We start from the raw sequence: 111,989 nt of genomic DNA on the forward strand, positions 1-111,989 counted from the left end.
TGCTATGAAGTGTGGTGGTACAGCACGAAAGTGGGGGTGATCGACCTGAGGAAACAGTCGATCACCATGGGTAAAGGATGTTAAAAAGTGTTCACTATGTCCCCGAACACCTGTCTACCATGTCCCCGGACTGTACAGAGGGAGAGGGCGGGGTGAGGGGGAACATACGGCTCTGGTGGTCATTCCGTTCACTTTATGTTCATTGCTACTCTGTAACAGCATGACCTGTGAACGTGCCAGGGCGGCTCAATCGCCGCCGCCCTGGCGACCCGGGCTCCCGGCGGTAAATCGCCGCTTCGCGGTACCCTCAGCTTATTCCTTCAGGCTATCGGGTCGGGCATGAGCCTGCATCCCTGCAGGCCACGCCCTCTCGGCGCATCCCTGCGCCTCGCCCCGGCCTTACGGAAACGCTTCGGCGATTTACAGCCGGACCAGGGCGTCGCTGTAAGCCATTAATTTTACTGATGCAACATTCATCGCTTCAGGTAAAAAATTACTGGGGATTCCTCAGCCCTGAAAGGGAGAAGGGATACGTTTCCTCCCAAATTCAACAACCTGTGATCTCCGTCGGCGCATTCGCTTGACGACAAATTGAGCGCATGTTAACAGAATGTTTTGCCTTTATTTGGCCCGTCAGATAAGGAACATTCATGTTACGGTACAGTCTCTTAACCGCCGGGCTGATGCTCGGCGCCTCAGCGTTTGCCGCTCCGGCAGGCGATCTCCCTCTGATGCCCTGGCCTGCCAAGGTCGAACGCCCGACAACCCAGGGCACGCTGGTGCTCAGCAACAACGTTTCCATTAGCGTCAGTGGGGACGATCTCGGTGACGCCGTCAACCGCCTTCGCCAGCGTATCGCCCTGCAAACCGGCTGGACGCTCCAGCCGCAGGCTGAAAAGCCGGAAAAACCGACCATCCGCATTGCCATCGCCAGAAAGGTCAAGCCACAGCCACTGCCGGACAGCGATGAAAGCTATAAGCTGACGGTGGACGCCAACGGCGTCGATATCTCCGCCAATACCCGTTTCGGCGCATTGCGCGCCATGGAAACCCTGCTCCAGCTGATGCAGAACGGAGCGGAAAACACCTCGCTGCCGTGGGTTACCATTGATGATTCGCCGCGCTTCCCGTGGCGCGGGCTGCTGCTCGATTCGGCGCGTCACTTTATTCCGCTGGCGGATATCAAGCGTCAGATCGACGGTATGGCTGCCGCAAAACTTAACGTATTGCACTGGCACCTGACCGACGATCAGGGCTGGCGCTTCAGCTCGACGCGTTATCCTAAGCTCACTCAACTTGCCAGCGACGGGCTGTTTTACACACCTGAACAGATGCGCGATGTCGTTCGCTATGCGACCGAGCGCGGTATTCGTGTGGTGCCAGAGATCGACATGCCAGGCCACGCGTCGGCCATTGCCGTGGCTTACCCGGAACTGATGAGTGCACCGGGGCCATACAAAATGGAGCGTAACTGGGGCGTGCTTAAGCCGGTACTGGATCCCACTAAAGACGCAACCTATGCCTTTGCCGATGCGATGGTCAGCGAACTGGCAGCGATCTTCCCCGATCCGTGCCTGCACATCGGCGGTGATGAGGTGGATGACAGTCAGTGGAAAGCGAACCCGGCCATTCAACAGTTTATGCGCGATCACAAACTGGCGGACAGCCACGCATTGCAGGCGTATTTCAACCGCAAGCTGGAAACGATCCTTGAAAAACATCACCGCCAGATGGTCGGCTGGGACGAGATTTTCCACCCGGATCTGCCAAAAAGTATTCTGATTCAATCCTGGCAAGGGCAGGACGCGCTGGGGCAGGTGGCACAAAGCGGTTACAAAGGTATTCTCTCGACGGGCTTCTATCTCGACCAGCCTCAGTCCACGGCCTATCACTATCGCAATGAAATCGTCCCGCAGGGATTAAACGGTGTGGATGTGATTGCCGATACCGACAGCGTCCAGAGTTGGGCCTTCTCCATGCCACGTCTGAAAGGTAAGCCGGTAGAGGGGAGCTTTACCCTGGTGAAAGGGGAATCTGGCTGGCGCGGGTTTATTGATTTCGCCGGGAAGTCCCGTCGCGCGGTGCAGGATATTGAATGGCGTGATGACAGCCAGGTGACGTTTACCGTTGATACCTGGATGGGCGAAACGCGGCCAGTGGTTTCCGTTGATAACGACAAGCTGAGTGGTTATTTCCTTGTGGGGAATACGCGCTACCCGATTAGCGGCGCGCGTCTGGACGACGTGCCGAAAGGCATTCCGCCTGTCGTGCCGGACGTAGCGAATCAGGCCAACCTGCTCGGTGGTGAAGCCGCGCTGTGGGCGGAAAACGTGGTGGCACCGGTGCTGGATATCCGCCTGTGGCCGCGTACTTTTGCGGTGGCGGAGCGGCTGTGGTCCGCGCAGGACGTCAACGATGTCGACAACATGTATACCCGTCTGCAGGCAATGGACAGCTGGTCGACGGTATCGGTCGGGTTGCAGCAGCATACCCAGCAGCAGGTGCAGTTCACGCGGCTGGCGAACAATGCCGACACCTTGCCGCTGCAAATCCTCGCCCAGGCGGTAGAGCCTGCACAGTATTACACGCGTCAACATCTGAAGTTCCAGGCCGGAAACTATCATCAGTTTGAGCCGCTTAACCGGTTCGCTGATGCGCTAAACGCCGAAAGCACCACCGTGCGCCAGATGAACAAATGGGCTGACCGTCTGGTCAGCGATGCAGAAGACACGGAAAGTGCTGACGCGCTGCGTCACGTCTTCAACCGCTGGCAGAGCAACACCAGCGATGCGCTGGCGTTAAGCGAAAATAGCTACCAGTTGCAGGCGATGAAACCGGTGATCCAGGAGGTAGACAAGCTTGCCTCCATTGGTCTGAGGCTGACGGATCTGGTGGCCCGTCAGGGGACGCTGGATGATAAGGAGATTGCGTCGATTCAACGCGAGCTGGATAACGCGGCGAAGGTTCAGGATGAAGTGGTGATTGCGGCGGTTTATCCGCTGGAGACGCTGCTGCGCGCGACGCGCAACCAATAGCAGGCAACAAAAAAGGCAGCCAGGCTGCCTTTTTTATCGCAAAAGCGAATTAGCGACGAACCGCAATCGCTTCAATTTCGATTTTCACGTCTTTTGGCAGACGTGCAACTTCCACGCAGGAGCGCGCCGGGAATGTCGCGTTGTGCTCGGTGAAGAAGGCTTCGTAAGTGGCGTTAACGGTCGCGAAATCGTTAAGATCTTTCACGAAAACGGTGGTTTTCACGATATCGCCAACTTTCAGACCGGCAGATTCCACAATTGCCTGCACGTTTTCCAGCGACTGACGCGCCTGTGCCGCCACGTCTTCCGGCACAGCGCCGGTTTTCGGGTTCACCGGGATCTGGCCAGAGGTAATAATCATGCTACCCAGATCAACGCCCTGAACGTATGGGCCGATAGCCGCTGGTGCATTTTCCGTCGCGAGTACTTTGGTCATGATTTCTCCAGAATAACAGCTGATTAAATGTTCCCGGCCATTATAGGGAGGCCGTGATCCTTTACCAACCTCAATTAGTTGGCCAGCACCACATAATGAGAAAACTCTTTTTCGCAGTATTTGCATTTGAGTGCGATGTCATCAGCGCGTTTTTTCACTGCAAAACTGGAAGAAACCGGCTCAGCATGACTGATGCAGTTGCTGTTCGGGCAGACCAGCACGCTTTCGATGCGCTCCGGCAGGCTCGGACGGGATTTGCCGACCACTTCATATTCGTCGATGCGGTTGACGGTGGCGTCCGGCGCATACAGGGACAGCTGGTTCACCTGCTCATCGGTCAGGAAAGTGTTCTCAATCTTGATCAGATCTTTACGACCCATCTCACCTGACGGCAGATTCAGGCCGATGGTGATGCGCTGGTCAGTCTCGGTCAGTTTGAACAGCGTCAGTAGCTTAAAGCCCACCTGTGCAGGGATGTGGTCAATCACAGTGCCACGCTTGATGGCTTCAACCTGGAGTTTGTTATCGTGTGTCATTGTCGTTTCCCCTTACAGAGCCAATTCGCGATTCAGAACCAGTGCCAGTAACGCCTGGCGGGCGAAAATACCGTTTCCGGCCTGCTGGAAATACCAGGCGTGCGGCGTTTTATCCACGTCGGTGGTGATTTCATCAATACGTGGCAGCGGGTGCAGCACTTTCATGTTGTCGCGTGCGCCCTCAAGGTCGCTGGCGCGCAGCACGAATTGCGCCTTCACGTTGGCATACTCGGACGGGTCCAGACGCTCTTTCTGCACGCGGGTCATGTACAGAATATCGACGTGGCTCATCACCTCTTCGATGCTCGCATGCAGGCTCCACTGAATGCCTTTCTCGTCCAGCATGTCGAGAATGTACTGCGGCATCGCCAGCGCGTCCGGGGCGATGAAGAAGAAACGGTTGCCGTTAAACTTCGCCAGCGCCTGGGTCAGTGAGTGGACGGTACGGCCATATTTCAGGTCGCCGACCATCGCGATGTTCAGGTTTTCAAGCGTGCCCTGGGTTTCCTGAATGGTGAACAGATCCAGCAGGGTCTGCGTCGGGTGCTGGTTGGCACCATCTCCTGCGTTCAGCACCGGAATGCCACCGGAAAACTCGGTCGCCAGACGCGCCGCCCCTTCCTGTGGGTGACGCATGACAATCGCGTCGACGTAAGTACTGATAACTGAAATGGTATCCGCCAGCGTTTCGCCTTTTTTACCCAGCGACGTGTTGCTGCTGTCTGAGAAGCCGACCACGCTTGCGCCCAGGCGGTGCATGGACGTTTCAAAGGAGAGGCGCGTACGGGTAGAGGCTTCAAAGAAGCAGCTCGCAATCACCTTGTGCTTCAGCAGCTCCGGTTGCGGATTAGCTTTCAGTTTTGCCGCGGTTTCCAGAACCAGTTCCAGCTCTTCGCGGCTGAGGTCATTTATGGAAATGATGTGTTTTTGATAAAGCGGATTCATGTTTATCTCCTGACGCCGGGCAAAAAAAAGCCCCTCAAATGAGGGGCTCTGGGAATAGGTTTAGCAACGGGAAGAAAAACGGCAGGCCAGCGTCTGATTTCAGACGCGGTAAGACGTTATGTCGTACACGCTTGACCATGCTTCCTCCCGGCAAATTGTCGGGCATTATACGCACCCCGATTTTCGGATCAAGCGATTTAATGCACGCTTTACTCAATGCAAACGGTTCTTTGTGAATATTAATTCGTTCTGAGTAAATAATTAATTTGCTTATGCACCAGCGCGGTACGCTTCACCACCCGGGGAGCGACCCAGACGATACTGCTGCCGGCCACCACACCTAAAATTTCCGGTAACTGGTGGTAATCCAGAATACGCGCCACCGCGCGGCCATATCCGGCGACAGTATGAATGAGGATAAACTCGCTATTGTGCTCCACGCTCACCACCATTTCAGAAACGGTACGCGCGGCATCGGGGGCAGGGCGCAGTTGGGGATTCAACGAATAAATCTTTAGCCCTTTGGCATTTCGAATTTTTATGACGCCGAGCAATTTCAGCAGGCGCGAAACGGTCGACTGGCTGATGCTGTCAAACCCTCTCTCCTGCAAATCGCGACGAATTTCTTCCTGTGAAAGATAGCTCTTTTCGGCGATGAGACGCTGGCACACCGTTAGCTGCAGTTGTTCTTTGGGAGAGTACGCTTCGTAATCCATCATGTTTCCCATATCAGTTCCTGAAATAACCGGTGGCACTGCACCGATCCGTAAGCCGGATAAGCGCAGTGCCATCCGGCAAATCACAACAAGGCACCCAGGCTTAGCGCCACCATAATCACCACCGTCAGGATCGCCAGCAGCGGCGCAACCCATTTCAGGTAGCGCACGTAAGGCACACGGGCGATAGCCAGCCCGCCCATCACCACCGCTGAGGTTGGCGTGACCAGGTTAACGATGCCGGAGGCCGACTGGTAAGCCGTAACTACCAGGTCGCGGTTGACGTTAGCGAAATCGGCTAGTGGTGCCATGATCGGCATCGTCAGTACGGCCAGGCCGGACGAAGAAGGCACAAGAAACGACAGAACAACTTCCAGCCAGTACATCACGTTGATAAACGCCACCGTGGACAACCCGCTGACCAGACCTTCCGCGCTGTGCAAAATGGTGTGGGTAATCATGCCCTTATCCATGATGACTACGATACCGCGCGCAATACCGATAATCAGCGCGACACCCAGCAAATCTCGCGCACCGTTGATAAAGGTTGAGGTAAGCTCCTCTTCACTCATTCGGGCGATAAGCCCCACGATAATGGCGCTGGCGAGAAACACCGCCGAGATCTCTGCCATCCACCACCCCAGCACCGCCACGCCGTAGATCATCACCGCGAAGGCGAGGGCGAAGATCACCAGAATGATTTTGCGCACCGGGGTAAATTCCAGCGACTGCTCTCCCTTGTTGCCGAGGAAATGGGCGCGATTCTCTTCCTGTTTGTCTGCGACGATAGAGAGAGACGGATCCTGACGAACTTTACGGGCGTAGCGCATCACCCATGCCACGCAGATGATCCAGCCGATCACCAGCAGCGCCACGCGCAGGGCGATACCGTGGGTGAAGGGGATCCCGGCGGCGTTGGCGGCGATCACCGTGGCAAACGGGTTAATGGTGGAACCGAGCGTGCCGATCCCCGCCCCGAGCAGCACGGTAGAGGCGGCAACCACCGGGTCAAAACGGGCGGCCAGCATGACGGGCACCAGCAAGGTATAGAAAGGCAGCGACTCTTCGGCCATGCCGTAGATCGTGCCACCTGCGGCAAACAACGCCATCAGGATCGGGATCATCCACTCTTCGCGTCCGCGCAGGCGGGTCGTTACACGTTCGATCCCGGCGTCAATTGCCCCGGTTTTGGTGACGATCCCGAGAAAACCCCCGATGATCAGGATAAACAGCGCCACGTCGATCGCCCCGGCCTGACCGGACACGGGATCGTACAGCCCGGCGATGGGGGCCATCAGGACGGAAATCAGCCCCTGCGGGTGCGCCGCAACGTGCGCGTACGTTCCGGCAATCGGGACTTCTTTGCCAAGGGTTTCATTCATCGCCATCTGGTACTGACCGGCCGGAACAACCCAGCTCAGCGCCGCCACAACGGCTATCAGAAAAAAGAGAATGGTGTAAGCGGAGGGAAACTTGAACTTGCCCATGATGTTCTCCTGAACCCGGCGCACCCCGCGGCGCGCCGGGCGGTGATTAGTCGCCGAGTGTCGCCACCATGACCGCTTTAATGGTGTGCATGCGGTTTTCTGCTTCGTCGAAGACGATGGAGTTCGGTGATTCGAAGACCTCTTCCGTCACCTCCAGCCCCTTCAGCCCGTAGGCCATCTCGATCTCGCGGCCCACTTTGGTGTGCTCGTTGTGGAATGCCGGCAGGCAGTGCATAAACTTGACGTTCGGGTTGCCGGTGGCCTTCATCACGTCCGCGTTGATTTGATATGGTTTCATCAGGCTGACGCGCTCGGCCCAGGCCTCCTTCGGCTCGCCCATCGAGACCCACACGTCGGTGTAGAGGAAATCGGTGCCCTGCACGCCTTCTTCCACGTCGTCGGTCAGCGTGATGCGCGCGCCCGTCTCTTTGGCAATGGCGCGGCACTGCTCAACCAGCCCCGCTTCCGGCCAGAAAGATTTCGGTGCCACGAGGCGGATATCCATCCCCATCTTCGCCGCGCCGACCATCAGCGAGTTGCCCATGTTGTTTCGCGCATCCCCGAGGTAGGCAAAGCTCAGCTCCGGCAGGGTTTTGCCTGGCGCATGCTCCAGCATGGTCATCAGGTCAGCGAGGATTTGGGTCGGGTGAAACTCATCAGTCAGACCGTTCCACACCGGTACGCCCGCGTACTCGCCCAACTCTTCAACGATGGCCTGGCCGTAGCCGCGATACTCAATGCCGTCGTACATACGGCCCAGCACGCGGGCGGTGTCTTTCATCGACTCTTTATGGCCGATCTGCGAGCCGCTTGGGCCGAGATAAGTGACCTGTGCGCCCTGGTCAAATGCGCCGACTTCAAAGGCGCAGCGGGTACGGGTGGAGGTTTTTTCAAAGATCAGGGCGATGTTTTTCCCGACCAGGGTTTGCTTTTCGCGTCCGGCTTTTTTAGCGGCCTTGAGTTCGATGGCAAGGTCGATCAGGTACTGGATCTCTGCCGGGGTGTAGTCCAGCAGTTTCAGGAAGTTGCGGCTTTTCAGGTTGATGGTCATGGGTAAATCCTTTTTAAATTGTTAGCTGTCTGATGCCCTCACCCCGGCCCTCTCCCTCCGGGAGAGGGTTAGGGTGAGGGGAAAACGACTCAGTTACGAATCAACGTGCCTTTCTCGCCCGCGAGGATCTCCGCGCCGTCAGCCAGCGCACCGATCCCGGCAATCCCGTTGCAGGTTTCAACAAACTCGCGGCAGGCGGCCACTTTTGGTCCCATCGAACCGGCGTCGAACTGCATGCCTCTGAGCAGTTCCGGCGTCACCTGTGCCAGCGGGCGCTGGGTCGGTTTGCCCCAGTCGAGATACACCGCGTCGGCATCGGTGAGGATCAGCAGGGCATCGGCCTCGATCTGGCGCGCCAGCAGCGCGGCGGAGAGGTCTTTGTCGATCACCGCTTCAATGCCGTGATAACCGTTGGCGTTTTCCACCACCGGAACCCCGCCGCCACCGTTACAGATCACCAGGTGATCGCGCTGGATAAGCGCCGTAATCGCGTCACTCTCAACGATGCGTTTGGGTTGCGGGGAAGGAACGACGCGGCGGAAGTAGCTGCCGTCGGCCTTAAACACCCAGCCTTTTTCCGCAGCCAGCGTTTTCGCCTGAGCTTCGCTGTACACCGGGCCGATATACTTGGTCGGGTTGCTGAACGCCGGGTCGGCGGCGTCCACCTCTACCTGGGTGAGCAGCACGCTCACTTCGCGCTGGGGAAGATTGTTTTTCAGCGCCTGCTGGAGCATGTAGCCGATCATCCCCTGGCTTTCGGCACCGAGAACGTCCAGCGGGTAGGGCGTGACTTTGTCGTAGGCGCTGTTCTGCAATGCCAGCAGCCCGACCTGCGGACCGTTGCCGTGAACCAGTACCACGCGCCATTGCTCCGTCAGCCCGGCGATGGTACGGGCGGCCTGCTCGATGTTCTGGCGCTGGATCTCCGCTTCCAGCGGTTCGCCGCGTTTCAGTAACGCGTTACCGCCAAGCGCCACAACCAGAGTGGGTTTTCGTTCCATGATGACTCCTTTAAATTCCGTCACGTTCCAGTGGGCAGCTCATGCAGCGTGCGCCGCCGCGACCGCGTCCGAGTTCGTCACCCGGGATCGGCAGCACGGTGATGCCCGCTTTGTCGTACTTCTCGTTGGTCCAGACATTGCGCTCGTAACCAATCACCACGCCCGGGCGGATGGTCAGAACGTTATTGGCGTCGTTCCACTGTTCACGTTCGGCCTCAAAGGCATCGCCGCCGGTGGTGATCAGGCGCACCTGGTTAATGCCGAGGGCTTTTTCGATGGCGTGGAGCAGGTCGGTTTCCTGAGTACGCAGCAGACCGCCGCGTCCGTCCGGGGTGAGCGTCCAGCACTGGGCATCTTTGCGCACCACTTCCGGGTAGACTGAGAAGGTGTCCACGTCGATGTGGGTCATCACGGTGTCGAGGTGCATGCAGGAGCGGTGTTTTGGCAATTCGACGGCAATCACACGTTCGGCCTGGCGGTGTTTAAACAGGCTGTTGGCGAGAAACTCCACGCCCTGCGGGGTGGTGCGTTCTGACATGCCAATTAATACCGCGCCGCGTCCAATCACTAATACATCGCCACCTTCTAATGTCGCGTGATCGTAATTAATATTTTCGTCGCCGAAATACTTAATAAAATCACCGTCGGCAAACGCAGGATGCCAGCGATATATGGCTCGCAGGTTATTGGTTTCACGCTGACGAGCCGGTTTAGCCATTGGGTTAATGGACACACCGTTATAAATCCAGCAGGAAGTGTCGCGGGTAAATAAATGGTTAGGCAGCGGCTTCATGATAAAATCATTCGCCGTGTGGGTATCCACTACCATATTTTTAATGGCTGCCGGAATTTCACCGTAGGTTAATCCGCCGCTTAACCGGCGCGCCAGTTCACGGTGCGGCATATCCGCCAGCCAGCCGCGCACATCACCTGCAAAGGTTGGCCCGAGGCGGTAATCAGAGATTTGGGTTTCGAGAAGCCAGGCTTTTGCTTCTGCAATATCAAGCGTTTGAGTGAGAAGGTCGGTCAACAGCAGGACTTCCACACCCTGCTCGCGCAGTGTGTTTGCGAAAATATCATGCTCTTCACCCGCCCGTTCAACCGAGAGCACATCATCGAAGAGTAATTCCTGACAGTTCGACGGCGTTAAACGTTTCAGACTTAAATTTGGACGGTGCAGCATAACGCTACGCAATTGACCAATTTCAGAACCGACATAATGCTTTTCCATAATTATTCCTTTAACTGTTTTTCAGAATAAAAAGGGCATGCGCCATGTGATGTGATTATTTCCATGGCGGCTAAGCTCAATTGATTTCGAGGTTCATACTAGGCGGTTAAATAATCCGTATTGTGATATTGCTCACGTGAAACCGGATATTAAACGGTTTGTTTTCATTTGCATGATTCGCATCAGATAATGATTAATTGGATATAATTGCCGGGTGAATAGCTAAGCAGGATACGCTGGGGTTATTTGGAATTGTTATTATTTTGTGGAATTTAATCATTTGAAATGATTTGTTATATCGTTGATTTTAAATGAATAAAAAACATTAACGGAATGGCTATGCAGTATTGGCAATTAACTATTTTTAACTTAAGGAAAATCAATAAATAATTATGGGATTTAATAGCAAATTATCAAAATGATAAAGTGTGAGCCTGGAGAGAGTTTTGTTGTTAACGCCATACGATCAGTGAGTTAGCGCGATGCCGTGACAATGAAGATCTGAGGTTATGCATAACGACTGCATAAATGCCTGCGAGGGCTTAACAGCAAATTAACACATTTCCCGATAAACATGCGCTGGCGCAAAACCTGTCGAGAAAGCGGTGGTAGGGCAGTGAGAATTCTCGTATAAAAGATGAAAATGAAACGATGTTTTATATTGAGAGTTTGTTTATGCTTATCGGCAACATCCACCATCTGCAATCCTGGCTCCCTGACGAATTGCGCCAGTCCATTGAACACGTTAAAGCCCACGTCACCGATGCCACTCCACTGGGCAAGCATGATATCGACGGTAACAACCTGTTTTATCTGGTCTCTGAAGACATGACCCAGCCGTTCGCCGAGCGCCGCGCCGAGTACCACGCGCGTTATCTGGATATCCAGATCATTATGAAGGGGCAAGAAGGGATGACCTTCAGCACCCTGCCGCACGGAACACCGGACACCGACTGGCTGGCGGATAAAGACATCGCGTTTCTGCCGGAAGGTGAGCAGGAGAAAACGGTGGTGCTGAGCGAAGGGGATTTTGTGGTGTTCTGGCCGGGCGAAGTGCACAAGCCGCTGTGCGCGGTGGGGGCGCCTGCTAAGGTCAGGAAAGTGGTCGTTAAAATGCTGGTGGAGTAATTTTCCCTCACTCCAGGGGAGAGGTGTAAAAGTGCCCTCTCCCGGTGGGCTGAGGGATCCCCACAAAATAATACCAGCACGGACAACCCCCTCTCCCTTGAGGGAGAGGGCGGGGTGAGGGGGAACATACGGCAGCGGAGGTTATTCCGTTCACTTTATGTACCTTGCTACTCTGTAAGGTCATCACCTGTGAACGTGCCATGGCGGCTCAATCGCCGCCGCCCTGGCGACCCGGGCTCCCGGCGGTAAATCGCCGCTTCGCGGTACCTTCGGCTTATTCCTTCCGGCTTGTCGGGGACGGGCGGAGGAAACGTCCATGTAAAGCCCGCCCTCTCGGCGCATCCCTGCGCCTCGCCCCGGCCTGCAGGAAACGCCTCAGCGATTTACAGCCGGACCAGAACATCGCTGTAAGCCGTTAATTTTCCTGAAGCTATATTCTTCGCTTTTGGTTAAAAAATTACTGGGGATTCCTCACCCCGGTGGGAGAGGGCCAGGGTGAGGTCATCAGGCAGCAGAGGACTCAACCCACAAGCGTCGCCACCATCACCGCCTTAATCGTATGCATCCGGTTTTCCGCCTGGTCGAACACAATGCTCGCCGCCGACTCAAACACCTCGTCCGTTACTTCCATCCCGCCGTGCAGATCGAACTCTTTCGCCATCTGCTTGCCGAGGGTAGTCTGGTCGTCATGAAACGCCGGCAGACAGTGCAGAAACTTCACGTTCGGGTTGCCGGTCAGCGCCATCATCTGGCTGTTCACCTGATAGCTCCGCAGCAACGCAATCCGCTCCGCCCACTTCTCTTTTGCTTCGCCCATCGACACCCAGACGTCGGTGTAGATGAAGTCCGCACCTTTCACGCCTGCTGCCACATCTTCCGTCAGGGTGATTTTCCCGCCGTTCTTCGCGGCCAGCGCGCTGCACTCCGCCACCAGGCTCTCTTCCGGCCAGCAGGCTTTCGGAGCGACCAGACGCAGATCCAGCCCGGTCAGCGCCGCCGCTTCGAGCATCGAGTTGCCCATGTTGTTGCGCGCATCGCCTGCATAAACCAGCGTCATCTCGTTAAACGCTTTGCCCGGCAGGTGCTCCTGCATGGTCAGCAGGTCCGCCAGCAACTGCGTCGGGTGGAACTCGTTGGTCAGCCCGTTCCACACCGGCACGCCCGCGTACTGCGCCAGCGTTTCAACCACTTCCTGGCCGTGACCGCGATACTGAATGCCATCGTACATGCGGCCAAGCACGCGTGCGGTATCTTTAATTGATTCTTTATGCCCAATCTGGCTGCCGCTCGGCCCTAAATACGTGACGCGCGCGCCCTGGTCAAATGCGGCAACTTCGAAAGAGCATCGTGTACGGGTTGAGTCTTTTTCGAAGATGAGCGCGATGTTTTTACCGGTAAGCTTTTGTACTTCCTTGCCATTTTTTTTATCGGCTTTGAGTTGTGCGGCAAGAGTCAGCAGAGAAGTGAACTGTGCAGGGGTAAAGTCGAGTAATTTCAGAAAGTGTTTCTTGTACAAATCAGACATTTTATCCTCACATGGCGAACGCCACTTATTGAATTAAAATTCACTTTATATGTGTAATTATTCATTTGCAACCCCGTTTAACAAATCTTTCTCACAAAGGTGGAGGCAAACACGTCCGTGTGTGAAAATAGAAGTATCTGCCGCACTTTAAAGAGGATTGAGCCATGGCAAACCCGGAACACCTGGAAGAGCAACGCGAAGAGACGCGTCTGATTATTGAAGAGCTGCTGGAAGACGGTAGCGATCCGGACGCGCTGTACACCATCGAGCACCATTTCTCTGCGGATGATTTCGACGCGCTGGAAAAAATGGCGGTGGAAGCCTTCAAACTGGGTTACGAAGTGACCGAGCCGGAAGAGCTGGAAGTGGAAGAGGGCGACACCGTCATCTGCTGCGACATCCTGAGCGAAGGCGCGCTGAAGGCGGAGCTGATCGACGCACAGGTTGAACAGCTGATGAACCTGGCCGAGAAGTTCGACGTGGAATACGACGGCTGGGGAACCTACTTCGAAGATCCAAACGGTGAAGACGGCGAAGAAGGCGACGACGAAGATTACATCGACGAAGACGACGACGGCGTGCGTCACTAATAGCGTTCAAGCGGCAGTGCATGCTGCCGCTTTCAAGGTTTAAACATGGATTACCCGCAGATACTCGCCCCCGTACTCAACTTCCTCCAGTGCCCGACCCCGCAAGCATGGATTGATAAAGCCCGGGACCCGGCGAACCTGCCGCTGCTGCTCACCGACCACATGGTGTGCGAGCTCAAGGCCGCCCAGACCGCGCTGCTGCTGGTGCGCAAGTACGTCGCCGACGAAAGCGGTGCCGACGCGCTGCTCGACTGGCTCAAACCCTACGAACTGTTCACCTTCCGCGACGGCCCGGAGCCAGATTTCATCGCCCTGCACAAGCAGATTGGCAAAAGCGTGATGCCCAAAACCGACGACCCGTGGGGCCAGGCGCTTATCGACAGCATGGTGCTGCTGATCAAAGAGGAGCTGCACCACTTCTGGCAGGTGCGCGAGGCGATGCTGGCGCGCGACATTCCGTACGTTAAAATCACCGCCAGCCGCTACGCCAAAGGGATGCTGAAAGAAGTACGCACTCACGAACCGCTGACGCTGATCGACAAGCTCATCTGCGGTGCGTACATCGAAGCCCGTTCCTGCGAACGCTTCGCCGCGCTGGCCCCGTTCCTCGACGATGATTTGCAGAAGTTCTATCTCTCGCTGCTGCGCTCGGAAGCGCGCCATTATCAGGACTACCTGACGCTGGCCCAGCAGGTGAGTGAGAACGATATCTCACCACGTATAAAGCTTTTTGGCGAAATTGAAGCCACACTTATCTCGACACCGGACAACGAGTTTCGCTTCCACAGTGGCGTGCCGGTGTAAACCGGCATAGCTAAAGGATAAGGATGCGAGATGAATAAAACGTGGACCCGTATTGTCATTGTCGTCGTCGCGGCCGCCGCCGTGGCGTTCTGGGTGTACTTCGACAAACAGCGTATGCAGCGCACCCCCGAACAGCAGCTTGATACCACCCTCAACACGATGCCCGCCTGGCAGGTGATTAAAGAGCAGGAGCCCGCGTTCCAGAAACGCATCCGCGAGCAGATCCTCACCATGCAGAAAGCGGGCGAGTCTGAACAGCACATTATCGACGTCATCCAGCCGCAGATTTTGACCCTGCAGATGTCACGCCTGCAGCATGCCCCGGACGCCAACGTGGTGGAATATATGAAGGTCAACATGGAGCAGACTGCCGCCATCCAGAAGGTGAGTGACGACGCCTGTTTCCGCTTCCTCTACCCGGCGGTGAAAGGCGGCGTCAACCCGATGCGCGTGCTGGACCAACAGATGATGGCCCGCCGTATGCAGGCCGACGCCGACATGATGCGTGCAGCCTACGGCAAAAACAGCCACACCGTGACCCCGGCCGAACGCGAGGCGGCTGTCGAGGATATCCGACCCATTATGAAGGAACTTGCCGATAAGTACGGCGAGGACATCCAGCTGCTGCAGATGCCGGAGAACGCGGTGGGCAAAGAGAAGCTCTCCTGCGATATGGTGCAGGAGATGTGGGCGAAGGTGCTGGCGCTGCCGGAGCAGAAGGCGGCGAGGGTGATTCGGCTGGCGGTTTCGGAGCTGGATTGATGAAGGGCGCTGGTTTTTTGGGCACTTAGCGCGGGTTTAGCGCGTCGCCGCTTGCATGGCGGCGCGCGACAGGTATAATCCACAACGTTTACGCATCCCCTTCAGTGCCGAAGTGGCGAAATCGGTAGACGCAGTTGATTCAAAATCAACCGTAGAAATACGTGCCGGTTCGAGTCCGGCCTTCGGCACCAAGACTCATCTAGTCAGTTGTTTTTAAATAACTTTTACTTTATTTCTGCTTGTAATCGCCTAGCCTTGATTTGTCCCAACAGCTGATGACCTTGTTCTGATACGCGATAACGTGGTCTCGATGAGTTTTCGTTATAAACAGCATAGACCATTCCCTCATTCATCAAGTTGGTTACTATGTTCGCAACATTGCCAAACCCGGGAATCCCCCTTGTAGCAAGAGTGCGATCCAGTATCATCAATGTCCAGTCAATTTCTTTTTCTGCCATGACTTTCAAGACTTGAAGTTCAGTGTCAGCCAATGAATAACCCTTTGTTATCGTTATTAACTGCGTTAAGCGAGTATGGCGTTTTCCCAGGATATTTTAAGGTTTGATACCTCATTTAGTAATTCCTCATCATTTAAATCATCCTCGTCGATTAACTCAGGGTCTGAGCAGTAAGAATCGACCAATGAGAAAACTGAGTCAAAAAACCTCTGAGTGACGATATCGGCATTTTTGATATCCGATGAATCCCTGTAGGTTCGCCATGCGACGGAGTATTTTTGTTCAAAATCCGGAGCTGCAATTTGACCCAATGTAAATGCTTCAATAAGACTCAAAATCGCTGATTCATTTTGATTAAAAGACATTTCCATTACCTATTAAGTCGGTTGATTGAGTATCTGACAGCTTCCATCCGGAAATGAAGTTGCCATCTGGTTTTGTCATAACATTCAGTTTAGTTTCTGGATTATAGTAGTGATAGACATCCTGATTCCATCGATATTTACCTGTAATTCTATTGGTTAACGGATCGTCTATATGACTTTTTAACGCCTGTTCAAATGATTTTAATCCTTCTGCGTTTGGATTGCCGGGAACGTTGAAATCGACAGCATGTTTGAACTTTTTCTGTAGCTGTCGTGACTCGAAATTAACCAACGTTGAAGGGGGAGGGGAAGGTATTTTAGACAAGTTTGATAGTGTTTCTAACTCATTAGTAGGGGTTAATCTTCCGATGCCAAGTGCCGCTGCAACAGAGGCTCCGGTAATGAGTAGCCCTTTGTTATCCATGACCTGATTGTAACCTGCTGGCGCATCCCCGCCGAGTTGCTCTGCTGTCTTCTTGAATCCATCTATGTTGCCGTTATAAACGCCTCCCGCAGCCAAAAGCCTGCCCGCTGATTTACTGTTGATGGTTTTTGCTGCTTGAGCATGTTGTACGGGCTCTGACGGGCGAACGTAGTATGCCGGGCGTTTTAGTTGCTTTGATATGAGATAGCTCAGGTGGGAGTGAAGGAACAAGGGCAGATCATTTCGGAGGTTGCCGGAGGACGTCAGGACGCCCGTTAAGGCATGGCCGGTCATTTTTTTTTCCAGCAGAACGACCTTTCCAGATCTGATGTCGTCTAGTGTGTCACGGTATGCCATCCAGGGGCGTTGCCAGTGAAACTGGTGATACCGACTGACAAAATGGCTGTAGTCCTGAGGCAAATTCCACTCCTGGATGTTCCGGTTTGGTAGGGTGGTATCCGCTAGATCCCGCGCCGCATAGTCCGGGTGGATTATGTGGGGAATGTCCTCAAGGTAGATATTGTCCAGTGACTTTGCCTGATAGTGATGAAGCATAATGTCCCTTTAGCGCCATCATTGCGCATCGATTTTAAACTGACCTATGTTGAACAAAATTTTAGACTACCCTTTAGCCTATGAAAGGGGAAGTGTTAGGTGATCTCTAAGCGACTTATCAAAATGTATTCAGAGATAACTGACAAATTCTTATGTAGCGCCTCTGACAGAGGTGCCCTACAATCTCGCTCTTTAAAAATGAATGAGCACGCGATTACAGCAGGTTACGGAGAGTTAGGTTCGATTCCGGCCTTCGCAGCAAGTCATCTAATACACTTATTCACATCTAAAATCTTCATTCCAAAGGTTTACTTGGCGGTAAAAACAAATCTATCTATTTTTCCTTAATTGGTTTTTCTCTTTACTTTTTTATTTAAAAGTGGTATTTTGAAAAGTTAAATTTTATGGAGTCTAAACTTGATGAAAGTAGTATCTTTGTTTTCAGGAGCTGGCGGATTAGATCTCGGTTTTAAAAATGCCGGTTTTGAAATTGTTTGGGCAAATGATATTGATGCTGACGCAGTTGAAACATACAAAAAAAATATCGGAAACCATATAATTTTAAAAGACTTAACTTTAGTAGATATGGACACCATACCTAACTGTGACATTGTAATAGGTGGATTTCCTTGCCAAGGTTTTTCCCAAGCCAACTTACTTCGAAATAAAGATGATGAGAGAAATCAACTTTATCTAGAGTTTTTACGTGTTGTGAAAGCAAAAAAGCCGAAGTTTTTTTTCGCGGAAAATGTTCGAGGTATTCTTAGCCTTGATAATGGTACGGCAATTAAAAAAATTGAAAGTGATTTTCAAGCACTTGGCTATAAGGTAAAAAAACAGTTATTTAATGTTGCTGACTTTGGGGTACCGCAGATGCGTCATCGAGTTATAATCGTTGGCGTCAGAAATGACATTGATTTGGAATATGTTTTCCCAAATCCTACGCATTGTTCTCCCTCAAAAATGAGTCAGACTAAATTGCCGAGTTGGATAACGATTGGAGATGCTTTGGGAAATATACCAGAGCCAAATGAAAACTGTTCTCTATTAAATCATATTTATTCCGCTTATAAAGTAACCAATCGGAATTTTACTGGTCATCGTGAAACAGATCCTAATAAACCCTCTCCCACTATTTTGGCCAGAGGTAATGGTAAGGGCGGGGTCTGTGCAATACAACATCCCAACAACCATAGACGGATGTCTGTCAGGGAATCTGCTACTGTTCAAACTTTTCCTCTTAATTTTGAGTTTATTGGCAGTATGACATCTTGTTATCGTCAGGTTGGGAATGCAGTTCCTCCGCTTTTTGCCGAGACATTAGCTAAAAATTTAAAGAGAATAATTGGGGAAAACGTTTAATGAAAGTTGTTTCATTATTTTCTGGCGCCGGTGGTCTGGATTTAGGCCTGAAACAAGCAGGGCTTGATATTATTTGGGCTAATGATGTTTATGCGGATGCCGTAGAAACATATAAAATAAATATCGGCGATCACATTCTTCTAGAAGATATATCAAAGGTTCCGTCTTGTGATATTCCAGATTGTGACGTTATTGTAGGAGGGTTTCCGTGCCAAGGTTTTTCTGTTGCGAATATGAATAGGAAAAGCGATGATCCACGGAATAAGTTATATCTTGAAATGGTCAGAGTTATTAGAGATAAATTACCTAAATATTTCATCGCTGAAAATGTTAAAGGTATATTATCCTTGGATAAAGGTGAGGTTATAAAAAAAATAACGAGTGACTTTGAACAGTTAGGATATAATGTAAAGTATAGCCTTTTAAATTGTGCTGATTATGGAGTCCCTCAAACAAGATTAAGAGTAATAATTCTAGGTGTTCGAAAAGATTTACCTTTGCTTGAAGCATTTCCTCCTGAGCGAACACATGACAAAGATGGCATAACACTTCCAAAATGGATTTCCGTTGGTGAAGCCCTACATAGTTTTGAAGAGCCTGGGTCTGAAAGTAGTCTGCATAACCACGAGCACTCGTTGTATAAGCTCACATTTAATGGCCATTTGGGGCATAGGTTTATGGATCCCGCTAAGCCTGCACCAACTGTTACGGGTCGTGGAGATGAAAAAGGTGGTGTTGTTGTATTACACCACCCAAGTAATGAAAGACGTATGACAGTTCGTGAGATTGCGACAGTTCAATCTTTTCCGCTGGATTTCTTCTTTTATGGGAGCAAAACATCTGGCTATAGACAAATCGCCAATGCAGTGCCACCAAAATTGGGTCTTGCTTTAGGTAAAATGTTGTTGCAGCATCATAACATGAACCTCTAATTGTTGATCTCTTCCTTTTCTATCTGATAATCTATAGGAAAATTCTCTTTAGAAAAGGATGAGTATATGTATCTGTTTTCTAAACCATTTCCTGAATATCGCTGGCGGTGGGCGACTCTAACGCCTACCGAAAGCTTAAATATCCCCGAAATTAATTATGGTTGTTTGAAAGTTCTTGCCTCGTATGAGGGAGAAAAAGTGAATGCACCCATCATATTTGATAGTCTTTTAGAATTGGATGAGGATATAAAAAAGTACAATTTATCTGAAATGGTTTTAGCGCGAGATCCTAAAAGAAACATTTTTAGAAACTCAGGGCAATATTGGAAAAATACTGGTCTGCTGGAAAGTACTAGTCAAGGGATTGTGTTGTCTGATTTTGGACGAGCTTATTCACGAGGTAAAATAACAAAGGATGAGTTCTCTGCATTTATAATCAAAAAAATGCAGCTTCCTAATCAATTAATTGAGCCGGAAAATTACATTTCCGCATGGTTTGAAAATGGCTTGACCATAAAACCGCTTGAACTTATTTTGAGTTTATTATGTGATTTATACCGTATTAGCATCGATAAGGCTTACCTGACTGCAGGAGAACTTGTGGATATAATTATCCCAATGTCAGGAAATAAGTTTAATAATGAGGATATTGTAAGCGTCATTGAAGGATGTAGAGCCGGTAAAAGTTTGTCGCAGGAATCTTGGACTGCCACGGAGAGTTCTAATGACAGCCGGATGGCTCGAGAGTTTTTACTTTTTCTTCATCATTATGGCTATTTAATGGTAAGGCCCTCTAGAGAAAAAGCCACAATAAATCGGAATATGGAGTTTTATCTTGAATCGTGGCAATATGAGCTAGCAGGTGAAATACTAAATAGCGAACAATATTTTGATACATATAAAGATGCTATAAAATCTTTATCAGAGGCGTCGAATAGTATATCAAGACGACGAGTATTAACAGAGGTTTTAATTCGACCTAAACAAGCTGTTTTCCGGAAAGAATTATTGAAGGTGTATTCTAAAAAATGCTTGCTTTCCAATGCTTCTGTGAGTGAAGTATTACAAGCTTGTCACATAGTACCTGTTAAGAACAATGGAAAAGATTCAATTGACAATGGGATAATTTTAAGGTCAGATTTGCATTTATTATATGATTCAGGTCATCTCAAAATTTTCGAAGACGGTAAAGTTGAACTATCTGATTTTTTAAAAGATGATCCATTCTATTCAGTTACAATACCTGACCATATAAAACTTCCTTCCTTTATTAATTTAGAAAACATAAGAGTAAGAAACTCTTATAACATGTAATAAATTTACATAAGATCTACTAAATCTTAGTGGATCTTTTTTTATATAAATATAAGTTCATTGTGTTAATGTTGTGTATTATTTATTGAGGTATATTGATATCAATTTTATTGACTTGCTCTTAATAAAGTTTGGTATTATATTTTTTATATATTTATTGATATATTTATTGCTATATTTGTTATTGTTATCTAGTTACGCAATTTTTATATGAATCTTTGGGTTAGGTGCTTTAATTACGTGGTGCGCAAGAATTAATTTAGAACTTTATTAAAATCATGAACCATTCTCGCATTTTGTAAATTTAGTAAAGCATGAAACTATCTTTTTATATAAACCGCGGTAAGATGAATTCACGAATTATGCCAAATGGCAAAATAAGTACCACAAATAAATGAAGAATTCGCGGTATGAAGGTGCTGCAACACCCCCATACCGCTAACCACAACCAACTAGTAAGGAGTTGTATATGGCTGCGACGAATTTTAAGCCAGAGTTTACTGTTTGCAAAACAGAATCAGACGCTTTCACCGGCATGATTGAAAACCGCGAGCTGGTACGCAAAAACAGCGCCCGTCGTCTTCACGGCAACCAAACCAACGCGGCCCCCGTTCATCCCCGCGCAGAAACGCCGCAAGACAGTGCCGCCTGCTGCGAACTGTATGCACGCATAGACATGAAATATCTCCTACTGGGCGGTGACTGGTTAACCCGCGCAGGCTTTATCAACGGCATGCCCGTGAAAATCCGCGCCATGAAAGACTGCATTGTGATTACGCCACAGCATACAAGAGAATTATGGGGATGCCTGGAAGGGATGAGTGTGGTGAATATAAATAAACAGAAAGTCGCGCAGTGGTTAAAAACGTTTCCAGGGGCGTTGAATGATACGGGCGATATACCTATGGTGAAGCGTGGAAATGGTCTGGCTGAATAAGCATAACATCTATAATATCCCATCATTATTCCTGTAAAAGGATTAATCAATACGGACATCAATGCGCATGTCCGTATTTTTTGTTTTTTTACATGAATTATCTATCTCCGCTGGCGCACCCAATAAATCGGTTGTAACATTCCCTGCAAAGCGACAGGAAGGAATGATTATGCTTCATGCAAGGTTAAAAAATAATATCCTGATTGCTCTGGCATGCCTCATTGCTTCCTTCTTTATCGTCCTGTTTCCTCTGGGAGGCTTACTCGATTACTTATCCCAAGCCAGCAACGATTTTTTAAATCGCACCGGTTTGGGGTTTGCTGATGGTGAAGCAGACCCATCATTCCTGTGGGTGTTGGTTGGGATGATGGTCGTCGTTACCGCGCTACTGATGCTCATCATCCGAAAGATATGCAATCTGAAACAGGGATAAGACATTTCATGGGCATTTTCTATGACAATCCTTTTAAACGTTCTGAAGTGGTGCGCGCTCACGGTTGCCACAGTGTTTATCCTCGGATGGCTGTTTGTCTGGCTTGTGGCATCTGATTCTGATGAGGCGACGGTTTACACGGAAAACGATTTTTTCCATTACCACACGCTGACCGACACGGATATTAAAAACGCCCCTAAAGTAACGGACGACTATTATTTTGAGGTGCATTCGGGCGATGGGTATGAACCTTCAAACAGCATCGTCTTTAAAGGTGCTGCCAGTGCTGCCCCGTTGCACGCTTATCTCGAAACGCTAGGGTATGTGAAGGAAAAGCGTAGCCTGGAAGTGAAGGAGGTCTGGTCGAAACCTGATCGGCTAAACGCAGATTTTTTCTATCTGTACTTTAATATCGCTACGGGTGACATTGAACTGACCAAAGTGATAAGTAACAGGCATGGTATCCCATGTCCGAATTAAGAAAAAATCACTCGTGATCTATCTGCTCTTTCACAACCCTCACCAGTACAGCATGAAGTTCACCAACGGTTAAATCGCGTATCACAGGTTCGGGTATGCCACGTAGCCTTCGAATCAAACGGCAGATACCGAAGTAATCTATACCCTCGGTGCTAAAAAGAAACTCGTTTTCAGCGAGAGAAAAAGTTTTCTCATAGCCATCTTCTTCAGTGACAAGCCTAACGCCAAACGCTGCCTCGCAGTCTTCTATCAGGGCATCGCCATCCATGCCGCAGATATCAAGATCGGCTTCGATAAGGGTATTCTCATCAATGCGCTTGCGATGATGTCCAGATGACTGACGTACAACCTCAATGACCTGCGAAAGAGTGGGGTTCATTATGATGGATTCCTTGGGTAAAGAGATAACACAGAAATTTGTTAATAGACCGCGTTAATGCTTGGAGCTTATTATTGATGGAGCCCAAAAAAACAAAATAACCCATGCGAACATCCCAATAATTTTCATCGGCCAAGGCTCTAACACATCCAGACACACAATTGCCCCAATAACTAATAGCGGACCTTCTACAATTTCAATTATCCCCTCTAAAATGTTTAACCTATCAGGAAGTACACGATTTAGTAATGCCGCAATAAGGTGTGCGCTACCTAGTATAATGGTTATTGCGATTGTGCGGTCCTCCCAGTTATCAAAACTAACAAAAGAAATGAGGCATGTAGCCAGTATATAGCCACAAAATAATATATTCAGAATATAAATGATAAACTTGCTCATAGTGTTTGCCGCGACGTTTGAAATATAAAGAGTCTATGAATATAGTGCTCTCACCAGAATGACAAACGACATTGGCTAATAATGCATTTCAGAATTTATTGCGCCTCGCTGATTTCCGTAATAATCGAGTTAGCGGCTTCGTGCCAATATCACGCACTCCACCGCTAAACCTAACTTAACTAAACACCGGCACCCCCAGCCCAACCTTCACCTCCCTCAACGTCGCCTGCGTCACCCCCTGCGCCCGTTCGGTCCCGCGCTTCAGCATCGCCATCAACTCCCCCTTGTCCTGCATATACATCGCCCTCCGCTCCCGCATCGGCGCAATCAGCTCCTGCAAACACGCCTCCAGCTCGTTCTTGCACGCCCGGTCCCCAAGCCCGCCCGCCTGATAGTGCGCCTTCATCGCCGCCACTTTCTCCTTGTCCGGATGAAACGCGTCGAGGTACGTAAACACCACGTTCCCCTCAATCTGCCCCGGGTCGCTCACCTTCAGGTGGTTCGGGTCGGTGTACATGGCGCTGACCGCACGGTGAATCGTCTCTTCGCTGGCCGAAAGGTGCAGCGTGTTGCCGAGCGATTTCGACATCTTGGCGCTGCCGTCGATGCCGGGCAGGCGGCTGGTGTCGCTCAGCATCGCCTTACAGTGGCGCAGCACCGGGGCGGGCAGCAGGCTGTTCATCTTGTGCACAATCTCGTTGGTCTGCTCAATCATCGGCAGTTGGTCGTCGCCGACGGGCACGCACTCAGCCTTAAACGCGGTAATATCCGCCGCCTGGCTGATGGGGTAGGCCATAAACCCGACCGGCAGCGAGCGGGCAAAGCCTTTCTGGGCAATCTCGTTTTTCACTGTCGGGTTACGCTCCACGCGAGCAACGGTGACGATGTTCATATACAGCATCGTCAGCTCGGCGAGAGCGGGCAGGGCGGACTGCAGGCAGAGGGTGGTCAGGTTCGGGTCGATGCCGGCGGCGAGGTAGTCGGACAGCACTTCGGGGATGTTGTCGCGGATCTTCTGCGGGTTGCTGCCGTTGTCGGTCAACCCTTGCAGGTCGGCAATCAGCACAAACTGGTTGTGCGTCTGCTGCAGCGCCACGCGCTGGCGCAGCGATCCGACGAAGTGGCCAAGGTGCAGCGGGCCGGTTGGGCGGTCGCCGGTGAGGATGGTTTGCGTGTTCATAAAGACTCCTTAATGTGCAATTGCCGAAAGGGGTCTTAGAAATGTGAAAGCCGCCTTTCGGCGGCTATCTGAAAATGGGGAAAACTACTCCGTGCCGCCTTTAAGAAGGCAGCCACCAGCGGTTTACGGTGAGCACGGCGTGGTTTATGTTCATCTCTTTACCGTATCACGTCCGGCGCGAAAAACAAAAGGGCATGTCATGCTGCGATCACTCAACCACCTGACCCTCGCGGTCAGCGACCTGCAAAAAAGCGTTACCTTCTGGCACGAGCTGCTGGGGCTTGCGCTGCACGCCCGCTGGAATACCGGGGCTTATCTCACCTGCGGCGATCTGTGGGTCTGCCTGTCGTACGACGAGGCGCGCCAGTATGTGCCGCCGCAGGAGAGCGACTATACCCATTACGCGTTTACCGTGGCGGAGGAAGATTTTGAACCGTTCTCGCAAAGGCTGGAGCAGGCGGGCGTCACCGTCTGGAAGCAGAACAAAAGCGAGGGGGCGTCGTTCTATTTTCTCGACCCGGACGGGCACAAGCTGGAGCTGCACGTGGGCAACCTCGCCGCGCGGCTGGCGGCGTGTCGCGAGAAACCCTATGCAGGAATGGTCTTTACCTCAGACGAGGCTTGAGGCGCGCACCTTCAGCCTGCCCGCCAGCGTCACATGCGTGGCGGCATCTTCCTGATTGCACAGGTACTCCACCGCCAGCCGTCCCAGTTCGCTGTAGGGCAGCTGGATACTGGTCAGCGGCGGGGTGAGCTGCTCGGAAATCTTCTGGTCATCGTAGCCTGCCAGTAGCATGTCCTGAGGGATGCGCACGCCGTTCACCGCCAGCGCCTGATAGCAGCCAATCGCCAGCCAGTCGCTGGCGCAGAAGATGGCGTCCGGGCGCTCGGCCAGTTCCAGCAGCGACGTTGTCGCGGTAAAGGACTCGCTAAACTGCCAGTTGGTCTCGCGCACCAGGTTGTCATCACACGCGAGTCCGGCCTGCTGTAGCGCCGCCTGGTAGCCCGCCAGACGCTGGCGGGAGGCCTCCATCCAGCTCTCCCCGGTGATGTGGGCGATGCGCGTGGCCCCGCAGGCGATGAGGTGTTTCGTCACCTGGAAAGCGTTAGCGTAGTCGTCCGGGATAAACGACGGCAGCAGCGGCGAGCCGGGGTCGCGCTGGTTGAGCAGCACCAGCGGGATGCGGGTGCAGTCCTGAAACGCCGTCATGTCCACCAGGGTGGTGACCGGAGACGCGAGAATAATCCCGATGCAGTTGCGCTTCTCCAGCTGGCGAATGATGTTCAGCGCCAGCTCGATGTCGTCGCCATAGTCGTAGACGGTGAGCAGGGTCTCGTTGCGCCACGCCGCTTCCCGCGCCCGGCTGATGGCGTCGATAAACGGGTCGAAGCTTTGCAGCGAGCTGACCAGCAGGGCGATCTCTTCCTGGTTGCGCGGGGCGTGAATGGCGGGGAGGCGGTCGTAGCCGAGCTCGGTGGCGACGCCAATGACCCGCTGGCGGGTGTCGTCGCTGAGCTTGATGTTGCGGGACTGGTTAAGCACCAGCGATACCGTCGCCTGCGACACGCCCGCCGCCCGCGCAATATCGTTCATCGTCACTTTCGTTTTTCGCTTCATCCGTCCTCTCCCTTTCGCGACTTCGCATCATACCCTAACCGCACGCTTTAGCGCCGTCGATCACGTTTCTCATTCATCGAAGCGTGAACTTTGTGAGAGCCGTCGCTTTTCTCAACGCCGTGATTTGCGCATTTATCCCGCAACTAATATTTATTAGCTAAATATTATCAGTAAGAGGACGCGTAATGAAAGAGCAGTGGAGCAGGGAGCAGGCACAGGCGTGGTATGAACAAAAAGGCTGGCTGTGCGGGTTTAACTATCTGCCGTCGACGGCGGTGAACTGGACTGATATCTGGCAGGAAGAGACTTTCGATGCCGAAACTATCGAGCGCGAGCTGGGCTGGGCGGCGGACGCGGGTTACAACACCCTGCGCATCAACCTGCCGTTTATTGTCTGGGAGCACGACCGTGACGGACTGATGGCGCGCATCGATCGGTTTTTGACGATTGCCGACGGTCACGGCTTCAGCACCATGCTGACCCTGATGGACGACTGCGGCTTCTCCGGCGACGAGCCGTATCTCGGCCCGCAAAAGCCACCGGTGCCGGGCAAGCACAACAGCCAGGCAGCGGCGAGTCCGGGGCGCGACAAAGTGTGCGATCGCGACTGCTGGCCGCAGATTGAGCGCTATATCCGCGACGTTGTTCGCCAGTTTCGTGAAGACGGGCGCGTGCTGCTGTGGGATCTCTATAACGAGCCGGGCAACCGTGGCATTTTCGCGACCGGCACGCAGGAGGTGCAGTACGACGCGAAGCTGGAGACCTGCGCCCACGAGCTCATGAAGCTGGCGTTCCAGTGGGTGCGTGAAGAAGACCCAACCCAGCCGCTCACGGTCTGCGCGTGGCGAGTCCCGCCGGAAGAGGAGGGCGAGACGTTCTTCCAGCATCCGCTGGACCAGACAGCGCTGGCGCTCTCGGACGTGGTGAGCTTCCACGCCTACACCAACACCGGGCGGATGACGGCGATTATTCAGCAGTTGCAGGCGCTCGGTCGCCCGCTGTTCTGCACCGAATGGCTGGCGCGCCACGTGGGCAGCACCATCGAAGAGCAACTCCCGCTGATGTACATGGCGAAAGTCGCGCCGTATCAGTGGGGGCTGGTGCGCGGCAAAACCCAGACGTGGCTGCCGTGGCCGGTGGTGATGAAGGAGTCCACGGACTACTGCCGCCTGTGGTTCCACGACGTGTTCGAGGAAAACGGTATTCCGTTCTCGCGTCGTGAAATCGCGCTGATGCAGAAGTTTCGTCAGATCGCCCCGAAAGCACAGGGCTAATCATATTGACCCGGCGCCTGTCGCCGGGTAATCAGGTACGCACTATGGCAACGATAATGAAAATACCGTCTCGCGAGTTGTGGTCTTATTTTGGTTATGGTTTAGGTCAGTGTTTTAGCTTTGGTTTAGTGGGTTCGTTTATTAACTATTTTTACACCGACGTGCTGGGGATCTCGGCGCTGGCGGCGAGTACCATTTTCCTGATTGCCCGCGCGTGGGACGCGGTTCACGATCCGCTGTTTGCCAGCATTATGGACACCATTAACAGCCGGTTCGGCAAGTTTCGCCACTTTTTACTGATTGCGCCGTTGCTGATCACCGGCGTCACGCTGCTGTCGTTCTATAAAATCGAAGCGGACATGACCACCAAAATCCTCTACGCCGGGGTGACCTACATCCTGTGGGGGACGCTGTACGCTATCTCTGATATCCCGTTCTGGTCGATGTCGTCGGTGATGACCAACGACTCCGCCCAGCGCACCCGCGCGGTGACGGCGGCGATGCTCGGGGTAAACTCCGGGATTGCCTGCGCCAACATCTTCTTCCCTAAACTGGCGGCGTTTTTTGCCCAGCACAGCAATGATAAAGGCTACTTTATGGCGGCGCTGGTGATGATGCTGGTGGGCCTGCCGCTGATGCTCAACGGCTTTATGCAGATCAAAGAGCGCGTGCCGCCAAGCCCGGAAAAGGTGACGATGCGCGACACCTTCCACAACCTGCGCCAGAACAAACCGCTATTTATCGTTCTGCTGTCGTTCTTCTTCTGCGTGTTCCACAACGTGGCGGGCGGTCTGTATATCTACTTCTTTATCAACAACCTGGGCGACGGTAGCCTGCAAATGGCGATTGGCGTGATGGGGATTGTGGCGGCGGTGCTGTGCCTGGTCGCCCCGATGCTGACGCGCCGGATGCAGAAGCGGAAGCTATTTATGATCCTCTGCGGGCTGGACGTGGCGGTGCGCGTGGTGATGTGGTTTGTCGGCTATCAGCAGGTGACGATGCTGTTCATTCTGCTCGGCCTGAGTACGCTGTTCGTGATGATGACTAACATCCTCACCTCGTCGATGATTGCCGACACCATCGAGTACGCGGAATACCACACTAACAAGCGCTGCGCGGCGATCACCTTCTCCGGGCAGACCTTTACCGGCAAGATGTCGGTGGCGGTGGGCGGCGGGTTAATCGGCGTATTCCTGACGATGATTGGCTACGTGCCGCAGGCGCAAATCCAGAGCGAGAGCGTGCTGTCTGGGCTGTTCTTCGGGATTTGTCTGCTGCCAGCGATAGGTTCGCTGATCCGTATTGGCTTTATGTCGCGCTTTACCTTTACCGAGGAGAAGCATGCGGAGATTTGTCGACTGCTGGCGGAGCGGAACGCATCTGCGAAAGCGCCGGGTAGCGGCTGCGCCTTACCCGGCCTGGAAAAAATTACAGCGACTTCACAAACGCCAGCAGATCTTCGTTAAGCTGATCCTGGTGGGTCAGCGCGAAGCCGTGCGGCGCGTTGTCGTACACTTTCAGCGTGGCGTTTTTGATCATCTCTGCCGCCAGCTTGCCGGTGCTTTCAAACGGCACGATCTGGTCGTTGCTGCCGTGAATCACCAGCGTCGGCACGTCGATTTTCGCCATATCCGGGCGGAAGTCGGTTTCACCGAACGCGGTCACGCAGTCGATGGTGCCCTTCAAAGACGCCAGCAGGGCGATGTTCAGCGTCTGGGTGAGGGCACCGGCAGAGACGGTCTGCCCGGCGTTGATGCCGTAGAACGGCGTCGCGAAATCGCTGATGAACTGGGCGCGATCTTTACGCAGTCCGTCGCGAATGCCGTCGAACACGCTCTGATCCACACCCTGCGGGAAGGAGTCAGATTTACCGAAGATTGGCGTTACCGCACCCAGCAGTGCCAGACCGGCGACGCGTGAACTGCCGTAGTTGTTGATGTAGCGGGTCACGTCGCCGCCGCCCATGGAGAAGCCCACCAGCGTCACGTCCTGCAGGTCCAGGGTAGTGATCAGGTCGTTGATGTCAGACGCAAAAGTGTCGTAGTTGTAGCCGTTCCACGGCTGATCCGAGCGGCCAAAGCCGCGACGATCAAAGGCGATGGCGCGGAAACCACGCTCGGCCAGGTAGTTCAGCTGGCTGTCCCACATGTCGCCATCTAGCGGCCAGCCGTGGCTGAACAGAACCGGTTTACCCGCGCCGCAGTCTTTGTAGTAAATCTGCGTGCCGTCTTTTGCCTTAAACGTTGCCATAGTGTCTTCCTCAACAGGTGATTGTTATGTTTAAACCGGCGCGACCAGATAACGAATTGCCGGAGATGTTGTGCCCTGATGAAAAGCCAGAACGCGGCTCTGCAGCAGGAGGTCATTCATGGTGTGGCGCTCCTGCTGGCGCAGATGCTCAATCCAGGAGCCCATCAGGAAGGTCTCGATAAACAGACCGGGGCGCTCAATATCTTCATACACCGCCCAGCTCATCGCCCCGGCGCGGCGGCGCACCCGGCGTAGCTCGTGCACCGCCTGCAAAAACGCTTTCGCGTTGTGCGGGTCGATGATGTACTCGTGCGATACCAGTACCGGGCCGCGCTCATTCGGCAGCTCAATCTCGATGCCGTCCAGCGGCTGGCCGCTGAGGTCGAGGTTCAGGTCCGGGTCTTTCTCCAGCTTCCAGCGGAAGACGGTAGCGCTTGCCAGCACCATGCCCAGCGTGGCGACAACCAGCGAAGTCGGGGTGCCGAACTGGGAAGCGATCTGCCCCCAGATGGCGCTGCCTGTGGTCATCGAACCGAAGAACACCGTCAGGTAGACCGCCAGCGCGCGGGCTTTCACCCAACGGGCGGCACTTCGTTGCGCGCCGAGGTTGAGGGTGGAGAGCACCGCAATCCACGCGAAGCCGGTGAAGAATTCAAACAGATTGAGCAGCCAGATATGGCGCACAAACGCCAGCGCCAGCATGGTGAGGGCAAAAGTCAGGCTGGCGGCTACCATCAGTCGGTCGGCGTTCAGCTTTTGGCGCAGGCGTGGCAGCAAAATGGCCCCGGCAATCGCCCCCAGGCCAATGCAGGCCAGCATCACGCCGTAGCCCGCCGGGCCTAAGCCCAGCTCGCGGCGCGCCACCAGCGGCAACAGTGCCCACCCCGCGCTGCCGAAAACAAAAAAGGCCACGGTGCGCACCAGCACGTTACGCAGCACCGGCGCGGCGTGCACGTAGCGGATGCCGGAGCGTACCGCAGAGAAGAAGTGCTCCGGCGGCAGCCGCTGAATGGACGGGGCCGGACGCCAGCGCCACAGCACCCATGCCACGCCCACTACGGAAAGCGCGTTCAGCGCAAACACCATCCACGGCCCGGCGAGCGACAGCAGGAAACCACCCAGCGCCGGACCAATCGCCCGGCTGATGTTCACCCCCAGTGAGTTCAGCGCCACGGCGGCACCCAGCTCCGGCTTGCTCACCGTTTCAGGCACCACGGCCTGAAACGGTGGCGAGCTCATCGCCGCGCCCACGCTCAGCAGAAACGTCGCCACCAGCAGAACCGCAGGGGTGACGTGTCCGGTGAAGGAGAGCACCGTCAGCACTGCGGCGGCGATGAACACCCACAGCTGGGAGAAGAGCAGGTATTTACGTCGGTCGACGATGTCCGCCATCACCCCGGACGGCAGGGCGAAGAGGAACATCGGCAGGCTGCTTGCCGCCTGTACCAGCGCGATATCCAAAGGATCGGCGCTCAGGGTCAGCATGCTCCAGTTGATACCGACGTCGCTCATCCATGAGCCGACGTTCGAGACCACCGTGGCGATCCACAGCATGCGGAACACCGGCTGGCTCAGCGGCTGCCAGGGTGAAACCGTCGATGCGGGCGTCGTTTCGACGTGTGCGTCGCGAACGTCGTTAACCTGCGTCATGCGAACTTCTCCGTTGCCTTATGCTGCAATCGCCACTGGCCCGCCCCGGTGAGGGCAAGGGTTGTGAAGATAATCAGCAGCAGCCAGCCAAACTGCCCTTCGGCAATCGACCAGTCCGGATGCACCGCCAGCATCGCCACCAGCAGCACGGCGATGATCGGCAGGCAGGCCAGGCGGGTATAAACGCCCGCAATGATAAACAGCGGGCAGATCGCCTCGGCGAAAATCGCCGGGATCAGGCTCGCCCAGGGCCCGAAGCCGAACGGATCTTCAATGCGCGTCAGCTCTTCACTGAAGTGCAGCACCTTCGGCAGGCCGTGTACGTACAGCAGCAGCAGGCTGCCGGTGAGACGCAGGAAAAACAGCCCCAGGTCGACCCGGGGCGAAGCAAATGTATTTTTCATCAGAATGCAAAGCAGCTGCAGCCCAGCGCCCCCCAGAAAGCGTTATCGTCGGACACCGGCATCTCTGACGTGCGCGCAAAGTCATGCTGGTGGCTGTGAATCCCACACGGGCCGCTGCAGTGATGGACGGCGTTCATGCCGACGCGGGCGGCCTGCGGCGGCGCGCTGCGGTAGTGGCCCGGCACCTTCACCACCGGTGACCACTCGGGCAGAACCGGGATCGCAGGCGGCGCGAGCGGGCCGAAGCTGCCTGCGGCGTACACGATATCGCCGTTGACCACCGTCAGGACGGACTCGATGCCTTTGATCTCCTCTTCCGGCACGCGGAAGAAGTCTTTGCTCAGCACCGCCAGGTCGGCGAGCTGACCGACTTTGATCTGCCCCTTCTGATTTTGCTCGCTGGAGAACCACGCGCTGCCCTGGGTCCAGAGCATCAGGGCGGTGTCGCGATCCAGACGGGCGCTGAGGTCGTACATCTGCATCCCGCCAACGGTACGGCCGGAGACCAGCCAGTAGAGCGCGGTCCACGGGTTGTAGCTCGCCACGCGGGTGGCGTCCGTTCCTAAACCGACCGGCACGCCGGTCTCGAGCATTTTCGCCACCGGCGGTGTGTGGCGGGTGGCTTCAATGCCGTAACGCTCAGCAAAATATTCCCCCTGGAAGGCCATACGGTGCTGCACGGCTATACCGCCGCCGAGCGCTTTGATGCGGTCGATATTGGCCTGGGTGACGGTCTCCGCATGGTCGAAGAACCAGTGCAGGCCGTTGAACGGAATGTCGCGGTTCACTTTTTCGAACACGTCCAGCATACGGCTGATGGATTCGTTATAGGTGGCGTGCAGGCGGAATGGCCAGCGGTGCTCCACCAGATGGCGCACCACGCGCTCCAGCTCGTCCTCCATGCCCGGCGCGAGATCCGGGCGCGGCTCGAGGAAGTCTTCAAAATCGGCGGCGGAGAAGACCAGCATCTCTCCCGCGCCATTGTGGCGGAAGAAGTCGCTACCCTGGCCCGGCGTGAGCATGTCGGTCCATTTTTCAAAGTCTTCCAGCTCGTGGCCCGGACGCTGGGTAAACAGGTTGTAGGCGATGCGGATGGTCATCTGCTTTTTCTCGTGCAGCTCGGCAATCACCTCGTAATCTTCCGGGTAGTTCTGGAAGCCGCCGCCCGCGTCGATGGCGCTGGTCAGCCCCAGACGGTTCAGCTCGCGCATAAACTGACGGGTGGAGTTGACCTGCTGCTCCAGCGGCAGCTTCGGCCCTTTCGCCAGTGTGGCGTAGAGGATCATGGCGTTAGGACGGGCAATCAGCATCCCGGTCGGGTTGCCGTTAGCGTCGCGCTGGATCTCGCCGCCCGGCGGGTTCGGGGTGTCTTTGGTGTAGCCGACCACCTTCAGCGCGGCGCGGTTGAGCAAGGCGCGGTCGTACAGGTGGAGGATGAAAACAGGTGTGTCCGGCGCGGCGTCGTTGATCTCGTCGAGGGTCGGCATGCGGCGCTCGGCAAACTGGAACTCAGTCCAGCCGCCTACCACGCGCACCCACTGGGGCGACGGCGTGCGCAGGGCCTGCTCTTTCAGCATCCGCAGGGCGTCGGCCAGCGACGGCACGCCTTCCCAGCGCAACTCAAGGTTGTAGTTCAGCCCGCCGCGAATGAGGTGCAGGTGGGAGTCGTTCAGGCCGGGGATGGCGGTATGGCCTTTTAAGTCGACCACTTTGGTGCCATCGCAATGGTGTTGCATCACCTCGGCGACGGTACCCACTTCCAGAAATTTTCCGTCGCGTACGGCAACGGCTTCCGAGACAGGGTTCTCGCGATCGACAGTGTGAAACTGGCCGTTAACCAGAATGAGATCGGCTTTACCGAGGGTAACCATAACTGCTCCTGACTGAGAGGGGAATGGTCAGGATTATGGGAACCGGTTTCGGCAAAGATCCAGTTATACAATAGGATAGGTATACCAAAGTATAACTATACCTAAGGTTAACTATACGAAGAGATAATTACGCGCGGCGACGGAAAACCGCAGGATGAGGGGGACTTTATCACCGTGGCACTCACGGTGATTTCTACCCTTAACCACTGGAAAATGCTATGACCTCTTCAAAGCTCGAAGTGTTAACCCCTGCGAACTGTCAGATCATCTTTATCGATCACCAGCCACAGATGGCGTTTGGCGTGCAGTCTATTGACCGCCAGGTGCTGAAAAACAACACCGTGGCGCTGGCGAAAGCGGCCAAAGTGTTCAACATCCCAACCATCATCACCACCGTTGAGACCGAAAGCTTCTCCGGTAACACCTATCCGGAGCTGCTGGACGTGTTCCCGGGCCAGGACATTCTGGAGCGTACCTCCATGAACTCCTGGGACGACCAGAAAGTACGTGACGCGCTGAAAGCCAACGGCAAGAAGAAGGTGGTGGTTGCCGGTCTGTGGACCGAAGTGTGCAACAACAGCTTTGCCCTGTGCGCGATGCTGGAAGGCGACTACGAAATTTATATGGTGGCGGACGCGTCTGGCGGCACCTCCAAAGACGCCCACGACTTCGCGATGCAGCGCATGATCCAGGCGGGTGTGATCCCGGTAACCTGGCAGCAGGTGATGCTGGAGTGGCAGCGCGACTGGGCGCGTAAAGAGACCTACACCGCGGTAATGGATATCGTGCGTGAGCACTCCGGCGCGTACGGCATGGGCGTTGATTACGCCTACACCATGGTGCACAAAGCACCGTCTCGCCAGAAGAGCGAGCACCGCACCTTAGCGCCAGTCCCGGCCCGCTAAGCCCCGGCGGCGGGCTGGTCCCTCATCCGGCTCGCCACTGCCTCTTTCTCTGGAGTTAACAATGAGTACTGGGCTGATATCCCTTGCGGCAGGCGTGTTGATTGGCCTGATGTATGCCGTGCTGAAGGTGCGCTCCCCCGCGCCGCCCGCGCTGGCGCTGATTGGCCTGCTGGGGATGCTGGCAGGTGAACAGGCGACGCGCCATCTGTTATCTCGCGACGGTGCGCCTTCCCCTCAGGTGACTGTTCCGCAGGTTAAATCGCAGACAGGAGCGTCATCATGAAAGCATGGATAATTTCGCTGGTGTGCGGCGTAGTGGCTGGGGTAATTTACGCTCTGCTCGATGTCCATTCTCCGGCACCACCAGTTGTCGCCCTGCTTGGCCTGTTTGGCATGTTGGTGGGCGAACAGCTTATCCCGGTGGGACGGCGTTTATTGAGTCGCGAACCGCTGACCCTCGCCTGGTTTCGTCACGAATGCGTGCCGAAAATCAGTGGCACGGCGCCCCCTGCGCCCGCGAAGGAAAATCGCGACGTTTAATGATTTGTTAGAGGAAAGACAGCATGACGCTGCCGTGGCGCATTGCCATCATTGATGACGAACGTTCCGTCCGCAGCGGGCTGAGTAATCTCCTGGAGTCGGAAGGCTATTCGACCGATACCTTTGATTCGGCAGAGGTGTTTTTGAGCCATCCCCTCGCGTTGTCCGACGCCGCACTGGTGATCACCGATATTAAGTTGCGGGGTATGAGCGGCCTTGAGTTGTTTGAAAAGCTGCGGTTGCTGGCCGTACCGCCGCCCCCTGTACTCTTTATCTCCGGTCATGCTGATGAAAATATGCAGCGGTACGCTCTCAGTCTGGGCGCCGCTGCATTTTTGCGTAAGCCTATTAACATCGATATTCTGCTGGACCATATTCAGCGGGAGCTGGCCCGCCGACAATAAGGATCGCGGATGAACGAAAATGAGCAGCCTGCATTCTGGCCCGCCCAGGGGAATCTTCATCAGGGGCGGGTTTTTGTCCTTAAAGAGGATGTGATTTTTACCGTTCTGGCACAGGAGGGCGGTATTGCCTGGATGCACGCACGCCATCCCCATTCCGGCGGTTCATTTATTATTGCCACCGCGGTCAGCGACGAGGAGGAAGAGCGGGCCACCCGGCTGCTTAAAAACGAGTTTGCGCTGCGTGATGTGCTGCAGGACAGCTGGGCCATCCGTGCTGTTGCGTCTACCCAGTACCGGGGGCGCTTCGCGCTGGTTTACGCCCCGTTTTCATTTGAACTGCTGGCGCGGCGCGCGGGCAGGGCGATCTCAGGTATCACGCGCTTTATCGAACTGGCGATCCAGATCTGCGTTCCCCTGCGTCAGATGCATCTGCAAAACCTGATCCACGGTGATATCAAGCCCGGCAATTTTTTTGTTCATCACGATGCCACCTGTCGTCTGGGCAGTTTCGGTCTTTCCTGTAGCCTCTCGGGAGCCTTCTCCCAGACCCGGCTTGCTGTTTCAGGCGGTACGCCTGCGTATATGTCGCCAGAGCACACGACCCGCACCCAGCGCCCGGTCGATGGTCGCAGTGATCTCTACAGCCTCGGCATGGTGCTGTATGAACTCCTGACCGGACGCCTGCCGTTTGAGTTGGGGGAGGATGATCAGACCAACTGGGCGCATTACCATATTGCCTCGGCGCCGCTGGCCCCGCACGTGATTCGTCCGGACGTGCCAGGAATGTTGTCGACCATCATCCTGAAGCTGCTGGAAAAGAATCCTGATAACCGCTACCAGACGGTCGACGGGCTGATTGCCGACCTCCGTCGCTGCCAGGCGACGTTGACCTGCGAGGGCGAGATCGTCGCCTTTACGCCCGGGCAGCAGGACCGAACTCCGGCGATCCATCTGGCGGACTCCCTGTTCGCGACGCATCCGCAGGCGAATGACGTCATTGCCGCATTTGAGAGGGTGGGACAGAACCTGGTGCCGGAGCTGGTGACGATTGGCGGGCCGTCGGGTATCGGGAAATCCTCGATCATCGCGACGGCACTCAAAACGCTGCAGCAGCGTACGGTGCTGCTGGCGGTGGGTAAAGTTGATCAGTTTTCGCCGTCGCTGCCCTACGGCGTATTAAGCTCTGCGTTCCGCACCCTGACGCTGCACCTGCTGGGGCTGCCCGCAGACGATGTGGCGAAGTGGAAAATTCGCCTGTCCCGCGCCCTGGAGGGGTACGAAGCGCTGGCTGTCAGCCTGGTGCCTGAACTGGGCCTGCTCCTTGAGAGCAAACCGCGTTTTTCGGCGGATACGTTTTCCATTGATGCCCGGGCGCGCTTCAGCCACATGGTGCTGGCGCTGGTAAAAACCTTTGCCGCTCAGGGATGCCCGCTGGTGCTGGTGCTCGACGATCTTCAGTGGAGCGACGCCGCCAGCCTGCATACGCTCAAACATCTGCTGATGAACTGTGGCGCTATCCCGCTGCTGGTGGTTGTCGCTCACCGCGATATCAGCTCGTTGTCCGAACTCACGCTGCAACAGCAGCTGGCGAGCCTGCCGGAGGCGGCGCAAAACGCGAGCGAGATTGTCCCGCAGGCGCTGTCCGTGAAAGCGGTGGCGCGCTGGCTGGCAACGGTATTTCGTACCCGCAGCACGGCGACGACCGATCTCGCTACGCTGATCCACGAGAAGACGGGGGGCAACCCGCTCTTTGTGCATGAGTTTTTCCGCCGCATCGTCGATGACGGGCTGGTGGTGCACAACAAATATCAGGATAAGTGGCACTACGATCTGCAGGCGATCCGCGCCCGGCATTACACCGAAAACGTCGTCACCCTGGTGCTGGAACAGCTTGAAGAGATGCCCGATGAGACGCGTCGCCTGCTGGGCAGCATCGCTTGTCTCGGTGGCACGGGCGAGATGGAGATGATATGCCGCGTGGTCGGCATGTCGATGGCGGAAATGCGCTATGCGCTGCACCCGGCGGTGATGGCCCAGCTCATCGTACTGACGGAAAAAGAGTACGCCTTCACCCACGACCGGGTGCAGGAGGCCGCTTTTGCGCTGCTGGATCAACATGAGAAAAGCCATCTTCACCTGACCACCGCCAGCTTGCTGGCCGACGCTGCGCGTCAGGCGGCGGGGAACGAGCTTTTGTTCCGCGCCGTTCATCACGTCACGGCCGCGCTGGACAGCATCCAGCCCGCCCCGCAGCGCCAGATGTTCCGCGAGCTGAGCCTGCTGGCGGCGCGACGCGCAAAGCGATCGGGGGATTACCTTTCGGCGCTCAGCTATATCCAGACCGCCAGAGCGCTGGGCAACGCCGGGGTGGTGTCAGACTTTATGCTCGATATTGAAGAGGCGGGCTGCGAGTTTGCGCTGGGGCATCTTGAGCGGACCCGCAAGCTGTGTGACGCCATTCTAGGTTGCCCCGGCGGGCTGACCGAAAAGGCGCTGGCGGCTAACCTGCTGGTGGAAGTGTACATTCGCCAGTCAGACAGCCGTCTTGCGCTGGAAGCGGCGCTCTGCTGGTTGGGGGTTTTTGGTATCCAGATCGGCCGCTATCCTGAAGATGCCGATTGTGACGAAGCCTGGGAACACTTCTGCAACCGTGTGGGTGACGCACCACAAAATCGCTATGCCCAGCTCTCTCGCATGGATAACCCGGAAACGGAAGCGGTGATGAACCTGCTCTACAGCGCCAGTATTTGCGCAAGCTTCATCTGCCCGCGTCTGCACTTTTTGCTGCTCTGCCGCATGATGCACCTGACCCTCGACCACGGTATCACCGGTGCCTCCACGACGGCGATGGCCTGGTTTGGCGTGCTGATTGGCCAGCGCTACGCCGAGTATCGTCTCGGGTTCCAGTACGGCACGCTGGCTCACAAGCTGGTGAACCGTCACGGCTATGATGCGTTTGAAGCCAAAACCCTGCTGCCGCTTGATCAACTCAGCGTCTGGACCCAGCCGCTATCGTTCACCATTGAGTGTGCAAAAGCCTGCTTCACCTCGGCGGTGACCCACGGGGATATGACGATGGCCTGCTTTGCGGCTTGCCATCAGGTCATTAACTTCCTCTCACGAGGCGATCACCTGGACGGGGTGCTGACCAGCATCGATCGTGGCCTGGCGTTTGTGCGTAAAACCCACTTTCAGGACGTTGAAACCATCTTGCTGGTTCAGCGCACCTACGTTGATTTTTTGCGCACGCCGACGATGGGGACCTGGACCGCGTCTCAGGTGCTGCCTGAGGCGCTGCTTCCCGCGTCGCCGGAGCAGGCGCCGGAGCAAACCTCGACCATGTTGTTCTGGTACTGGCTCTACCGCGGCATGGCACACTTTACCTGCGGGGAGTATGCCGATGCGCAGGCAGATCTTGAGATGGCGGGCTGGTACGCGTGGTCTGCGCCAGGGCACATCCATCTGCTGGATTACCATCTTTACAGCGCCCTGGCACTTTCCCGGCAGCTGACGCCGGAGACTTTCTCGGCGAATCACCGCCGCAGTATTCACGCCCACTACGACAAAATAGCCCTCTGGGCGCGCATTAATCCCGGTACATTCGCGGATAAAGAGGCGCTGATCTATGCCGAAATTGTGCGTCTGGATGGGATGAACAGCATTGCGCTTGAGCAGTATGAGAAAGCAGTCCGGCTTTCCCGCGAGGGCGGGTTTAATCCGATAAACGCCCTGGCCCACGAGCTGGCGGGGCGCTTTGCGCTGGCCTGCGGCTACCCGACCGCCTCGGACGCGCACTTCCGCGGGGCGATAGCCGCCTGGGGCCGCACGGGCGCACAGGCCAAAATTCGCCAGCTGGAGCAGGATTTCCCGCATCTGTTGGCCTCCGGACAGGCCAGTGCCTACGACACAGTGGCGTTCGCCCAGAATGAGACGATCCGCGATCTACAGAGCGTGATCAAAGCCTCTCGCGCGCTCTCGGAAGAGATTAACCTCGAGCGGTTGATCGAAAATCTGATGACGATCCTGCTCGAACGCGCCGGGGCGCAGCGTGGCCTGCTGCTTCGCGTGAGCGATAACTTGATCCCGGAGATCGAAGCCAGCGCCTGGACCAGTACCGAAGGCGTGCGGGTGCGGATCCTGAAAGATGTGCCGACGGCGACCGACATGCCGTTGTCGGTGCTGGCCGCGGTGATCCGTACCGGGCAGGAGATCCGCACCGGTAAGCCGGAGGAGTTCCATCCCTTTAGTCAGGACCCTTATCTGGTGACCTCGGGGGCGGCCGTCATGTGCGTCCCGATGTTCAAACAGGCGCGGCTGGTGGGCGTACTATACCTGGAAAACCGCCTGATGCCGGAGGTCTTCACCGCCGAGCACTCGCGTGTGGTGAGCCTGCTGGGCGCGCAGGCCGCGATATCTCTGGAGACGGCGCGGTTGTACGCCGAGCTGCTGGCGGAGAATATCCAGCGCCGACGGGTGGAGAAAGAGCTTCGTGCCAGCCAGACCTCGCTGATGCTTGGCGAGCAGATCAGCCACACCGGTAGCTGGCGCTGGGAGCTGGAGCAGGATCTGATGTTTGTCTCGGAAGAGTACGCCCGCATTCTCGGCCTGCCCGAACAGCAAAAGATGATCTCCATGGCGGAGTTTTTGACTTTCGTCCATGAGGACGATTATGCCCGCATCAGCGCCATCGTCACCGGGAGTGTGCGCGATGGGCTCTCCATGCGCGCGGAATTTCGGGTTAAGCGTACCGACGGTTCAACGCGCTACATCCTCGGGATTGGCGATCCCGTGGGCGTGGGCAGCGAGGTGAACGAGTATTACGGGATCATCACCGATATCACCAGCCAGCGCGCCGCAGAGGATGCCATGCGGGTGGCGCAGGCGGATCTGGCGAGGGTTTCCCGCGCCACCACCGTCGGGCAGCTAACCTCGTCCATCGCCCATGAGATCAACCAGCCGCTGATGTCGATCGTCTCTAATGCCGGTGCGAGTTTGCGCTGGCTCAACCGCGAGCCCGCCCGTCTGGACAAAGTGCGTGAGGGGCTGGAGGAGATTGCCGCGGAAGGCGCGCGGGCGGGGGAGATCATTCGCAGTATTCAGTCCCTGACGCGCAAGCAGGATCCCACCTTCTCGCGCATCGACATGCACTACCTGATCCACCATATCATCACGCTCTCCCGTAGCGAGCTGGAGCAGAGACACATTAGCGTTGATTATCTGTTAAAGGCGCAGGAGAGTTTTATCATCGGCGATAGCGTGCAGATCCAACAGGTGCTGTTGAACCTGGTGATGAATGCGGTAGAGGCGATGGCCGAGGTGAAGGATCGCCCCTGTACCATCACTCTCAGTACCCGCAATGCAGACGGGAAAGTTATTGTGGAGATAGCGGATACCGGCAGCGGCATTGAACCCGATCAGCTGGAGCAGATTTTTGACTCGTTCTACTCCACCAAAGCGCAGGGGATGGGGATGGGGCTAACCATCAGCGCCAGCATCATTGAGCGTCACTGCGGGAAGCTGAGCGCGCACCAACGGGAGCCACACGGCACCGTGTTTGCCTTTGCGCTGCCGCTGGCTGAACAGGATACGTAAACGTTACTCCGCAGGCAGGTTTTTGGTCAGGCGCTCAACGGCCCTGACCAGCTCCGCGACGGAACGCACCTGCATTTTCTCCATCACGCGGCGACGATGCACTTTCACGGTGATTTCGCTGACGCCTAACTCGGCGGCAATCTGCTTGTTCAGCATGCCGCTTATCGCAAGCTGGAGCACTTCATGTTCGCGCGGTGTGAGGGACATATGCCGCTGCTTCAGGGCGTAATGCTCTTTATTGCGCACCGCGTTGTTTTCCGCCAGCCGAAGCGCGGATTCAATTGCGTCGATAAGCGCGTTAGATTCAACGGGTTTGGTGAGAAATTCGTAAGCGCCGCCCTTGATAGCGCGCACCGACATCGGGATGGTGCCGTGGCCGGTGAGAAAAATAATCGGGATCTCGCGCCCGGTTCCCTTGAGGGTATCTGCCACCTCAAAACCCGAGATGGTGGGCATTTGCATATCGAGGACCACGCACGACGGTAGCTCTTCAAAGCGGTGCTGAAGAAACGCTTCTGCCGATGAAAAGCCGATAGCGTTCAGGCCTGCCGATCCCAGTAACCCGATTACGGCGTGCCTGACTGCGTCATCGTCATCAACCACATACACAATGTGTTCCATTCACCGCCCCGGTGCTGATTTACATGTCGAGGATGTAAACAGTTCCGACGGGTACGTAAGAGACTGTTTATGCTGACTTTCATCTTAACACATTAACTATCATTATCATTTAACAATATGATAACCGTGTGAAGATGAAGTATAGCGAGCCGTGGTGGGGCGGTTAAGGAATGAAACGCTGATTTTATGCACCGACAAGCTGTCTGTCTCAGAGGACTTTGACCCGTAAAACAGGCTACACTCTGGTTTTGAGCGCGATAAGCTGAGGAAATAACAATGCACTACACACTGAAAGAAAGTGACAAGGATAAGGCAGAAGGGGCAAACGGCGCAGGCGCGCTGCAGCAAAAACTGCTGGAATCCCGTTCGATTGTCATCTCTGGTGAGATCAACCAGGAACTGGCGCAGAAAGTTATCACCCAGATGATCCTGCTGCAAAGCGTAAGTAACGATCCGATCAAACTGTACATCAACAGCCAGGGCGGCCACGTGGAAGCGGGTGATACCATCCACGATTTCATTAAATTCATCCGTCCGGACGTGCACGTCATTGGCACCGGCTGGGTCGCGAGCGCCGGGATCACCATCTTCCTGGCGGCGAAAAAAGAACATCGCTACTCACTGCCAAATACCCGCTTCATGATCCACCAGCCGCTGGGCGGCGTACGTGGTCAGGCGACGGACATCGAAATCGAAGCGCGTGAGATCATCCGTATGCTGGATCGCGTGAATAAGCTGATCGCTGACGCTACCGGCCAGCCGCTGGAAAAAGTGAAAAAAGACACCGACCGTAACTTCTGGATGTCTCCGGCTGAAGCGCTGGATTACGGTATCGTGGGTAAACTGATTACCCATTATGACGAGCTGAAGCTCGATTAAGCGCTAATATCGCGTATGTGTCGGGTGGCGGCTTCGCCTTACCCGACCTACTCAAGCTCGTTTGACCCATGACAAGTTCCCCCTCCACCGTCTCCCCTATAATCGCGCCTGTTTCCCCTCTCACTGGTGCTACCCATGGCGTATCAACTGAACCTGAACTGGCCGGAATTTCTCGAAAAATACTGGCAGAAAAAACCCGTTGTGCTGAAAAATGCCTTCCCGAATTTTGTTGACCCGATTACCCCGGACGAGCTGGCTGGCCTGGCGATGGAGCCGGAAGTCGATAGCCGTCTGGTGAGCCATTTCAACGGTAAATGGCAGGCCAGCAATGGTCCGTTTGAGCACTTTGATGGTCTGGGTGAAACCGGCTGGTCACTGCTGGCACAGGCGGTGAACCACTGGCATATGCCTGCGGCAGAGCTAGTGCGTCCGTTTCGCGTGTTGCCAGACTGGCGTCTGGATGACCTGATGATCTCCTTCTCTGTTCCGGGTGGTGGCGTAGGCCCGCATATCGATCAGTACGACGTGTTTATCATTCAGGGGATGGGTAGCCGCCGCTGGCGCGTAGGGGACAAGCTGCCAATGCGTCAGTTCTGCCCGCATCCGGCGCTGCTGCATGTCGATCCATTCGAGCCGATCATCGACGAAGATCTGGCTCCGGGCGATATCCTCTACATTCCACCAGGATTCCCGCACGACGGTTTTACCCATGAAACCGCGCTGAACTACTCTGTCGGTTTCCGTGGGCCAAATGGCCGCGATCTGATCAGCAGTTTTGCCGATTACGCGCTGGAAAACGATCTGGGGGGAGAGCATTACAGCGATCCGGATCTGACCTGCCGCGAACACCCCGGCCGCGTGGAGCAGTATGAGCTCGATCGTATTCGCCAGATGATGATCGACATGATCAGCAAACCTGACGATTTCACGAAATGGTTCGGCAGCTTTGTCTCTACGCCGCGTCACGAGCTGGATATTGCTGCTGCGGAACCGCCATACTCAGCGGAAGAGGTGATTGATGCGCTACAGGGCGGCGAAAGGTTATCTCGCCTGAGCGGACTGCGCGTACTGAACATTAACGGCAGCTTCTTTATCAACAGCGAACTGCTGGAAACGGTAGATGCGAAGGCCGCAGATGCGTTGTGTCGCTACACCGAACTTGGTCAGGCCGAGCTGGGCGATGCGCTGAAAAACCCGGCGTTTGTTGAAGAGCTCACCGGGCTGATTAACCAGGGATACTGGTACTTCGACGAGTAGTGCTGCACGGTTTTCTCCCTCTCCCTGTGGGAGAGGGCCGGGGTGAGGGCATCAGGCCGCGCTAGCCCTCCTCCATCGCAATCACAATCGCCTCGCCCATCTTCTTCAGTGCATCACGATTTTTGTCCGTCGGGGGCAGCGCCACGTTGATCCGCAAGCAGTTGCGATACTTCCCGGAGGCGGAAAACAGCGACCCGGCCGCCGCCTGGATCTTCAGCCGACACAGTTGTTTGCTGACGCACACCATGTCCACTTTCTCTGGCAGCTCAACCCACAGCAGGAAACTTCCCTGCGGACGCGTCACGCATATCCCCGCCGGAAAATACTGCCGGACCCAGCAGGTATAGGTTTCCATATTCTGCTGATAGATCTGACGCATACGGCGCACGTGGCGATGATAATGGCCGTCGCGAATAAACGCTGCCACCGCCATCTGGGTGCCGGGTACGTTAAAGCCACCTGCGGCGTATTTCATGTGCATCACCCGGTCGTAATAGCGTCCCGGGACAATCCAGCCGACGCGCAGACCCGGCGCAACGGTTTTGGTAAATGAGCTACAGAGGATCACGCGGCCGTCAATATCCATCGAATGAATGGTGCGCGGGCGCGGGTATTCCGCCGCCAGCTCACCGTAGATATCATCTTCCACAATCACAATGTCGTGCCGCTGGGCCAGAGCCAGTACCTGCTTTTTACGCGCTTCCGGCATGATGAATCCCAGCGGGTTATTGCAGTTCGGCACCAGGATCACCGCTTTAATCGGCCACTGTTCCAGCGCCAGTTCTAACGCTTCAATGCTGATCCCGGTTTCAGGATCGGTGGGAATTTCAATCGCCTTGATGTCAAAGCCGCGCAGCATCTGCATGGTACCGTGAAACGACGGCGACTCGACTGCCACGATATCACCCGGCTTGCAGACTGAGAGCAGAGCAATCGACAGCGCGCCGTGGCAGCCGTTGGTGATCACAATCTCATTCGCCGCGACGGTCGAGCCGCCATCCAGCATCAGGCGGGCGATCTGCTCGCGCAGCTCAAGACGGCCGTCGAGTACGTCATAGCTCAGCATCTCGCTCGGGTTGTGTTGCGCGATACGGCTCATCTCGCGCCACAGAGGCTTCAGGCTTGGCTGGTTAATGTCCGGTGAGCCGCCACCGAAGGAGATCATCTCTTTGTCGGCGCGGGCATCCAGCAGCATCATCACCTCATCCCATTGTGTCACGTCCACGGGCCGCTGCACCGGGCGCGTCATGGCCGGAACGGGGGGCTGGGATTTACGTTGTGAGACAAAATATCCGGAACGCGGCTGGGGGGTGATCAGCTGGAGATTTTCGAGGATCTGATAAGCCTGCTGTATGGTGCTGATACTCACGCCGTGCTCCTGGCTCAGCGCACGTACCGACGGTAAACGTTCCCCGCTGCGATACAGCCCTTGTTCAATGCGTTCTGCCAGAAGGTTGGCCAGATGTTGGTAGCGCGTCATGCTGTATCCTTTGTTTTCACCATACAGATTGTAAAACCAGTACAGATTGCCGCAAAAAAAGGCATGCAGATACTGTTTTAGCGGATCTGTATGTTAAACAAAAGCTGTTTTTGAATCTGTATTGTGCATGCCGTTTTCCCTGATGATATTCCCACTGGCACAGCGAGGAGAGCATCATGGAATTCTATGAGAATCGTTCAAAACGTCCGTTTATTGCGTTTGTCTGGATCGCGAAAACGCTACGCAACTGGTACCGCATTCACCGTACCCGCCGCATTCTGAGTCAGATGAGCGACGAGCAGCTCAGGGATGTTGGGTTGTCGCGGTATGATGTGTGATCGTCCCGGCCGGGTAGGGCGCAGCCGCTACCCGGCAATGTTCAGCTATCAGTGCAGGCATTTTTTCGATCGAGACTTTGTACAAACCAATCAGCTTCTTTTATTATTACATCGTGAAAAATGTGCAGGGCGTTATTATCCGCCCCAATTTTTAGTTTTAATGAAAGGTGAATAATGGGCGCACAACTTTGGATGTCTCCTTTGACAGGTTACAGACGTAATGGTACCCGCTTCGAATCCATCAATAGTATTTTCCTTGAAAAGATTTCTGTGAGCCTCATTTGCGAACCAATTCTATGCTGTAAAGATAGCGATGATGCATCTAATGCACATTATGCTCTTACTCAAAGAGACTTTGACATTACTGCCGTAGTCAGTGAAAAAGGTGAAATTATAGGTCAAGTTGAAAGGGCAAAACTAAAGCAAGGAAAAGTTCGTGATTATATTATTAGAATAGAAAAAACATCATGCATTGATGATAAAACATCTCTTGTAGAACTTCTCGAAATTTTAAACGATGATTTTTTTAAGTATGTTACAAGTGATGGTAAAATTGTAGCGATAATCACTCGTGCAGATCTAAATAAACCCTTGCCTCGTACTTATTTTTTTGGTGTCATTTCATTGGTAGAAATGCATCTTAATTTCTGGATAAATTATTATTTTCCAGATAATCAATGGCAGCAATACGTTAGCTCAGAAAGAATGGAAGGTGCGAACAATATTTTCGAGACAAGAAAGGGTCTCAATGACTCTATATCATTACTAGATTGCATCCAGTTTTGTGATAAGAAATCTATCCTAAGGAATAATAGTGAATTTCTTTCGACATTTGAATTTAGTAGTAAAAGTAAATTTGATCGCTATATGAAATTAATTGAAAAAATACGTAATGAAATTGCGCATAGCCAAAATTCAATTATCTCAGGTTTAGAATGGGCGGATTTTGTGCATACACTATCTTTTTCAAGAAGCCTCCTGACATTGTCCGATGCAAAAGTAGAGGAAGACTGCCGAAAAAAAGCCGAACAATTTAAAGATGATATACTTGTTTCGATCAGAGTATCTTAAAGACAAACTAAGGCTCAAGATGATTTTTCTATTATTATGAGTGTTTCTGAATAGGGTCGTTTTAGAAGCTGTATTGCCTCCTGATACGTTCGCACATTGTTATAACCCATCACCAGCCCATAACGTTTACCCGACCCGCGATACCACTCCGAGAGCGCATTCACCTGCAACTGCTGTTCCTGCCAGCAACGGGCGATTTCTCTGTCGCAACTGCCTTTCGCCAGAAAGGCCACAATATGCATCCCGCCATCGTTTTGCTCGGTGAAAAACAGATCGCCATACACCTCGCGCAGGGCGGCAATCATCCAGTCGCGGCGGGTCTGGTATAGCGCGCGCATCTTTTTCAGGTGACGGAAAAAATGGCCTTCGTTGAGAAACGCGGTGAGGATCTTTTGCGTCAGCACCGGCTGGCCGCTGGTGGTGATGTCTGCGCAGTCGGTAAACGCCCCGACGGTGCTGGCGGGCATCACCACGTAACCCATGCGCAGTGACGGCATAATGGTTTTGCTGAAGGTACCCATAAAGATCACCCGGTCGTGCTGGTCGAGGCTTTTCAGCGAAGGCAGTACCTTACGGGTGTAATGAAATTCACCGTCGTAATCGTCTTCAATAATCCATGCTTCGTTCTGGCTGGCCCAATCGAGAAGCTGCTGTTTACGCGGCAGGGAGAGCGTCACTGCCAGTGGGCTCTGGTGCGACGGGGTGACAATGGCAAAACGCGCATCGCGATGGTGACGAAGTAGATACTCCGTGTCGATGCCGCAGCGATCGACCGGAACCGTGTGCAGGCGCGGCACGATCCGCTTGAGCAACTGCTGGCCCATAAAGTAGCCCGGATCTTCAAACACCACCTTATCACTGCGGCTGGCGAGGGTGTCGAGGATCAGGCGCAGGCTGCCGCTGTAGCCGCTGGTGATCAGCACCTGTTCGGCGCTGCAGGAGAGCCCGCGCGAGATGTTGAGATAGCTGGCGATGGCCTGGCGCAGCGGATACCAGCCCAGGACTGGCGGGTTGAGCATCTCCTCCTGGCGCATGGCACGCGTTGCCTGGCCTGCCAGCAGCAGCCATTTTTTATACGGGAAGCTGTCGAGCGCGGGGATGCCGGGGCGCAGAAAACCGGCCCGTTCTCGCTGGCTAATAAGCGATGCCGGAAGCGTACCGGTGGGCTGTTCCGCAGGGGCATTTTTCTCCGACAATAGTAAATCCGGGTTGACCCGCGTGCCGCGCGCACCCTGACTCACCAGATACCCTTCGCCCGTCAGGATGGCATAGGCCGTTTCGACGGTTTTGCGCGCCACTTTCAGCTCTTCGGCCAGGACCCGAATAGCAGGCACTTTGTCGCCAGGCTTCAGCACGCCGCGCGTGATGTTGTCGCGATAGCGGGTATAGATCTCGTGATAACCCGGCTTCATGTCCTACCTCATTTCACGTTTTTTGTATCTTTTTACTATGTCATGAACGGCGTAGATTTGCCTCATCGCATGACACATGCCGCACAAAAAAGAGGAAAGACAATGAGCACTCGCGTTAACCACCATAAAGCCACTCCCGCCCTCGCCAACGCGCTGTCTGCCCTGAGCATGGAGGTGGCGAAAACCTCCATCGACCCGGCGCTGAAGCACCTGATCGACATTCGCGTGTCGCAGCTGAACGGCTGCACCTTCTGTCTGGATATGCACTCGAAAGAGGCCAAAATTGCCGGCGAGCGCGAGCTGCGCCTGTACCATCTGGCGGCATGGCGTGAATCCCCGCTGTTCAGCGCCCGCGAAAAAGCCGCGCTGGCCTTCACCGAAGCGCTGACCCAGATTGGTGTGCATGGTGTGAGCGATGCGCTCTACCGCAGCGTGGCGGAGCACTTCTCGGACGTCGAGATTTCAGAGCTGAATTTCGCCATCGTGGCCATCAACGCCTGGAACCGCCTGGGGATCACGTCCCGCATGGCTCCCGGCTCGCTGGACGCGGCTTACGGGCTGAATAAAGCTAACCTGGAATAATCCCGCGCTCGCGGATCATCGCCACCAGCGCCCGTAGTCCTGGCGGGACGTGGCGGTGGCCGGGGTAATACAGGCGCAGCCCGGCAAAGGGCTGCGCCCAGTCGTTCAGGACGCTCACCAGTTCTCCACTCTCAAGCTCTTCCCGGATATACAGTTCCGGCAAAAATCCCACGCCTAATCCCGCTTTCACGGCGCGGATCGAAGCAAAAAGATCGGACGTCGCAAAGCGCGGCGGCACGGCAAGCGCGTACGTTTCACCCCGACGCGCCAGCTCCCAACGGTAGATCCCGCCGTGGGCCATACGCATGCCGATCCCCTGGTGTTGCAGCAGATCGTCCGGCGTCTCGGGTATGCCGTGCAGGGCGAAATAGCCCGGCGTAGCGGTGATAAGCTGGCGGATCTCTCCGGTCAGCGGCACGGCGATCATGTCCTGAGGCACGGACTCTTCAAGGCGGATCCCCGCGTCATAACCTTCAGCAACGATGTCGATCATCTTTGCTTCGCTTACCGTTTCCACGCGCATTTTTGGGTAGCGGATCATAAAGTCGATCAGCAACTGATCCAGGAATAGCGTGCCGATATTGTTTGGCACGTTCAGACGCAGCGTTCCGGCGGGTTCCCCGGTATCGCTGTGGATCTCCTCGCTGGCGAGACGGATCGCCTGCAATGCTGGGCCAATACGTGCCACGTAGCGCTGTCCGGCATCGGTGAGCGCTACGCTGCGGGTGGTGCGGTTAAAAAGGCGGGTATCAAGGCGACTCTCCAGCCCGGCGATAGCATTGCTCACCGCCGTGGCGGACATCCCCAGCTCCTGCGCCGCGCCGCGAAAGCTACCGCGCCGCACGACGGCCATTACCACTTCCAGCTCTGTCAGACCTGAACGATGCATAGATTATCCTGAAAATCGAAACAACCCTTGCAGCATAGCGTGGATTATCGCAACGGAGAAGCCGTGCCAGACTGTCCTTACACAACCTCAGGAGGGTTATATGCACACTATCGAGCAGATCTTTATTAACGGCGAATTTGTTACCCCGCACGGCACCGAACGGTTTGATTTGTACAACCCGGCGACGGCGCAGGTCATAGGGCAGGTTCGCCTGGCGGATGAGGTTGACGCAGAGCGCGCCATCGCGGCGGCGAAAGCGGCGTTTCCGGCATGGTCGCAAACCTCAAAGCAGGAGCGCATCGCTGCGCTGAAGCGTATGCACGCGGCTGTGGTGGCCCGTCATGACGATCTGCTGGAAGCCGTCATCGAAGAGTACGGCGCGCCGGCCTCGCGCTCGGCGTGGATGGCCAGCTATCCGGCAGATGTTATTGCTCAGGCGATAGAGGCGCTGGAGGCGTTTGAATTCGTGACCCCCGCAGGCGCGGCAACGGTGCAGATGACCCCGCTTGGTGTGGCCGGGCTGATTACGCCGTGGAACAGCGACGCGGGCTTTATCTGCGGCAAGCTGGCAGCCGCGCTGGCAGCGGGCTGTACGGCAGTTATCAAGCCGAGCGAAATGAGCGCCCTGCAAACCCAGATTATCACCGAAGCGCTGCGTGATGCCGCGCTGCCGCCGGGTGTGTTTAATATCGTCACCGGGCGTGGCGAAACGGTGGGTGACACCATCAGCCGCCATCCGGACGTGGCAAAAATTTCGTTCACCGGTTCGACGAATACCGGTAAGGCTATCCTGCGCAACGCGGCGGAAAGCTTTAAGCGCGTGACCCTGGAGTTAGGTGGTAAATCGCCGACGATCCTGCTGGATGATGTGGAGCTGGTTAAGGCTATCCCGCTTGTGATTCAGGCCGGGTTTATGAACAGCGGACAGGCGTGTGTGGCCGGAACGCGCATTCTGGTGCCGCAGTCGCGTAAGCTGGAGATCGAAACCGCGCTGGCGCAGGCCGTGGCGGCGGTGAAATCCGGTGACCCGCGCGATAGCGAAACGGATGTCGGCCCGATGGTCAGCGAAAAGCAGTGGCAGCGGGTACAGGGTTATATCCGCAAGGGCACAGAAGAGGGGGCACGCCTGCTGGCGGGCGGTGAAGGGCGACCGGAAGGCACGCAGGACGGCTGGTTTGTGCGTCCGACGCTGTTTGCCGACGTGAATAACCAGATGACGATTGCCCGTGACGAGATTTTTGGCCCGGTGTTGTGCGTGATCCCCTATCAGGACGAGGCGGAGGCTGTCGCCATTGCCAACGACACCGAGTATGGTCTGAGTGCGATGGTACTGAGTGGTGATGTGGAGCGTGCGCGTCGCGTGGCGCAGCAGATTGTCTCCGGTCGCGTGCTGGTAAACACGCTCACTCATGAACCGAAAGCACCGTTCGGCGGGTTTAAGCACTCTGGCGTGGGGCGTGAGATGGGCGAGTGGGGGATTCGGGCGTTTATGGAGCCGAGGTCGATTCTGGGCTAAAACTTCGCTATTCACCGAAGCATTGTACTTTTCCATCCTGCATGCTCTCCTCAACATCACCACGGAGAGACCCTCATGATCGCAGTCATTTTCGAAGCCAAAGCCGCGCCAGCCCATCAGGCGCGCTATCTTCAGCTTGCCGCAGAGCTTAAGCCTTTGCTGGCCGACATCGACGGCTTGATTGATATCGAACGTTTCCAGAGCCTGACCACCGACGGCAAAATTCTGTCCCTTTCCTGGTGGCGTGACGAAGAGGCTATCCGTCACTGGAAGCAGAACGTTTTTCACCAGGCGGCGCAGGCTGAAGGACGGGCGTCAATTTTTGCGTACTACCGCATTCGGGTGGCACAGATGGTGCGGGAGTATAGTTCCGAAACCGGAGGGCATGCCGATGTATGACGTTCATGTGATTTTCAGCGACAGGCCCGGCGAACTGGCGCGCTTTGGGCAACTGTTAGGCCGCAACGGCGTGGGGCTGGAGGGCGGTGGCGTATTTGGTACCGATGCCCATTTTCTCGTTGAGGATGGAGAAAAAGCGCAACGTGTTCTGATGGCGGCAGGATTTACCGTGCAGGCGGTGCGCAAGCCGATTATCAGGAAACTCAGGCAGGAGCGGCCCGGCGAGTTAGGTGACATCGCGGCGGCGCTGGCGGCACGCGGTGTGTCCATTCTTACTCAGTATAGCGACCACGCAAATCACCTTATTCTGCTGACGGATGATGATAAGCTGGCCGCTGAGATCACCGAACCCTGGGCGACCCATGTTAAAAACGAGCTTACCGCCAGATAACAGTGCGGTGCTGGAACAGGCCATTGCAGCGGTGGCGGCGGCAATGGCCGATCCGTCGCGCGTGAAGATGCTCTGCGCGCTGATGGACGGGCGCGCGTGGACGGCTACCGAACTGAGCACCGCGGCAGACGTTGCGCCGTCGACCGCCAGCGGGCATCTCGCCCGTCTGGTGGAAGGGAAGTTGATTACCTGCCTCTCTCAGGGTCGTCACCGCTATTATCGCCTTGCCGGGCACGACGTGGCGGAGCTGGTGGAGCAGATGATGGGGCTCTCCTGGAGTCGCATTACGCCGCCGGAAACCACCGCGCCGAAAGCCATGCGGGAAGCCAGGACCTGCTACGACCATCTGGCGGGTACGGTGGCGGTGCAGATCTACGATTTCATGCTTGCGGAAGGCTGGCTGGAGGCAGACGGTTCAGCGCTTACGCTATATGGCCGTGAGCAGTTCCTGAAACTCGGCATTTCGTTAAATGCTCATTCCCGCCGGAAGGCCTGCTGCGTCTGCCTCGACTGGAGCGAGCGGCGGTTTCACCTGGGCGGAGAGGCGGGCGCGGCGCTGCTTACTCATCTGGAAAGTAAAGGCTGGATCCAGCGGGTGGCGGGGTATCGGGAGGTGGTGGTGACGGCATTGGGGAAGGATGTCATTACTAAACATTTTAGCCGTTAAGTTCCGCTGCGGGCTGATGCCCTCACTCTGTCCCTCTCCGACAGGTCTGGTGTACCTCCTATTGCTCCTGGTAACCCTGTTCCAAAAACAGGCTTTCTGTACAATAGTTCTCTATACCCAAACTGACCCAGGCTGGTCGGTTAAGGAATATTCGTCCTGACGACAGAAAAGGAATATGCAATGGATATCGCTCTTTTTCCTGGGCAGAGTCGGCGCCAGTGGGCTGATACAATGATCAATCTGGAAGCCCGAAAGCTTGTGAATACCGCAAATACCGTCGCGGCCATGCACCTCAGTGATTCACTGACCCGTCTGAAATTTGTGGATGAAATAAGACAGGTTGTCATGCAACAGTTTGACGCGGCGAGGAGAGCAAAGAGCGATGAAGAATGCATTACCTGCCTGAAAAAACTAAGGGCTGAGAATGAGTTCCTGCTTGAACAGTCGCGCATGTTGAAAACCGGTTATGCCCGAATCTACGCTGAAATTCAGTATGTAACAGAGCAGAATAAAATTGTCGGATACTTCATATCCGGGATTAAGGTCGTTCTCGCCGGCGTTCAGGCTGTGTTTGGCGGTGTTATGATCGCAACGATGACGCCTGCTGGTATGCTTGCCGGTGCCGTTCTGGTCGGTGATGCCCTTAATACGGTATCACGGGAGGCAGCCCGCCAGCTCCTGAATGAACCTGCTTCAGAGGGGATCCTTGCGGACGGCGCCATGTCCGTAGCGGAATTTATGGGCTTCAGCCGCGATGTCGGCCTGGGGATCTTTAATGCAACTACGCTTGCAGCCAACGTTTATGGTGTGTTTGGTCTGACCGGGAAAGCTGAGGCCTGGCGTCTTTTTCGTTACCTTCCTGGAGACTATTACCGCAAGGTGGAAACCATGTCTCCGGGCAAACTGACGATGAAGGTTCTGGGATGGGGGGTCAGTGCGAAGGTGGTACTGGAACTCCTTACCCGTGATGACCGGAGTCGCTGATATGTGATCTCATCAGCTTCCATGATTTATAGCCAAGTCTGACTGGCATCACCAGAAGCAGCACAATCAGCAGAAAGACGACGGCAACCAGACAGGAGATAACATGGCTGGCACTGCCAAAGATCGCGGTGAGCAGGGTGATGATGGCCATCCCGCCTGTGATCCAGGCTACCGACAGGAAATAGCCGGCCAGATCTTTCAGAACCTTTTCCTGAGATTCCCCCGTCGCCTGGTGACGTTTGATTCTCTCGATATCCTTACTGGTGAATCCTGCCGCTATTAGTTCCTGGTTTTTCACTGTCATTCACGTCTCCTTTAACCTGATAAAAAGAATACACTATTTATAAGACCGGTTCCTTCCTGCTTTTGTCTTCACCTGCCTTGATTATTGTGCCGTTGCCGTTAAATGATGTGGCTGGCAGACTACAGGATAGAAAGGAAGTGTTTACACTGACGCCATCAGGCAAGCAGCATCAGGCACCGGCGGGTTCTGTCATACCTGATCCGGCATGACCATATTACTGGGGATCCCTCAGCCAACAAGGAGAGGGAGATATCGTTTCGCAATTCCTGCGCTTTTCCCTCTCGTTTCTTGATACTTACCCTGGTAACTATTATCGTGGCCGTGTGTGACGAGAGGTTTCCCTATGAGTGAAGAAGAGCTGTTTAGCCGCAGGCCGATGGGCATGCGGATGGCAATGATCGTGCGTCAGTGGCGTGCTGTCATTGACGATGCCATTCTCGATACCGGTTTAACCCAGTCGAGCTGGACAGTTATGATGCAGCTTCATCAACTTGGGGATAACGTCTCGGTGAGTGAGCTGGCGGAAGTGCAGGGCATTGAACTGCCGCCGCTGATGCGCACTCTGACACAGCTGGAAAAACAGGGTTACCTGTTGCGCACTGTATCGCCTTATGACAAGCGCATCCGGCTTCTGACGCTGACGCCTGAGGGAAAAGCCATATTAAAAAGGCTCACCCAGGTCATTGAGACGCTTCAGACGCGTGTATCGCAAAACATCGCGCCGGAGCATATCGAGATTTTCAGCGCCACGTTGAATCAAATCGCCTGCAATTTGCGGACAATCCGCGAAGAAGATAACAAGATCGAAAAATAATGACCCCTGAACAAAAGTTTGCCCGCTGGGTAAGGGTGAGTATTGCCTCTTTCCTGCTGATGTTTGTCTATTTTGTCGTCGCGGATATCTGGATCCCGCTGACGCCGGATTCCACCGTGATGCGTGTGGTGACACCGGTTTCTCCACGCGTCTCCGGTTACGTGGCGGCAGTTCACGTCCACAACAACAGCCAGGTGAAGAAAGGTGATCTGCTTTTTGAACTGGATGACACGCCGTTTCGCAATAAAGTGGAAGAGGCGCAAATCGCGCTGGAGCAGGCTCGCCTTTCCAACGAACAGCTGGACGCGCAGATCGCCGCCGCGCAGGCCAACCTGAAGACTGCGATCCTGACCGCGCGTAACGACAAAGTCACGTTTGATCGTTATCAGAAGCTGAGCACCCTGCAGAACGTCTCGCAGGCGGATCTGGATAAAGTCCGCACCACCTGGCAGAGCAGCGAACAGTCTGTCAGCTCGATTCAGGCCAACATCCAGAACCTGCGTATCCAGCGCGGCGAGCGGGACGAGCACCGCAATGTGACGCTGCAAAAATATCGTAACGCGCTGGATGACGCAGAATTGAATCTCGGCTGGACGAAGGTCTACGCGCAGGCAGACGGTACGGTGAGTAACCTGCAGTTAAGCCCCGGCTTCTATGCCTCGTCAGGCTCAGCCGCGCTGGCACTGGTGAACAACCAGACCGATATCGTGGCCGATTTCCGTGAAAAAAGTCTGCGTCATACCCATCAGGGCACAGACGCGGCTGTGGTGTTTGACGCTTTTCCGGGGCACGTATTCCGCGCCCACGTGACCAGCAGCGATGCGGGGATCCTGGCGGGCCAGGAGGCTGTTAGCGGCCAACTGTCAGAGCCGGAAACCTCTAACCGCTGGGTACGTGATGCCCAGCGAATGCGTGTTCACGTCACGCTGGATGAATCGTTGCCGAAGTCACTCCCGACAGGCGCGCGCGCGACCGTGCAGCTCTACAACAGCGAAGGCCCGTTTGCCCGCTTCTTCTCCGGGATGCAGATCCACCGGTAAGCCTGCTGCACTATGTCTATTAATACGCTGGCACGGGTATTTACCCCGCACGGTAATATCGTCTACACGGCAAACGATTTTCGTCAGACCCTGCGCATCGTGTTTGCCGGGATGATTGCCCTGAGCATCTCGAGTTTCTACAACACCAGCTACGGCGTGTTTTATGTGGTCTACCCGATCATGCTTCTGTCGCTGGTCCCGGTGTTTAACCGTCACGTGGCGAAGCAGTTTATCTTCAGCGCATCGCTCAACTGCGTTGAAATGGTAATTATCATCGGCTATCTGTCGCAATGGCCGCTCATTATGACGCTGGTGGTGTTTGCCCTGTACGTGATGCGTTTTCGCTTTATGAGCAAGGGGCCGCTGTTCCTCTTCGGTTCGATGGGGGTGGTGTGTCAGAGTGTGATGCTCAATTTTATGAGCTATCCCACGACTAACTGGCACACGTTGTTGTTTTCGAACATTGAAGCGAGCGTCATGGCCGTGAGCCTGAGCGCGTTGATGAACTATCTCCTGCCAGATGTGGAGCCACGCAAGCCACCGCCGTTGATTGAGAAAGATGACGCCCGGGTGCGACACGAGTCGCTGCTTTCTGGCACCGTCGCAACGATGATTTTCGTGGTTTTCCAGATAAGTGATTTGAGTGACTCCCTTTCCGCGCTAATGGCCGGGGTGTTGATTCTGTTCCCGATGCACTATCGCGGCGCGGTGATGAGCTCCATCTGGCGCGTGGCTGGCGTGGTGTTGGGCTGTCTCTATATTCTGGTCGTCCAGCTTATCCTCTACGATCACAGCAGCCATATGCTGCTGATGATGCCACTTATTGGCCTCGGCCTGGCGTTTGGTGCGCGTCTGCATGTGATGGAGAAAGTGGGGGCCGGGGTGGGGTTTTCCAGCATCACCACCATCGGCATTATGTTCGGGCAAAACATGCACACCGACAGCGATCTGGTGTTCAGCGATCTCTATCGCATCACGTCCGTCACCTTTTCGCTGGTGGCGACGCTGACGATGATCTTTCTGGTACACCTGATCCTCAATCGCTTCGAGGCGACGCGCTACGTTATCGCGCCGCCCAAAGAAGATTAGAACCTCAGTACGACGGGGAGCTGAGAGAGTAAAAACAGGATCAGGCCAATCGTCCCGCCCACCAGCGTGCCGTTGACACGGATAAACTGTAAATCCTTGCCGATGTTGAGCTCAATCTGACGGGACATATCTTTGGCATCCCAGCTTTTCACCGTGTCGCTGATATGTCGCGTCAGGAACGCGGCGAAATCCGGTGCGACGCGGTGCGCGGCCTGCTCCAGATGCTCATTCAGCGATGCGCGCAGGCTGGCGTCGTTTGTTAACGTTTCGCCAAACCACAGCCCGGCGTTGGCGATGCGCTGCTTCACACGCGAATCTTCACTTTGCATATCCGCCTTTAGCCACTGGCGCAGGTCAGCCCACATCTCACCCAGATAGCGGTTAAACGCCTCGTCGTTCTTCAGATAGTGTTTGATGTTGTCGGCTTTCGCCGCCATCTCCGGATCGGTTTTCAGGTTGTCGATAAGCTTCAGCGTGGCGCGGTCGAACGCCTGACGGATCTGGTGTGTGCGGTCGTGGCTGATATCATCCAGCAGGGTGTTTACCGCGTTCGATACCATCTCCGCACTCTGATCGCCCAGCCACTCGGTGGGCAGCACCATTGCCTTACGTGGATGCTCGGTCTTCAGCCAGTGGACAATCTGGTCGGCAATAAAGTCCCGTGTGCTTTCCCGCTGAATCAGGGTAATCAGGCGGTTGATGATGGCGTCCAGCAGCACCTGGTGGCGGTTATTTCTGGTCATGCTTTCGAGGATCACGGCGCTGGTTTCGGTGAAATCCACTTTATCAATAGCCTTATGCACCGCGCGCTTGAGCAAACGCTGAATGCGTCCGTCGTCGGTGAGTTCGAGAAAACCGCTCATCACCTGCATCAGATGCAGCCCGACGCGCTGGGCGTTGTCTGGTTTACTGAACCAGGCACCGATCATCTGCGCGGGTTCATAGCGGCGGATCAACGCCACCAGCGACTGGGTATCAAGAAATTTTTCCTGCACGAACTGGCCAAGATTGTCGCCGATCCTGTCCTTATTGCGCGGGATAATTGCCGTATGGCGCGAGATGAAGGGAATGGGCACTCTGCGGAACAGCGCGACAACGGCAAACCAGTCTGCCAGCGCGCCGACCATCGCCGCCTCGGCAATGGCCTTAACGCCGCGCACCCAGAAGGTCTGCGGCAGGAACAGGGTGATGATAAACGCCGCAGTGGCCAGCAGTAGCAGCGACAGCGCCAACAGCTTGGCGCGTTTGAGTTCGGTTATTTTTTCCATGGGGTAAGGATAGAGGGAATTGAACGAAAAATGCAAAGCTGATGTATGGAGAGGATTCCTGGAATGAACAAACTTTTATTATCCAATAAATATATACATTACAATTATTCATCATTAATTTTTCTATGTTTTTTGTGCTTATCTATTCCCGAATGTAAGATTCTGTGATTGATGTAGTAACTTTTGCCCTTTATTAGTCTTAAGGTGAATTAATTTTAATGACGGGAGTGGAATTAATGACATGGGAATATGAGGTTTCTACAGGAATATTAAGTCATAATGGTGGATTTGTTGCTAACTGCTATAGTGGTGCCGGTGAATCAAAAGATAAGCCTGGGTGTGAACGGCAACGAAACAAAGGCCCTATTCCACGAGGTGTTTATTTTATTGCCGGGTGGAATAATCACAAAAGTGCCGAGGCGATTATTCTTGAACCTATAGCGGGGACCAATACTTTTGGTAGGAGTCATTTTCAAATTCATGGTGATAAGAAAGGGCAACCGCCAGGTTCAGCGTCAGCAGGTTGCATTATTATGAATGGACAGGATAAGCGTCATCTGATTTATAATTCGGGTGACACAATACTGGTGGTGAGATGATGAAAAATCTCATCGTCTTTTTCTTCTCGTGTTTTTCGGTAGTGTTATTGGCAAAAGATAACTCTCCTGAGCAGATTATGCAGATGATAAATAACAACGGTGCCAGGAGTGTTGTGGATAATCTGTATTCAAATGATAGTGAAGGGTCGGAATGGTGGAACCATGTAATTCCGGAGATAAGTAAAGGAACCCATGCATGGTTAGTCGTAGCGAGTGCCATCGAACCCGGGGTGGACGCTGGTACCGCTGAAGATTTAAAGGCGGCGCTTTCAGAAGCCATCCCACATAACCCTGAGGGAGTCTTAGCAATCTTAAAAGACGATAAACCGTTGCTCACTATTGAACAAATCTGCTCTTTTGCTAATTTTCCGGAGACAGAAGCAGAGAGTAATAAGCTTTATGTAGATTCAATCAGGGAGATGTTTAAGGTTAACAACCCTAAGGGTAAAAGATGTCTCGCTGTTATGATCGCTACTGTTGAAAACTCAGTTCCATTCGAAAAGGATAATTAAATGGCCATCCCAGGATATATGTCCTTAACGGACGATGCGGGTAATATCATAAAAGGTAGCGTAAAGGTTAAAGACCGTGAAAACCAGATTGAAGTCTTAGGACTCTATCATAACGTAAGTTATAACTCTGATCTTCATAATGGCAGAATGTTGAGTAAACGCCAGCATCGCCCATTTCTTATTGAAAAGGAAATTGATGCTTCCAGTGTTCTGCTATACAAAGCACTGAGTACGGGAGGTACACTCAGGAAAGCGACTATCGACCTTTATCGAATCAACGATGCCGGTCAGGAAGAAATCTATTTCACGATAACGCTGGAAGCGGTGAAGATCGTCACATTGTTTTCATTGATGCATGACGTGAAAGATACTTATCATGAAAAACAGGGGCATCTTGAGCTTGTTTTGCTTCGTTATGAAAAGATTACCTGGCATTACCGTGACGGCAACGTTATTCATACGGATGACTGGGATTATCGGTTAGGGGCTTAAGAAGGGCCTGTGAAAATCCTTTCATAGCAACCGCGACAACACCCACCCACCAAACCCCATCAGCACTACTCCTGCCGCGCGTTCAATCAACCAGAGCGAGCGGCTGAGCTTCTGTTGAACGGCGGGCAACCCCATCAGCGACACCAGTGCCAGATCCCACACCAGCACCACCATCACCATCCAGACGCCGCAGGTCGATTGCTGAAGCAGCGTGACGTCCGGTCCCAGTAGCGCCGTCATCAGTGCCAGATAGAACAACGCATTCTTCGGATTAAGCAGCGCGGAGCCGAGCCCCAAAAAGATCTGCTTACGCAGTGAAGGGAAGCGCTGGTGAGTTTCATTCAGCGCCAGCGCCTGCTGGCCGCTGCGCACCAGATGCGAGCCGATCCACAGCAGGTACAGCGCCCCGCAAAACTCGATAAGCGTAAACAGCCACGTAAACTGGCGCAGCGCGCTCCAGCCGATAATGACCAGTAAGATATACAACCCGTTGCCCGCAGCGATACCGAGGCACAGCCCGGCGCTGCCGCGCAGCCGATAACGCGCCGAGTAACCCACAAGCAGGAAGAAATCCGGGCCCGGGCTTAACAGGGCAACAAAGTGCGCCAGCGCCAGGGCGAGAAAAGCGGAAGGGAAGAACAGTTCCATAGCGACCTCAGAATGCAAAACCGGGTACAGACTACGGAAAGGCAGAACCTATTTATTGTCTGATATTGATCGGCCCGTGGCGTACTGGCGCGGCGTGGCGGCGGTATAGCTCACGAAGGTCTTATGAAAATGGCTCTGGTCGGCAAACCCGCTCTGGTAGCCGACGTCGGCGATATTATCCCCGGCTCGCAGCCGCGCTTTGGCATACTCCACACGGGAGATGTTGAGGAAGCTGCCCGGCGTCAGGCCGGTGTCCTGTCTGAAAGTGCGGATCAGCGTCTCCTTGCGCAGCGAGAATCGTTGGGCAAGTTCGTCGAGGGAAGGCGGTGCGGCAAGGTCGTCAAGAAACGCCTGCTGAACCTGTTGGCTGGTTGAGCGAAGCGACTCTGCATTATCCGCACAACGGGGAAGGGCGGAAAGCAGCGTGCCCAAGGATGCAGGAGACATTGTCTCAACAATATCAAGGTAGTGCTTAAAGAGAGTAGGGTCGCGAATCACCTGAAGCGCCAAAGGAAGCCCGGTGTCGATATAGAGCATGTGGTAGCTGCGCGGCTTTCCGGCGACGGGGTTGCAGCTGTGCGGCACATAAGCCGGGATCACAATCAGGTCCCCGGGCTGGAGGATGTACTCTCTGTCATGGCATATGCAGCTGGTCTGGCCTTCTACTATCGCGCCAATGGAGAGCTGAGGATGACAATGACGTTTGTACGCTTGCGTGCTCTGCCACGTACTGCGCAACTCAAGCCCTGAGGTGCGGTGAAACGTCTGGCGGATGTGTCGGGTATTGGTCATGGGAACTCCTTCTGGACGTTTTTTATACCACGTCAGACTACCGTCTTGCAGCGCTTCATTAAGAAGCTTCCGGATATACCCAACTTGACGTTCATCGTCAGAGCAGAAAGAAGAAGGATATCCAGTTTTTTCATGTTTTATACCTCGCCATCCAATGTCATTTTTCTGACACGTTGATTCTTTACGGTGTTGGCTTCACTCTATGGATGCTAACAATATGAAAAGAAAAATTATTCCTGTGCTTATCGGTTGTGCGCTCTCTTTCTCTGGCCTGGCGGCACAGCCTACCGCTGAGCGATATATCGTCAGCTTCCCTGACGGCTCCCATGTGAAATACAGCGGCGCGTTTGCCGATGCGTTCCCGAACGGGCTCCCAGTGGGTATTGGTTCTGGCCTGCTGTTTACGGGCAAGCAGGGTGATGCACTGACCTTCGTGACGGTTACCGATCGCGGTCCGAATGCGGATGCGCCAAAAATGGGTAAAAACGAAGCCAAAATTTTTGTTACGCCGGATTTCGCGCCGTTGCTGATGACGATCCGTGTGCAAAACGGTAAAGCCGAGGCCATTGATGCTCGCCCTCTGCATGACGAGAAGGGCGAGATTAACGGTCTGCCACTGCAAAGCGGCGTGATTGGCTCCACTAATGAGGTCGCGTTAAGCGACACGTTAAAGACGCTAAAAGGTGACAACCGTGGGCTGGACACGGAAGGCATCACGCCGGACGGAAAAGGGGGTTACTGGCTGTGCGATGAGTATGGTCCGTTCCTGATAAACGTCGACAGCAAAGGGAAAATCCTGGCGATCCACGGGCCGCAGGCGGCGGAAGGGGAAAAATCCATCGCGGGCGGTCTGCCAAACATTATCAAATGGCGTCAACCGAACCGGGGCTTTGAAGGCCTGACCCGTATGCCTGATGGGCGCATTATTGCCGCTGTGCAAAGCACGCTGGATATCGACGGTAAAAGTAAAAAACAGGCGCTGTTTACGCGTCTGGTCAGCTTCGATCCGGCGACCGGGAAAACCGCGATGTACGGTTATCCCATCGACAGCTCCGCCTACAGCAAAAACAGTGATGCCAAAATTGGCGACATTGTGGCGCTCGATGACCAGCACATCCTGCTGATTGAGCAGGGAAGCGATAAAAACGACGGGATGCGTAACCTGATCTACAAGGTGGATCTCAGCAAGGCGAGCGACCTTTCAGCCTTTGACAAGCCGGGCGAGTACCCCGAGTTTGATGATGAGAAGACCCTGGCGCAGCGCGGCATAACCCTTGCGGAGAAAACGCAGGTCGTCGATTTACGTGCCCTCGGCTGGCAGCAGGAGAAGGCCGAAGGGATGGCGCTGATCGACAGCAAAACGCTGGCAATAGCAAACGACAACGACTTTGGCGTGAAAGCGGTAATGCAAAACCCGGTCGAGGGCAAGAAGCTCAAGGATTATCGGGTGAACGCGCAGGGGACGCTGACGCTTGATGACAAGCCGGTTGAAACCACGCTCAGCGTGAAGCCGCTGAAGAAGCCGGAATCTGACAGCGAGCTGTGGATTGTGACGCTGCCGGAGGCGGTGAAATAAGTTTCCCCACAAAATAATGCCTGCACAGACGGCCCCCTCTCCCTTGAGGGAGAGGGCTGGGGTGAGGGGGAACATACCGCTGTGGAGGTTATTCCGTTCACTTTATGTTCCTTGCTATTCTGGAACGGCATGACCTGTGAACGTGCCAGGGTGGCTCAATCGCCACCACCCTGGCGACCCGGGCTCCCGGCGGTAAATCGCCGCTTCGCGGTTCCCTCAGCTTATTCCTTCGGGCTATCGGGTCGGGCATGAGCCTGCATCCCTGCAGGCCACGCCCTCTCGGCGCATCCTTGCGCCTCGCCCCGGCCCTACGGAAACGCTTCGGCGATTTACAGCCGGACCAGGACATCGCTGTAATTTATTCATTTTCCTGATACAAAATTCATCGCTTCAGGTTAATAAATTACAGGGCAGAGGGGATGCATAGCAGTTATTTCTTCAGACCCGCAAACGCCGCCCGAATCTCTTCTTCCGGGAGTTGGATACCAATAAACACCATCACGCTGCGCGGTGATTCCTCTCCCCACGGGCGATCCCAGTCGGCGCTGTACAGGCGCTGCACACCCTGGAACAGCAGGCGGTTCGGCTCGCCGTCAATCCACAGCATCCCTTTGTAACGCAGCAACTTGTCGGCAAACGACAGCAGCAGGTTCTCCATCACGCGGGAGACCTCGCTGATATCCACCGGGTAGTCCAGCTCGACGACAATCGATGACACATCGTTTTGCTTGTCGGCCATAAAGTGAAAACGCGGCTTCGAGGTGACATTCTCTTCCAGCATAAAGCCATTGGTATTGAACAGTTGGGACAGGTCGATATCGCCGTGCGTCACCGTGTAAATTGGGGCACGGGAGTTGATGCGCGTCAGGCGATCGCGCAGTTTTTCACTTTCACCCGCCACGTCGGTTTTGGTCAGCAGAATGCGGTCGGCATAACCCACCTGAGACTGAGCAATGGTGAACTGATTCATCTGTTCGTCGGCGTGGACGGCATCGACAAGTGCAATCACGCCGTCCAGCAGGTAGCGCTGACAGAGGATCTCATGGGAGAAAAAGGTCTGAATAATTGGGCCGGGGTCAGCCATGCCGGTGCATTCAATCACCAGACGGTCGAAATTGATGTCACCACGATCGCGGCTGTCGAGCAGGTCCAGCAGAGCGTCTTCCAGTTCGTTAGAGCGGGTGCAGCAGATGCAGCCGTTGGTCAGGGTTTTGATCTGCGTGGCGCGATCGCCGATCAGCTGATCATCTACCGAAACTTCGCCAAACTCGTTTTCGATAACGGCGATTTTGAAGCCGTGCTGCTCGTTCAGAATATGGCGCAGCAGGGTGGTTTTACCTGCGCCGAGGAAACCGGTCAGCAGGGTGACGGCAATCGGGGTCATGGTGTCTCCTTTAGCAGCAGCGGACGCCGCCTTCTCCACTTCCGCCGTAGCGCGCTTCCTGACGCTCGCGGAAGAATTCGGTGTAGGTCATGTACGGCTTATCCGGATGGTTGGTCTTCATATGCTCAACGTAGTTGTCATAGTCCGGAATGCCAATCAGCATTTTCGCCGCCTGACCAAGGTATTTTTTTGCTTCGCCTAAGTTACCAAACATTGTGGGTTCCAGATAGAAAAGCCCGGCGATGTGAGTCCGCTGGGCTTGTGTTCCCCTCACCCCAACCCTCTCCCAAAGGGAGAGGGGGAGGATTGCGGATTAATGGTGTGAAGAGGTCTTCACGCCGCCTTCCGGCACCGGCACATACGGGGTCTCTTTGTCCGTACGCCCCTCGGCGTTACGCACTTTCAGCCAGGTTTTGATGCCGTAGAAGATGATGCTGTACACCACCACCAGGAACAGAATGCTCAGACCCGCGTTGGTGTAGTTGTTCACCACGATATGGTTCATGTTGGCAATCTGCTGCGTAGTCAGGTCCGCGCCGCCTGCGGCAATCTTCTCTTTGTACTGGTTAGCCATAAAGAAGAAGCCTTCCAGCTGTGGGTTAGCGCTGAACAGTTTCAGGCCAAGCGCCCAGGTGGTGCAGAGCAGCAGCCACAGCGCAGGGACCACGGTAACCCAGATGTATTTGGTGCGTTTCATCTTCACGAGGACAACGGTACCGAGCACCAGAGCAACGGCTGCGAGCATCTGGTTAGAGATACCGAACAGCGGCCACAGGCTCTTCACGCCGCCTAGTGGGTCGACAACGCCCTGATACAGCAGGTAGCCCCACAGGCCAACACAACCTGCCGTGCCCAGCACGCCCGCAACCAGAGAGTCGGTTTTCTTCAGGAACGGCACGAAGTTACCCAGCAGGTCCTGCAGCATGAAGCGGCCTGCACGGGTACCGGCGTCCAGCGCGGTCAGGATGAACAGGGCTTCAAACAGAATACCGAAGTGGTACCAGAAGCCCATGTCTGCCCACGGCAGCACTTTGTGGAACACATGTGCGATACCCACAGCCAGCGTCGGAGCACCACCTGCACGGTTCAGCACGGACGGTTCGCCGATGTCTTTCGCGGTCTGCATGATCTGCTCAGGCGAAATCACGAAGCCCCAGGAGCTGACGGTCGCTGCAGCATGTGCGCTTGCGTCTTTCAACTGCGCCATAATCAGCGCCGCGTTGTCACCACCCATCTCATGCAGGTTTGGCATGGTAATGCCCAGGCCCGCCGGCGGCGTGTTCATCGCGAAGTAGAGACCCGGTTCGATAATGGACGCAGCAACCAGCGCCATGATCGCCACAAAGGATTCCATCAGCATGGCACCGTAGCCGATCAGACGAGCGTCTTTCTCGTTCGCCAGCAGCTTAGGTGTGGTACCTGAAGAGATCAGCGCGTGGAAGCCCGATACAGCACCACACGCAATGGTGATGAACAGGAACGGGAACAGCGCGCCTTTCCACAGTGGGCCAGTACCGTCGATGTACTGCGTCACTGCTGGCATTTTCAGATCCGGGTTAATCACCAGGATACCGATCGCCAGACCGACGATCACGCCGATTTTCAGGAAAGTCGCCAGGTAGTCACGCGGAGCCAGAATCAGCCATACCGGCAGCAGAGCGGAGATAAACGCATAACCGATCAGCGCGAAGGTGATGGTGGTGTCCTTGAAGGTCAGCGCCGGGCCCCAGTACGGGTCGTGCGCAATCACGCCGCCGAAGTAGATGGAGGCAACCAGCAGCACAATACCAATCACCGACACTTCGCCCACGCGTCCAGGGCGCAGGAAGCGCATGTAGATACCCATGAACAGCGCAATCGGCACAGTAGAGCAGACGGTGAAGACACCCCACGGACTCTCAGCCAGGGCTTTCACCACGATCAGGGCCAGCACCGCGAGGATGATGATCATAATCAGGAAACAGCCGAACAGGGCGATAGTCCCCGGCACGCGGCCCATCTCTTCTTTGACCATCTCACCCAGAGAGGCGCCGTTACGACGAGAAGAGATAAACAGCACCATAAAGTCCTGCACGGCACCCGCCAGTACTACACCGGCGAGCAGCCACAGGGTGCCCGGCAGGTAACCCATCTGCGCGGCCAGTACCGGGCCGACCAGCGGGCCAGCGCCAGCGATAGCGGCAAAGTGGTGACCAAACAGCACGTAGCGGTTGGTTGGCACATAGTTCAGGCCGTCATTGTTAATGACCGCCGGAGTGGCACGCGTCGGGTCGAGCTTCATGACCTTCTGCGCGATGTACAAGCTGTAGTAGCGATAAGCAACAAGATAGACGGAAACAGACGCGACCACGATCCACAGGGCGCTTACGTGCTCGCCCCGGCGTAATGCGACAACCGCCAGACAAAAAGCGCCGAGGATCCCGAGTAAGGCCCAGGGCACGTGCTTCAGTAGTTTTTTAGTATCCATAATAGACCTGGTTTTTTATGTAAAGAAAAAAGGGTCAGGGTTCGTTGTGAGGAGGTGTTGATTAATGCTGGTGGGATCTTGCCAGAACGTCGCGTGTGTAAAGGAGGGTAAATGGATGAGTGGTTGAAAGTGCCAGGTGAGCGGTCAAAGGTGGCGGCGAGTGGTTCCGGTTCGCCGCCAGCGGTCAAAATTATGTGATTGAGATCACTTGGTTATGCGCGCTGCTCTCAATTGCCAGGTAGCTTTCCAGGGTTCTGATGAGCTTCTCCTTAAGCCAGCTCGGCTCCAGGATCTGAATGTCTGGCAGCCAGTAGAAAAGCAGCGGCAGGATCTGATTTTCGTGTGCCGCCTGACAGCGCAGCGTGACGCCGCTGTGTTGTTCCTCCAGCAATTCTTGCTTCGGCAGGAGATCACGGCGCAGGAAGTAATGTGAAATATTATTTTTAATAAATATTTTCACTGCGAAAGTATCTTCCGACACCCAGGGGTCGAGGCTTTTTTCCAGTAGCTCGCGGGCATTTTCTTCAGGAGTGAAGGTGGTCGTATGAATATCAAGCCAGCTAATCTGACTCAATGAGAAGGATTTCAGTCTGCCATTTTCGGTGGCTTGTAAATACCATATATTTTTTTTGTTAATGAGTTTATAGGGATTAATCAGGCGGGTTTTACTCTTATAAACGATCTGACAAACATTATGGTTCTTAATCGATTTCTCGATTTTCGCTAAATGAAGACGAATATCGCGTTGTACCGTATGTTCTGCTTCATTCCCAAGGATAAGAATATGGTTTTCGTCAACGCGTGTTTCAAGTTTCTGCCAGAATTCCGCATTTCTTTCAGGGAAAAAGCTATCAGCATTCAGGAAGTTAGCCAGTGAGTGATGTAATCCTTGTCCGCCGGGAGATTGTGAAGAATGGATCAGTCGATATAGCCCATTACCGGTATGTTCAACAATCGGAGAGAGTGCATTTAAATCCCGGTAGACGGTACGCTCGGTAATTTTAAATTTTTCCATTAGCGCACTGCGGTTTACCACACCGTTTAAATGTAGTTCAACCAGAATATCGACCAGACGTTCAGCCGAGCGGCTCCGCGTCGTTTTAGCCATAAGGTGATCCTGTATATTTGTGTATGCGCTGAATGATGCGGATGGCACTGACAACAGATGTCAGTATTCAGGCACAGAAAATTTCTCTTATGGTTATATAACGGCGTGATTTAGTGGAAACCTTAGGGATTTTTGTGGAAAGCGGCGCTGGCCAGAGAAAAAGGCCAGCGCGAGAGGGGTTATACTGCGGCTTCCGTCTCCATCATGACCGGGTGAAAACGGCGTTTGAAGTAGATCAGGCCATGTTCCGCGTCACTCAGAATGATATTTTTAATTTCAACAAGATAAACAAGATGCGTACCGATGGTTTGCACCTGGCTTATCTCGCCTTCAAGGCTGGTCAGCGCGCCTTTCAGCACCGGTTGTGCCAGTGCGCCGTTCTGCCAGCAGGAGAGCGCAAAGCGGTCCTCCATTGCCATACCGGTCATTCCGGCGAAGTGGCGAGCCATTATCTCTTGCTCATGGTTCAGCACGTTAACGCACAGTTTGCCGTTGCCCTGAAATACCGGGTTCATGGCGCTATTGGCGTTGATGCACACCATCAGTGAGGGTGGGGTGTCCGTTACCGAGCAGACGGCGGTGGCGGTGATCCCGCAGCGACCAGCCTCACCCTCAGTGGTGATAACATTCACTGCGGCCGACAGGCTGGCCATCGCATCGCGAAAACGCAGACGTTGTTCTGATTGCATTGTCATCTCCCGCTGCGTTATTTCAGCAGCTTATCCAGCATGTTGATATCGCTGTTGTTGTGCAGGTGCGGCACTGTCCAGCCGTGTTGGTCGTACTCGGACATGCAGCGGTCGACCATTGCCATCATCTTGTCCATGTTGCCGGAACTCTGCGCCTGACGCAGACACTGCAGGCGGATCTCATCCTGGCTACCGGAGTAGTTGATTTCGTATAGCTCGTGACGGCCGCCAAATTCGCTGCCGATGGCGTCCCACATCAGTTTTAAAATTTTGATGCGTTCGACGTGATCCATGCCGTTAGAGCCGCGCACGTACTTCGCCAGATACTGATCAATCTGCGGGTTGTTCAGGTCACGCGCGCTGGACGGCAGGTAGATAAGCCCGCTGGTGACGTTACGCTCGATGATGTTCTTGATCTTCGCATAGGCCATCGGCGCCATAACGCGATAGGTTTGCAGCGCGGCATGATCCGGCAGATATGCACCGTTGACCCACGGCGTAGCTTCAGAGCACATGGAGTCGCTCAGCGCCCAGAACATGTTGCGCCAGGCCACCACTTCCCCCAGGTCTGCCTGTACGCCACGGAATTCCAGCGTGCCGGTACACTCCAGCGATTTTTTCAGCAGGGCGGTGATGAAATCGAGTTTTACCGCCAGACGTACGCAGGCCTGCAGCGGGTACATACGGGCAAAGCCGCCTTCCATTGTCCAGCGACGGCAACGGTCAAAATCGCGGTAGATCAGCACGTTTTCCCACGGGATCAGCACATTGTCCATCACCAGAATCGCATCGTTCTCGTCAAAGCGGCTGGAGAGCGGGTAGTCATACGGGGAGCCGGTTGCGCCAGCCACCATCTCGTAAGAGGCGCGGGAGATCAGCTTCACGCCTTCGGCATCCATGGGGGCGACGAACATCAGTGCGAAATCCGGGTTTTCGCCCATCACCTGCGCGGAGCCGAAGCCAATCATGTTGTAGTGAGTCAGCGCCGAGTTGGTTGCCACCACTTTCGCACCGCTGACGATAATTCCCGCGTCGGTCTCTTTCTCCAGCTTGATGTAGACATCTTTCACTTCATCGGCGGGTTTATGGCGATCGATCGGTGGGTTAACAATTGCGTGGTTGAAGTACAGGCCGGTTTCCTGAATGCGGGTGTACCAGCTACGGGCATTCTGCTCGAACTGACCGTAGAAGGCCGGGTTAGCGCCGAGCGCGCAACCAAATGCCGCTTTGTAATCCGGCGTGCGCCCCATCCAGCCGTAGCTCAGGCGCGACCACTCGGCGATGGCATCACGCTGCTGGCGCAAGTCGTCGGCACTTTTTGCCACCCGGAAGAACTTATGGGTGTAGCCGCCGCTGCCGGTATCGGTTCCCCAGCACAGCGTGTCCTGCATGTCTGGTTTGTGTAGGGCATCGTACATCTGCGCGATGGAGGCTGCCGCATTACGAAATGCCGGGTGGGTGGTGACGTCTTTGACGCGCTCGCCGTAGATATAAATCTCCCGACCGTCCTGCAGGCTTTTTAAATACTCTTCACCGGTTAATGGACGTTTGGCATCAGCGCGGAAATCTTCAGGCTTCATAGGGACCTCGTATCGGAATAGTGTTGTTAAATTTATGTTTTGTTTTTGTTGTTTAATTGAAGCGTGAGAGAGGCGTAACGTGAAGGGACGATTGGGACAACGACGGGTACTTTTCGGGTGGGATTGGATTTTGTGATCTGTGCGGCTTTTAGGCGGGTGGCGCTGCGCTTACCCGCCCTACGGACCGGGATACGTTCAGGAAACCGGTACTTTCTGCGCCCGATACGCGCTTGGCGAACACCCCACTAAGCGGTTAAAAAAGCGGGCAAAATAGGCCGGATCTTTAAACCCCAACTGCCAGGCAATCTCACTGACCGCGCTGTCGGAGAAGAGCAGCAACCGTCTGGCCTCCCGCAGCTGCCGGTCGAAGATCAGCCGTTTCGGCGGGCGGTTGGCGAAGCGGCGACAGATATCGGTCAGGCGGGATTCGGTGAGGTGCAGCTCGCTGGCATATTCCGGCACCGTCCAGTGCTGGTGGTAGTGAGCATCAATCAGCTGGGTAAAGCGCTGGAAGAGTTTGAGCTCGCCGCGCATCCCGCCTGAAGCATGGTCGTCGAGCTTCGCGTTGCGCAGCAGCAGAGTGAACACCGCCTGCGCCAAAAGTGCCAGCGTATGTTCACGTCCGGGCAGCTGTTCCCTGGATTCGCGTTCGATCAGTTGCCAGTAGTGCTTCAGCGCCGCCAGTTCATCCGGTTTGTCGGCCAGGGAGAGGCAGATCCCCGGCAGACCAAACGTTTCGCGTGTGCCGGGGTAGAGTACTTCCAGCAGCGGCCAGATCAGATCCTCACGCACCGTCAGGACATGCCCGTCGCTGTCGGATTCAGTGATAAACGCGTGCGGCACCGACGGCGGTGTAAGGACGAAAAGCGGTGCCTGCACCGAATAGCGGTGATCGTCGAGCTGAAGCTCAATCTGCCCGGTATCAAGAAAGTGCATCTGAAAATACTGGTCGTGACGATGCGCCTGCATGTCGCGGCCAAAAAAGGCCGCCATGCGGGCGAATGACTGGTAGTGCACATCGTCGGTGCCCAGACTTTCGTCGTACTCCTTGCTGATATCAATGTTGGCGATAGGGCTCTGGCACATGGCCGCTCCTCTGCTGATCCCGGTGCGTCATCGGGATGCGTGTTAATACCAGCGCACCGACCACCAACAGACCGGCGACAAACCACAATCCTGAACTGAAGCTTCCGGTCGCATCACGCAGAATGCCGATCAGCAGCGGGCTGACGGCAGATCCCACGTTGCCGATGGCATTGATCACCGCCAGCGCCACTGCGCGTGATTGCAGGCTAATAACCTGATCCGGCGTGGTCCAGAATATCGCCATGGCGGTAAACGATCCGGTTGAGGCCATGATGATGCCAAGCAACTGGATCAGACTGTGATCCGTCGCTGAGGCCAGCATCCATCCCGCCGCGGCGAAGAGATACGGCAGGATGGTGTGCTTTTTTCGCTCTTTCAGCCTGTCGGAGCGGCGGCTCCACCAGATCATCCCGAGGATGGTACAAAACTGCGGGATCGCCGCCAGCAGGCCGATCACGATATTGCTGCTGTGGCTGTTAAAGCTTTGCAGGATCTGTGGCGTCCAGATGTTGATTGCGCTGAGCGTGTTGGTCAGACAGAAATAGGCCAGGGTGTAGAGCAGCACCGCAGGGGTCAATACTTCACGTAGTGTCGAGCGCGGCGTGGCGGAATGCGCAACGGCAAGCTCCTGCTCGCGGGCGATCATGGTTTTGAGTGCCTGCTTTTCGTCATCATCCAGCCAGGTGGCCTGATCCGGCGTATCGTTAAGGAAGAACCAGGTTACCACGCCAAGCACCACGGACGGCAGGCCTTCCAGCAGGAACAGCCACTGCCAGCCTTTCAGGTTCCACAGCCCGTCCATGGCCAGAATGTACCCGGAGAGGATCGAACCGAGCATCATGGTCACCGGCATGGCAATCATAAACAGCGCGTTGGCGCGGGCACGGTGATACGCCGGGAACCACCAGGTTAGATAGACCAGGATCCCCGGCAGGAAGCCGGCTTCGGCAATACCCACCAGCATGCGCAACACATAGAGCGTCTGCGGGCTGGTGGCGAACATGGTGCAGGTCGAGGCGATGCCCCACACCACCATGATCCCGGCGATCCAGCGGCGCGCGCCGATCTTTGCCAGCATGATGTTGCTCGGGATCCCACACAGCACGTAGGTGACGTAAAACAGCGTTGCCGCCAGGCCAAACATGGTGGACGTCAGGCCCAGATCTTTGCCCATCGTCAGCCCGGCAAAGCCAATGTTAATACGGTCGAGAAACGAGAAGACAAACAGGATAAAGAGAAACACGATCAAGCGACGGAACAGTTTGTTAATGACGCGATGTTCAACAGCTTTATTATTTTGCAGGGTAGAGGTCGTCATGGTGCGCTCCAGATCTTACGTTTAGTAGACGGATTTATTGTTATTAACTGACGTAACCGGTTTTTCGATAAATCGCGCTGCCAGGGCTTCGGCGCTGCGGGCGAGCAGGGTGGTATCAACGCCGACGGCGACAAACAATGCGCCGAGTTCGAGATAGCGTTTTGCCAGTGCTTCATTCGCCATCAGGATGCCGGGCGCTTTGCCTGCGTCGCGTATCTGGGCAATGGCCTGTTCGATAGCAGCCTGTACGTCCGGGTGCTGCGGATTACCCGCAAAACCCATGTCTGCGCTGAGATCCGCCGGGCCGATAAACACCCCGTCAACCCCTTCTACATCCAGGATCTGCGGCAGATTTTTTAGCGCCTCGCGGGTTTCAATTTGCACCAGTACGCACATGGCATCGTTCGCCTGTTGCAGGTAATCCGGGATACGGTTCCAGCGTGACGCACGGGCCAGCGCACTGCCCACACCGCGAATACCCGCAGGGGGATAACGGGTAGCGCTTACCGCCAGCCGGGCTTCATCGGCGTTTTGTACCATTGGTACCAGCAGGGTTTGCGCGCCCACGTCGAGCAGTTGTTTGATCTGCACCGGGTCGTTCCACGACGGGCGCACGACCGGCTGGCTGGCGTAAGGCGCAATCGCCTGTAACTGCGTTAAGACGGTTTGCACATTGTTTGGCGCGTGTTCACCGTCGATCAACAGCCAGTCGAAGCCCGCGCCTGCCAGCAGTTCGGCGCTGTAGCTGCTGGTCAGCCCCAGCCATAAACCGATCTGTGGCGTTCCGGCTTTCAGCGCCGTTTTGAATGCGTTTTGCATGGTTGTCTCCTAGACGAAGCGGCAACTGATGGAGCCCATGTTGCCGTAATCGACATGGAAGGTATCGCCCTTGCTGGCGGGCACCGGGCGGGTAAACGAACCGCCGAGGATGATTTGCCCCGGTTCAAGCTGCACGTCGTACGGGGCCAGTTTATTTGCCAGCCATGCCACGCCGTTCGCCGGATGGTTCAGTACCCCTGCGGCGACGCCGGTCTCTTCGATCACGCCGTTACGATAGAGCAGGGCGGAGATCCAACGCAGATCCAGCTCGTCGGGTTTAATCGGGCGACCACCGAGGATCACCCCTGCGTTGGCGGCGTTGTCGGAGATGGTGTCGAACACTTTGCGCGGGCGTTGGGTGTCGGGATCGATGTTGTGGCAGCGGGCGTCGATCAGCTCCAGCGCCGGGATCACGTAGTCCGTGGCGTTGTAGACATCGAAGATCGTGCAGTTCGGGCCGCGTAGCGGTTTGGCCAGCACGAAGGCCAGCTCCACTTCGATGCGCGGAACGATAAAGCGATCGACGGGGATGTCGCTGCCGTCGTGGAAGAACATGTCGTCCAGCAGCGCGCCGTAATCCGGTTCGCTGATCTGCGAGCTGGCCTGCATTGCTTTGGAGGTCAGACCGATCTTATGGCCTTTCAGTACGCGGCCTTCGGCGATTTTCAGGCTGACCCATTCGCGTTGCACGGCGTAGGCGTCGTCGATGGTGATCGTCGGGTAGTCCAGCGAGATCTGGCGGATCTGTTCGCGGGATTGCTCCGCCTGGTGCAGACGATGGGCGATCAGGGTATGGGTGTGTTTATCGAGCATAAAAGACCTCAGCGAAAGAGCGCGTGCACGTTGTTTTGTTTGTAATTGAGCGTCGGGTGAAGCTCGTCGAGCTCAAATGACAGCGCCAGATAGCGAGCCACCATCAGATCTGCGAAATGCGTTTTGATAAGCTCAAACAGCATCTCACCCACGGCCTCACGGCTCTCCAGGCTTCGCCCGGCACCGATTTTCAAGGTCATGTGCACAAAGGCGTAATCATGTTTGCCGTCGGCCATCTGCCAGGTGTCCAGCCAGTGCGCGCGGCTGCGGATACCGCCGAGCGGGAAGATACCCGTGGCGGCCAGCGCCTCGTTCACTTTAGCGAACAATCCCGGCAGGTCGGCCTGCTCGCGGATATTGTCGGTACATTCAGCGATAAAATGCGGCATGGTGGCTCCTTAAGCAGGCAGGGGGAAAACAGCGTTGACCTGGCCGGTACCGGAGCTGGCAAACAGCTCGGTGAGAAACTCCACCTTACCGTCGTAGTTGTCCCAGCCGAGCATCCCCAGCAGCATCACCGTGTCGTGCATGTTGCCCTCGCCGTAGCAGTAGTCGGCGTACTCCGGCAGCATGCTGCAAAACTCTTTGAACTGGCCTTCGCGCCACAGCTTTACCACGCGCTCGTCCATCTGGCGGTCGAACTCGCGGGTGTAGCTGTTCATCCCTTCTTCCGCGCGCTGGTCATCAATAAAACGGTGCGACAGCGACCCGCTGGCCAGCACCGCCACCGTGCCATCGTATTTCTCAATCGCGCTGACGATGGCTTCGCCGAGCTTGCGGCTGTCGGCAAAGTCGTGAACGGTGCAGAACGCCGAAATGGAGATCACTTTGAAGTGCTTGTCGCTATTCATGTAGCGCATCGGCACCAGTGTGCCGTACTCCAGCTTCAGGCTCGGGATGTTGTGCGCTTTGGCACGCACGCCAAGCTTCACCGCTTCGTCGGCGATCAACTGGCCGAGCTCAGGGTTACCGTCGTAGTCGTAGGTCATGTCGCGGATAAAGTGCGGCAGCTCGTTGCTGGTGTAGACCCCGGCAAAATGGTCCGCACAGTTGATGTGGTACGCGCTGTTCACCAGCCAGTGGGTGTCGAAAACGATAATGGTATCGACGCCCAGCTCACGGCAGCGCTTGCTGATCTCTTTGTGTCCGTCGATGGCCGACTGACGGCAGCCGTGGTTTTTCCCCGGCAGCTCAGAAAGGTACATCGACGGAACGTGGGTAATTTTTGCCGCTAACGCTAACTTGCCCATATCAGACTCCCCATTTTGGAATCGGATGGTCGCCCATAGAGATACAGACGTTTTTCATCTCGGCGAACACTTCAAAGCTATACTCGCCGCCTTCGCGCCCGGTGCCGGAGGCCTTAACGCCGCCAAACGGCTGGCGCAGGTCACGCACGTTCTGGGTGTTCACAAACACCATGCCGGCTTCAATGTTGCGCGCCAGGCGCAGCACTTTGCTAACGTCCTGGGTCCAGATGTACGACGCCAGACCGTACTCCACGTCGTTGGCCAGGCGCAGACCTTCCGCTTCGTCTTTAAACGGCAGCAGGCACGCCACCGGCCCGAAGATCTCCTCCTGTGCCACGCGCATGCGGTTATCGACATCCGCCAGCACGGTTGGGCGCAGGAAGTTGCCGCCTCTCAGGTGCGCAGGCAGATCGGTCGGTTTATCCGGCCCGCCCGCCAGCAGGGTCGCGCCTTCTTCAATACCGAGACGGATGTAGCCAGAGACTTTCTCCCAGTGCTGCTGGCTGATCAGCGCGCCGATCTGAGTGTTTGGATCGGTCGGGTCGCTTACGCGCAGGCGGTTGGCGCGTTCGGCGAAGCGTTTGACGAATTCCGGGTAGATGCTCTGCTGAATGAAGATGCGCGAGCCCGCGGTGCAGCGCTCGCCGTTAATGGAGAAGATGGTGAACAGGGCGGCATCCAGCGCGCGCTCAATGTCGGCATCTTCAAAAATCAGCACCGGGGATTTTCCGCCCAACTCCATGGAGTATTTTTTCAGCCCGGCGTTTTTCATGATGTTTCGCCCGGTAGCCGTCCCGCCGGTGAATGACACGGCGCGCACGTCGTGATGACGCACCAGCGCATCGCCTGCGGTGGTACCGTAACCCTGCACTACGTTCAGCACGCCGGCTGGAATACCAGCTTCCAGCGCCAGCTCGCCCAGACGGTCGGCCGTCAGCGGGGAGAGCTCAGACATCTTCAGCACTGCGGTATTGCCCAGCGCCAGGCATGGCGCAACCTTCCAGGTGGCGGTCATAAACGGCACGTTCCACGGCGACACCAGCGCGCAAACGCCCACCGGCTGCACCAGGGTGTAGTTCAGCATCTTGTCGTCGACCGGGTAGGTTTTGCCGTTCATCTGCTGGCACACTTCGGCGAAAAACTCGAAGTTGTGCGAGGCGCGTGGGATCAGCACGTTTTTGGTCTGGTGGATCGGCAGGCCGGTGTCGGCGGTCTCCATGGCAGCGATCTCGGGCACGTTCTGGTCGATCAGATCACCCAGACGACGCATCAGGCGCGCGCGCTCTTTCATCGGCAGGTTAGCCCATTTCGGGAATGCCTCTTTTGCCGCCGCAACGGCCTGGTGTATTTCGGCTTCGCCGCCGGAGGCCACTTCTGCCAGCACCTCGCCAGACGCCGGGTTAGTGGTGTGGAAGTAGTCACTTCCCGCCACGTTTTTGCCGTTGATCCAATGATTTATCTTTTTCATTTTGTCGTCTCCTCACTGACAATTCGGTTCACCAGGCGGCCCACGCCTTCCACTTCCACCACCACTTCGTCACCCGGCACCACGTCGGAAAGCCCTTTCGGCGTGCCGGTGGCAATCATGTCGCCCGGTTGCAGGGTCATAAATTCGCTCAGGTACGCAATCAGGAACGGGATGCTGAAGATCAGGTCTGCCGTGGTCCCTTCCTGGCGTAATTCGCCGTTAACGAAGGTGCGCAGAGCCAGGTTGTGCGGGTCGGGAATGGCCGCTTTCGGCACGATGTTGGGGGAAATCGGGGTCAGCCCGTCGCGGCTTTTGACGCGCAGATTCGGGCGATAGTAGTTTTCGAGATAGTCGCGGATGGCGTAGTCGTTGCACACCGTATAGCCCGCCACGTAGTCCATCGCGTCGGCTTCACTCACCTTACGGGCGGTTTTGCCGATGACCACCACCAGCTCCGCCTCGTAGTGCATGTACTCAACGTTGTCCGGGCGTACCGACGTCTGGTTATCACCGTTAAAGGTGTTCGGGGCTTTGATAAACACCAGCGGCTCGGTGGGCGGTTTGAAGTCCAGTTCGCTGGCGTGGTCGGCGTAGTTCAACCCCAGGGCAAACAGCGTAGCATGTGGGTGCGGGCCGTGTGCGATGGCTACGTCGCGTTCATCCACCACCGGGTTTTCCAGCGGGGGAAAACCTTTCGCCAGAATGCGCACGCGATCGCCGGGCTGCAGGGGGACGCGGGAATGCGGAGTGCCGAGCAGAATGGCATCACCGGGATTGAGGGTGGCGAATTCGCTCAGGGCGCTGAGCAGTTCGGCGGCATTGCGCTGCAAATCGGCCGTGTTCCAGTGGTCAGCTTCGCGGCCGTTGATTTCGGTGATGATGGCCAGGTTATCGACGTTATCAACGGCGACAAGCTCACCCAGCGGACAAAAACCGTCACGGCATTTGGCTTTGATCGCCGGGCGATAAAAACTCTCTTCCGGCAGGCTCACTTCATTGGCTAACGCATATCCCGCGATGTATGCCGCCGCGTCTTCCACGCGCACCTTACTGGCAGTTTTACCCACGACCAGCGCCACCGTCGCACCACTTAACACCGTTTCCCCTTGTGGGAACGGAATGGGCTCGCCTGCACGGATCACGGTGTTATGCGGTTTGATAAACCACACCGCCGTTTTTGGCGGCGTGGTGTAGGGGGCTTTTTCAAACGCGTCGCGCCAGGCATCACGCTGGCTTTGATGGTTCAATGCGACGGCAAAAACAGTACCTTTCATTGACTACTCCTCACCCTGAAAGTCCGGATTGTGATTTCGTTAATATATTAATGATCTGGTTTTATGCTTTTGCTGTTCGTTTCGCAATCAGAAGTGAAAAATTTGTGATATGAATAACAATAAATTTACATATAAATAATTAAGTATTTATTTATCATGTGGTTAATAAAATAAGGTTGTTTCTGTTAGACTTTTTGACGTAAAACGAGTTGTTTATAAAAACATCTTTTGTGTAATTGTTTACTTGTTAATGACTGGTGGGGAGAGGCTATGCATGATTCATTAACCATCGCGCTATTGCAGGCGCGGGAAGCGGCGATGTCTTACTTCCGCCCGATTGTGAAGCGGCATAACCTGACCGAACAGCAGTGGCGGATTGTGCGTGTGCTGGCTGAACATCCGTCGATGGATTTCCACGATCTCGCGTTTCGGACCTGTATTTTGCGCCCGAGCCTGACGGGCATTCTGACGCGCATGGAGCGCGACGGACTGGTGCTACGCTTAAAGCCGGTGAACGACCAGCGCAAGCTGTACGTGTCGCTGACCAAAGAGGGGAATGCGCTGTACGAACACGCCCAGGCGCAGGTGGAAGAGGCCTATCAGCAGATTGAAGCGGAATACACGTCGGAGAAGATGAAGCAGCTGACGGCGCTGCTGGAAGAATTTATCGCGCTCGGCAACCGACATATTGCCGAACGCGGGGAAGAGGAGTAACTCAGCCCTCCGGTTTTGCCAGGTGGATTAGCGTGTCGATACGCGCGGGAGAAAGCGGCTCGCGCGGCTGCGGCAGTTGCCAGCCGTACAGCCAGCGGGCGCTGGTGGCGCAGGTTTTTCCCTGGCACGCGCCCATACCACAGCGCGAGGCGAGCTTTGCCGCCTGCCAGCTTTCGGCATGTTGCACATCGCCACAGCGCACATCTTCGCAGCGGCAGAGCAGGGTGTCGGCAGTGATAACGTCTTTTAATGATTCCGGTAAGGCGAAGGTGGTATGAAGCGCCCGGGCAAAACGCTGCCAGCGTGCGCGGGTTGCGATGGCTTTTTCTGCTTTCCCGGGGTTATCCGCCGCGCTATAACCTGCAATTTCCCCTTCTGCCAGCGCCAGTTCGCTGCCGCCAAAACCGGTGCACTCCCCCGCAGCATAGATATCCTGCACGCTGGTGCGTTGAGAAGCATCGACCCGGATAGCCTGATTTTCGGTGGTGCAGCCGAAGAGAAGACCGGGTTCAATATTGGGCACCAGTCCATAGCCGATAGCCAGCCTGTCGCATGCTATCTCACGTGTTTTCTCCCCGTGACGCACGGTCACAGAATGAAGATGTGTCTCCCCACGGGCATGGGTGACCTGGCTTGCCGGGTGATAGTGGGGCGGAAAAAGCTCGCCGAGCTGGAGCAGTTTTTCTGGCCAGCGCCAGAGCCCAGCCGCGAACCGGGCCAGCGCGCTCACTGGTGCCTGTTCGATGATGGCAACGATATTTCCGCCTGCGCGTTTCACCGTACCGGCGACCGCCAGCAGCAGTGGCCCGCTGCCAGCAATGACGACCCGCTCGCCGTTGAGCGGCAGGCCATGTTTAATCTGTGCCTGTAGCCCACCAGCTCCCGTTACGCCGGGAAGCGTCCAGCCAGGAAACGGCAGGGAGAGTTCCCGTGCGCCGCAGCATAGAATTAACCGCTGCCAGCGGATCTCACCGCAACTGTCTGCGGTTTCAAACACCACGGAATGCGGTTCAGAGCGGGCAATCAACCGGGCACCGTTCAGCAGCGTAATGCCCGGCTGTTCCGCCACTGCCTGACGCAGGCGTAAGGCGCGAGGAGGCAACGAAACCTGCGGGCCATCGCGCCAGATTTGCCCCCCAGGGTGCGGGTTGTCGTCAAGCACCATCACCGACTTTCCACAGCGAGCGGCGGCCAGTGCCGCCGACAGCCCGGCTGGCCCGGCACCGAGGATAAGGATCTCGCACTCAAACGTTCGCATGTTGGCTCCTTTCAATCACCATATCGGGCTGACATTCCGTCTGGCAGGCCAGTACCCGTCGTCCATTCACCGTGACGCGACACTCCTGGCAAACGCCCATACCACAGAAGGGGGCGCGCAGCTCACCGCTGACCGAACGTCGCGTCACGCCGCTACCCGTGAGTGCCAGCGCCGCTGCGATGCTGATGCCAGCAGGAACGTCGCACGGTTTGTCTTCGATAATCAGGTTCAGGGTCGTCATGCAATGGCCTCCTGTTTTTGCAGCCGCGCGGGGAGCCAGGCATCCGGTGAAACGGGCGGGCGTTCGCCGAGGATTTGCGCGCAGAGCAGTTCGGCGGTGGCGGGGGCAGTGGTGACGCCCAGCCCTTCGTGCCCCAGGGCCAGCCAGATACCCGGCCGGGCAGGATGCGGGCCGATGAGCGGGTTGCCGTCTGCCGACGCGGCGCGAAAGCCGCTCCAGCAACGAATGATATTGAGGTTCTCCAGCGAGGGGAGAAAATGACGCGCGCGCGCCAGCATGGTGGCCAGAAGCGGTAAATCCAGCTCGCGGTCGGTATTGTCGAACTGGCGGGAAGAGCCAATCAGCAGCTGCCCGGTGGGGCGCGGCTGGACGTTAAACGCCACCGAGGTGCCGCCCGCATGGGCGCTGGCACCGTATCCCAGCTCGACCAGCTGGTGGCTGAGCAACGGGGCGTAGCGATCGGTGATCGCCAGCTGGCCTTTTTTCGCCCGTAGCCAGTTTTCGCCAAGCAGCGCGTTGGCCCCCAGACCGCAGGCGATGACGATGGCGCTCGCACGCAGGCGCTTGCCGCTGTGCAGGGTGACGTAGGGGGCATCGACTGCGAGGGCGCGGTCACGAAGATGCGTGACATCGGCATCATCAATTAACCAGCGGGCGACGTTCGGCGCGTAGACAATCCCGTCTCCAGGTACCCACAGCCCGCCGCTGAGCCGGGAGGTGAGCAGGGGTTCACGTGCGGCAAGCTGGTCGCGGGTCTGCATGTCGCTGGCGACCTGGTGTTGCGCCATCCGCCGTTGTTTTTCTTCTGCCAGTTCAAGCTCCTGCGGTGTTTCCGCCAGCCACAGCGTGCCACACCCGCGCCAGGCGCAGCTTTCCGGCATCCGGGGCGTCAGTTCCCGCCAGCGTGCCAGAGACCAGGCTGAAAGGGTAAGCTCGGCGGGGTCGTCATCCATGCACACCAGATGTCCCATCCCTGCCGCCGTTGCGCCCGCGTTACCGTCGTCGATCAGCGTGACCCGCTGCCCGCGCTTTGCCAGTTGCCAGGCACTGGCGGCACCGATGATCCCGGCACCAATGACAATGACGTCTGTGTCGGTCACAACGTAATCCCCCAGCGGAACGGATCGTCAGGATTGAGGATCAACCGGTTATCGCCGCAGACCCACGCCTCACCACGGATCGTCGGGATGATCTTGCTACTCTGTGGCATGAAATGGGCGGTAAATTCGCTGCCGATGATGCTCGCCTGCCGCCAGGTTTCTCCCGGCCTGAGTTTGCCGTCTTCTGCCAGACAGGCCAGCTTGGCGCTGGTGCCGGTGCCGCAGGGCGAGCGATCCCAGGCTTTTCCCGGGCAGAGCACAAAGCTGCGGCTGTCTACCCGGTCATCCTCCGCGAAGAGTTCAATATGGTCGATAATGCCGTCATGTTCGCCACGAATACCTGCACGTTCTAACCCTTCCCGGATCGCCCAGGAATACTCCGTTAACTGCGGGATCTTGTCCGGCGTCACTGCAAAAGGATGATCGTTGACGAGGAAGAACCAGTTTCCACCCCAGGCGATATCCCCCGTGACCGTACCGTGAGCGGTTTCAACCTGCACCTGTTTGCGCCAGCGATATGCCGGGACGTTTTCTACCGAGACGCTGCCGTCTTCGTGCAGCGTGGCGGTCACATCACCCACCGGGGTTTCAATCAGATGTTTGCCGGGTTGAATGCGGCCAAGCCAGGCCAGCGAGGCGACAAGCCCGATCGTCCCGTGACCGCACATGTTCAGAAAACCGCTGTTGTTGAAAAAGATGACCCCGGCGGTGGCCTGCGGTGATGCCGGCTCGCACAGCAGGGCGCCGACCAGGACATCGTTACCGCGTGGCTCAAGAATAATGGCTTTGCGCCAGTCGTCGTAGTCGCGGGCGAAACGGTCCCGGCGCTCGGCCATGTTTCCTGCGCCCAGATCCGGAAAACCGTCGATGACCAGGCGGGTCGGTTCGCCGCCGGTGTGGGAGTCAATTACTCTCAGTTCGCTGTGCTGCGCTGTCATGGGATCTCCGGAAAGTTAACACCTTGTTGCTAAATGCTGGCGTAAGGCCGGGATTCCTGCTTGATCGCTTTCGTCACCAGAAATGACGAAATCAGCACAGTGACCGGTTTCACCCTAAAGTGAAATTCATATTTATTTCTTATTAATCATTCTGTTGGTGGTGTGGTAAACCAAAAAAGGCGACTGCGCCAGTGGATGAAACAGGGTAAATCATAAACCTGTGGCAGGATCGCAAAACGCGGTAAGGGCGCTTGATGAGTTAACGAAAAGTTAATAAAGATCCAGCTCACTGATCGGGAGGAAGCGTTATGTCCTGTGTGATTGATGATGCGCTGGCACCCTCGCCAGCACTGGAAGTGACTGAACTGAGCCAGATTTGTGAAGGGCTGGCGCGCCAGCGTCCGGACAATATCCAGACTTTGCTTCATGCGATGGCGTTGATTGCGCCGCTGCTCAATGCCATTCCTAATGTGGTGTTTTTTGTTAAAGACGTGCAGGCGCGCTATCTGATGGTCAATATGACCCTGGCGCGTCGCTGCGGATTTAAGACGGTGGCTTCGCTGCTGGGGAAAACCTCTGCCGATGTTTTCCCTTCCGCGCTGGGACAGGGCTATACCGAGCAGGATATGCGGGTGCTTCGCGAAGGGGTGACGCTGCGCGATCAGCTGGAGATGCATCTCTATAACGGCCGTGAGCGCGGCTGGTGTCTGACCCAGAAACTGGCGTTGCGGGATGCGCAGGGCCAGGTGATCGGCATGGCGGGCATTTCACACGACTTACAGGAGGCGCAGGCGCGACACCCGGCGTGGCAACGGCTGGCGATCGTCGACGATCATATCCGCAAGCATTACCACCGGCCGATCGCCATGGAGGAGCTGACCACGCTGAGCGGTATGTCGGTGGCGCAAATTGAGCGCTACTGTAAGCGCATTTTTCACCTCACCCCGCGTCAGATGATCCACAAAGTCCGTCTGGAAAAAGCGACTGAGCTGCTGGCGGGCGATACGCCGATTACCGATATTGCCCTGCAATGTGGCTATACCGATCACAGCGCCTTTAGCCGCCAGTTCAAGGCCATGACCGGCTCTACGCCGCGTGATTTTCGCGTCACGCTGGCCGGGTAAGACAAACGCACTGTGCTAATTTCGTCATCAAAGAGGAGGAAAACCACCAAGCCGTCGGACGCCTGAAACGTCAATCTGTCAGTGAATATTCACCATTCATTCACTTTGATTTAACAAATTGACGACAAGGAACCGAACATGAGCAAGAAAGCCATTCACTGGAGCGGTGTATTCCCGGCAGTCAGCACCCAGTTTCGCAGCGATTACTCTCTCGACCTGGATGCCACCCATACGGTGATGAAAAACCTGGTCAAGGATGGTGTTTCCGGCCTGGTGGTGTGCGGCAGTGTGGGCGAGAACACCTCGCTGACCACGCAGGAAAAGCTGCAAATTATCGAAGTGGCGAAAGACGCGGCGGGTGGCCAGATCCCGGTTATCGCCGGTGTCGCAGAATTTACCACCGCCTTTGCGCAGAAGATGGCGAAAGAGGCCGAGCGCGTGGGCGTCGACGGTATTATGGTGATGCCTGCGCTGGTTTACTCGTCAAAACCGCATGAAACAGCGGCTCACTTCCGCAGCGTGGCAACCGCTACTGACCTGCCTATCATGGTGTACAACAACCCGCCAATCTACAAAAACGACGTGACGCCGGACATCCTGGCGACGCTCGCCGACTGCGACAACATCGTCTGCTTTAAAGACTCTTCCGGGGATACCCGCCGCTTTATCGACCTGCGTAATTCCGTTGGCGACCGCTTTGTGCTGTTTGCCGGGCTGGATGACGTGGTGGTCGAGAGCATCGCCGTGGGGGCGGAAGGCTGGATCTCGGGGATGTCGAACGCGTTCCCACGTGAAGGGGAGACGCTGTTCCGCCTGGCAAAACAGCAGCGCTATGAAGAAGCGATGGCGCTCTACCGCTGGTTTATGCCGCTGCTGCATCTGGATGCGCGTCCGGATCTGGTGCAGTGCATCAAGCTTTGCGAAGAGTTGCTGGGGCGCGGCAGCGCGATTACCCGTCCGCCACGCCTGGCGCTGGAAGGGGAAACCCGTGCGCAGGTGGTAGCGATTGTCGAGAAAGCGCTGGCGACTCGCCCACACCTGCCTGACGTCGGCCTTTAAGTAAAGGAGTGACGATGACTTTATCTCTCTCTGTAACAGGCCAGCAGTTTATCGCCGGACGCCGCGTGGCAAGCGGTGAGGCGACGCTGCCAGGCCTGCGTGCCGCTGACGGTGAACCCACCGGATACCGCTTTTACCCGGCCTCCCGCGAGGAGGCCGCCGCTGCGGCGCTGGCGGCTGAACAGGCATTCCCGATCTACTCGCAGACGTCACCCGAGGTGCGCGCCCGCTTTCTCGAAACCCTTGCCGACGAGCTGGATTTACTCGGCGAGGACTTTTTCGCGATAGCCCACCAGGAGACGGCGCTGCCGCTGCCGCGCTTGCAGGGAGAGCGCGCCCGGACCAGCAATCAGCTGCGCATGTTTGCTGGCGTGCTGCGTCGGGGTGATGCCTTCGGCGTGCGCATTGATACCGCACTCCCTGCGCGTCAGCCGCTACCGCGCCCGGATCTGCGCCAGTATCTGACGGCGCTGGGCCCGGTGGCGGTATTCGGTGCCAGCAATTTCCCGCTGGCTTTCTCCACCGCAGGGGGCGACACCGCCTCTGCACTGGCGGCGGGCTGCCCGGTGGTGGTGAAAGCCCATCCGGGGCATATGGCAACGGCGGAGCTCACCGCCCAGGCCATTGTGCGTGCGGTGGAGAAAGCCGCCCTTCCTGCGGGCGTGTTTAACATGATTTTCGGCACCGACATTGGCGCAGAGCTGGTGCGTCATCCTGCGATCCAGGCGGTCGGGTTTACCGGTTCTTTGCGCGGCGGTAAGGCGCTCTGGCAGCTTGCGCAGCAGCGTCCGCAGCCGATCCCGGTCTTTGCGGAGATGTCAGCCATTAACCCGCTGATTATTCTGCCGCAGGCGTTAGCCACCCGGGCAGAGGCTCTGGCGAAGGAACTGGTGGCCTCTTTTACCCTCGGCAGCGGGCAGTTTTGTACCAAGCCCGGGCTGATCCTGGCCTTGCGTGGCGAAGGCATGACCCGCTTCACGCAGACGCTGAAAGAGGCGGTGGATCAGTCTCCGGCACAGACCATGCTCAATGCTCCGACGCTTGCCCACTACGAAGAAGGTGTCCACGCGTTTGAGGCGCATCCCGCGATTCAGCGGCTGGCAGGCACTGATGATTTTGTTAGCGGACGCGCGCAGGCTCGCCTGTATCAGGCCCCGGTTTCGCTGCTGCTGGCGCAGGATCCTCTGTTGCAGCATGAGGTGTTTGGCCCGCTGGCGGTGCTGGTGGAAGTGGCTGACGAGGCTGAAATGCAGGCCGTTCTGCGTGCCATCCAGGGCCAACTGACGGCAACGGTGCACGCCGAATCCGATGACGGCCCGCTGGCACAACGCCTGCTGCCTGCCCTGAGTGAAAAGGCCGGGCGCGTGTTGTTCAACGGGTATCCGACCGGCGTGGAAGTGTGCGATGCGATGGTGCACGGCGGCCCGTGGCCTGCCACCACCGATTCACGTGGGACCTCCGTCGGAACAAAATCCATCGAACGTTTTCTGCGTCCGGTGTGCCTGCAGAATGTGCCCGCTACACTGCTGCCGCCTGCTGTCCAGGATGCTAACCCTCTGAACCTGCTGCGCCTGATTAACGGGCAGTGGACCCGGGAAGCCATTTCCCCCTCTGTTGACTGAAGGGCATGACCATGACGATTCACTCTACGCATCAAACATCGTCCCGCGTTGTTGAGTCAGGGAAATTTAAAAAGCAGCTCACGTTAACCGATCTGACGTTTATTGGTCTTGGGGCTATCTTCGGCTCCGGCTGGCTGTTTGCTGCAAGCCATGTGGCCTCCATTGCCGGGCCAGCGGGTATTGCCTCGTGGGTTATCGGCGGGATTGCCGTGCTGCTGCTGGGGATTGTCTATTGCGAACTGGGGGCGGCACTGCCGCGCGCCGGGGGGATTATCCGCTATCCGGTGTTTTCTCACGGCGAGCTGATGGGGTATCTGCTGGGTTTTATTACGCTGATTGCGTTCTCCAGCCTGATCTCCATTGAGATTGTTGCCGCGCGCCAGTACGCGGCCGCCTGGTTCCCGATGCTGACGCAACCAGGCTCAAGCGACCCGACGCTGCTGGGCTGGGTGGTGCAGTTTTTACTGCTCTGTTTCTTCTTTGGCCTGAACTACTACAGCGTAAAAACGTTCGCCCGCTCCAACAACATCATCAGTATTCTGAAGTTTCTGGTGCCGCTGGCGGTTGTCGTCACCCTGTTTACCTTTTTCAAGCCTGAAAACCTGCACGTTCAGGGAATTGCGCCGTTTGGCATGTCAGGCGTTGAGGCGGCGATCAGCGCCGGGGGGATTATTTTTGCCTATCTGGGGCTGACACCGATTATCTCGGTGGCGAGTGAAGTGCAAAATCCGCAGCGGACCATCCCGGTTGCGCTGATTTTATCTGTGGTGTTGTCGACCATTATCTACGTGCTGTTGCAACTGGCGTTTCTTGGCAGTATCCCAACCGAAATGCTCGGCAGCGGCTGGGCGGAAATCAGCAAACAGTTCTCGCTGCCGTACCGCGATATCGCCATTACGCTCGGTATGGGCTGGCTGGCATTTATGGTGGTGTGCGACGCGATTGTCTCCCCGAGCGGCACCGGCAATATCTATATGAACGCCACACCGCGCGTGATTTATGGCTGGGCGAAAGCGGGGACGTTCTTTAAGGCGTTTACTCACATTGATAAAGAGTCCGGCATTCCGCGCCCGGCGCTGTGGCTGACTTTCGCCATGTCTATCTTCTGGACGCTGCCGTTCCCGTCCTGGGAGCAGTTGATTAGCGTGGTGTCGGCGGCGCTGGTACTGAGCTATGCCATTGCCCCTGTCACGGCGGCGGGGCTGCGCCGTAATGCGCCCGATCTGCCGCGCCCGTTCCGCGTGCGTGCCTTCGGGATTATCGGCCCGGTGTCGTTTGTGATTTCAGCCCTGATTGTCTTCTGGTCTGGCTGGGGGACGCTGTCATGGTTGCTGGGGTTGCAGATTGTGATGTTCGTGGTCTACGTGCTGTGCAAAGCAAAAGTGCCTGTCCACACGGTGAGTCTGGCACAGCAGGTGAAATCTTCCCTGTGGTTAATCGCTTTCTACGCGCTGATTATGCTGTTCTCGTGGCTGGGTAGTTTTGGCGGCACAGGGGTGATTGGTCATCCGTGGGATACGGTGGTGGTGGCGGTGATGTCGCTGGGTATTTACTACTGGGGCGAGCGAACCTGTCTGCCGCAGGCTAACTTTACCGGAGACGAAGAAGAGTAGAGGAGTCAGTCATGGAGATGGTAAACCTCTCGTTAACAGAGGCTTATGCGCTGGCATTTAACGTGCTGCGCGGGAACGGATTCAGCGAGGCGCACGCCGCCGCGGTGGCGAAAAACGTCACCCACGGCGAGCGCGACGGCTGCGCCTCGCACGGTTTGTGGCGGTTGCTGGGTATTGTCGAAACGCTGCGTAAAGGGAAGGTGTCACCAGACGCAGAGCCGGTGATCACCGATACCGCGCCCGCCATCGTAAAAGCGGACGCTGGTGGGGCATTTTCCCTGCTGGCGTTCGAACGTGCGCTGCCGCTGCTGATGGAAAAGGCGCGACACAGTGGTATCGCCGCACTGGCGATTAACCGTTGCGTGCACTTTTCTGCTCTGTTTGCTGACGTCGAACCGTTGACGGAGGCCGGTCTGGTGGCGCTGGCGACCACGCCGAGCCATGCGTGGGTCGCCCCTGCGGGTGGCACGCAACCGCTGTTTGGCACGAACCCGATTGCTTTTGGCTGGCCGCGCGGCGATAAGCCGCCGTTTATTTTTGATATGGCCACCAGTGCGGCGGCGCGGGGTGAAATCCAGCTGCATCAGCGCGCGGGTAAACCCGTGCCGGAAGGATGGGGTATTGATGCTCAGGGCAACCCGACGACCGATGCACAGGCTATTCTCGACGGCGCGATGTTGACCTTCGGTGGGCATAAAGGATCAGCGCTGGCGGCGATGGTGGAGCTGCTTGCCGGGCCGCTGATCGGTGATATGACCAGTGCGGAATCGCTGGCGTGGGATAACGACGCAGGCGGCCTGCCTTACGGCGGTGAACTGATTCTGGCGCTTGATCCGACGCGTTTTCTGGGGGACGCTGCCACAGTCCATCTGGCCCGTGCCGAGACACTCTTCAGCGGGATGACGCAGCAGGGGGCGCGTTTGCCGGGAGAGCGCCGCTATCAATCTCGTGAGCGCGCAAACCGTAATGGCCTGGAGATAACCCTCACACTTTTCAAGGACATATCTGAGCTGCTGAAATCATCATCGTGATCATCAACACAAGAGGAGGGAAATAGTCCCTCTTCTCAGTACGTTTTTCGTAAAGTTTTCCCTTTCCAGGCCGAAAATTCTGTTATCTGTCTGATGGAAAGAGAAAACATGTTAAACCGTATCAAGATTGTCACCAGCCTAATGCTGGTTTTAGCGATATTTGGCCTTTTACAACTCACATCCGGTGGTCTTTTCTTTAACGCTCTGAAGAATGACAAAGAGAACTTCACCGTCCTGCAAACCATTCGCCAGCAACAATCCACGCTGAACGCCAGCTGGGTGGCGTTGCTGCAAACCCGTAATACCCTGAACCGTGCGGGCATCCGCTATATGATGGATCAGAGCAATATCGGCAGCGGTGCGACCGTTAACGATTTGATGCAAATTGCATCTGTGTCTCTGAAACAGGCGGAAAAAAACTGGGCTGCGTACGAAGCCCTGCCGCGCGACTCGCGTCAAAGTGACGCAGAAGCGATGGAAATCAAACGTAACTACGATATCTATCACGGTGCGTTGGCGGAGCTGATTCAGCTGCTGGGCGCAGGCAAAATTAACGCCTTCTTCGACCAGCCGACTCAGAGCTATCAGGACGGTTTTGAGAAGCAGTACGTAAACTACCTGCAGCAGAACGACAAGCTGTATCAGATTGCGGTCGAAGATAGCAACAGCTCCTTCAGCCAGGCCATTTGGGTACTGATTAGCGTACTGATTGTCGTGCTGTTGGTGATCGTGGGGGTCTGGCTGGGCATTAAGCAGGCATTGATCTCTCCGCTGACGCGTCTGATCGACAATATTCGCCATATCGCCAGCGGCGATCTGGTGAAGCGCATTGAAGTCGAAGGCGCAAATGAGATGGGCGAACTGGCTGACTCGCTGCGTCATATGCAGGGTGAGCTGGTGCGTACCGTTGGCGACGTGCGTAATGGCGCAAACGCCATTTACAGCGGTGCAAGCGAAATCGCGATGGGCAATAACGATCTCTCCTCCCGTACTGAACAGCAGGCTGCTTCTCTGGAAGAGACCGCTGCTAGTATGGAACAGCTGACGGCGACCGTTAAGCAGAACGCCGAAAACGCCCGTCAGGCAAGCCATCTGGCGCTGAGTGCATCTGAAACGGCGCAGAAAGGCGGCAAAGTGGTGGATAACGTGGTGCAAACCATGCGTGACATCGCCGGAAGTTCGCAGAAAATTGCCGACATTATCAGCGTAATTGACGGCATCGCTTTCCAGACCAACATTCTGGCTCTGAACGCGGCGGTAGAAGCGGCGCGTGCGGGCGAGCAGGGCCGTGGCTTTGCAGTGGTGGCAGGTGAAGTTCGTAACCTGGCACAGCGCAGCGCCCAGGCGGCACGTGAAATTAAGAGCCTGATTGAAGACTCTGTTGGCCGTGTGGAAGTGGGCTCTACCCTGGTAGAAAGCGCCGGGGAAACCATGGGTGAGATCGTGAATGCGGTGACCCGCGTCACCGACATCATGGGCGAAATTGCGTCTGCATCTGACGAACAGAGCCGCGGTATTGACCAGGTGGGTCTGGCAGTGGCTGAGATGGATCGTGTTACCCAGCAGAACGCCTCGCTGGTGGAAGAGTCTGCCGCGGCCGCTGCGGCGCTGGAAGAGCAGGCGAGCCGTCTGACCCAGGCTGTCGCGGTGTTCCGCATTCAGCAGGAGCAGATGAAGGCGCGCGAGTTCGCTTCAGCGAAAACTGTTGCAGCACCCGCAATGTCGCGTAAAGCGGCAACCGCTGATGCCGGCGATAACTGGGAAACGTTCTAATTAAGTGACAGGCGCATGGCACAGCGGGATTCATACGCTAGGCCATGCGCCACTTCATCATCTCTTTTCTGACGCAGTTCTGGCGTCAGCTCAGCAATTTGTTCAAACCCCAACCGTGCATAGAACGGTGCGTTCCACGCGACGTCCCGGAACGTCGTCAACGTCAGCGACGCCAACCCTAGCTTACGGGCATGGTCAGCCACACAGGCGATGAGCTGCCGGCCAATCCCTTTTCCCTGCCAGTCCAGAGCGACGGAGAGCTCCACAATAAACAGCGATGAAGAATGCGCTTCGGTGAGGATAAACCCCACGGGGCGGTTATTCGCCTGAGCCAGCCAGCTTTGCCCGCGTTCGGCATACTCAAGGTGCTGCTCAGCGGAAATAACCTCGCCATCGGCAAGCCAGGCGAGCTCCGGATAGCGTCGAAATCGTTCGCCCGCCGCGCGTTCAATGGCGAGCAGGGCGAAAACGTCGTCACAGCGAGTTGGCCGAACGGTTATGTTAAGGGGGACGATCATTAGCCTGCATTACTCACAATTTTAATTTCGACCATGCCGACCCCCAGCTGACGCGGTGAATGGCCGAGGATATTCCCGTCATTCGTGGACTGTGGGTCTGGCGGCACAATCACCAGGGTATTGCTGCGGGATGGATTCTCAAAATGCAGCGTGTGAGTGGTCACTTCGTTTCCAAGCGTTAGCGTCTGCTCTTGATCACCCACGCGCACGGGCACGGGCTTATTGGCATTGGAGCCATACGCCCTGGCCGTGATCACCAGGTCGAATTGTTCTGGCAGGGGATGGGTGTACTCAATTTTCACCTCGTTGCCCAACTGCGCATTTGACCAGCGTCCCCAGGACTCCGGACGCGAGATGCCGCTAAATTGTTTCACCTCTTCCGGCGCGCCGGCCACGTTAAAGATAAAGCTGTCCGCCTTGTAGCGAATATCGTTATCGACGATTTTCAGCATGTCGACGTTGTGCTGATAGCGTGCGGTATCAATCACCGTGTCTTTAAATGCGGTTTTTCCTTTCCACTGAGGTTTATCCACATGCTGCACGGTTTGCTCTCCGCCAAGCTGTCCCTGAGAGACACACCAGTCGGTAGAAAGCGCCAGCGGCTGAGACCAGAGTTGGCCCATTTTGTAACACTTGTCGACCCAGACGAAGTTATCGCGAGGGGCAAAGTCAGCCAACTGGAAACGCAGCGGGGCGGAGTACTCACTTTCCGGCAGCGGTTCGACGCGATTATCCGATACACGCACCAGCAGCGGCAGACGGAAGTTGCTGCCCGAGAAGGCAATCGTGTTTTTATTTTGATCGATGGTGAAGTCTTTCATCTCTTTCGGGAAGTTCCACAGGCGGATGATGTCAGGCTTCCACGCGAGGATTTTTTCCTTCATGTTGAGGAAGACTTCAGACAGAGATTGCCCCGACAACGTGCTGCGGCCAAGACCAATAAAGTTGTCTCCGCCCAGAATGTCCAGCACCGTCGCACCGTTATCCATTGAGTTACGTCTGGTGGCAATCACCTCCTGTTGCGGCTGGTCGCCGCGAAGCACGAAGAACAGATTGCTGCGATCCTGCTTGTTGAGTTGATCCCATGCGCTGTTTTTCATCGCCAGGTGGTCAGACGAAACGACGATGACGGTATTTTTAAAGTACGGCGAGGTTTTGATTTTCTCGATCAGTGCGGCGATATGCTCCTGGCTACAGGTGACGGCGCTGAAAGACTTGTTGTTTTTGCCGTCGATATCATAGCTTCTGCGTTTACAGGTGCGTGAGACAAACCCGTCCGGGTGGTGCGTATCCACCGTCAGAGCAAAGAGGGAGAAGCGCTTGCCCGAACGAGAAAGTTCCTCGAATTTCTTCCAGGTTTCGTCCAGCACCGTATCGTCGTAGAAGCCCCAGTCGTTGCGGTAGTTTGGATCGGCAACTATCGTTTTTAACTCTTCTGAGCCATACAGGTGGTCAAAACCGTGGGACTTCAGGAACACATCTTTTCCGGCAAAGCGCAGGTTCGCCCCCTGGACAAAATAGTTTTCGTAGCCGGAGTTTTTCAGGATATCGCCCAGGCAAACATTCTGCGGGAAGAATGTCGACATTGAGGCTGAGGCGTTACCTTCAAAAGGTGCGAACAGCGGGATGCCACACTGGGAAGCAACCATTCCGGCGATAGTATAATCCGTGCCGGGCAACTGCATGGTGTGGCTGAAATCGAGACCTTCGTTTTTCAACGCGCCCAGCTCTGGTGTCAGGTTCGGGAACGCGTCGTCATCAAAGTACGTACGCTCCAGACTTTCACCGTAGATATAGACCAGGTTGAGTTTCGGGTTGGCGATCGTTTTCGACGGTTCTTTGTAGTAGGCCACGAAATCTGGATCGCCATCGCGCGACTGGGATTTTACCAGCTCAGTGATCTGATGGAATGCAGGACTGGCATCGACAGAGGCCAGTGCCAGGAAAAGTGCCAGCAGGCTGTAACCATGATGGTGCGGATGATGGCGACGTCGACGCAGCACCCAGGCCAGTGCGCCAAAAATCGCCACCAGCACGACAATCAGGCCCAGCCCTGGAAGAATATACTTACCTACACCTGCGCCTGTCAGGCTATTCGTCAGGGTGTAGAGCACCGCATCGTTAATCCCGTCACCGGTAAAGTAATCGCTGGCGTATAAGGTAATGTTTAAAATAATAAAAATGCCAAGTACCACCAGTGTGGCAATAAACCACCAGGTGTTACGGCCGGCTTTCCAGGCATAAATACCGACAGAAGCCAGAAAAAGGATAAGGGATATTAATTCTGACAACAGCATATCCTCATGACGCCAGGTGCTTCGCTGGCTAACTGTATATTTTTTAGGTACTACAATGTAATTGCGATGTCGTTTAGCTGCAATTTTAGTGTCACGAAAGTGTGTTGTTGTTAGGATTTGGTTTAGAAAACCGTTTTTTTGAAGGTGCTCGCATCCTGACAAACGGACGCTGAGATGGTGACAGGCAGGGAAAACGCTTATTTAACGCCGCGTTGCAAAGCTATCGCATTAAACGCGGCGTGTTGTGGCAGAAAATGGGGTTGATCAGGAGATGAAATTAACGCCTTGTTTCAGCACCAGATCGCAGGCTTTGGTTTTCACCTGTTTTGCCAGAGAGGAGTTGCCGATAGTGCTCAGGTTAAGCTGCTGGCCGTTTTGTGCGTTAAGCAGACCCTGAATCCCGTCCATATAGTTGGTATCCGCTTTCTGCTCCTGGGTATCCAGACCCAGTTTGCCCAGCACCTGGTTTTTCACGTTTTGCGCGTCGGTCACGGAGGCCAGTTTTTGCTTCGCGCAATATTCCAGAATGCCCGCCGCGTTGTTCATCGTACCCGCACTCAGGCTCTGAGAGCTGTTACTCAGCAGACTGGTGAGGGAAGACGCGGAAAGCCCGCCCTGAGTGCTGCTGCTCTCTTTGGTCAGTTCGTTTGCTGCGCTTGACAGAGAATCCTGCCAGGACGCTGCTTGCACTGCGCCGGTAACCAACAGGGAGCCTAAAAGCGTGCTGATAATAATCTGTTTTTTCATCGTAAATTTCTCAAAAAGGTCCGTTTTGGGCCGGAAGTGATTCCAGTATATACCGCCTTCTCACTGGCGATTCCTGGAACTATCTTAATACTCTTTTCCGGTGACGCGGCTACGGTAACTTTCCCAATTGAAGTTTACCCATAAACTTGCTCCTAAACGCATCCTGTCCATGACGCGCTCACCGAGAAGCCTAGTCATATCCTCAATATTGTAATTTGTTAGCATGCCTGTAGGCCGTTTGGATGAGGATCTTCGATCAACGAGTTGATTTATTATCACTTTTTCGTATTTAGATTCAGTTTGCACGCCAATTTCATCAATCACTAGGAGATCAACATTGCTTAAGTCGGTAAGCAATTGCTCTTCACTTGTCTCTTTATTAGTGAAGGTATCTTTCATTGCAGTCATGATGTCTGCAACGGTTATGATTAAAACGGACTTTCCTTGAATTAACAAAGCATTACATATCGCTGCGGCGAGATGATTCTTTCCGGTTCCTGGTTTGCCAGTAAAGATGAAACTAGCAATATTCCCTTCAAAATTATCGACATACTGCCTGGCTTTGTTAAGTGCATTAAGTTGTCCATCGCTTTCAACAATATAATTATCGAATGAACAATTTTGGTGTAACGGGCGAATGCCAGAACGGTTAAATGTTCGCTGCATTTTCATGGCCCTATTTTCACGTGCGAGTGCCGCAGCTCGGATTTTCCCCTGCTCTTTTTGCCAGGCTAACAGTTCTTCACCTGTGGTAAAGGCAGGTTTTACATTAGCTGGCATCATTTTCTGCAGTCGTTTCATCAGATCGCCGACGTTTTTCATATCATCCTCTGAAGCCTGGTGGGATAGTATTGTCCGGTTCTGAAAACGCGTTGATATCGCGTTTTGGCTGGCCATTATTGCTGGCGCGGGTGATTTGAAGATGGCGCGCGAGCTTTTGCTGCCACTGAATATGGGTGAAGACTTTACCTTCTGCCTGCCACCAGGCCGTAAACGCAGCGAGTTCTTCAGCGGTGGCGGGTTGTGTCAACGCAATCCCCCACAGCGCGGCCTGCCGTTGAAAATCCGCATCAGGTTGCCAACCCACATAGAGAGCAAATTTTCCCATCGGAACGCTCATCGGGGCGTTAACCGGCTCATCAAAGAACTGATTATCCAGCATGACATCGCTCGCCGGGCGTGATAATTGCGCTTCGATCTCCAGGAGCTGTGCCAGACGTTCCGGTGTGATGGCGTAAAATGCCGGCGCATTGTCGGCAAAAACCGCAACCGTGCCGCCTTCGGCGTGGGTCAACACACCGCGTGGGTCGCGCATAAAGGCATCAATGCCAGCAATGCTGGTGGTCAGAATTCTGGAGGACATAACGCTTACTCTACTGATGACTACGGGCGTGATATGAGCTTATGGTAGCACAGAGAGGATGAGGGGATGGAGGGGATTTCCCCGGTGGCGCTGCGCTTACCGGGGCTACACTTGTAGGCCTGATAAGCGCAGCGACATCAGGTATTTATCACGCGATGATATTCAGGGTCACGTCGATGTTGCCGCGGGTTGCGTTAGAGTACGGGCAAACGATGTGGGCTGCATCGACCAGCTTTTTGGCTTCCGCAGGATCCATGCCTTCCACATGGATGTTCAGTTTTGCTTCGATACCAAAACCGGTTGGCAGCGGGCCAATACCCACTTCGCCTTCAATAAAGGCTTCTTTTGGCAGGGTAAATTTGTCGCGCGCGGCTACAAACTTCATCGCGCCCAGGAAGCAGGCAGAGTAGCCGGCAGCAAACAGCTGCTCAGGGTTCGTCACTTCTCCCCCCATGCCACCCATCTCTTTTGGCACGCCCAGTTTGACGTCCAGGACTCCATCGGAAGAGGTGGCACGGCCGTCACGGCCTCCGGTTGCTTTTGCTTTGGCGGTATAAACAACTTTTTCTAAAGACATGGCAGGTTCCTCATCTTACGTTTGTGTGCGCTATTAAATAGCGTGCGATATATATGGGTAAATAAATACGCGTAAAGTATAGCCTTACGCGTGGTGTAACTGGTGTCGCAAAAGTTCAAGCTGCTGCTTAAGCGCCAGCATCGTGTCAGTATCACACTGCGCTGCGCATCCCACCGCATGGGGGATCCCTGACGCCTGCTGCTGCAGTGCACGTCCCTCGTCGCTCAGCGTGACGGCGACCTGACGCTCATCTTTCCGCGAGCGCTGACGTTTTATCAGCCCGGCGCTTTCCAGACGTTTTAACAGCGGTGTCAGGGTGGCAGAGTCAAGGAACAGCCGCTCACCAATGTCCGACACCGTAATGTCATCCTGCTCCCACAGCACCAGCATCACCAGGTATTGCGGGTAAGTCAGGTTCAGCGGTGCCAGCAGTTGCCGGTACAGCTTATTAAGCGCCAGATTTGCCGAATAGAGAGCAAAGCAGAGCTGGTTATCCAGCAGGAGCGCAGCGGTGGTGTCGTTCGTTTTCGTGTTCATGGAATGAATATAGATAGTGCGCGATTTAATTGCAAGCAATTTTATGGGCAGGTATAGCGGAGTGCCACCTGAACGGCCATTTTGCGGTAGTGCTGGCGCTGAGCCTGTTCATCCGCTCCATCTTCAAACAGCAAAGTGAAGGTGTAGCTATTGGCGACGTAGTGAAAGCTGAAACTGCTTATCAGACGGTGGAGGTCGCGGGCGTCAACTGCCTGGTTGAATAGCTGCTTTTCTTTACCCCGGTCCAGGATCGCTTCCAGCAGATCGAGCGCGCTACGGTTGACCTGGCGCAGATAGCTCGACTGCTGCATAAAGCGGCCTCGCTGCATGTTTTCCATGCAGATAATGCGGATGTAATCCGGGTGATCGGCATGATAGTCAAAGGTGGCTTCTACCAGGTTGACCAGTGCTTCTACCGGTGGCATTCCCGCCAGACTCAGCGCTTTCTCACTGGCGCGGATTTGGGTGTAAACATACTCCAGCACAAGAAGATAGAGGTTTTCTTTGTTCTTAAAATGGTAAACCACCATGCGTTTGGTCGTGCCTGCTTTTTCCGCGATTTGCTCCATGCGGGCACCGTTCAAACCATATTCGGCGAAAAGCGCGATCGCGCTCTGAAAAATTTTCTCTTTCAGGCTGGATTCTTCATTGTGTGCGGGGAGTTCGCTGCCTGGGTTAGCCACAACCTTTCCTTATTTTCACCAAACGGACCAGGACGATTATCCCCACGGCAGCGAAAAACACAAATATCAAACGCGTGGGCGTTTGCGGTACAGCCACAATCCCGGGATCGACAGCCCAATAGAGAGCGCGCCGACAATGGAAGAGGCCTTAAGGAAGTTGCTCAGAAGGAGGATCATCTGTGGCTCTGTGTAGCCAAAATGGCTGATTTTTACCGCAGAAATCATCGCCGTGTAGGCAGATATGCCCGGGAACATCGGGATAACGGCGGCAACGGTGAACACTTTGGGATGCGCCAGATACCAGCGCGACCACTGAATGCCGATACTACCGACCAGCATAGACGCCATAAATGTCGACCATTCGATGTTAAAACCTGCCGTCATCATGACCATCCGCGACCCATGACCAATCGCACCCAGCAGGGCACACCACGGGAGAGCACGTTGCGGAACATTAAAGACCATAGCAAAGCCAACGGCAGGAATGGCGGCCAGAAGCATGTCCTGTACCAGTGCCAGCAGAAAATCTATCACGCCCATCCGCGTAACCCCCAGAGAGTCATGGCCATAACGACCCCGATGCAGGTCGCCAGCGTCAGAAGGCTGGCGATAGCCCAACGTGCCAGACCGGTATTAATGTGCCCTTTAAACATATCGGCGACGGCGTTAATCAACGGGAAACCCGGGACCAGCAGAAGCACACTGGCGGCCATGGCAACAGTGGGTGTGTTAGCAAACTGCGGCATGCGCAGGAGTAGACCAGACACCGTGGTGGCGACAAAAGCGGTAATACAGAAATTGATTTGTGGGTGCATTTGCCGGTGTGTCAGCAATTGACGGACATACATCGCGATGCTGCTGGCGAAAAATGTAATGATTGCGCCGTCCCAGCCGCCTTTGTTGAGCTTACAAAAACAGGCGCACGACAGCCCCACCATAAGCACGACAAGCCAGCGTGGGTAACGTAATGGCTTTATTTGGTTGAATTTTTTTTCAATCTCATTGTGGTCGAGCAGCTTATGTTCAGCAAGAATGACGATATGCTGCACTTCGGTGACGACGTGCATGTTAATGCCGCGGTCGTGGTTTTTGCGGGTGGAGGTCAGGCATTGGCCATCTTTGATCGTGGTCAGCACAATGGCGTTTGAAGAGATCGCGCTTTCAACGCTATCCATACCTAACGCCAGCCCCAGGCGTGTTGAGAGTTCCTCGACTAGCGCGCTTTCCGCACCGTGCTGGAGCAGAAAAAGACCGCACTGAATACATAGCCGCGTGATAGCACGCTGCGTTGACCGATCTGCCTGCATGTATTGTCCTGAAGAGAAAATGGATGTTAGCGGTTTGGCCCGTGATGCTTACTTTTAACACAAAGTGCAGTCCCCCTTGCTGTGGGTCAGATCAAGATTTATGCAAACAGTTGCAACCCGTATCAGGAAAGGGTTTTCGATTTAATTCATAACAATGGTGAATTATTAATGCGATAACATAAAATATTTATATTTAGTTATTCTAAATTTATATTGTCGATATATTAATGAGTTCGTAATTAAATTTATTTGCGCTTTATGAGATATTATCGCCGTTTTAGGCATTTCTTAAGTCAGAAACATATCTCATCTTCTGCTTGTATTAATCTGTTTTACACTCAGGGACGAAAATACTTATTACGTTGATGCGTTTTAACGTTACTCATCAAATGAAAAATGGACACGGAGGGTCTATGTTGTCATTACATGGTAAACATTGCGTAGTCATTAGCCGGGTACCCGTGATGCAAAAAGGGTTTGCAGGCGTTATGGCACGCCACTTCCCCGATTTTGAATTGACCTTTTGTCGCTCACTGCAGGAGCTAACGTTGCTTCAGTTACGCCGTGCAGATGTGATTATCGCCGATATTTCAGGTGAGTACAGAAACCCCCGGGGCTCACTCGAAGAGTACTACAGTTTATTGAACCAATACCGGGAAATACACTGGATCTTCTTAGTCTCCCGGCCTCTGTACCCGATAGCGGTTGAGTTGCTTATGCGACCAGAAAGCACGCTGCTTTCTGATATGGAACCCATCGACGGCGTGATTAATGCTATCCGGGGCGGTAGCGAGCGTGCTGAACGGATAAGCCAGACGTTATTAACACCAGAACCTCAGAGTGCTGAAGACGAACACGTTATTGCGCTCACGCACTCTGAACGCAAAGTATTACGTTTGTTAGGTAAGGGATGGGGGATTAATCAAATTGCCACCTTGCTCAAGAAGAGCAATAAAACGATAAGTGCACAGAAAAACAGTGCGATGCGACGGCTGTCATTGCGGTCTAACGCCGATATGTATGCCTGGATCAGTAGTACACAGGGAATGAGAGAGCTGAGTTTAATATCAGCCTATGGAGAGTTCGAGGAATGGAAAAAACCGATTCAACAAGACACATCGCCATTATCGAAAATTGTTCAATGAGTGCTGTTGGGCTGCAGCATCTTTTTGCTATGCCCCCCCTTAACCATTACCAGTTGCACTTATTTAGTGGATTTGAGGGCTTTAAGAAGGCACTTCACCAGACTAATTTTTTCTCGCTGATCTATTCACTTTCCGATGCGCGGGAAGAGCGTCGTAATTGCCTGGCACACGTGCGGGATCTCGCGTTTACCCATAGCCATATTCAACGCATTATTCTGGCATCGAATGAGATGGAAGCGCGGTTAATTAGCCATCTCTCGCCTTCACGTCTTCACGGAGTGGTCAGTAAATCAGTAACACTTGAGCATCTGCAGAAGGAGCTCGTGGTGTTGTTGGGTGAAACGCTGCGCATCAATGACAATATGCTGAACCACTGGTATTGCAGTCAAAACAGGATGTTAAGCCCCACGGAGCGGGCCATTTTGCGTTATATGTCTTGCGGGTATTCCATTCCTGAAATTGCCGCACAGCTTGAACGCAATATTAAGACCATCCGGGCACATAAGTTTAATGCGATGGTGAAGTTGGGAGTGAGTTCTGACGTAGGGCTGCTTGATGCAGCGGATATTCTTACGCACCTCCCGGCACGAGAACCGCTGAATACGACACTCCGCAAACCCACATTTTTATAACCTGCCTTGCGCGCCAGATAATCTCTGGCGCATCAATCAGATGCACACATCAACCCATTTTGCGGATGTTAGCTCTGCCATCCTGTCAGGTGAAATACGTACTGCACTGTGGATCGCGCCAGCAGCAGGAAGTACTTCAGCGTACTGTTTTAAAGAAATATCGCAGTAAACTGCAAGCGGGTTTTCCAGCCCGAACGGACAAACACCACCGACAGGATGACCAGTGATGGTCACCACTTCATCACTGCTGAGCATGCGTGCTTTCGCGCCAAAGGTGTCTTTCAGTTTTTTGTTATCCAGACGCGCATCTCCTTTCGCGACGATCAGAATCACCTCGTTTTTCACCTTCAATGACAGGGTCTTGGCAATTTGTCCCGGTTCAACACGATGGGCGGCTGCAGCGAGTGCAACGGTGGCGGTACTCTGACTCAGTTCAATAACGTCTATATCCGGAGCGTTGTCGGCAAAAAACTGCTGTACAGACTGCAAACTCATTGTTTCCTCCTGACAAATATCCTGCGTAATCTGTCATAAGAATTTATGCTCTGTAAATATCTCTTAAGTAACAAATATCCCATATAGCTGATTTCTGGATCATCTTCACAATCACAGAAACCGGTTACAGTAACCGGTTGCAGAGCGTGGTGCGTAGATTAATACTGAGTACGTAACGTTCCCTGTATCCAATAATAAGAGCAAATTATGAAACCATTTAGTCTGAGCAGTACCGCTGGTACACAAGCCAGCAAGGTTGTGAAGCTGATTTATGGAACAACGTGTGGCACGAATGTGCCAGTAACAAACGTCTGACAGGAGATCTGCCATGTCTGCCAACCATGCTGCGTTTAACCTGATATTCCGTTTTGTTGAAAATTACGTCAGCCCGATAGCCGGGCGGATCTCTTCCCAGCGTCATGTCATGGCTATCCGTGATGGATTCATCTCCGCGATGCCATTTATGATTGTGGGCTCATTTTTGTTAGTGTTCGCTTACCCACCGTTTTCGCCTGATACCACCTGGGGTTTTGCGCGCGCCTGGCTGGATATGGCGAAGCAATTTGAAGGCCAGATCCTGACGCCGTTTGATATGACGATGGGTATTATGTCCATTTATATCTGTGCGGCCATTGCCTATAACCTTGGCAAACACTATGTCAAATCGCATCAGTTAGACCCATTTATGTGCGCCATGCTGTCTCTGATGGCGTTTCTCCTGGTCGCGGCACCTAAAACCAAAGGCACACTTCCTGTAGACAGCCTGGGTGGGACGGGCATCTTTACCGCGATTCTGGTGGCTATTTACTGTGTTGAGATGATGCGTTTCCTTAAAGCGCATAACATTGGTATTCGCCTGCCAGACCAGGTTCCCCCGATGATCAAAAACTCTTTCGACTTGCTGATCCCGGTGCTGGTAGTGGTGTTGACGCTCTATCCGCTGAGCCTGATTATTCAGTCTCAGTTTGACATGCTGATACCGCAGGCGATTATGTCAGTCTTTAAGCCTTTGGTTTCTGCCGCGGACTCGCTGCCTGCGATTCTGTTAGCTGTGTTGATTGGTCATTTGCTCTGGTTCGCCGGGATCCACGGAGCTGCCATTGTCTCCGGGATGTTACAGATGTTCTGGCTGACTAACCTGGGGGCTAACCAGACTGCGCTGGCAGCCAGCCAGCCTCTGCCGCATATTTTTATGGAAGCATTCTGGACGTTCTTTATCGTGATTGGCGGGTCGGGAGCCACAATGGGGCTGGTGATTTGCTACCTGCGCAGTCGTTCAGCACATTTACGCTCTATTGGGCGTTTGAGCGTGGTACCAAGCTTCTTTAACATTAACGAACCTGTCATTTTCGGTACGCCGATTGTGATGAACCCAGTGTTCTTTATTCCGTTTCTGTTGGCCCCTATGGTGAACGCCGTGCTGGCCTGGGCGGCGATGTCATTTGATCTGATTGGCCGTGTCATTTCAGTCGTGCCCTGGACAGCACCCGCTCCGATTGGCGCCGCATGGGCCCTTGGCTGGGATTTCCGCGCAGCCATTCTGGTCGTTGTTCTGGCCTGCGTATCAGCAATAATCTACTTCCCATTCTTCAAAGTTTACGAGAAGCAGCTGCTGGAGCAGGAAGCCGAGGAAGCGCAGCGTAACGCGGAAGAGGAAAATCAGCAGGTGGCTTAAAAGCGTTGTGCCGGGTGGCGGCTACGAGTTGAGGTTTTTGTAGGCCCGGTAAGCGAAGCGCCACCGGGCAATTCAGTGCACTATTTCAGCGTGCAATCCCCGCACTGCTTAACGTCCGGCAGGCGATAACGCTGGCAGCAGGTGCGACGAACCAGAAGTCCGTCACGGAGAACTACGGAACGGAATAACGGGTTTTCACTGCCATCAGAAAGTTGTTTTGCAAAGAAACAGGACTGACGCAGGGTGTCAACGATCTCATCACCAAGCAGAGGCTTCATTTCCGTTAAATACCAGTGGATTAAATACCCGGTATTACTCCAGATAAGTTTCCCGTTAATCTCACCCGTCTCTTCAAGGGCATTAACCACCGGAATCAGAGCCTGAGTGATAAGCAGCTCCATACGCTCCTGAGCAGTAAGTGGCTCTGAGGCCTGGTCTTCATGGAGATCAATCCAGAAACAGGCTGCACGCCCAGTTTCGTGAAACTCGACATGGAAGTTATCCGGCGAAAGTTCCAGCATGCTCTTTTGCGTTAACAACGCCAGCATGAGGGGAGGCACCATCAGTCCGATATACCACTGCGCCCAGAGAGAGAGCAGGGGTTTATTTTCCCGCTTAAGGGTTGGTTGATGACGATAGATATGGTCGGAATAGGTGGCCAGCAATGATTGCAGTTGGGCTGGTTGCCGCCACTCAGAAAGCGTCATGGCGTGCTGCGGGGGCGCTTCATCAAGCCGGATAAAGTCCAGCAGATGAGCACGAGTTTTCGCAATCTTATCCCGTATGGCATCCGCAAGCGAAGTATTCCCGCTGGCGAGGGGAGCCCGCCAGAGGAGTGGTTCAGCAATGTGTGCGGTCTGTGTGGCCATAGCATTGATGGAAATCTAAATGATAATGATTGCCAATCCTAACTATTGCTCAAACCAATGGCAAGACTTTTGTCCTGGTTAAACGACCTCGTGCTTAAGCCGACTGAAGGCCTTCACTAAGCAGAATATTATTGCGTCCCATATGCTTGGCTTCGTAGAGAGCTTTGTCCGCTTTTTCCAGCGCGCCTTCCACGTCTTCATCCTCGAAAATAGCAATACCAATGCTGATGGTGACATTTGTCGCAACGCTTTCGTTAAACAGATGCGGGATTTTCAAATCGTAGACTTTCTGACGGATCCGCTCTGCCGTCTGGCGGGCATGTTCGAGTGAAATATTGGTCAGCAGCACCATAAATTCTTCCCCGCCAAAGCGCGCCACAATATCGCGAGAACGCACGGCGTCGCGAATTGCCGCAGAGACGCGTTTCAATGCCTGGTCGCCCATCATATGGCCGTAGTGGTCGTTATAGGCCTTAAAGTGGTCGATATCCATCAGCAGGACAAAGTGTTCGCCATTTTCAACCGCTGGCAGGTTCTCCAGACGGCTTTGCAGGCCGCGACGATTATAGAGTCCGGTGAGGGGATCCATCATGCTGAGATCGGTGAGGGTTTCCCGTTCTTCCAGTAAACGAGAGAGCAGCTCCTGAGCAAAACGATCGTTACGTCTTTGCAAAATGTTATGAATAGCAATTGCCACCACAGGAAGTGCGAAAGAATAGGCTATTCTCAGCCATATATCGTGGTTACTTAGCCACAGACAGACAATAAAGGTGGGTAATGAGTGCAGTATGAATGCCACGATATTACTGGCGAATGCCAGCGTACCGATAAAAAGCACTGTTAATAGCGCTATTATCAAATACGTCATATGGTCGTGAGTAATTAGTGAAAATTTTGAGACAATTTGCCAGGCCCACAAAATACCGAAGATCCCTGAAATAACAGGAATATTGATCTTCCGTGTCCTTTTCCTCCAGTGCAAGGCGAGCAGGCCTGTGCTGATGGAGAAAATAGCAATCAGAGGGAAAGAGAACACGCGCACAGAATTAAGTGGGTTTGTTACCGAGAACACGGCTGATGTTGCGTTCAGGAATAAAAATAAACGTAACGATAATTGATATTTTCTGTGAACCAAAGACCGCCAGGATTGTGATGTCATAGTAGTACGTTTTTATTAAAATTTAATTAAAACAAATAAATAGGTGTTGTGTCGCAATAAAAAAAGTAAAAAACTCAAAGAGTAATTATCAGAAAATCTTTAGGTGTAGTTAACAGGTGTGCAATTTATCACCTTAGGCAATTCCTGTCATTATGGGAAAGGTAAAGGTCGACGGATTTTGATTCATCATGTTGGCAAATGATAATTTATTTCATATGATATTGGTTATCATTATCAATGTGAAAGGGCAAGTCATGCTGAACAGGGCACTGGGAAGTGGTTGGGGTGTATTACTGCCGGGAGCGATTCTCGGTGGCTTGATGTTTGCCGATCTCTCCATCAATGTCTGGAAAGCCATCATTGTGTCAGGATTATTAGTCACGTCAGGAATGATATGGCATAAGCAGTTACGCCACTTTGTTTTACTGCCATCGTGTGTAGCACTGGTCAGTGGAATTCTGGTAATACTGATGAGTTTGAAATAACAGGGAAAAGAAGACATTCAGAAGGGTTGTAAGATAATTGGTGCGAGGGGGGGGACTCGAACCCCCACATCCGTAAGGACACTAACACCTGAAGCTAGCGCGTCTACCAATTCCGCCACCTTCGCACAGTCATCTTACTATTTTTGATATCGCCTCGTTGGTGCGAGGGGGGGGACTCGAACCCCCACATCCTAAGGACACTAACACCTGAAGCTAGCGCGTCTACCAATTCCGCCACCTTCGCCCAGTGCGAGCAATATCAACGTGATTTATGGTGCGAGGGGGGGGACTCGAACCCCCACATCCGTAAGGACACTAACACCTGAAGCTAGCGCGTCTACCAATTCCGCCACCTTCGCATACCATCGATACTGTAAAAGTATCGTAACCACGGAGGCGCATTCTAGATGTTTTCAGCTTTACGTCAACAGAAAAGTGCGCGCGACACCTTGATTGCTGGAAAAATGGCCGATGGCGGTGCCATGTGGAGCCGGATGGCGCTTGCGCTTATCCGGCCTACAGGATTGGAGATTATTTTTTGGCCTGACGCGTCATCACCGTGCGGTAAACCTTAAAGCGACCGGTCTGAGCGATCACTTCGTGGAAGCCGAAGGTTTCGTCCAGCACTTTCGGGTACGCGAGGAAGGCGTTAGCGACGATGCGCAGCTCCCCGCCACTGTTAAGGTGACGAACTGCGCCACGGATCAGTGTTTGCGCGGCTTCAAGACTGGTCTCCATGCCATCATGGAACGGCGGGTTAGAGATAATCATGTCGAAACGACCCGTAATGTCGGAGAAGACGTTGCTGGCAATCACTTCACCTTCGATTCCGTTTGCGGCAAGCGTTGCGCGGCTGGCTTCTACCGCTGGCGCACTCACATCACACAGGGTTAAACGCACTTTTGGCGAATGGCTGGCAAGAACCGTTGAAAGCACTCCCGCGCCACAGCCCACGTCCAGCACTTTGCCTTTGGTGTGCGGAGTAAGGGTTGAAAGCAGCAGCTTACTGCCCGTATCCAGCGCGTCACGGCTGAATACGCCTGGGAGTGTTTTGATGGTCAGACCGTCAAGCTGATACTCATCCCAGTAAGCTTGTGCATCAAACGTTGTCTGTTTTTCCAGACGACCATGGTACAAGCCACAGCGGCGGGCGCTGTCGACTTTATTCAGTGGCGCGTACGCTTCCAGCATTTGCTCGGCGCTGCGCACACCACTGCGGTTTTCACCGACGATGAAGATATCGCAACCCACTGGCAGCAAGGAGAGCAGGTTCATCAGCTGGAACTGGGCTTCCGGTTTGTTCTTCGGCCAGTAGTAGATCAGCGTATCGCAGTCAGCGATATCGCTCTGCTCTGCGACCAGGCTAAAGCGCGCGCGCTCGCCCATCTGGCGGCTCAGGACCTGCCAGTGGTGATAATATTGGGTGTGGGCACGGCTTTCAGCACAGTCGAAACGCGCGGGCAGGTCATCCTGCATATCTCCGGCAAACAGAATACGGCTTTCTTCGAAATCATCACTGTGACGCAGCAAGACTTCACTTGCCGGGGTAAATGCAGACATGAATTGTTCCTCAATAAACTCAGGCGGGGATTATAGTAGGTAGATGGCGCACTTTCGACACATTTGCTATATTTGCGCGCCTGAGAGACAGGAGTTTTCCCTATGACATCCCGACGAGACTGGCAGTTGCAGCAACTGGGTATCACCCAGTGGGCTTTGCGTCGCCCGACGGCGTTGCAGGGCGAAATCGCCATATCCATCCCTGCGCACGTTCGCCTGGTGATGGTGGCGGAAGAACTGCCTGCCCTGAATGAACCCCTGATTGGTGATGTCCTTCGCAGCCTGAAGCTGACTGCCGACCAGGTTTTACAGCTGACACCAGAACGGGTCGCTATGCTTCCTCCTGATAGCCGCTGTAACAGCTGGCGTATCGGAGAGACGAACGAAATCCCCCTCCGGGGGAGCCAGATCTGCTCGCCAGCGCTGGACGAACTGAAAGCCAACCCAAAAGCGCGTAGCGCGCTATGGCAACAAATCTGCGAATATGAACACGATTTCTTCCCTCACGACGCCTGACCTGACCACAGCGTTTGCGATTGAAACACGCGCCCATGCCTTTCCGTGGAGCGAAAAGACCTTCGCCAGTAATCAGGGCGAGCGGTATCTGAATTACCGCCTGGATGTTGACGGCACCATGGCCGCCTTCGCAATCACACAGGTTGTTCTTGATGAGGCGACGCTGTTTAATATCGCGGTTGATCCTGCGTTTCAGCGTCGTGGGTTGGGAAGAGAGCTGCTTGAGCACCTCATCCGTGAGCTCGAAACCCGTGACGTTTTCACCCTGTGGCTGGAAGTGCGCGCATCGAATGTCGCCGCCATCGCGCTCTATGAAAGTTTAGGCTTTAATGAGGCGACAATCCGCCGCAACTATTACCCCACCACAGAGGGACGTGAAGACGCCATCATAATGGCTCTGCCGATTGGATAACGAAAATAAGGTTGTAACGATGAAATGGGACTGGATTTTCTTTGATGCCGACGAAACGCTGTTTACGTTCGACGCGTTCGGTGGTCTACAGCGGATGTTTCTCGACTATAGCGTAACCTTCACCGCTGAGGATTTTCAGGACTATCAGGCGGTGAATAAACCGCTGTGGGTGGATTACCAGAACGGTGCCATCACCGCGTTACAACTTCAGCATCAGCGTTTTGACGTCTGGGCGGAACGTTTAAAGGTGAGTCCGGGAACGCTGAACGATGCCTTCCTGAATGCGATGGCTGATATCTGTGCGCCGCTGCCGGGTGCGGTTTCCCTGCTTGATTCTCTGAAAGGCAAGGCGAAACTGGGCATCATTACCAACGGGTTTACCGCATTACAGCAAATCCGTCTTGAACGTACCGGCCTGCGTGATCATTTCGATGCGCTGGTGATTTCAGAAGAAGTGGGCGTACCAAAACCCGATCCGCGTATTTTTGATTACGCGCTGGCGCAGGCAGGCAACCCTGACCGCGAACGGGTACTGATGGTAGGTGACACCGCCGAGTCGGATATTCTGGGTGGCATGAACTCGGGCTTGTCGACCGTCTGGCTGAATGCGCACGGTCGCGTGAAGCCTGAAGGTATCGAACCGACCTGGACCGTGACGTCGTTGAACGAACTGGAGCAACTCCTGTGTAAACAATGATTGCCTGCCCCCCATTGATGGGTAAAATAGCCGCATTTTTCGTATTCCATGATGCGTGGCGTGCTGCCGCGCTTAAATAAGAAGATTTGATTATGACGTTGTCTCCTTATCTGCAAGAGGTGGCCAAGCGCCGCACTTTTGCCATTATCTCGCACCCGGATGCCGGTAAAACGACCATCACCGAAAAGGTGCTGCTGTTCGGACAGGCGATTCAGACTGCCGGTACGGTTAAAGGCCGTGGCTCCAGCCAGCATGCGAAATCCGACTGGATGGAGATGGAAAAGCAGCGTGGTATTTCGATTACCACCTCCGTGATGCAGTTCCCGTATCACAACTGCCTGGTGAACCTGCTGGACACCCCGGGGCACGAAGATTTCTCCGAAGATACCTACCGTACGCTGACGGCGGTTGACTGCTGTCTGATGGTGATCGACGCCGCAAAAGGTGTAGAAGATCGTACCCGTAAGCTGATGGAAGTTACCCGTCTGCGCGATACGCCGATCCTCACTTTCATGAACAAACTCGACCGTGACATCCGTGATCCGATGGAGCTGATGGATGAAGTGGAAAACGAGCTGAAAATCGCCTGTGCGCCAATCACCTGGCCAATCGGCTGTGGCAAGTTGTTCAAAGGGGTTTACCACCTTTATAAAGACGAAACTTACCTGTATCAGACCGGTAAAGGCCACACTATCCAGGAAGTGCGCATCGTGAAAGGTCTGGATAACCCGGATCTGGATACGGCGGTAGGTGAAGAGTTGGCCGCACAGCTGCGCGACGAGCTGGAGCTGGTGAAAGGCGCGTCTCATGAGTTCGACAAAGAGCTGTTCCTGAGCGGTGAAATCACGCCGGTATTCTTTGGTACCGCGCTGGGTAACTTTGGTGTCGACCACATGCTGGATGGTCTGGTGGAGTGGGCTCCGCAGCCGATGCCACGTAAAACCGACACCCGTGAAGTGGAAGCGCAGGAAGAGAAGTTCACCGGTTTCGTATTTAAAATTCAGGCCAACATGGACCCGAAACACCGCGACCGCGTGGCCTTTATGCGCGTTGTGTCCGGTAAATATGAAAAGGGCATGAAACTGCGCCAGGTGCGTATTGGTAAAGACGTGGTGATTTCCGACGCGCTGACCTTCATGGCGGGTGACCGTTCACATGTTGAAGAAGCGTATCCGGGTGACATCATCGGCTTGCATAACCATGGCACGATCCAGATCGGCGATACCTTCACCCAGGGTGAAATGATGAAGTTCACCGGCATCCCGAACTTTGCGCCGGAGCTGTTCCGCCGTATTCGTCTGCGCGATCCACTGAAGCAGAAACAGCTGCTGAAAGGCCTGGTACAGCTTTCCGAAGAGGGCGCGGTACAGGTGTTCCGCCCAATCGCAAACAACGATCTGATCGTCGGTGCGGTGGGGGTGTTGCAGTTTGACGTGGTGGTGGCTCGTCTTAAGAGCGAATATAACGTTGAAGCGATTTACGAATCCGTAAACGTGGCGACCGCGCGCTGGGTTGAGTGTTCTGACGTGAAAAAATTCGAAGAGTTTAAGCGTAAGAACGAAATTCAGCTGGCGCTCGATGGTGGCGATAACCTGACGTACATCGCCCCAACCATGGTTAACCTGAACCTGACCCAGGAACGCTATCCTGACGTTCAGTTCCGCAAAACACGCGAGCACTAATCTTCTCTCAGAGCACGGTAATCGCCGTGCTCTTCTTTAATTCCTGTCTTATTAATCCCTTGCGGAATGTTCTTAATTCTCTGCATTTACGCGTTTATTGGTTATTTTTTGACCAAATCTGAAAGCGATACTGTGAGAGTGATCTATATTTAACTCAGTGTTTAACACCGGGCCTGGATTAATTAACTGCTTTTTTGAATGGTTTTTGGTTGTCCATCTCGCTCGTGTGATTATTCGCAATATATAAAACTACTAAGGAAGTACGTAGCCCGAATAACGGGTAAACACAGGAATACATCGATGAATATGACAAGACTGAAGATTTCTAAAACTCTGCTGGCTGTGACTCTGGGTAGTGTTCTGGTTAGCGGCTCCGCCCTGGCGGAAAGCAGTGCCATGGATAAAGCACAGTCCACTGCCGATACCGCAGGGCAAAAAATCGATAGCTCTATGAATAAAGTCGGTAATTTCATGGATGACAGCTCAATTACAGCAAAAGTTAAAGCCGCGCTGGTGGATGATGAAGCGATTAAGAGCACCGATATTTCCGTTAAGACCGACGAGAAAGTGGTCACGCTGAGTGGTTTTGTTGAAAGCCAGGCTCAGGCCGAACAGGCAGTAAAAGTGGCGAAGGGTGTCGAAGGTGTTACATCCGTGAGCGATAAACTCCACGTGCGTGACAGCAAAAACACGTCGGTGAAAGGTTATGCCGGTGATGCTGCTACGACCAGCGAAATCAAAGCTAAACTTTTAGCAGATGATATCGTGCCATCCCGTAAGGTGAAAGTGGAAACCACCGATGGTGTGGTTCAGCTTTCCGGGACAGTCGATTCGCAGGCGCAAATCGAACGCGCCGAGTCTATTGCGAAAGCCATTGATGGTGTGAAAAGCGTTAAAAACGATCTGAAAGCGAAATAAATCTGGACCATTCGTCCGTCGGGTTAACGCCCACGGGCGAAATAAGAACGACTCTGGAAAAACGCCGGTGGGTGGCCTGAGCGCTCACAATTAGCGGCCGACATTAACTATGGTAAAGGAGAAGCTTATGTTTCGTTGGGGCATTATATTTCTGGTTATCGCGTTAATTGCCGCCGCATTGGGCTTTGGTGGACTGGCGGGTACTGCGGCATGGGCAGCAAAAGTTGTCTTCGTCGTGGGTATTATTCTGTTCCTGGTCAGCCTGTTTACCGGGCGTCGACGTCCATAGCAAACGCAATATTCCTTCAACAAAAAAAGCCAGTCACTACGACTGGCTTTTTCTTATTTGCGTTACTGGTCGGGTGCGTTACTGTGTTGTTACAGAATAATCAAAACAGGAAAGCAGAGGTGGGGCAACGAATTCCCGTTACGCTCGGCAATATCGCGCCGCTCACGTTAAAGCCGTTTCGCGCAGGTCAGCTCGCGCTGGTCTGTGAGGGGGGCGGGCAGCGTGGCATTTTCACTGCGGGCGTGCTGGATGAATTTATGCGCGCGCAATTCAACCCGTTTGACCTTTACTTCGGCACCTCTGCGGGGGCGCAGAACCTGTCTGCCTATGTCTGTAACCAGCCAGGTTATGCGCGAAAAGTGATTATGCGCTATACCACGGCGAAAGAATTTTTTAATCCGGTGCGCTTTGTGCGTGGCGGCAATCTGATTGATCTCGACTGGCTGTTGGAATCTACCTCCAGTCAGATGCCGCTGGCCATGGACACTGCAGCGCGCCTGTTTGATAGCGGGAAAGCATTCTGGATGTGCGCCAGCCGGGGAGATGATTATTCACCGGGGTATTTCTCTCCGCAGAAGGAAAACTGGCTGGATATCATTCGTGCCTCAAGTGCCATTCCCGGTTTTTATCGTACCGGTGCACAGCTGGATGGTATCAGTTATCTGGATGGGGGGATCAGTGACGCGGTACCGGTACAGGAAGCTGCCCGGCGCGGAGCGAAAACTATTGTGGTGATCCGTACCGTACCGTCGCAAATGTACTACACCCCTCAGTGGTTTAAACGCATGGAGCGCTGGTTAGGCGACAGCAGCCTGCAACCGCTGGTGAACATCGCTAAGCAGCATGAAACCACCTACGGCGCGATGCAGCGTTTCATTGAAAAACCTCCGGGAAAACTGCGTATTTTTGAAATCTATCCGCCGAAGCCGCTGGTCAGTATGGCGCTGGGTAGCCGCGTCCCGGCGTTGCGTGCAGATTATAAAACGGGCCGTCTGTGCGGGCGTTACTTCCTGGCGACGGTGGGGAAAATGCTGGCGGAGCAACCACCGCTGCATCGGCATAAACGTATTATTACGCCGCCTGCGATTGTTGCTAATGATGCCC

The 111,989-nt window shown here is 54.8% G+C and carries 116 protein-coding genes, 4 tRNA genes and 2 pseudogenes (1 of these 122 running past the window's edge); 57 read left to right on the forward strand and 65 right to left on the reverse strand.

The features are described 5' to 3' along the window. Together HED65_RS22705 and HED65_RS15000 are read left to right on the forward strand one after the other, a co-directional pair. A partial coding sequence (locus HED65_RS22705; protein WP_223256819.1) for a hypothetical protein occupies window positions 1–84 on the forward strand: 84 nt, incomplete at its 5' end. Between the two features lie 566 nt (window positions 85–650). After that, window positions 651–3,035: a beta-N-acetylhexosaminidase gene (locus HED65_RS15000; protein ID WP_114979158.1), complete on the forward strand. Its 2,385-nt coding sequence runs from the start codon at window positions 651–653 to the stop codon at window positions 3,033–3,035. Window positions 3,036–3,084: 49 nt separating this feature from the next. Here the strand turns inward: HED65_RS15000 and ridA are convergent, their stop codons facing one another. The 4 genes from ridA to HED65_RS15020 all read right to left on the reverse strand — a co-directional run bounded on the left by ridA (window position 3,085) and on the right by HED65_RS15020 (window position 5,091). After that, window positions 3,085–3,471, reverse strand: a complete 387-nt coding sequence (gene ridA, locus HED65_RS15005) for a 2-iminobutanoate/2-iminopropanoate deaminase (protein WP_014068687.1) — start codon at window positions 3,469–3,471, stop codon at window positions 3,085–3,087. Window positions 3,472–3,545: 74 nt separating this feature from the next. Then, window positions 3,546–4,007, reverse strand: coding sequence for an aspartate carbamoyltransferase regulatory subunit (gene pyrI / locus HED65_RS15010; protein WP_028016502.1), 462 nt, complete (start codon window positions 4,005–4,007; stop codon window positions 3,546–3,548). A 12-nt stretch (window positions 4,008–4,019) separates the two neighbouring features. Further along, on the reverse strand, window positions 4,020–4,952 hold the full coding sequence (gene pyrB, locus HED65_RS15015) for an aspartate carbamoyltransferase (RefSeq protein WP_025759900.1): 933 nt from the start codon (window positions 4,950–4,952) through the stop codon (window positions 4,020–4,022). 34 nt (window positions 4,953–4,986) lie between these two features. After that, window positions 4,987–5,091, reverse strand: coding sequence for a pyrBI operon leader peptide (locus tag HED65_RS15020; RefSeq protein WP_022646880.1), 105 nt, complete (start codon window positions 5,089–5,091; stop codon window positions 4,987–4,989). On the opposite strand from HED65_RS15020, the pseudogene HED65_RS23035 reads away from it, so the two are divergent. Continuing rightward, window positions 5,071–5,188: pseudogene (locus HED65_RS23035) on the forward strand (hypothetical protein). The gene HED65_RS15020 and the pseudogene HED65_RS23035 overlap by 21 nt on opposite strands. A 3-nt stretch (window positions 5,189–5,191) precedes the next feature. Here the strand turns inward: HED65_RS23035 and HED65_RS15025 are convergent. The 5 genes from HED65_RS15025 to arcA all read right to left on the reverse strand — a co-directional run bounded on the left by HED65_RS15025 (window position 5,192) and on the right by arcA (window position 10,438). After that, window positions 5,192–5,671 (reverse strand): arginine repressor, encoded by a 480-nt coding sequence (locus HED65_RS15025; protein WP_028016503.1) that lies wholly within the window; start codon window positions 5,669–5,671, stop codon window positions 5,192–5,194. Between the two features lie 80 nt (window positions 5,672–5,751). Further along, the gene (locus HED65_RS15030) at window positions 5,752–7,155 is read right to left on the reverse strand and encodes a YfcC family protein (protein ID WP_114979159.1); all 1,404 of its coding nucleotides are present in this window, start codon (window positions 7,153–7,155) and stop codon (window positions 5,752–5,754) included. 46 nt (window positions 7,156–7,201) lie between these two features. Then, window positions 7,202–8,206 carry an ornithine carbamoyltransferase gene (gene argF, locus HED65_RS15035; protein ID WP_114979160.1) on the reverse strand — a complete coding sequence of 335 codons (1,005 nt, stop codon included), beginning with the start codon at window positions 8,204–8,206 and terminating at the stop codon, window positions 7,202–7,204. An 89-nt stretch (window positions 8,207–8,295) separates the two neighbouring features. Next, entirely contained in the window at window positions 8,296–9,207 is a 912-nt protein-coding gene (gene arcC / locus HED65_RS15040; protein ID WP_114979161.1) for a carbamate kinase, read from the reverse strand. Window positions 9,208–9,217: 10 nt separating this feature from the next. Beyond that, window positions 9,218–10,438: an arginine deiminase gene (arcA, locus tag HED65_RS15045; protein WP_008501384.1), complete on the reverse strand. Its 1,221-nt coding sequence runs from the start codon at window positions 10,436–10,438 to the stop codon at window positions 9,218–9,220. Window positions 10,439–11,113: 675 nt separating this feature from the next. Between arcA and HED65_RS15050 the strand changes: the two genes are divergently transcribed. Continuing rightward, complete coding sequence (locus HED65_RS15050) at window positions 11,114–11,566, forward strand: YhcH/YjgK/YiaL family protein (RefSeq protein WP_114979162.1); 453 nt, start codon at window positions 11,114–11,116, stop codon at window positions 11,564–11,566. Between the two features lie 520 nt (window positions 11,567–12,086). On the opposite strand, the gene argF (HED65_RS15055) is transcribed toward HED65_RS15050, so the two are convergent. Together argF (HED65_RS15055) and argL are read right to left on the reverse strand one after the other, a co-directional pair. Next, the gene (gene argF, locus HED65_RS15055) at window positions 12,087–13,091 is read right to left on the reverse strand and encodes an ornithine carbamoyltransferase (protein ID WP_114979163.1); all 1,005 of its coding nucleotides are present in this window, start codon (window positions 13,089–13,091) and stop codon (window positions 12,087–12,089) included. Further along, the gene (argL, locus tag HED65_RS22710) at window positions 13,061–13,156 is read right to left on the reverse strand and encodes a putative translational regulatory protein ArgL (protein ID WP_213014347.1); all 96 of its coding nucleotides are present in this window, start codon (window positions 13,154–13,156) and stop codon (window positions 13,061–13,063) included. The genes argF (HED65_RS15055) and argL overlap by 31 nt, the downstream gene beginning before the upstream one ends. A gap of 99 nt (window positions 13,157–13,255) precedes the next feature. Here argL and rraB point away from each other — a divergent pair, with 99 nt between their 5' ends. From rraB to HED65_RS15075, 4 genes are all read left to right on the forward strand, one after another. Next, window positions 13,256–13,681: a ribonuclease E inhibitor RraB gene (rraB, locus tag HED65_RS15060; protein WP_025759886.1), complete on the forward strand. Its 426-nt coding sequence runs from the start codon at window positions 13,256–13,258 to the stop codon at window positions 13,679–13,681. Window positions 13,682–13,726: 45 nt separating this feature from the next. Further along, window positions 13,727–14,485: a tRNA isopentenyl-2-thiomethyl-A-37 hydroxylase MiaE gene (gene miaE / locus HED65_RS15065; RefSeq protein ID WP_114979164.1), complete on the forward strand. Its 759-nt coding sequence runs from the start codon at window positions 13,727–13,729 to the stop codon at window positions 14,483–14,485. A 30-nt stretch (window positions 14,486–14,515) separates the two neighbouring features. Continuing rightward, window positions 14,516–15,247 (forward strand): topoisomerase II, encoded by a 732-nt coding sequence (locus tag HED65_RS15070; protein ID WP_114979165.1) that lies wholly within the window; start codon window positions 14,516–14,518, stop codon window positions 15,245–15,247. A gap of 106 nt (window positions 15,248–15,353) precedes the next feature. Next, window positions 15,354–15,438: transfer RNA gene (locus HED65_RS15075), tRNA-Leu, on the forward strand. A 33-nt stretch (window positions 15,439–15,471) separates the two neighbouring features. Here the strand turns inward: HED65_RS15075 and HED65_RS15080 are convergent. The 3 genes from HED65_RS15080 to HED65_RS15090 all read right to left on the reverse strand — a co-directional run bounded on the left by HED65_RS15080 (window position 15,472) and on the right by HED65_RS15090 (window position 17,049). Next, a complete protein-coding gene (locus HED65_RS15080) occupies window positions 15,472–15,705 on the reverse strand; it encodes a MarR family transcriptional regulator (RefSeq protein WP_114979272.1) in 234 nt (77 codons plus the stop codon). Window positions 15,706–15,770: 65 nt separating this feature from the next. Beyond that, window positions 15,771–16,070: a colicin immunity domain-containing protein gene (locus HED65_RS15085; RefSeq protein WP_168112401.1), complete on the reverse strand. Its 300-nt coding sequence runs from the start codon at window positions 16,068–16,070 to the stop codon at window positions 15,771–15,773. Beyond that, window positions 16,060–17,049, reverse strand: coding sequence for a colicin D domain-containing protein (locus tag HED65_RS15090; protein ID WP_114979167.1), 990 nt, complete (start codon window positions 17,047–17,049; stop codon window positions 16,060–16,062). Before HED65_RS15090 ends, HED65_RS15085 begins: the two co-directional genes overlap by 11 nt. A gap of 420 nt (window positions 17,050–17,469) precedes the next feature. Here HED65_RS15090 and HED65_RS15095 point away from each other — a divergent pair, with 420 nt between their 5' ends. The 6 genes from HED65_RS15095 to HED65_RS15120 all read left to right on the forward strand — a co-directional run bounded on the left by HED65_RS15095 (window position 17,470) and on the right by HED65_RS15120 (window position 22,507). Further along, on the forward strand, window positions 17,470–18,411 hold the full coding sequence (locus HED65_RS15095; protein ID WP_114979168.1) for a DNA cytosine methyltransferase: 942 nt from the start codon (window positions 17,470–17,472) through the stop codon (window positions 18,409–18,411). Next, entirely contained in the window at window positions 18,411–19,343 is a 933-nt protein-coding gene (locus HED65_RS15100; protein ID WP_114979169.1) for a DNA cytosine methyltransferase, read from the forward strand. Before HED65_RS15095 ends, HED65_RS15100 begins: the two co-directional genes overlap by 1 nt. 66 nt (window positions 19,344–19,409) lie before the next feature. Further along, window positions 19,410–20,657: an HNH endonuclease gene (locus HED65_RS15105; protein WP_114979170.1), complete on the forward strand. Its 1,248-nt coding sequence runs from the start codon at window positions 19,410–19,412 to the stop codon at window positions 20,655–20,657. Between the two features lie 469 nt (window positions 20,658–21,126). Next, on the forward strand, window positions 21,127–21,594 hold the full coding sequence (locus HED65_RS15110) for a SymE family type I addiction module toxin (RefSeq protein ID WP_114979171.1): 468 nt from the start codon (window positions 21,127–21,129) through the stop codon (window positions 21,592–21,594). A gap of 61 nt (window positions 21,595–21,655) precedes the next feature. Continuing rightward, complete coding sequence (locus tag HED65_RS15115; RefSeq protein ID WP_223256826.1) at window positions 21,656–22,027, forward strand: hypothetical protein; 372 nt, start codon at window positions 21,656–21,658, stop codon at window positions 22,025–22,027. Between the two features lie 21 nt (window positions 22,028–22,048). Continuing rightward, on the forward strand, window positions 22,049–22,507 hold the full coding sequence (locus HED65_RS15120; protein WP_114979173.1) for a hypothetical protein: 459 nt from the start codon (window positions 22,049–22,051) through the stop codon (window positions 22,505–22,507). Window positions 22,508–22,514: 7 nt separating this feature from the next. Here the strand turns inward: HED65_RS15120 and HED65_RS15125 are convergent, their stop codons facing one another. From HED65_RS15125 to trpS, 3 genes are all read right to left on the reverse strand, one after another. Further along, the gene (locus HED65_RS15125; protein ID WP_114979174.1) at window positions 22,515–22,886 is read right to left on the reverse strand and encodes a hypothetical protein; all 372 of its coding nucleotides are present in this window, start codon (window positions 22,884–22,886) and stop codon (window positions 22,515–22,517) included. 54 nt (window positions 22,887–22,940) lie between these two features. Then, window positions 22,941–23,285: a hypothetical protein gene (locus tag HED65_RS15130; protein WP_114979175.1), complete on the reverse strand. Its 345-nt coding sequence runs from the start codon at window positions 23,283–23,285 to the stop codon at window positions 22,941–22,943. Window positions 23,286–23,460: 175 nt separating this feature from the next. After that, on the reverse strand, window positions 23,461–24,465 hold the full coding sequence (gene trpS / locus HED65_RS15135; RefSeq protein WP_114979176.1) for a tryptophan--tRNA ligase: 1,005 nt from the start codon (window positions 24,463–24,465) through the stop codon (window positions 23,461–23,463). 199 nt (window positions 24,466–24,664) lie between these two features. On the opposite strand from trpS, the gene fosA reads away from it, so the two are divergent. Further along, window positions 24,665–25,090 (forward strand): FosA/FosA2 family fosfomycin resistance glutathione transferase, encoded by a 426-nt coding sequence (gene fosA / locus HED65_RS15140; protein WP_114979177.1) that lies wholly within the window; start codon window positions 24,665–24,667, stop codon window positions 25,088–25,090. On the opposite strand, the gene HED65_RS15145 is transcribed toward fosA, so the two are convergent. After that, entirely contained in the window at window positions 25,076–26,083 is a 1,008-nt protein-coding gene (locus HED65_RS15145) for a LacI family DNA-binding transcriptional regulator (RefSeq protein WP_114979178.1), read from the reverse strand. The genes fosA and HED65_RS15145 overlap by 15 nt on opposite strands. Before the next feature lie 185 nt (window positions 26,084–26,268). Here HED65_RS15145 and HED65_RS15150 point away from each other — a divergent pair, with 185 nt between their 5' ends. After that, window positions 26,269–27,357, forward strand: coding sequence for a cellulase family glycosylhydrolase (locus tag HED65_RS15150; protein WP_114979179.1), 1,089 nt, complete (start codon window positions 26,269–26,271; stop codon window positions 27,355–27,357). A gap of 44 nt (window positions 27,358–27,401) precedes the next feature. Then, window positions 27,402–28,823 carry an MFS transporter gene (locus tag HED65_RS15155; RefSeq protein ID WP_114979180.1) on the forward strand — a complete coding sequence of 474 codons (1,422 nt, stop codon included), beginning with the start codon at window positions 27,402–27,404 and terminating at the stop codon, window positions 28,821–28,823. Here the strand turns inward: HED65_RS15155 and HED65_RS15160 are convergent. Genes HED65_RS15160 through HED65_RS15175 form a run of 4 tightly spaced genes read right to left on the reverse strand, consistent with a single transcriptional unit; the run spans window position 28,786 to window position 33,532 of the window. Further along, on the reverse strand, window positions 28,786–29,607 hold the full coding sequence (locus HED65_RS15160) for an alpha/beta fold hydrolase (protein WP_114979181.1): 822 nt from the start codon (window positions 29,605–29,607) through the stop codon (window positions 28,786–28,788). The two genes, HED65_RS15155 and HED65_RS15160, sit on opposite strands and share 38 nt — an antisense overlap. A 30-nt stretch (window positions 29,608–29,637) precedes the next feature. After that, on the reverse strand, window positions 29,638–31,257 hold the full coding sequence (locus HED65_RS15165) for an MFS transporter (protein ID WP_114979182.1): 1,620 nt from the start codon (window positions 31,255–31,257) through the stop codon (window positions 29,638–29,640). Then, window positions 31,254–31,661, reverse strand: a complete 408-nt coding sequence (locus tag HED65_RS15170) for a DoxX family protein (protein ID WP_114979183.1) — start codon at window positions 31,659–31,661, stop codon at window positions 31,254–31,256. The genes HED65_RS15165 and HED65_RS15170 overlap by 4 nt, the downstream gene beginning before the upstream one ends. Further along, window positions 31,661–33,532, reverse strand: coding sequence for an amidohydrolase (locus HED65_RS15175; protein ID WP_114979184.1), 1,872 nt, complete (start codon window positions 33,530–33,532; stop codon window positions 31,661–31,663). The genes HED65_RS15170 and HED65_RS15175 overlap by 1 nt, the downstream gene beginning before the upstream one ends. A gap of 218 nt (window positions 33,533–33,750) precedes the next feature. On the opposite strand from HED65_RS15175, the gene HED65_RS15180 reads away from it, so the two are divergent. The 5 genes from HED65_RS15180 to HED65_RS15200 all read left to right on the forward strand — a co-directional run bounded on the left by HED65_RS15180 (window position 33,751) and on the right by HED65_RS15200 (window position 40,973). Further along, a complete protein-coding gene (locus tag HED65_RS15180; protein WP_114979185.1) occupies window positions 33,751–34,437 on the forward strand; it encodes a hydrolase in 687 nt (228 codons plus the stop codon). A 61-nt stretch (window positions 34,438–34,498) separates the two neighbouring features. Then, a complete protein-coding gene (locus HED65_RS15185; RefSeq protein ID WP_114979186.1) occupies window positions 34,499–34,720 on the forward strand; it encodes a DUF1427 family protein in 222 nt (73 codons plus the stop codon). Continuing rightward, window positions 34,717–34,977, forward strand: a complete 261-nt coding sequence (locus HED65_RS15190) for a XapX domain-containing protein (RefSeq protein WP_114979187.1) — start codon at window positions 34,717–34,719, stop codon at window positions 34,975–34,977. The genes HED65_RS15185 and HED65_RS15190 overlap by 4 nt, the downstream gene beginning before the upstream one ends. A 23-nt stretch (window positions 34,978–35,000) precedes the next feature. Next, entirely contained in the window at window positions 35,001–35,381 is a 381-nt protein-coding gene (locus HED65_RS15195) for a response regulator transcription factor (protein ID WP_114979188.1), read from the forward strand. Window positions 35,382–35,390: 9 nt separating this feature from the next. Further along, the gene (locus tag HED65_RS15200; protein WP_114979189.1) at window positions 35,391–40,973 is read left to right on the forward strand and encodes a trifunctional serine/threonine-protein kinase/ATP-binding protein/sensor histidine kinase; all 5,583 of its coding nucleotides are present in this window, start codon (window positions 35,391–35,393) and stop codon (window positions 40,971–40,973) included. Between the two features lie 3 nt (window positions 40,974–40,976). Here HED65_RS15200 and HED65_RS15205 read toward each other — a convergent pair whose 3' ends face one another. Next, window positions 40,977–41,594, reverse strand: a complete 618-nt coding sequence (locus tag HED65_RS15205; protein ID WP_114979190.1) for a response regulator transcription factor — start codon at window positions 41,592–41,594, stop codon at window positions 40,977–40,979. 276 nt (window positions 41,595–41,870) lie between these two features. Between HED65_RS15205 and HED65_RS15210 the strand changes: the two genes are divergently transcribed. Both HED65_RS15210 and HED65_RS15215 read left to right on the forward strand, forming a co-directional pair. Continuing rightward, window positions 41,871–42,473, forward strand: coding sequence for an ATP-dependent Clp protease proteolytic subunit (locus HED65_RS15210; RefSeq protein WP_028016528.1), 603 nt, complete (start codon window positions 41,871–41,873; stop codon window positions 42,471–42,473). A 135-nt stretch (window positions 42,474–42,608) separates the two neighbouring features. Next, on the forward strand, window positions 42,609–43,730 hold the full coding sequence (locus HED65_RS15215; RefSeq protein ID WP_114979191.1) for a ribosomal protein uL16 3-hydroxylase: 1,122 nt from the start codon (window positions 42,609–42,611) through the stop codon (window positions 43,728–43,730). A 61-nt stretch (window positions 43,731–43,791) separates the two neighbouring features. Here the strand turns inward: HED65_RS15215 and HED65_RS15220 are convergent, their stop codons facing one another. Beyond that, on the reverse strand, window positions 43,792–45,210 hold the full coding sequence (locus HED65_RS15220; protein WP_049004983.1) for an aminotransferase-like domain-containing protein: 1,419 nt from the start codon (window positions 45,208–45,210) through the stop codon (window positions 43,792–43,794). A 176-nt stretch (window positions 45,211–45,386) separates the two neighbouring features. Between HED65_RS15220 and HED65_RS15225 the strand changes: the two genes are divergently transcribed. Both HED65_RS15225 and HED65_RS15230 read left to right on the forward strand, forming a co-directional pair. Continuing rightward, the gene (locus HED65_RS15225) at window positions 45,387–45,548 is read left to right on the forward strand and encodes a DUF1127 domain-containing protein (RefSeq protein ID WP_049004982.1); all 162 of its coding nucleotides are present in this window, start codon (window positions 45,387–45,389) and stop codon (window positions 45,546–45,548) included. Window positions 45,549–45,722: 174 nt separating this feature from the next. Beyond that, window positions 45,723–46,619 carry a CBS domain-containing protein gene (locus HED65_RS15230; protein ID WP_114979192.1) on the forward strand — a complete coding sequence of 299 codons (897 nt, stop codon included), beginning with the start codon at window positions 45,723–45,725 and terminating at the stop codon, window positions 46,617–46,619. Window positions 46,620–46,633: 14 nt separating this feature from the next. Here the strand turns inward: HED65_RS15230 and pdxR are convergent, their stop codons facing one another. After that, the gene (gene pdxR / locus HED65_RS15235; protein ID WP_114979193.1) at window positions 46,634–48,031 is read right to left on the reverse strand and encodes a MocR-like pyridoxine biosynthesis transcription factor PdxR; all 1,398 of its coding nucleotides are present in this window, start codon (window positions 48,029–48,031) and stop codon (window positions 46,634–46,636) included. A gap of 102 nt (window positions 48,032–48,133) precedes the next feature. Here pdxR and HED65_RS15240 point away from each other — a divergent pair, with 102 nt between their 5' ends. Next, window positions 48,134–48,613 (forward strand): carboxymuconolactone decarboxylase family protein, encoded by a 480-nt coding sequence (locus tag HED65_RS15240; RefSeq protein ID WP_008501331.1) that lies wholly within the window; start codon window positions 48,134–48,136, stop codon window positions 48,611–48,613. Here the strand turns inward: HED65_RS15240 and HED65_RS15245 are convergent. Beyond that, window positions 48,600–49,502 carry a LysR family transcriptional regulator gene (locus HED65_RS15245; protein WP_114979194.1) on the reverse strand — a complete coding sequence of 301 codons (903 nt, stop codon included), beginning with the start codon at window positions 49,500–49,502 and terminating at the stop codon, window positions 48,600–48,602. The genes HED65_RS15240 and HED65_RS15245 overlap by 14 nt on opposite strands. Window positions 49,503–49,602: 100 nt before the next feature. On the opposite strand from HED65_RS15245, the gene HED65_RS15250 reads away from it, so the two are divergent. The 5 genes from HED65_RS15250 to HED65_RS15270 all read left to right on the forward strand — a co-directional run bounded on the left by HED65_RS15250 (window position 49,603) and on the right by HED65_RS15270 (window position 53,459). Beyond that, window positions 49,603–51,018, forward strand: coding sequence for an aldehyde dehydrogenase family protein (locus HED65_RS15250; RefSeq protein ID WP_114979195.1), 1,416 nt, complete (start codon window positions 49,603–49,605; stop codon window positions 51,016–51,018). Between the two features lie 75 nt (window positions 51,019–51,093). Next, a complete protein-coding gene (locus HED65_RS15255) occupies window positions 51,094–51,417 on the forward strand; it encodes an antibiotic biosynthesis monooxygenase family protein (RefSeq protein ID WP_114979196.1) in 324 nt (107 codons plus the stop codon). After that, complete coding sequence (locus tag HED65_RS15260; RefSeq protein ID WP_114979197.1) at window positions 51,410–51,808, forward strand: amino acid-binding protein; 399 nt, start codon at window positions 51,410–51,412, stop codon at window positions 51,806–51,808. Before HED65_RS15255 ends, HED65_RS15260 begins: the two co-directional genes overlap by 8 nt. Further along, a complete protein-coding gene (locus HED65_RS15265) occupies window positions 51,780–52,475 on the forward strand; it encodes an ArsR/SmtB family transcription factor (RefSeq protein WP_114979198.1) in 696 nt (231 codons plus the stop codon). The genes HED65_RS15260 and HED65_RS15265 overlap by 29 nt, the downstream gene beginning before the upstream one ends. A 180-nt stretch (window positions 52,476–52,655) precedes the next feature. Further along, a complete protein-coding gene (locus HED65_RS15270) occupies window positions 52,656–53,459 on the forward strand; it encodes a DUF4225 domain-containing protein (protein ID WP_114979199.1) in 804 nt (267 codons plus the stop codon). On the opposite strand, the gene HED65_RS15275 is transcribed toward HED65_RS15270, so the two are convergent. After that, complete coding sequence (locus tag HED65_RS15275) at window positions 53,434–53,763, reverse strand: hypothetical protein (protein ID WP_114979200.1); 330 nt, start codon at window positions 53,761–53,763, stop codon at window positions 53,434–53,436. The genes HED65_RS15270 and HED65_RS15275 overlap by 26 nt on opposite strands. A gap of 343 nt (window positions 53,764–54,106) precedes the next feature. Here HED65_RS15275 and HED65_RS15280 point away from each other — a divergent pair, with 343 nt between their 5' ends. From HED65_RS15280 to HED65_RS15290, 3 genes and pseudogenes are all read left to right on the forward strand, one after another. Further along, window positions 54,107–54,577 (forward strand): MarR family winged helix-turn-helix transcriptional regulator, encoded by a 471-nt coding sequence (locus HED65_RS15280; RefSeq protein WP_114979201.1) that lies wholly within the window; start codon window positions 54,107–54,109, stop codon window positions 54,575–54,577. Further along, window positions 54,574–55,640: pseudogene (locus HED65_RS15285) on the forward strand (HlyD family secretion protein). Before HED65_RS15280 ends, HED65_RS15285 begins: the two are co-directional and overlap by 4 nt. Then, complete coding sequence (locus HED65_RS15290) at window positions 55,630–56,706, forward strand: DUF2955 domain-containing protein (RefSeq protein ID WP_114979202.1); 1,077 nt, start codon at window positions 55,630–55,632, stop codon at window positions 56,704–56,706. Before HED65_RS15285 ends, HED65_RS15290 begins: the two are co-directional and overlap by 11 nt. Here HED65_RS15290 and HED65_RS15295 read toward each other — a convergent pair. Beyond that, window positions 56,703–57,974: a DUF445 domain-containing protein gene (locus HED65_RS15295; RefSeq protein ID WP_114979273.1), complete on the reverse strand. Its 1,272-nt coding sequence runs from the start codon at window positions 57,972–57,974 to the stop codon at window positions 56,703–56,705. The genes HED65_RS15290 and HED65_RS15295 overlap by 4 nt on opposite strands. Before the next feature lie 236 nt (window positions 57,975–58,210). Here HED65_RS15295 and HED65_RS15300 point away from each other — a divergent pair, with 236 nt between their 5' ends. Genes HED65_RS15300 through tssD form a run of 3 tightly spaced genes read left to right on the forward strand, consistent with a single transcriptional unit; the run spans window position 58,211 to window position 59,577 of the window. Further along, window positions 58,211–58,573: a tlde1 domain-containing protein gene (locus HED65_RS15300; RefSeq protein WP_114979274.1), complete on the forward strand. Its 363-nt coding sequence runs from the start codon at window positions 58,211–58,213 to the stop codon at window positions 58,571–58,573. Further along, window positions 58,570–59,085: a hypothetical protein gene (locus HED65_RS15305; RefSeq protein WP_223256827.1), complete on the forward strand. Its 516-nt coding sequence runs from the start codon at window positions 58,570–58,572 to the stop codon at window positions 59,083–59,085. The genes HED65_RS15300 and HED65_RS15305 overlap by 4 nt, the downstream gene beginning before the upstream one ends. Then, a complete protein-coding gene (tssD, locus tag HED65_RS15310) occupies window positions 59,086–59,577 on the forward strand; it encodes a type VI secretion system tube protein TssD (RefSeq protein ID WP_114979203.1) in 492 nt (163 codons plus the stop codon). 21 nt (window positions 59,578–59,598) lie between these two features. Here tssD and HED65_RS15315 read toward each other — a convergent pair whose 3' ends face one another. Beyond that, window positions 59,599–60,225, reverse strand: coding sequence for a LysE family translocator (locus tag HED65_RS15315; RefSeq protein WP_114979204.1), 627 nt, complete (start codon window positions 60,223–60,225; stop codon window positions 59,599–59,601). Between the two features lie 48 nt (window positions 60,226–60,273). Next, a complete protein-coding gene (locus tag HED65_RS15320) occupies window positions 60,274–61,017 on the reverse strand; it encodes an AraC family transcriptional regulator (protein WP_114979205.1) in 744 nt (247 codons plus the stop codon). Between the two features lie 217 nt (window positions 61,018–61,234). Here HED65_RS15320 and HED65_RS15325 point away from each other — a divergent pair, with 217 nt between their 5' ends. After that, window positions 61,235–62,593 (forward strand): esterase-like activity of phytase family protein, encoded by a 1,359-nt coding sequence (locus tag HED65_RS15325; protein ID WP_147279802.1) that lies wholly within the window; start codon window positions 61,235–61,237, stop codon window positions 62,591–62,593. A gap of 430 nt (window positions 62,594–63,023) precedes the next feature. Here the strand turns inward: HED65_RS15325 and yjiA are convergent, their stop codons facing one another. The 14 genes from yjiA to hpaG form a co-directional block, all read right to left on the reverse strand. Next, a complete protein-coding gene (yjiA, locus tag HED65_RS15330) occupies window positions 63,024–63,977 on the reverse strand; it encodes a GTPase (protein ID WP_114979208.1) in 954 nt (317 codons plus the stop codon). A gap of 10 nt (window positions 63,978–63,987) precedes the next feature. Continuing rightward, window positions 63,988–64,191 carry a YbdD/YjiX family protein gene (locus HED65_RS15335; RefSeq protein WP_003856610.1) on the reverse strand — a complete coding sequence of 68 codons (204 nt, stop codon included), beginning with the start codon at window positions 64,189–64,191 and terminating at the stop codon, window positions 63,988–63,990. A 99-nt stretch (window positions 64,192–64,290) separates the two neighbouring features. Further along, window positions 64,291–66,444 carry a carbon starvation CstA family protein gene (locus tag HED65_RS15340; protein WP_114979209.1) on the reverse strand — a complete coding sequence of 718 codons (2,154 nt, stop codon included), beginning with the start codon at window positions 66,442–66,444 and terminating at the stop codon, window positions 64,291–64,293. A gap of 190 nt (window positions 66,445–66,634) precedes the next feature. Further along, window positions 66,635–67,552 (reverse strand): helix-turn-helix transcriptional regulator, encoded by a 918-nt coding sequence (locus HED65_RS15345; RefSeq protein WP_114979210.1) that lies wholly within the window; start codon window positions 67,550–67,552, stop codon window positions 66,635–66,637. Window positions 67,553–67,731: 179 nt separating this feature from the next. Next, window positions 67,732–68,241: a 4-hydroxyphenylacetate 3-monooxygenase reductase subunit gene (locus HED65_RS15350; protein WP_114979211.1), complete on the reverse strand. Its 510-nt coding sequence runs from the start codon at window positions 68,239–68,241 to the stop codon at window positions 67,732–67,734. Window positions 68,242–68,258: 17 nt separating this feature from the next. Beyond that, window positions 68,259–69,821, reverse strand: a complete 1,563-nt coding sequence (hpaB, locus tag HED65_RS15355; RefSeq protein WP_059354709.1) for a 4-hydroxyphenylacetate 3-monooxygenase, oxygenase component — start codon at window positions 69,819–69,821, stop codon at window positions 68,259–68,261. 195 nt (window positions 69,822–70,016) lie between these two features. Beyond that, window positions 70,017–70,907 (reverse strand): 4-hydroxyphenylacetate catabolism regulatory protein HpaA, encoded by an 891-nt coding sequence (hpaA, locus tag HED65_RS15360; RefSeq protein WP_114979212.1) that lies wholly within the window; start codon window positions 70,905–70,907, stop codon window positions 70,017–70,019. Next, window positions 70,879–72,225, reverse strand: coding sequence for a 4-hydroxyphenylacetate permease (gene hpaX, locus HED65_RS15365; RefSeq protein ID WP_114979213.1), 1,347 nt, complete (start codon window positions 72,223–72,225; stop codon window positions 70,879–70,881). The genes hpaA and hpaX overlap by 29 nt, the downstream gene beginning before the upstream one ends. A gap of 21 nt (window positions 72,226–72,246) precedes the next feature. After that, entirely contained in the window at window positions 72,247–73,044 is a 798-nt protein-coding gene (gene hpaI / locus HED65_RS15370) for a 4-hydroxy-2-oxoheptanedioate aldolase (protein ID WP_114979214.1), read from the reverse strand. A 9-nt stretch (window positions 73,045–73,053) separates the two neighbouring features. Further along, the gene (gene hpaH / locus HED65_RS15375; protein ID WP_028016557.1) at window positions 73,054–73,857 is read right to left on the reverse strand and encodes a 2-oxo-hept-4-ene-1,7-dioate hydratase; all 804 of its coding nucleotides are present in this window, start codon (window positions 73,855–73,857) and stop codon (window positions 73,054–73,056) included. A gap of 8 nt (window positions 73,858–73,865) precedes the next feature. Continuing rightward, a complete protein-coding gene (locus tag HED65_RS15380; protein ID WP_114979215.1) occupies window positions 73,866–74,246 on the reverse strand; it encodes a 5-carboxymethyl-2-hydroxymuconate Delta-isomerase in 381 nt (126 codons plus the stop codon). A 9-nt stretch (window positions 74,247–74,255) separates the two neighbouring features. Further along, window positions 74,256–75,107: a 3,4-dihydroxyphenylacetate 2,3-dioxygenase gene (hpaD, locus tag HED65_RS15385; protein ID WP_114979216.1), complete on the reverse strand. Its 852-nt coding sequence runs from the start codon at window positions 75,105–75,107 to the stop codon at window positions 74,256–74,258. Between the two features lies 1 nt (window position 75,108). Further along, a complete protein-coding gene (gene hpaE / locus HED65_RS15390) occupies window positions 75,109–76,575 on the reverse strand; it encodes a 5-carboxymethyl-2-hydroxymuconate semialdehyde dehydrogenase (RefSeq protein WP_114979217.1) in 1,467 nt (488 codons plus the stop codon). Continuing rightward, window positions 76,572–77,849 carry a 4-hydroxyphenylacetate degradation bifunctional isomerase/decarboxylase gene (gene hpaG / locus HED65_RS15395; RefSeq protein ID WP_114979218.1) on the reverse strand — a complete coding sequence of 426 codons (1,278 nt, stop codon included), beginning with the start codon at window positions 77,847–77,849 and terminating at the stop codon, window positions 76,572–76,574. Before hpaG ends, hpaE begins: the two co-directional genes overlap by 4 nt. Before the next feature lie 270 nt (window positions 77,850–78,119). On the opposite strand from hpaG, the gene hpaR reads away from it, so the two are divergent. Beyond that, the gene (hpaR, locus tag HED65_RS15400; RefSeq protein ID WP_114979219.1) at window positions 78,120–78,563 is read left to right on the forward strand and encodes a homoprotocatechuate degradation operon regulator HpaR; all 444 of its coding nucleotides are present in this window, start codon (window positions 78,120–78,122) and stop codon (window positions 78,561–78,563) included. A gap of 1 nt (window position 78,564) precedes the next feature. Here hpaR and HED65_RS15405 read toward each other — a convergent pair whose 3' ends face one another. From HED65_RS15405 to HED65_RS15420, 4 genes are read right to left on the reverse strand one after another with little or no spacing between them, the layout of a single operon-like run. Next, entirely contained in the window at window positions 78,565–79,821 is a 1,257-nt protein-coding gene (locus HED65_RS15405) for an NAD(P)/FAD-dependent oxidoreductase (RefSeq protein ID WP_114979220.1), read from the reverse strand. Then, complete coding sequence (locus tag HED65_RS15410; protein ID WP_114979221.1) at window positions 79,808–80,062, reverse strand: (2Fe-2S)-binding protein; 255 nt, start codon at window positions 80,060–80,062, stop codon at window positions 79,808–79,810. The genes HED65_RS15405 and HED65_RS15410 overlap by 14 nt, the downstream gene beginning before the upstream one ends. After that, on the reverse strand, window positions 80,059–81,162 hold the full coding sequence (locus HED65_RS15415; protein WP_114979222.1) for an NAD(P)/FAD-dependent oxidoreductase: 1,104 nt from the start codon (window positions 81,160–81,162) through the stop codon (window positions 80,059–80,061). Before HED65_RS15415 ends, HED65_RS15410 begins: the two co-directional genes overlap by 4 nt. After that, a complete protein-coding gene (locus HED65_RS15420; protein ID WP_114979223.1) occupies window positions 81,159–82,100 on the reverse strand; it encodes a 4-hydroxyproline epimerase in 942 nt (313 codons plus the stop codon). Before HED65_RS15420 ends, HED65_RS15415 begins: the two co-directional genes overlap by 4 nt. A gap of 308 nt (window positions 82,101–82,408) precedes the next feature. On the opposite strand from HED65_RS15420, the gene HED65_RS15425 reads away from it, so the two are divergent. The 6 genes from HED65_RS15425 to tsr all read left to right on the forward strand — a co-directional run bounded on the left by HED65_RS15425 (window position 82,409) and on the right by tsr (window position 90,322). After that, on the forward strand, window positions 82,409–83,224 hold the full coding sequence (locus tag HED65_RS15425; RefSeq protein ID WP_114979224.1) for an AraC family transcriptional regulator: 816 nt from the start codon (window positions 82,409–82,411) through the stop codon (window positions 83,222–83,224). 138 nt (window positions 83,225–83,362) lie between these two features. Further along, a complete protein-coding gene (locus HED65_RS15430) occupies window positions 83,363–84,283 on the forward strand; it encodes a dihydrodipicolinate synthase family protein (RefSeq protein WP_114979225.1) in 921 nt (306 codons plus the stop codon). A gap of 14 nt (window positions 84,284–84,297) precedes the next feature. Next, complete coding sequence (locus HED65_RS15435) at window positions 84,298–85,905, forward strand: aldehyde dehydrogenase (NADP(+)) (protein WP_114979226.1); 1,608 nt, start codon at window positions 84,298–84,300, stop codon at window positions 85,903–85,905. An 11-nt stretch (window positions 85,906–85,916) separates the two neighbouring features. Beyond that, window positions 85,917–87,518, forward strand: a complete 1,602-nt coding sequence (locus tag HED65_RS15440; RefSeq protein WP_049007401.1) for an APC family permease — start codon at window positions 85,917–85,919, stop codon at window positions 87,516–87,518. Between the two features lie 11 nt (window positions 87,519–87,529). Further along, a complete protein-coding gene (locus HED65_RS15445) occupies window positions 87,530–88,549 on the forward strand; it encodes an Ldh family oxidoreductase (protein ID WP_114979227.1) in 1,020 nt (339 codons plus the stop codon). Between the two features lie 108 nt (window positions 88,550–88,657). Then, the gene (gene tsr, locus HED65_RS15450) at window positions 88,658–90,322 is read left to right on the forward strand and encodes a methyl-accepting chemotaxis protein (RefSeq protein ID WP_114979228.1); all 1,665 of its coding nucleotides are present in this window, start codon (window positions 88,658–88,660) and stop codon (window positions 90,320–90,322) included. Here tsr and HED65_RS15455 read toward each other — a convergent pair. The 10 genes from HED65_RS15455 to HED65_RS15500 all read right to left on the reverse strand — a co-directional run bounded on the left by HED65_RS15455 (window position 90,319) and on the right by HED65_RS15500 (window position 98,351). Next, complete coding sequence (locus tag HED65_RS15455; protein WP_114979229.1) at window positions 90,319–90,840, reverse strand: GNAT family N-acetyltransferase; 522 nt, start codon at window positions 90,838–90,840, stop codon at window positions 90,319–90,321. The genes tsr and HED65_RS15455 overlap by 4 nt on opposite strands. Beyond that, complete coding sequence (gene opgB / locus HED65_RS15460; RefSeq protein ID WP_114979276.1) at window positions 90,840–93,131, reverse strand: phosphatidylglycerol--membrane-oligosaccharide glycerophosphotransferase; 2,292 nt, start codon at window positions 93,129–93,131, stop codon at window positions 90,840–90,842. Before opgB ends, HED65_RS15455 begins: the two co-directional genes overlap by 1 nt. Window positions 93,132–93,401: 270 nt before the next feature. After that, window positions 93,402–93,884, reverse strand: coding sequence for a YjjA family protein (locus HED65_RS15465; RefSeq protein ID WP_114979230.1), 483 nt, complete (start codon window positions 93,882–93,884; stop codon window positions 93,402–93,404). Window positions 93,885–93,968: 84 nt separating this feature from the next. Continuing rightward, a complete protein-coding gene (dnaC, locus tag HED65_RS15470) occupies window positions 93,969–94,706 on the reverse strand; it encodes a replicative helicase loader DnaC (protein WP_114979231.1) in 738 nt (245 codons plus the stop codon). A 1-nt stretch (window position 94,707) separates the two neighbouring features. Then, window positions 94,708–95,247, reverse strand: coding sequence for a primosomal protein DnaT (gene dnaT / locus HED65_RS15475; protein ID WP_114979232.1), 540 nt, complete (start codon window positions 95,245–95,247; stop codon window positions 94,708–94,710). 148 nt (window positions 95,248–95,395) lie between these two features. After that, window positions 95,396–95,824: an organic hydroperoxide resistance protein gene (locus tag HED65_RS15480; RefSeq protein WP_013095463.1), complete on the reverse strand. Its 429-nt coding sequence runs from the start codon at window positions 95,822–95,824 to the stop codon at window positions 95,396–95,398. 84 nt (window positions 95,825–95,908) lie between these two features. Then, window positions 95,909–96,361, reverse strand: a complete 453-nt coding sequence (locus HED65_RS15485; protein ID WP_114979277.1) for a MarR family winged helix-turn-helix transcriptional regulator — start codon at window positions 96,359–96,361, stop codon at window positions 95,909–95,911. A gap of 41 nt (window positions 96,362–96,402) precedes the next feature. Further along, window positions 96,403–97,044, reverse strand: a complete 642-nt coding sequence (locus tag HED65_RS15490) for a TetR family transcriptional regulator (protein WP_114979233.1) — start codon at window positions 97,042–97,044, stop codon at window positions 96,403–96,405. 66 nt (window positions 97,045–97,110) lie between these two features. After that, the gene (locus HED65_RS15495) at window positions 97,111–97,584 is read right to left on the reverse strand and encodes a threonine/serine exporter (RefSeq protein WP_049007396.1); all 474 of its coding nucleotides are present in this window, start codon (window positions 97,582–97,584) and stop codon (window positions 97,111–97,113) included. Then, complete coding sequence (locus HED65_RS15500; RefSeq protein WP_114979234.1) at window positions 97,575–98,351, reverse strand: threonine/serine exporter family protein; 777 nt, start codon at window positions 98,349–98,351, stop codon at window positions 97,575–97,577. The genes HED65_RS15495 and HED65_RS15500 overlap by 10 nt, the downstream gene beginning before the upstream one ends. 413 nt (window positions 98,352–98,764) lie before the next feature. Here HED65_RS15500 and HED65_RS15505 point away from each other — a divergent pair, with 413 nt between their 5' ends. Both HED65_RS15505 and bglJ read left to right on the forward strand, forming a co-directional pair. After that, entirely contained in the window at window positions 98,765–99,496 is a 732-nt protein-coding gene (locus HED65_RS15505; protein WP_114979235.1) for a helix-turn-helix transcriptional regulator, read from the forward strand. Beyond that, a complete protein-coding gene (gene bglJ, locus HED65_RS15510; protein ID WP_114979236.1) occupies window positions 99,493–100,128 on the forward strand; it encodes a DNA-binding transcriptional activator BglJ in 636 nt (211 codons plus the stop codon). The genes HED65_RS15505 and bglJ overlap by 4 nt, the downstream gene beginning before the upstream one ends. Window positions 100,129–100,164: 36 nt before the next feature. Here bglJ and HED65_RS15515 read toward each other — a convergent pair whose 3' ends face one another. Continuing rightward, entirely contained in the window at window positions 100,165–100,623 is a 459-nt protein-coding gene (locus tag HED65_RS15515) for a YbaK/EbsC family protein (protein ID WP_114979237.1), read from the reverse strand. Window positions 100,624–100,951: 328 nt separating this feature from the next. Here HED65_RS15515 and HED65_RS15520 point away from each other — a divergent pair, with 328 nt between their 5' ends. Next, complete coding sequence (locus HED65_RS15520) at window positions 100,952–102,298, forward strand: PTS sugar transporter subunit IIC (protein WP_028016583.1); 1,347 nt, start codon at window positions 100,952–100,954, stop codon at window positions 102,296–102,298. A gap of 80 nt (window positions 102,299–102,378) precedes the next feature. Here the strand turns inward: HED65_RS15520 and fhuF are convergent, their stop codons facing one another. Both fhuF and HED65_RS15530 read right to left on the reverse strand, forming a co-directional pair. Then, window positions 102,379–103,167, reverse strand: coding sequence for a siderophore-iron reductase FhuF (gene fhuF, locus HED65_RS15525; RefSeq protein WP_114979238.1), 789 nt, complete (start codon window positions 103,165–103,167; stop codon window positions 102,379–102,381). A gap of 94 nt (window positions 103,168–103,261) precedes the next feature. Further along, window positions 103,262–104,326, reverse strand: coding sequence for a GGDEF domain-containing protein (locus tag HED65_RS15530; protein WP_114979239.1), 1,065 nt, complete (start codon window positions 104,324–104,326; stop codon window positions 103,262–103,264). Window positions 104,327–104,541: 215 nt separating this feature from the next. Here HED65_RS15530 and HED65_RS15535 point away from each other — a divergent pair, with 215 nt between their 5' ends. Further along, window positions 104,542–104,811, forward strand: a complete 270-nt coding sequence (locus HED65_RS15535) for a DUF1435 domain-containing protein (protein ID WP_189338749.1) — start codon at window positions 104,542–104,544, stop codon at window positions 104,809–104,811. A gap of 38 nt (window positions 104,812–104,849) precedes the next feature. On the opposite strand, the gene HED65_RS15540 is transcribed toward HED65_RS15535, so the two are convergent. The 4 genes from HED65_RS15540 to rsmC all read right to left on the reverse strand — a co-directional run bounded on the left by HED65_RS15540 (window position 104,850) and on the right by rsmC (window position 106,371). Beyond that, window positions 104,850–104,936, reverse strand: a tRNA-Leu gene (locus HED65_RS15540). Window positions 104,937–104,969: 33 nt separating this feature from the next. After that, window positions 104,970–105,055: transfer RNA gene (locus HED65_RS15545), tRNA-Leu, on the reverse strand. Window positions 105,056–105,083: 28 nt separating this feature from the next. Continuing rightward, window positions 105,084–105,170, reverse strand: a tRNA-Leu gene (locus HED65_RS15550). A gap of 172 nt (window positions 105,171–105,342) precedes the next feature. Beyond that, window positions 105,343–106,371: a 16S rRNA (guanine(1207)-N(2))-methyltransferase RsmC gene (gene rsmC, locus HED65_RS15555; protein ID WP_114979240.1), complete on the reverse strand. Its 1,029-nt coding sequence runs from the start codon at window positions 106,369–106,371 to the stop codon at window positions 105,343–105,345. Window positions 106,372–106,473: 102 nt separating this feature from the next. Here rsmC and HED65_RS15560 point away from each other — a divergent pair, with 102 nt between their 5' ends. The 7 genes from HED65_RS15560 to HED65_RS15590 all read left to right on the forward strand — a co-directional run. Further along, entirely contained in the window at window positions 106,474–106,887 is a 414-nt protein-coding gene (locus HED65_RS15560; protein ID WP_114979241.1) for a DNA polymerase III subunit psi, read from the forward strand. Beyond that, window positions 106,856–107,299 carry a ribosomal protein S18-alanine N-acetyltransferase gene (gene rimI / locus HED65_RS15565; RefSeq protein ID WP_114979242.1) on the forward strand — a complete coding sequence of 148 codons (444 nt, stop codon included), beginning with the start codon at window positions 106,856–106,858 and terminating at the stop codon, window positions 107,297–107,299. The genes HED65_RS15560 and rimI overlap by 32 nt, the downstream gene beginning before the upstream one ends. Window positions 107,300–107,318: 19 nt before the next feature. Then, on the forward strand, window positions 107,319–107,996 hold the full coding sequence (gene yjjG / locus HED65_RS15570; protein WP_028016589.1) for a pyrimidine 5'-nucleotidase: 678 nt from the start codon (window positions 107,319–107,321) through the stop codon (window positions 107,994–107,996). Between the two features lie 92 nt (window positions 107,997–108,088). Further along, a complete protein-coding gene (gene prfC / locus HED65_RS15575; RefSeq protein WP_028016590.1) occupies window positions 108,089–109,678 on the forward strand; it encodes a peptide chain release factor 3 in 1,590 nt (529 codons plus the stop codon). A 300-nt stretch (window positions 109,679–109,978) separates the two neighbouring features. Beyond that, window positions 109,979–110,596: a molecular chaperone OsmY gene (gene osmY, locus HED65_RS15580; protein WP_114979243.1), complete on the forward strand. Its 618-nt coding sequence runs from the start codon at window positions 109,979–109,981 to the stop codon at window positions 110,594–110,596. Between the two features lie 127 nt (window positions 110,597–110,723). Next, on the forward strand, window positions 110,724–110,885 hold the full coding sequence (locus HED65_RS15585; RefSeq protein WP_032666762.1) for a DUF1328 domain-containing protein: 162 nt from the start codon (window positions 110,724–110,726) through the stop codon (window positions 110,883–110,885). Between the two features lie 119 nt (window positions 110,886–111,004). Then, window positions 111,005–111,989, forward strand: partial view of a patatin-like phospholipase family protein gene (locus tag HED65_RS15590; protein WP_114979245.1) — the 5' portion only. 68 nt of this gene lie beyond the right edge of the window; the window shows 985 of its 1,053 coding nt (coding positions 1–985); its start codon is at window positions 111,005–111,007; its stop codon lies off the right edge, out of view.

It is taken from the genome of Pantoea sp. LS15 (assembly GCF_012241585.1).
Lineage (GTDB): Bacteria > Pseudomonadota > Gammaproteobacteria > Enterobacterales > Enterobacteriaceae > Enterobacter.

Coding starts and splice junctions, on each gene's coding strand:
- HED65_RS15000 (WP_114979158.1), top strand. CDS start 651: ATGTTACGGTACAGTCTCTTAACCGCCGGGCTGATGCTCGGCGCCTCA.
- ridA (WP_014068687.1), bottom strand. CDS start 3,471: ATGACCAAAGTACTCGCGACGGAAAATGCACCAGCGGCTATCGGCCCA.
- pyrI (WP_028016502.1), bottom strand. CDS start 4,007: ATGACACACGATAACAAACTCCAGGTTGAAGCCATCAAGCGTGGCACT.
- pyrB (WP_025759900.1), bottom strand. CDS start 4,952: ATGAATCCGCTTTATCAAAAACACATCATTTCCATAAATGACCTCAGC.
- HED65_RS15020 (WP_022646880.1), bottom strand. CDS start 5,091: ATGGTCAAGCGTGTACGACATAACGTCTTACCGCGTCTGAAATCAGAC.
- HED65_RS15025 (WP_028016503.1), bottom strand. CDS start 5,671: ATGATGGATTACGAAGCGTACTCTCCCAAAGAACAACTGCAGCTAACG.
- HED65_RS15030 (WP_114979159.1), bottom strand. CDS start 7,155: ATGGGCAAGTTCAAGTTTCCCTCCGCTTACACCATTCTCTTTTTTCTG.
- argF (WP_114979160.1), bottom strand. CDS start 8,206: ATGACCATCAACCTGAAAAGCCGCAACTTCCTGAAACTGCTGGACTAC.
- arcC (WP_114979161.1), bottom strand. CDS start 9,207: ATGGAACGAAAACCCACTCTGGTTGTGGCGCTTGGCGGTAACGCGTTA.
- arcA (WP_008501384.1), bottom strand. CDS start 10,438: ATGGAAAAGCATTATGTCGGTTCTGAAATTGGTCAATTGCGTAGCGTT.
- HED65_RS15050 (WP_114979162.1), top strand. CDS start 11,114: ATGCTTATCGGCAACATCCACCATCTGCAATCCTGGCTCCCTGACGAA.
- argF (WP_114979163.1), bottom strand. CDS start 13,091: ATGTCTGATTTGTACAAGAAACACTTTCTGAAATTACTCGACTTTACC.
- argL (WP_213014347.1), bottom strand. CDS start 13,156: ATGAATAATTACACATATAAAGTGAATTTTAATTCAATAAGTGGCGTT.
- rraB (WP_025759886.1), top strand. CDS start 13,256: ATGGCAAACCCGGAACACCTGGAAGAGCAACGCGAAGAGACGCGTCTG.
- miaE (WP_114979164.1), top strand. CDS start 13,727: ATGGATTACCCGCAGATACTCGCCCCCGTACTCAACTTCCTCCAGTGC.
- HED65_RS15070 (WP_114979165.1), top strand. CDS start 14,516: ATGAATAAAACGTGGACCCGTATTGTCATTGTCGTCGTCGCGGCCGCC.
- HED65_RS15080 (WP_114979272.1), bottom strand. CDS start 15,705: ATGGCAGAAAAAGAAATTGACTGGACATTGATGATACTGGATCGCACT.
- HED65_RS15085 (WP_168112401.1), bottom strand. CDS start 16,070: ATGTCTTTTAATCAAAATGAATCAGCGATTTTGAGTCTTATTGAAGCA.
- HED65_RS15090 (WP_114979167.1), bottom strand. CDS start 17,049: ATGCTTCATCACTATCAGGCAAAGTCACTGGACAATATCTACCTTGAG.
- HED65_RS15095 (WP_114979168.1), top strand. CDS start 17,470: ATGAAAGTAGTATCTTTGTTTTCAGGAGCTGGCGGATTAGATCTCGGT.
- HED65_RS15100 (WP_114979169.1), top strand. CDS start 18,411: ATGAAAGTTGTTTCATTATTTTCTGGCGCCGGTGGTCTGGATTTAGGC.
- HED65_RS15105 (WP_114979170.1), top strand. CDS start 19,410: ATGTATCTGTTTTCTAAACCATTTCCTGAATATCGCTGGCGGTGGGCG.
- HED65_RS15110 (WP_114979171.1), top strand. CDS start 21,127: ATGGCTGCGACGAATTTTAAGCCAGAGTTTACTGTTTGCAAAACAGAA.
- HED65_RS15115 (WP_223256826.1), top strand. CDS start 21,656: ATGCGCATGTCCGTATTTTTTGTTTTTTTACATGAATTATCTATCTCC.
- HED65_RS15120 (WP_114979173.1), top strand. CDS start 22,049: ATGACAATCCTTTTAAACGTTCTGAAGTGGTGCGCGCTCACGGTTGCC.
- HED65_RS15125 (WP_114979174.1), bottom strand. CDS start 22,886: ATGAACCCCACTCTTTCGCAGGTCATTGAGGTTGTACGTCAGTCATCT.
- HED65_RS15130 (WP_114979175.1), bottom strand. CDS start 23,285: ATGAGCAAGTTTATCATTTATATTCTGAATATATTATTTTGTGGCTAT.
- trpS (WP_114979176.1), bottom strand. CDS start 24,465: ATGAACACGCAAACCATCCTCACCGGCGACCGCCCAACCGGCCCGCTG.
- fosA (WP_114979177.1), top strand. CDS start 24,665: ATGCTGCGATCACTCAACCACCTGACCCTCGCGGTCAGCGACCTGCAA.
- HED65_RS15145 (WP_114979178.1), bottom strand. CDS start 26,083: ATGAAGCGAAAAACGAAAGTGACGATGAACGATATTGCGCGGGCGGCG.
- HED65_RS15150 (WP_114979179.1), top strand. CDS start 26,269: ATGAAAGAGCAGTGGAGCAGGGAGCAGGCACAGGCGTGGTATGAACAA.
- HED65_RS15155 (WP_114979180.1), top strand. CDS start 27,402: ATGGCAACGATAATGAAAATACCGTCTCGCGAGTTGTGGTCTTATTTT.
- HED65_RS15160 (WP_114979181.1), bottom strand. CDS start 29,607: ATGGCAACGTTTAAGGCAAAAGACGGCACGCAGATTTACTACAAAGAC.
- HED65_RS15165 (WP_114979182.1), bottom strand. CDS start 31,257: ATGACGCAGGTTAACGACGTTCGCGACGCACACGTCGAAACGACGCCC.
- HED65_RS15170 (WP_114979183.1), bottom strand. CDS start 31,661: ATGAAAAATACATTTGCTTCGCCCCGGGTCGACCTGGGGCTGTTTTTC.
- HED65_RS15175 (WP_114979184.1), bottom strand. CDS start 33,532: ATGGTTACCCTCGGTAAAGCCGATCTCATTCTGGTTAACGGCCAGTTT.
- HED65_RS15180 (WP_114979185.1), top strand. CDS start 33,751: ATGACCTCTTCAAAGCTCGAAGTGTTAACCCCTGCGAACTGTCAGATC.
- HED65_RS15185 (WP_114979186.1), top strand. CDS start 34,499: ATGAGTACTGGGCTGATATCCCTTGCGGCAGGCGTGTTGATTGGCCTG.
- HED65_RS15190 (WP_114979187.1), top strand. CDS start 34,717: ATGAAAGCATGGATAATTTCGCTGGTGTGCGGCGTAGTGGCTGGGGTA.
- HED65_RS15195 (WP_114979188.1), top strand. CDS start 35,001: ATGACGCTGCCGTGGCGCATTGCCATCATTGATGACGAACGTTCCGTC.
- HED65_RS15200 (WP_114979189.1), top strand. CDS start 35,391: ATGAACGAAAATGAGCAGCCTGCATTCTGGCCCGCCCAGGGGAATCTT.
- HED65_RS15205 (WP_114979190.1), bottom strand. CDS start 41,594: ATGGAACACATTGTGTATGTGGTTGATGACGATGACGCAGTCAGGCAC.
- HED65_RS15210 (WP_028016528.1), top strand. CDS start 41,871: ATGCACTACACACTGAAAGAAAGTGACAAGGATAAGGCAGAAGGGGCA.
- HED65_RS15215 (WP_114979191.1), top strand. CDS start 42,609: ATGGCGTATCAACTGAACCTGAACTGGCCGGAATTTCTCGAAAAATAC.
- HED65_RS15220 (WP_049004983.1), bottom strand. CDS start 45,210: ATGACGCGCTACCAACATCTGGCCAACCTTCTGGCAGAACGCATTGAA.
- HED65_RS15225 (WP_049004982.1), top strand. CDS start 45,387: ATGGAATTCTATGAGAATCGTTCAAAACGTCCGTTTATTGCGTTTGTC.
- HED65_RS15230 (WP_114979192.1), top strand. CDS start 45,723: ATGGGCGCACAACTTTGGATGTCTCCTTTGACAGGTTACAGACGTAAT.
- pdxR (WP_114979193.1), bottom strand. CDS start 48,031: ATGAAGCCGGGTTATCACGAGATCTATACCCGCTATCGCGACAACATC.
- HED65_RS15240 (WP_008501331.1), top strand. CDS start 48,134: ATGAGCACTCGCGTTAACCACCATAAAGCCACTCCCGCCCTCGCCAAC.
- HED65_RS15245 (WP_114979194.1), bottom strand. CDS start 49,502: ATGCATCGTTCAGGTCTGACAGAGCTGGAAGTGGTAATGGCCGTCGTG.
- HED65_RS15250 (WP_114979195.1), top strand. CDS start 49,603: ATGCACACTATCGAGCAGATCTTTATTAACGGCGAATTTGTTACCCCG.
- HED65_RS15255 (WP_114979196.1), top strand. CDS start 51,094: ATGATCGCAGTCATTTTCGAAGCCAAAGCCGCGCCAGCCCATCAGGCG.
- HED65_RS15260 (WP_114979197.1), top strand. CDS start 51,410: ATGTATGACGTTCATGTGATTTTCAGCGACAGGCCCGGCGAACTGGCG.
- HED65_RS15265 (WP_114979198.1), top strand. CDS start 51,780: ATGTTAAAAACGAGCTTACCGCCAGATAACAGTGCGGTGCTGGAACAG.
- HED65_RS15270 (WP_114979199.1), top strand. CDS start 52,656: ATGGATATCGCTCTTTTTCCTGGGCAGAGTCGGCGCCAGTGGGCTGAT.
- HED65_RS15275 (WP_114979200.1), bottom strand. CDS start 53,763: ATGACAGTGAAAAACCAGGAACTAATAGCGGCAGGATTCACCAGTAAG.
- HED65_RS15280 (WP_114979201.1), top strand. CDS start 54,107: ATGAGTGAAGAAGAGCTGTTTAGCCGCAGGCCGATGGGCATGCGGATG.
- HED65_RS15290 (WP_114979202.1), top strand. CDS start 55,630: ATGTCTATTAATACGCTGGCACGGGTATTTACCCCGCACGGTAATATC.
- HED65_RS15295 (WP_114979273.1), bottom strand. CDS start 57,974: ATGGAAAAAATAACCGAACTCAAACGCGCCAAGCTGTTGGCGCTGTCG.
- HED65_RS15300 (WP_114979274.1), top strand. CDS start 58,211: ATGACATGGGAATATGAGGTTTCTACAGGAATATTAAGTCATAATGGT.
- HED65_RS15305 (WP_223256827.1), top strand. CDS start 58,570: ATGATGAAAAATCTCATCGTCTTTTTCTTCTCGTGTTTTTCGGTAGTG.
- tssD (WP_114979203.1), top strand. CDS start 59,086: ATGGCCATCCCAGGATATATGTCCTTAACGGACGATGCGGGTAATATC.
- HED65_RS15315 (WP_114979204.1), bottom strand. CDS start 60,225: ATGGAACTGTTCTTCCCTTCCGCTTTTCTCGCCCTGGCGCTGGCGCAC.
- HED65_RS15320 (WP_114979205.1), bottom strand. CDS start 61,017: ATGACCAATACCCGACACATCCGCCAGACGTTTCACCGCACCTCAGGG.
- HED65_RS15325 (WP_147279802.1), top strand. CDS start 61,235: ATGAAAAGAAAAATTATTCCTGTGCTTATCGGTTGTGCGCTCTCTTTC.
- yjiA (WP_114979208.1), bottom strand. CDS start 63,977: ATGACCCCGATTGCCGTCACCCTGCTGACCGGTTTCCTCGGCGCAGGT.
- HED65_RS15335 (WP_003856610.1), bottom strand. CDS start 64,191: ATGTTTGGTAACTTAGGCGAAGCAAAAAAATACCTTGGTCAGGCGGCG.
- HED65_RS15340 (WP_114979209.1), bottom strand. CDS start 66,444: ATGGATACTAAAAAACTACTGAAGCACGTGCCCTGGGCCTTACTCGGG.
- HED65_RS15345 (WP_114979210.1), bottom strand. CDS start 67,552: ATGGCTAAAACGACGCGGAGCCGCTCGGCTGAACGTCTGGTCGATATT.
- HED65_RS15350 (WP_114979211.1), bottom strand. CDS start 68,241: ATGCAATCAGAACAACGTCTGCGTTTTCGCGATGCGATGGCCAGCCTG.
- hpaB (WP_059354709.1), bottom strand. CDS start 69,821: ATGAAGCCTGAAGATTTCCGCGCTGATGCCAAACGTCCATTAACCGGT.
- hpaA (WP_114979212.1), bottom strand. CDS start 70,907: ATGTGCCAGAGCCCTATCGCCAACATTGATATCAGCAAGGAGTACGAC.
- hpaX (WP_114979213.1), bottom strand. CDS start 72,225: ATGACGACCTCTACCCTGCAAAATAATAAAGCTGTTGAACATCGCGTC.
- hpaI (WP_114979214.1), bottom strand. CDS start 73,044: ATGCAAAACGCATTCAAAACGGCGCTGAAAGCCGGAACGCCACAGATC.
- hpaH (WP_028016557.1), bottom strand. CDS start 73,857: ATGCTCGATAAACACACCCATACCCTGATCGCCCATCGTCTGCACCAG.
- HED65_RS15380 (WP_114979215.1), bottom strand. CDS start 74,246: ATGCCGCATTTTATCGCTGAATGTACCGACAATATCCGCGAGCAGGCC.
- hpaD (WP_114979216.1), bottom strand. CDS start 75,107: ATGGGCAAGTTAGCGTTAGCGGCAAAAATTACCCACGTTCCGTCGATG.
- hpaE (WP_114979217.1), bottom strand. CDS start 76,575: ATGAAAAAGATAAATCATTGGATCAACGGCAAAAACGTGGCGGGAAGT.
- hpaG (WP_114979218.1), bottom strand. CDS start 77,849: ATGAAAGGTACTGTTTTTGCCGTCGCATTGAACCATCAAAGCCAGCGT.
- hpaR (WP_114979219.1), top strand. CDS start 78,120: ATGCATGATTCATTAACCATCGCGCTATTGCAGGCGCGGGAAGCGGCG.
- HED65_RS15405 (WP_114979220.1), bottom strand. CDS start 79,821: ATGCGAACGTTTGAGTGCGAGATCCTTATCCTCGGTGCCGGGCCAGCC.
- HED65_RS15410 (WP_114979221.1), bottom strand. CDS start 80,062: ATGACGACCCTGAACCTGATTATCGAAGACAAACCGTGCGACGTTCCT.
- HED65_RS15420 (WP_114979223.1), bottom strand. CDS start 82,100: ATGACAGCGCAGCACAGCGAACTGAGAGTAATTGACTCCCACACCGGC.
- HED65_RS15425 (WP_114979224.1), top strand. CDS start 82,409: ATGTCCTGTGTGATTGATGATGCGCTGGCACCCTCGCCAGCACTGGAA.
- HED65_RS15430 (WP_114979225.1), top strand. CDS start 83,363: ATGAGCAAGAAAGCCATTCACTGGAGCGGTGTATTCCCGGCAGTCAGC.
- HED65_RS15435 (WP_114979226.1), top strand. CDS start 84,298: ATGACTTTATCTCTCTCTGTAACAGGCCAGCAGTTTATCGCCGGACGC.
- HED65_RS15440 (WP_049007401.1), top strand. CDS start 85,917: ATGACGATTCACTCTACGCATCAAACATCGTCCCGCGTTGTTGAGTCA.
- HED65_RS15445 (WP_114979227.1), top strand. CDS start 87,530: ATGGAGATGGTAAACCTCTCGTTAACAGAGGCTTATGCGCTGGCATTT.
- tsr (WP_114979228.1), top strand. CDS start 88,658: ATGTTAAACCGTATCAAGATTGTCACCAGCCTAATGCTGGTTTTAGCG.
- HED65_RS15455 (WP_114979229.1), bottom strand. CDS start 90,840: ATGATCGTCCCCCTTAACATAACCGTTCGGCCAACTCGCTGTGACGAC.
- HED65_RS15465 (WP_114979230.1), bottom strand. CDS start 93,884: ATGAAAAAACAGATTATTATCAGCACGCTTTTAGGCTCCCTGTTGGTT.
- dnaC (WP_114979231.1), bottom strand. CDS start 94,706: ATGAAAAACGTCGGCGATCTGATGAAACGACTGCAGAAAATGATGCCA.
- dnaT (WP_114979232.1), bottom strand. CDS start 95,247: ATGTCCTCCAGAATTCTGACCACCAGCATTGCTGGCATTGATGCCTTT.
- HED65_RS15480 (WP_013095463.1), bottom strand. CDS start 95,824: ATGTCTTTAGAAAAAGTTGTTTATACCGCCAAAGCAAAAGCAACCGGA.
- HED65_RS15485 (WP_114979277.1), bottom strand. CDS start 96,361: ATGAACACGAAAACGAACGACACCACCGCTGCGCTCCTGCTGGATAAC.
- HED65_RS15495 (WP_049007396.1), bottom strand. CDS start 97,584: ATGGGCGTGATAGATTTTCTGCTGGCACTGGTACAGGACATGCTTCTG.
- HED65_RS15500 (WP_114979234.1), bottom strand. CDS start 98,351: ATGCAGGCAGATCGGTCAACGCAGCGTGCTATCACGCGGCTATGTATT.
- HED65_RS15505 (WP_114979235.1), top strand. CDS start 98,765: ATGTTGTCATTACATGGTAAACATTGCGTAGTCATTAGCCGGGTACCC.
- bglJ (WP_114979236.1), top strand. CDS start 99,493: ATGAGTGCTGTTGGGCTGCAGCATCTTTTTGCTATGCCCCCCCTTAAC.
- HED65_RS15515 (WP_114979237.1), bottom strand. CDS start 100,623: ATGAGTTTGCAGTCTGTACAGCAGTTTTTTGCCGACAACGCTCCGGAT.
- HED65_RS15520 (WP_028016583.1), top strand. CDS start 100,952: ATGTCTGCCAACCATGCTGCGTTTAACCTGATATTCCGTTTTGTTGAA.
- fhuF (WP_114979238.1), bottom strand. CDS start 103,167: ATGGCCACACAGACCGCACACATTGCTGAACCACTCCTCTGGCGGGCT.
- HED65_RS15530 (WP_114979239.1), bottom strand. CDS start 104,326: ATGACATCACAATCCTGGCGGTCTTTGGTTCACAGAAAATATCAATTA.
- HED65_RS15535 (WP_189338749.1), top strand. CDS start 104,542: ATGATATTGGTTATCATTATCAATGTGAAAGGGCAAGTCATGCTGAAC.
- rsmC (WP_114979240.1), bottom strand. CDS start 106,371: ATGTCTGCATTTACCCCGGCAAGTGAAGTCTTGCTGCGTCACAGTGAT.
- HED65_RS15560 (WP_114979241.1), top strand. CDS start 106,474: ATGACATCCCGACGAGACTGGCAGTTGCAGCAACTGGGTATCACCCAG.
- rimI (WP_114979242.1), top strand. CDS start 106,856: ATGAACACGATTTCTTCCCTCACGACGCCTGACCTGACCACAGCGTTT.
- yjjG (WP_028016589.1), top strand. CDS start 107,319: ATGAAATGGGACTGGATTTTCTTTGATGCCGACGAAACGCTGTTTACG.
- prfC (WP_028016590.1), top strand. CDS start 108,089: ATGACGTTGTCTCCTTATCTGCAAGAGGTGGCCAAGCGCCGCACTTTT.
- osmY (WP_114979243.1), top strand. CDS start 109,979: ATGAATATGACAAGACTGAAGATTTCTAAAACTCTGCTGGCTGTGACT.
- HED65_RS15585 (WP_032666762.1), top strand. CDS start 110,724: ATGTTTCGTTGGGGCATTATATTTCTGGTTATCGCGTTAATTGCCGCC.